The sequence below is a fragment of the Lachnoanaerobaculum saburreum DSM 3986 genome (assembly GCF_000185385.1).
GTDB classification, from domain to species: Bacteria; Bacillota; Clostridia; order Lachnospirales; family Lachnospiraceae; genus Lachnoanaerobaculum; species Lachnoanaerobaculum saburreum.
On the sequence record NZ_GL622296.1, the window covers coordinates 410,709 to 503,620 of the forward strand.

75 protein-coding genes, 6 tRNA genes, 1 other RNA gene and 1 pseudogene are annotated in these 92,912 nt (G+C 38.5%); 70 read left to right on the forward strand and 13 right to left on the reverse strand.

The window, feature by feature from the left end:
- The 3 genes and pseudogenes from HMPREF0381_RS02055 to HMPREF0381_RS02065 form a co-directional block, all read right to left on the reverse strand.
- Positions 1-596: RNA-guided endonuclease TnpB family protein (locus HMPREF0381_RS02055; RefSeq protein WP_008750205.1), on the reverse strand; the 596-nt coding region annotated here is incomplete at its 3' end.
- Between the two features lie 17 nt (positions 597-613).
- Positions 614-1,018: pseudogene (gene tnpA / locus HMPREF0381_RS15820) on the reverse strand (IS200/IS605 family transposase).
- Positions 1,019-1,084: 66 nt separating this feature from the next.
- The gene (locus HMPREF0381_RS02065) at positions 1,085-1,999 is read right to left on the reverse strand and encodes a selenium metabolism-associated LysR family transcriptional regulator (RefSeq protein WP_008750207.1); all 915 of its coding nucleotides are present in this window, start codon (positions 1,997-1,999) and stop codon (positions 1,085-1,087) included.
- 191 nt (positions 2,000-2,190) lie between these two features.
- Here HMPREF0381_RS02065 and HMPREF0381_RS02070 point away from each other — a divergent pair.
- The 44 genes from HMPREF0381_RS02070 to HMPREF0381_RS02270 all read left to right on the forward strand — a co-directional run bounded on the left by HMPREF0381_RS02070 (position 2,191) and on the right by HMPREF0381_RS02270 (position 40,604).
- Positions 2,191-2,263, forward strand: a tRNA-Lys gene (locus HMPREF0381_RS02070).
- A gap of 142 nt (positions 2,264-2,405) precedes the next feature.
- Positions 2,406-3,488, forward strand: a complete 1,083-nt coding sequence (locus HMPREF0381_RS02075) for a 6-phosphofructokinase (RefSeq protein ID WP_008750208.1) — start codon at positions 2,406-2,408, stop codon at positions 3,486-3,488.
- A gap of 11 nt (positions 3,489-3,499) precedes the next feature.
- Positions 3,500-5,047 carry a DNA polymerase III subunit gamma/tau gene (gene dnaX / locus HMPREF0381_RS02080; protein ID WP_008750209.1) on the forward strand — a complete coding sequence of 516 codons (1,548 nt, stop codon included), beginning with the start codon at positions 3,500-3,502 and terminating at the stop codon, positions 5,045-5,047.
- Positions 5,048-5,058: 11 nt separating this feature from the next.
- Complete coding sequence (locus tag HMPREF0381_RS02085) at positions 5,059-5,403, forward strand: YbaB/EbfC family nucleoid-associated protein (protein ID WP_008750210.1); 345 nt, start codon at positions 5,059-5,061, stop codon at positions 5,401-5,403.
- A complete protein-coding gene (gene recR / locus HMPREF0381_RS02090; protein ID WP_008750211.1) occupies positions 5,403-5,999 on the forward strand; it encodes a recombination mediator RecR in 597 nt (198 codons plus the stop codon). Before HMPREF0381_RS02085 ends, recR begins: the two co-directional genes overlap by 1 nt.
- Positions 6,000-6,038: 39 nt before the next feature.
- Entirely contained in the window at positions 6,039-9,209 is a 3,171-nt protein-coding gene (locus tag HMPREF0381_RS02095) for a hypothetical protein (protein WP_040461044.1), read from the forward strand.
- Positions 9,209-9,901 (forward strand): CvpA family protein, encoded by a 693-nt coding sequence (locus HMPREF0381_RS02100; protein ID WP_008750213.1) that lies wholly within the window; start codon positions 9,209-9,211, stop codon positions 9,899-9,901. Before HMPREF0381_RS02095 ends, HMPREF0381_RS02100 begins: the two co-directional genes overlap by 1 nt.
- A 13-nt stretch (positions 9,902-9,914) precedes the next feature.
- Complete coding sequence (locus tag HMPREF0381_RS02105) at positions 9,915-11,561, forward strand: O-antigen ligase family protein (RefSeq protein ID WP_008750214.1); 1,647 nt, start codon at positions 9,915-9,917, stop codon at positions 11,559-11,561.
- Positions 11,554-12,639, forward strand: coding sequence for a tryptophan--tRNA ligase (gene trpS / locus HMPREF0381_RS02110; protein ID WP_008750215.1), 1,086 nt, complete (start codon positions 11,554-11,556; stop codon positions 12,637-12,639). Before HMPREF0381_RS02105 ends, trpS begins: the two co-directional genes overlap by 8 nt.
- 199 nt (positions 12,640-12,838) lie before the next feature.
- The gene (locus HMPREF0381_RS02115; RefSeq protein WP_008750216.1) at positions 12,839-13,195 is read left to right on the forward strand and encodes an ArsR/SmtB family transcription factor; all 357 of its coding nucleotides are present in this window, start codon (positions 12,839-12,841) and stop codon (positions 13,193-13,195) included.
- Entirely contained in the window at positions 13,192-13,413 is a 222-nt protein-coding gene (locus HMPREF0381_RS02120; protein WP_008750217.1) for a cation transporter, read from the forward strand. The genes HMPREF0381_RS02115 and HMPREF0381_RS02120 overlap by 4 nt, the downstream gene beginning before the upstream one ends.
- A 25-nt stretch (positions 13,414-13,438) precedes the next feature.
- Positions 13,439-15,322, forward strand: coding sequence for a heavy metal translocating P-type ATPase (locus HMPREF0381_RS02125; protein ID WP_008750218.1), 1,884 nt, complete (start codon positions 13,439-13,441; stop codon positions 15,320-15,322).
- Positions 15,322-15,801: an S-ribosylhomocysteine lyase gene (locus HMPREF0381_RS02130; protein WP_008750219.1), complete on the forward strand. Its 480-nt coding sequence runs from the start codon at positions 15,322-15,324 to the stop codon at positions 15,799-15,801. The genes HMPREF0381_RS02125 and HMPREF0381_RS02130 overlap by 1 nt, the downstream gene beginning before the upstream one ends.
- Before the next feature lie 88 nt (positions 15,802-15,889).
- Positions 15,890-16,066, forward strand: a non-coding RNA gene (gene ssrS / locus HMPREF0381_RS14445) — 6S RNA.
- A gap of 58 nt (positions 16,067-16,124) precedes the next feature.
- Positions 16,125-16,619 (forward strand): transcription elongation factor GreA, encoded by a 495-nt coding sequence (greA, locus tag HMPREF0381_RS02135; protein WP_040461045.1) that lies wholly within the window; start codon positions 16,125-16,127, stop codon positions 16,617-16,619.
- A 7-nt stretch (positions 16,620-16,626) separates the two neighbouring features.
- The gene (gene dtd, locus HMPREF0381_RS02140; protein ID WP_008750221.1) at positions 16,627-17,064 is read left to right on the forward strand and encodes a D-aminoacyl-tRNA deacylase; all 438 of its coding nucleotides are present in this window, start codon (positions 16,627-16,629) and stop codon (positions 17,062-17,064) included.
- Between the two features lies 1 nt (position 17,065).
- Positions 17,066-17,953 carry a response regulator gene (locus tag HMPREF0381_RS02145; protein WP_008750222.1) on the forward strand — a complete coding sequence of 296 codons (888 nt, stop codon included), beginning with the start codon at positions 17,066-17,068 and terminating at the stop codon, positions 17,951-17,953.
- Between the two features lie 117 nt (positions 17,954-18,070).
- Positions 18,071-18,976 carry a galactose ABC transporter substrate-binding protein gene (locus HMPREF0381_RS02150; RefSeq protein ID WP_008750223.1) on the forward strand — a complete coding sequence of 302 codons (906 nt, stop codon included), beginning with the start codon at positions 18,071-18,073 and terminating at the stop codon, positions 18,974-18,976.
- Positions 18,977-19,143: 167 nt separating this feature from the next.
- Positions 19,144-20,151, forward strand: coding sequence for a P-loop NTPase family protein (locus tag HMPREF0381_RS02155; protein ID WP_008750224.1), 1,008 nt, complete (start codon positions 19,144-19,146; stop codon positions 20,149-20,151).
- Between the two features lies 1 nt (position 20,152).
- Positions 20,153-20,632 (forward strand): prepilin peptidase, encoded by a 480-nt coding sequence (locus tag HMPREF0381_RS02160; protein WP_008750225.1) that lies wholly within the window; start codon positions 20,153-20,155, stop codon positions 20,630-20,632.
- On the forward strand, positions 20,626-21,885 hold the full coding sequence (locus HMPREF0381_RS02165) for a CpaF family protein (RefSeq protein ID WP_040461047.1): 1,260 nt from the start codon (positions 20,626-20,628) through the stop codon (positions 21,883-21,885). Before HMPREF0381_RS02160 ends, HMPREF0381_RS02165 begins: the two co-directional genes overlap by 7 nt.
- Positions 21,886-21,943: 58 nt before the next feature.
- The gene (locus tag HMPREF0381_RS14450; protein ID WP_242824380.1) at positions 21,944-22,612 is read left to right on the forward strand and encodes a type II secretion system F family protein; all 669 of its coding nucleotides are present in this window, start codon (positions 21,944-21,946) and stop codon (positions 22,610-22,612) included.
- 3 nt (positions 22,613-22,615) lie between these two features.
- Positions 22,616-23,845 (forward strand): hypothetical protein, encoded by a 1,230-nt coding sequence (locus HMPREF0381_RS02175; protein ID WP_008750228.1) that lies wholly within the window; start codon positions 22,616-22,618, stop codon positions 23,843-23,845.
- Between the two features lie 43 nt (positions 23,846-23,888).
- Positions 23,889-24,065, forward strand: coding sequence for a Flp1 family type IVb pilin (locus tag HMPREF0381_RS14455; RefSeq protein ID WP_008750229.1), 177 nt, complete (start codon positions 23,889-23,891; stop codon positions 24,063-24,065).
- The gene (locus HMPREF0381_RS02180; RefSeq protein ID WP_040461050.1) at positions 24,062-25,969 is read left to right on the forward strand and encodes a DUF5702 domain-containing protein; all 1,908 of its coding nucleotides are present in this window, start codon (positions 24,062-24,064) and stop codon (positions 25,967-25,969) included. Before HMPREF0381_RS14455 ends, HMPREF0381_RS02180 begins: the two co-directional genes overlap by 4 nt.
- A 13-nt stretch (positions 25,970-25,982) precedes the next feature.
- Positions 25,983-26,873 carry a hypothetical protein gene (locus HMPREF0381_RS02185; RefSeq protein ID WP_008750231.1) on the forward strand — a complete coding sequence of 297 codons (891 nt, stop codon included), beginning with the start codon at positions 25,983-25,985 and terminating at the stop codon, positions 26,871-26,873.
- Positions 26,870-27,319, forward strand: coding sequence for a prepilin peptidase (locus HMPREF0381_RS02190; RefSeq protein WP_008750232.1), 450 nt, complete (start codon positions 26,870-26,872; stop codon positions 27,317-27,319). Before HMPREF0381_RS02185 ends, HMPREF0381_RS02190 begins: the two co-directional genes overlap by 4 nt.
- Positions 27,316-27,705, forward strand: coding sequence for a hypothetical protein (locus HMPREF0381_RS02195; protein WP_008750233.1), 390 nt, complete (start codon positions 27,316-27,318; stop codon positions 27,703-27,705). Before HMPREF0381_RS02190 ends, HMPREF0381_RS02195 begins: the two co-directional genes overlap by 4 nt.
- Positions 27,662-28,804 carry a DUF6382 domain-containing protein gene (locus tag HMPREF0381_RS02200; RefSeq protein WP_008750234.1) on the forward strand — a complete coding sequence of 381 codons (1,143 nt, stop codon included), beginning with the start codon at positions 27,662-27,664 and terminating at the stop codon, positions 28,802-28,804. The genes HMPREF0381_RS02195 and HMPREF0381_RS02200 overlap by 44 nt, the downstream gene beginning before the upstream one ends.
- A 130-nt stretch (positions 28,805-28,934) precedes the next feature.
- A complete protein-coding gene (gene srtB, locus HMPREF0381_RS02205) occupies positions 28,935-29,693 on the forward strand; it encodes a class B sortase (protein ID WP_040461053.1) in 759 nt (252 codons plus the stop codon).
- 169 nt (positions 29,694-29,862) lie between these two features.
- On the forward strand, positions 29,863-31,113 hold the full coding sequence (locus HMPREF0381_RS02210) for a M20 metallopeptidase family protein (protein WP_008750236.1): 1,251 nt from the start codon (positions 29,863-29,865) through the stop codon (positions 31,111-31,113).
- Positions 31,114-31,295: 182 nt separating this feature from the next.
- Positions 31,296-32,063, forward strand: a complete 768-nt coding sequence (locus HMPREF0381_RS02215; protein WP_008750237.1) for a cell wall hydrolase — start codon at positions 31,296-31,298, stop codon at positions 32,061-32,063.
- Between the two features lie 155 nt (positions 32,064-32,218).
- Positions 32,219-32,293: transfer RNA gene (locus tag HMPREF0381_RS02220), tRNA-Pro, on the forward strand.
- A 25-nt stretch (positions 32,294-32,318) separates the two neighbouring features.
- Positions 32,319-32,392: transfer RNA gene (locus HMPREF0381_RS02225), tRNA-Arg, on the forward strand.
- Positions 32,393-32,401: 9 nt separating this feature from the next.
- Positions 32,402-32,472 (forward strand) — tRNA-Gly (locus HMPREF0381_RS02230).
- A 23-nt stretch (positions 32,473-32,495) separates the two neighbouring features.
- Positions 32,496-32,569: transfer RNA gene (locus HMPREF0381_RS02235), tRNA-His, on the forward strand.
- 13 nt (positions 32,570-32,582) lie between these two features.
- Positions 32,583-32,654: transfer RNA gene (locus HMPREF0381_RS02240), tRNA-Gln, on the forward strand.
- A gap of 73 nt (positions 32,655-32,727) precedes the next feature.
- Positions 32,728-32,856: a hypothetical protein gene (locus HMPREF0381_RS15550; RefSeq protein WP_008750238.1), complete on the forward strand. Its 129-nt coding sequence runs from the start codon at positions 32,728-32,730 to the stop codon at positions 32,854-32,856.
- A 250-nt stretch (positions 32,857-33,106) separates the two neighbouring features.
- Positions 33,107-34,192 (forward strand): 3-isopropylmalate dehydrogenase, encoded by a 1,086-nt coding sequence (gene leuB, locus HMPREF0381_RS02245; protein ID WP_040461056.1) that lies wholly within the window; start codon positions 33,107-33,109, stop codon positions 34,190-34,192.
- 21 nt (positions 34,193-34,213) lie between these two features.
- The gene (gene ilvD / locus HMPREF0381_RS02250; RefSeq protein WP_008750240.1) at positions 34,214-35,905 is read left to right on the forward strand and encodes a dihydroxy-acid dehydratase; all 1,692 of its coding nucleotides are present in this window, start codon (positions 34,214-34,216) and stop codon (positions 35,903-35,905) included.
- 8 nt (positions 35,906-35,913) lie between these two features.
- Positions 35,914-37,602 carry a biosynthetic-type acetolactate synthase large subunit gene (gene ilvB, locus HMPREF0381_RS02255; RefSeq protein ID WP_008750241.1) on the forward strand — a complete coding sequence of 563 codons (1,689 nt, stop codon included), beginning with the start codon at positions 35,914-35,916 and terminating at the stop codon, positions 37,600-37,602.
- Positions 37,603-37,648: 46 nt separating this feature from the next.
- Positions 37,649-38,746 (forward strand): 3-phosphoserine/phosphohydroxythreonine transaminase, encoded by a 1,098-nt coding sequence (gene serC, locus HMPREF0381_RS02260; RefSeq protein ID WP_008750242.1) that lies wholly within the window; start codon positions 37,649-37,651, stop codon positions 38,744-38,746.
- 153 nt (positions 38,747-38,899) lie between these two features.
- Positions 38,900-40,063, forward strand: a complete 1,164-nt coding sequence (locus HMPREF0381_RS02265) for a phosphoglycerate dehydrogenase (protein WP_008750243.1) — start codon at positions 38,900-38,902, stop codon at positions 40,061-40,063.
- A 13-nt stretch (positions 40,064-40,076) separates the two neighbouring features.
- Positions 40,077-40,604 (forward strand): flavin reductase, encoded by a 528-nt coding sequence (locus HMPREF0381_RS02270; RefSeq protein ID WP_040461059.1) that lies wholly within the window; start codon positions 40,077-40,079, stop codon positions 40,602-40,604.
- Positions 40,605-40,696: 92 nt separating this feature from the next.
- Here HMPREF0381_RS02270 and HMPREF0381_RS02275 read toward each other — a convergent pair whose 3' ends face one another.
- Entirely contained in the window at positions 40,697-41,065 is a 369-nt protein-coding gene (locus HMPREF0381_RS02275) for an EXLDI protein (protein ID WP_008750245.1), read from the reverse strand.
- A gap of 200 nt (positions 41,066-41,265) precedes the next feature.
- Between HMPREF0381_RS02275 and HMPREF0381_RS02280 the strand changes: the two genes are divergently transcribed.
- The 7 genes from HMPREF0381_RS02280 to HMPREF0381_RS02310 all read left to right on the forward strand — a co-directional run bounded on the left by HMPREF0381_RS02280 (position 41,266) and on the right by HMPREF0381_RS02310 (position 47,725).
- The gene (locus tag HMPREF0381_RS02280; protein WP_008750246.1) at positions 41,266-42,501 is read left to right on the forward strand and encodes a DUF1015 domain-containing protein; all 1,236 of its coding nucleotides are present in this window, start codon (positions 41,266-41,268) and stop codon (positions 42,499-42,501) included.
- Positions 42,491-42,865: a M48 metallopeptidase family protein gene (locus HMPREF0381_RS02285; RefSeq protein ID WP_008750247.1), complete on the forward strand. Its 375-nt coding sequence runs from the start codon at positions 42,491-42,493 to the stop codon at positions 42,863-42,865. The genes HMPREF0381_RS02280 and HMPREF0381_RS02285 overlap by 11 nt, the downstream gene beginning before the upstream one ends.
- 21 nt (positions 42,866-42,886) lie before the next feature.
- Positions 42,887-43,447 (forward strand): HAAS signaling domain-containing protein, encoded by a 561-nt coding sequence (locus tag HMPREF0381_RS02290; protein WP_008750248.1) that lies wholly within the window; start codon positions 42,887-42,889, stop codon positions 43,445-43,447.
- Positions 43,448-43,801: 354 nt separating this feature from the next.
- Entirely contained in the window at positions 43,802-44,578 is a 777-nt protein-coding gene (locus HMPREF0381_RS02295) for a C40 family peptidase (RefSeq protein ID WP_008750249.1), read from the forward strand.
- A gap of 150 nt (positions 44,579-44,728) precedes the next feature.
- The gene (locus tag HMPREF0381_RS02300; RefSeq protein WP_008750250.1) at positions 44,729-45,511 is read left to right on the forward strand and encodes a GNAT family N-acetyltransferase; all 783 of its coding nucleotides are present in this window, start codon (positions 44,729-44,731) and stop codon (positions 45,509-45,511) included.
- A gap of 50 nt (positions 45,512-45,561) precedes the next feature.
- Complete coding sequence (locus HMPREF0381_RS02305) at positions 45,562-46,680, forward strand: phosphoribosyltransferase domain-containing protein (RefSeq protein ID WP_008750251.1); 1,119 nt, start codon at positions 45,562-45,564, stop codon at positions 46,678-46,680.
- Complete coding sequence (locus tag HMPREF0381_RS02310; RefSeq protein ID WP_008750252.1) at positions 46,664-47,725, forward strand: cysteine protease StiP family protein; 1,062 nt, start codon at positions 46,664-46,666, stop codon at positions 47,723-47,725. The genes HMPREF0381_RS02305 and HMPREF0381_RS02310 overlap by 17 nt, the downstream gene beginning before the upstream one ends.
- Positions 47,726-47,805: 80 nt before the next feature.
- On the opposite strand, the gene HMPREF0381_RS02315 is transcribed toward HMPREF0381_RS02310, so the two are convergent.
- A complete protein-coding gene (locus HMPREF0381_RS02315) occupies positions 47,806-48,765 on the reverse strand; it encodes an HpcH/HpaI aldolase/citrate lyase family protein (RefSeq protein ID WP_040461062.1) in 960 nt (319 codons plus the stop codon).
- 183 nt (positions 48,766-48,948) lie between these two features.
- Here HMPREF0381_RS02315 and HMPREF0381_RS02320 point away from each other — a divergent pair, with 183 nt between their 5' ends.
- From HMPREF0381_RS02320 to HMPREF0381_RS02355, 8 genes are all read left to right on the forward strand, one after another.
- Entirely contained in the window at positions 48,949-50,412 is a 1,464-nt protein-coding gene (locus HMPREF0381_RS02320) for a trypsin-like peptidase domain-containing protein (protein ID WP_040461066.1), read from the forward strand.
- Between the two features lie 75 nt (positions 50,413-50,487).
- Entirely contained in the window at positions 50,488-52,686 is a 2,199-nt protein-coding gene (locus tag HMPREF0381_RS02325; protein WP_242824382.1) for a YceG family protein, read from the forward strand.
- A gap of 56 nt (positions 52,687-52,742) precedes the next feature.
- Positions 52,743-53,885: a toxic anion resistance protein gene (locus HMPREF0381_RS02330; RefSeq protein ID WP_050784240.1), complete on the forward strand. Its 1,143-nt coding sequence runs from the start codon at positions 52,743-52,745 to the stop codon at positions 53,883-53,885.
- Positions 53,886-53,896: 11 nt separating this feature from the next.
- Positions 53,897-54,478: a TerD family protein gene (locus tag HMPREF0381_RS02335; RefSeq protein WP_008750257.1), complete on the forward strand. Its 582-nt coding sequence runs from the start codon at positions 53,897-53,899 to the stop codon at positions 54,476-54,478.
- A gap of 22 nt (positions 54,479-54,500) precedes the next feature.
- Positions 54,501-55,106: a TerD family protein gene (locus HMPREF0381_RS02340; RefSeq protein ID WP_008750258.1), complete on the forward strand. Its 606-nt coding sequence runs from the start codon at positions 54,501-54,503 to the stop codon at positions 55,104-55,106.
- Between the two features lie 100 nt (positions 55,107-55,206).
- Entirely contained in the window at positions 55,207-57,876 is a 2,670-nt protein-coding gene (locus HMPREF0381_RS02345) for a calcium-translocating P-type ATPase, PMCA-type (RefSeq protein WP_008750259.1), read from the forward strand.
- Between the two features lie 173 nt (positions 57,877-58,049).
- Positions 58,050-59,606 (forward strand): ribonuclease Y, encoded by a 1,557-nt coding sequence (gene rny, locus HMPREF0381_RS02350; protein ID WP_008750260.1) that lies wholly within the window; start codon positions 58,050-58,052, stop codon positions 59,604-59,606.
- Positions 59,607-59,775: 169 nt separating this feature from the next.
- Positions 59,776-60,750 (forward strand): cell wall-binding protein, encoded by a 975-nt coding sequence (locus HMPREF0381_RS02355; protein ID WP_008750261.1) that lies wholly within the window; start codon positions 59,776-59,778, stop codon positions 60,748-60,750.
- Positions 60,751-60,842: 92 nt separating this feature from the next.
- On the opposite strand, the gene HMPREF0381_RS02360 is transcribed toward HMPREF0381_RS02355, so the two are convergent.
- From HMPREF0381_RS02360 to HMPREF0381_RS02390, 7 genes are all read right to left on the reverse strand, one after another.
- Positions 60,843-63,998, reverse strand: a complete 3,156-nt coding sequence (locus HMPREF0381_RS02360; RefSeq protein WP_008750262.1) for a glycoside hydrolase family 2 TIM barrel-domain containing protein — start codon at positions 63,996-63,998, stop codon at positions 60,843-60,845.
- Between the two features lie 87 nt (positions 63,999-64,085).
- On the reverse strand, positions 64,086-64,892 hold the full coding sequence (locus tag HMPREF0381_RS02365; RefSeq protein WP_008750263.1) for a carbohydrate ABC transporter permease: 807 nt from the start codon (positions 64,890-64,892) through the stop codon (positions 64,086-64,088).
- The gene (locus tag HMPREF0381_RS02370; protein WP_040461069.1) at positions 64,885-65,775 is read right to left on the reverse strand and encodes a carbohydrate ABC transporter permease; all 891 of its coding nucleotides are present in this window, start codon (positions 65,773-65,775) and stop codon (positions 64,885-64,887) included. Before HMPREF0381_RS02370 ends, HMPREF0381_RS02365 begins: the two co-directional genes overlap by 8 nt.
- A gap of 68 nt (positions 65,776-65,843) precedes the next feature.
- Entirely contained in the window at positions 65,844-67,169 is a 1,326-nt protein-coding gene (locus HMPREF0381_RS02375; RefSeq protein WP_040461071.1) for an ABC transporter substrate-binding protein, read from the reverse strand.
- Between the two features lie 417 nt (positions 67,170-67,586).
- Entirely contained in the window at positions 67,587-68,585 is a 999-nt protein-coding gene (locus HMPREF0381_RS02380; RefSeq protein WP_040461073.1) for an Rpn family recombination-promoting nuclease/putative transposase, read from the reverse strand.
- Positions 68,586-68,621: 36 nt separating this feature from the next.
- Positions 68,622-68,828, reverse strand: coding sequence for an RpnC/YadD family protein (locus tag HMPREF0381_RS02385; RefSeq protein WP_008750268.1), 207 nt, complete (start codon positions 68,826-68,828; stop codon positions 68,622-68,624).
- 74 nt (positions 68,829-68,902) lie between these two features.
- Positions 68,903-69,961, reverse strand: coding sequence for an undecaprenyldiphospho-muramoylpentapeptide beta-N-acetylglucosaminyltransferase (locus HMPREF0381_RS02390; RefSeq protein ID WP_008750269.1), 1,059 nt, complete (start codon positions 69,959-69,961; stop codon positions 68,903-68,905).
- 81 nt (positions 69,962-70,042) lie between these two features.
- Between HMPREF0381_RS02390 and HMPREF0381_RS02395 the strand changes: the two genes are divergently transcribed.
- From HMPREF0381_RS02395 to HMPREF0381_RS02445, 11 genes are all read left to right on the forward strand, one after another.
- Positions 70,043-70,765, forward strand: a complete 723-nt coding sequence (locus HMPREF0381_RS02395) for a 5'-methylthioadenosine/adenosylhomocysteine nucleosidase (RefSeq protein WP_008750270.1) — start codon at positions 70,043-70,045, stop codon at positions 70,763-70,765.
- A gap of 82 nt (positions 70,766-70,847) precedes the next feature.
- Complete coding sequence (locus HMPREF0381_RS02400; RefSeq protein WP_008750271.1) at positions 70,848-72,200, forward strand: glucose-6-phosphate isomerase; 1,353 nt, start codon at positions 70,848-70,850, stop codon at positions 72,198-72,200.
- Positions 72,200-72,466, forward strand: a complete 267-nt coding sequence (locus HMPREF0381_RS02405) for a hypothetical protein (RefSeq protein ID WP_040461641.1) — start codon at positions 72,200-72,202, stop codon at positions 72,464-72,466. The genes HMPREF0381_RS02400 and HMPREF0381_RS02405 overlap by 1 nt, the downstream gene beginning before the upstream one ends.
- Before the next feature lie 39 nt (positions 72,467-72,505).
- Complete coding sequence (locus HMPREF0381_RS02410) at positions 72,506-73,600, forward strand: coiled-coil domain-containing protein (RefSeq protein WP_008750273.1); 1,095 nt, start codon at positions 72,506-72,508, stop codon at positions 73,598-73,600.
- Positions 73,601-73,603: 3 nt separating this feature from the next.
- Positions 73,604-74,887 carry a DUF5711 family protein gene (locus HMPREF0381_RS02415; protein ID WP_008750274.1) on the forward strand — a complete coding sequence of 428 codons (1,284 nt, stop codon included), beginning with the start codon at positions 73,604-73,606 and terminating at the stop codon, positions 74,885-74,887.
- Positions 74,888-74,906: 19 nt separating this feature from the next.
- Entirely contained in the window at positions 74,907-75,848 is a 942-nt protein-coding gene (locus tag HMPREF0381_RS02420; RefSeq protein ID WP_008750275.1) for an ROK family glucokinase, read from the forward strand.
- A gap of 401 nt (positions 75,849-76,249) precedes the next feature.
- A complete protein-coding gene (locus HMPREF0381_RS02425) occupies positions 76,250-76,957 on the forward strand; it encodes a hypothetical protein (protein WP_008750276.1) in 708 nt (235 codons plus the stop codon).
- Positions 76,958-77,819: 862 nt separating this feature from the next.
- Positions 77,820-79,427 (forward strand): N-acetylmuramoyl-L-alanine amidase family protein, encoded by a 1,608-nt coding sequence (locus tag HMPREF0381_RS02430; RefSeq protein WP_008750277.1) that lies wholly within the window; start codon positions 77,820-77,822, stop codon positions 79,425-79,427.
- A gap of 13 nt (positions 79,428-79,440) precedes the next feature.
- Positions 79,441-86,448 carry an InlB B-repeat-containing protein gene (locus HMPREF0381_RS02435; protein ID WP_008750278.1) on the forward strand — a complete coding sequence of 2,336 codons (7,008 nt, stop codon included), beginning with the start codon at positions 79,441-79,443 and terminating at the stop codon, positions 86,446-86,448.
- A gap of 17 nt (positions 86,449-86,465) precedes the next feature.
- A complete protein-coding gene (locus tag HMPREF0381_RS15260; RefSeq protein ID WP_040461075.1) occupies positions 86,466-91,175 on the forward strand; it encodes an InlB B-repeat-containing protein in 4,710 nt (1,569 codons plus the stop codon).
- A gap of 66 nt (positions 91,176-91,241) precedes the next feature.
- On the forward strand, positions 91,242-91,742 hold the full coding sequence (locus HMPREF0381_RS02445; RefSeq protein ID WP_008750280.1) for a hypothetical protein: 501 nt from the start codon (positions 91,242-91,244) through the stop codon (positions 91,740-91,742).
- 16 nt (positions 91,743-91,758) lie between these two features.
- Here the strand turns inward: HMPREF0381_RS02445 and HMPREF0381_RS02450 are convergent, their stop codons facing one another.
- Positions 91,759-92,769 (reverse strand): LacI family DNA-binding transcriptional regulator, encoded by a 1,011-nt coding sequence (locus HMPREF0381_RS02450; RefSeq protein WP_008750281.1) that lies wholly within the window; start codon positions 92,767-92,769, stop codon positions 91,759-91,761.
- Positions 92,770-92,912 lie beyond the last annotated feature (143 nt).

A 92,912-nucleotide genomic window follows, 5' to 3' on the forward strand; every position in this document is an offset into this window, starting at 1 on the left:
TATTTTTTCCCATCTGATGTGATACATAAATCTTTTATTCCTAAATCCAATCCTATTTTCCCGTTTGTTTTTACAAGTGGACTATGTTCGGTTTCTACAAGAATAGACACATAGTACTTGCCGCTTGGTACCTTAGATATAGTTGCTGCCTTTATCTGACCTGAGAATTTTCTATGTAATTTTATTTTTACCCTTTTTAATTTTGGCAGCTTTATTCTTCCTCTATCAAAATCTACAGTTATATTCCCATTTGTAAAATTGGTTGTATATGATTTATGATTATCGTGCTTACTCTCAAACTTCGGATAACCTGCATGTTCTTTGAAAAACTTTTGATAAGCATTATCCATATTATAAATTGCATTTGTTAAAGCAAATTTATCTACTTCTTTTAGCCATTCATAAACTTTTTTCAACTCTCTATTGCAATAATTATTACAATCTGTTTTACTGACAGACTTTTTTTCTTTTTCATAAGCATTTTTTCTGTACGTAAGGGTTTGATTATACACAAAACGACAACAGCCAAATGTCTTTGCTAACTGTATTTCTTGCTCTTTGTTTGGATAAATCCGATATCTATATGCCTTTAACATTAAGCTCACCCGCCTTTCTACCCTTGATTTTCTATATATTGCTTTAACATTTCTTCAGAAACATTGCCTACGCTACAAGCAAAATATCCATCCGCTCAAAATGTATGTTCTTTCCAAAAATGATTTTTAAGACATTCTGTATGCTTTTTCCATATATGATATGTTGTATAGCTCTTAATTAAATTAACCACTTTACTTATGGATATTGTAGGCTCGGTTTCTATCATATAGTGTATATGGTCTTTGTCTGTTTCCATATATTTTATGATTATATTACTCTTTGTGCACATCTCATAAGAAAATTGTTTTATATAATCTGATATTTCTTTTAATACTAAAAGCTTTTTTCTATACTTACATACAAAAATAGTATGATACTGTAATAAATATTTGTGTCTATTCTTTGATTTCCATACTCCCATAACGCTAGTTATGGTATCACAAATATCTATTTTTTGCTACCTTACCCCACGTCTAAAGCCGGCGGGTTAAGGTAGCATTATTTCAAATTTTTCGTCACATATAAGCTCTCGTATATAATCTATAAGCAGTTTTATCTCAGGAACTATCTTTTTTGAATTCATATAGTGTAATGAAAAATATCTTTTTCTTGCGCTCTCAAGCGGGTAGGTGATTATCTGATCACCGGATGAAAGATTTTTCATTGAAAATCTTGAACATATGCTTATTCCGACACCTCCTACTATCATATGCTTTATAGCTTCAAGGTCATTTGTCTGTACAACAATATTCAATTCGGTTTTACTTATTCCAAGACTTTCAAGCAGCTTATTTGCTATAAACTGTGTACCTGAACCGTTTGCCCGTAAAATCATAGGATACTTCAATATATCCGATATTTTGGCATTATCGGCTTTTAATTGCTTATATTCATCTGTAGCAGGTGTGACAAGCATAAGATGATCGCTGCATACCTTTATACTTTCACAAAACGGAGAACTTATATCTTTACCTGTAAATGCTATATCCATAGTGCCGTTCAGTAAAAGTTCCGCTATTTCATCACTGCCGCCCTGCCAAATACTGAAATGAATTTCAGGGTGTTTTTGCCTGAAGTCGGATATTATCTGCGGCAAAATATATGTAGACGGAATGGAGGATGCTCCGATATGTATCAATTTCTTTGTCGTCTGCTGTAGTGAGAGTATTGCCTGATCTTTTGTTGCCACTATTTTTCTGGCATACGCAAGAAAAGTTTCACCCTCAGGTGTGAGAGTAATTGACTTTGTGGTGCGAAGAAGCAACTTCTTGCCGAGGTCATCTTCAAGATTTTGTATATGTGAACTCACAGTTGACTGTGACAGATATAAATACTTTGCCGCCTGTGAGAAACTCTTCAGTTCCGCTGTGGCAACAAAAGCTTCCAATTGTCTAAATTCCATGGTGGTCTCCTTAGGTAAGATTTTATTTTTTAATATGGTAAAACCTGTAAATAAGGCTAAAAAACTGCCTGAAAAAATCCTTCCTGAAAACTTTTGATTTTTTTTGAAAAAGTGTTGACAGATTTATACATGTATTGTATTATATCAAAGTGCCCAACAAACAGCAAGCACAAAAGAGAAAAATTAAATATGCGCCTTTAGCTCAGTTGGTAGAGCAGTAGACTCTTAATCTATTTGTCCAGGGTTCGAGTCCCTGAAGGCGCATTGAAGGTCCTACTTGATAGACAGTGAGCTATTGGGAAGGACTTTTTTATTGTATAATGAATAAAATTAAGGTATAATTAAATACAATGCTAAAATTTTGAAGCAGTAAATTCGTTTCGACTTTGTGCAAAAGGAGTTATATATGCTAAGAGTTGGTATGCTAACCAGTGGAGGAGATTGCCAGGCATTGAATGCAACAATGCGCGGTGTGGCAAAGAGTCTATACAAATCTGATAAGGAAGTGGAGATAACAGGTTTTCTAAACGGATATAGAGGACTTATGTATGGTGAATACAGGGTGATGAAGCCCTCGGATTTTTCAGGTATATTAACCACAGGTGGAACTATGCTTGGAACCAGCAGACAGCCTTTTAAGCTTATGAGAGAGCCGGATGAAAACGGTATGGATAAAGTAGAGGCAATGAAGGCTAATTATAATAAGCTGAAACTGGATTGCCTTGTAGTACTGGGCGGAAACGGCTCACAAAAGACAGCCAATCTTTTAAGTGAAGAAGGATTGAATGTTGTAGGACTGCCAAAGACTATTGACAATGATATATACGGTACAGATATGACCTTCGGCTTTCAAAGTGCGGTGGAGATAGCCACCAATGCAATTGATTGTATACATACTACAGCGGCTTCACATAGTAGAGTGTTTATTGTGGAAGTGATGGGACATAAGGTGGGTTGGCTGACACTGTATGCCGGACTTGCAGGCGGTGCGGATATAATACTTATACCTGAGATACCGTATGATATCAAAAAGATTGCGGATGCCATAAGACTTAGAGAAGCGGACGGAAAGAGATTTACTATACTTGCCGTAGCGGAGGGAGCAATCTCAAAAGAAGATGCCGCTCTTTCAAAAAAAGAATTAAAAAAGAAAAGACTGAAGAATGCAGGAAGATATCCGTCTATAAGTTATGAGATAGGAGATATTTTAAGCGGTGAGACAGGTGTAGAGGTAAGAGTGACGGTTCCGGGACATACACAAAGAGGCGGAACTCCAAATCCTTTTGACAGAGCATTGTCTACCAGACTTGGAGCACATGGGGCGGAACTGATACTTAAAAAGCAGTATGGCAGACTGGTAGTACTAAGGGGTACCGAAGTCACGGATATCCTGCTTAGTGAGTCCGCCGGCAAATTAAAATATGTGGATCCGGAGTCTACACTGGTAAATGAAGCCAGACTTGTGGGAATAAGCTTTGGTGACAGGTAGAAAGGGAGCAGATGGCTTATACAGCATTATATAGGAAGTTTCGACCTTCAAATTTTGATGAGGTAGTAGGTCAGGAAGCTATAACAAAGACATTAAAGAACCAGTTAAGAACAGGGAGAGTATCACATGCATATCTTTTCTGCGGCACAAGAGGTACGGGAAAGACAAGTATCGCCAAAATAATGGCAAGGGCACTTAACTGTGAACATCCTACAGAGGCGGGTCCATGTAATGAATGTCCCACATGTAAGTCAATACTTAATGAAACTTCCATCAATGTGGTGGAGATAGATGCGGCCTCAAATAACGGTGTGGACAATATCAGAGATATCAAAGAGCAGGTACAGTATCCGCCTACCTTCGGCAGGTATAAGGTTTTTATAATAGACGAGGTGCATATGCTCTCAGGCGGAGCATTTAATGCACTTTTAAAGACTCTTGAAGAACCGCCGCAATATGTTATATTTATTCTGGCAACTACAGAGGTACATAAGATACCTGTTACGGTACTGTCAAGATGTCAAAGATATGACTTTAAACGAATCGGTATAGATACTATATCACAAAGACTTAAGACTCTTTGTAAGAGCGAGGGGGTTGATATAGAAGACAGGGCTGTTGACTATATAGCAAAGGCGGCTGACGGTGCGATGAGAGATGCACTCAGTCTTTTGGATGAGTGCATTTCATTTCTGCAAAATGAAAAGATAACTTTTGATGCGGTGCTTGATATACTGGGTGCATCAGATATAAGTATTTTTAATAAACTCCTTGATGATATCATTGACGGAAATACTGTAGAAGTTTTAAATATCTTAAATGATGCTATAGTGGACGGCAAGGAGATCGGACAGTTTGTGACTGATTTTTTGTGGTATCTGAGAAATATATTGATACTTAAGTCCACTAATAACGACAGTTCTTTGGTGGATATGTCACAACAAAACCTGCAAAATTTAAAAGAAAAGGCGGATGCCGTTTCAAAAGAGACTTTGATGCGCTATATCAGAAACTTGTCTGAGCTTTCAAACAAATTGAAGTATGCCTCTCAAAAAAGAGTTGTGGCGGAGCTTGAGTTTATAAGGATTATGACACCGCAGATGGAGAATAATCTTGACAGTATACTTGACAGACTCTCAAGGCTTGAATCAGGTACCGTAATACAAAGTGCCGGCAATATAAAAGTGACAGAGCCTGTAAAAGAAGAGATTGTAGAGCTTCCCAAGGCTACCTATGATGACTTTATGGCTGTAAAAAAAGATTGGAACAGCATAGTAGAGAATATAGGCGGTAAGGCAGGCGGTGTTTACAGGGAAGCGACGGTGGAGCCGCTTAAATCAGGCGGAATCAATGTCATTTTTTTCAGTAAGATGTATTATGATATGGGAAGCGGTGAGAGTACCGTCCTTGATTTACATTCATATTTGAGTGAAAAATATGGAAAAGATATTGCAATCGAAGTCTCTTTAAGAGAAAATAAGGTTGCACAAAATACAAGATATGTTTCAATAGATGAAGCACAATCTAAGATAAATATGCATATTGATATAGAACAGTAAGGAGATTTTTTATGGCAAAGCGTGGAGGTTTCGGCGCAGGCATGATGCCCGGAAATATAAACCAGTTGATGAAACAGGCTCAGAAGATGCAAAAGCAGATGGAAGAGCAAAGTGCGGCATTTGAGTCAAAGGAGTTTTGTGCAAGTGCAGGCGGAGGTGCGGTAAGTATAACTGTTTCAGGTAAAAAAGAGGTCACAAAGGTTTCTATAGATAAGGAAGTGGTAGACCCTGATGATGTAGAGATGTTGGAAGATTTGATAATGGCAGCTGCAAATGAAGCTCTTAGAAAGATGGAAGAAGAACATTCCGCACTTATGGGAGGAATTGCAGGCGGAGCGGGAAAGCTGCCATTCTAATGGATTATTATAGCAGTCATATCAGCAAGCTTATAGAGGAACTTTCAAAGCTACCGGGAGTAGGTGCAAAGTCCGCACAAAGGCTTGCTTTTCACATAATAGGAATGTCAAGTGAACAGGTAGAGTCATTGTCCGATGCCATAAAGGATGCAAAAGGCAATGTACATTATTGTAATGAATGCTGTACCCTGACAGATGGAGACATCTGTCCTATATGTGCCAATGAGAGAAGAGATCATAAGACCATAATGGTAGTGGAAAACACAAGAGATTTGGCCGCATATGAAAAGACGGGAAAATATAACGGTGTATACCATGTACTGCATGGTGCAATATCGCCGATGCTTGGAATAGGTCCGGCAGATATAAAGTTAAAAGAGCTGATAAAAAGACTTGAAGGCGATGTAAATGAAGTGATTATCGCTACAAATTCTACGCTTGAGGGAGAGACCACAGCAATGTATATAGCGAAACTTATAAAGCCCACAGGTATAGAGGTGAGCAGGATAGCAAGTGGAGTCCCGGTTGGCGGGGATTTAGAATATATTGATGAAGTGACTCTTTTAAGAGCGCTTGAGGGAAGACGAACGCTGTAAGTGTTCTGTAATCAAAAAATCTTGAGGTTTGGTGCAAGCATGGATAAATATGAATTTGATTTAAAGGTTGAACAACTGAATAAGTTGGTGAAAAGTGGCGACTACAAAGCCGCTATGAGGATCACAGATACAATCGACTGGAGAAGGGTCCATAAGGCGGAATTATTGGCGACAGTTTCTGAGGTCTATGAAAAAAATAATGAATATAAAGAAGCCAGAGATATATTGCTTTTGTCTTATGACAGGGCACCGGTAGGTAAGAGGATTCTTTACAAACTTGCAATGCTTGCAATAAAGCTGGGGGATATTGAAGAGGCACAAGCCTATTATAAGGAGTATACCGAGATTTCACCTCAAGACAGCAGAAAGTATCTGATGGAATATTACATTGCCGATGCCAAGGGCGAGAACATCAATAAGAAGATAAGAATTCTGGAAAAATATAATGATATTGAAAGAACGGATGAGCAGTGGAAATTTGAACTGGCACAGCTTTATGCCAAAGTAGGCAGAATAGATGATTGTGTCAAGACATGTGATGAGATAATGCTCCTTTTTGGAGTGGGAGAATATGTAGATAAGGCTGCGGCACTTAAAGAATCTACAGGCTGTCCGCTAAGTTCAAAGCAACTTGAACTGGTGGAAAATAAGGAATATTATGAGGAAAGGCTCAACATTCTTGCTGAAAAGTATGAGAGCGGGGATAGGGATAATTATCCGAATCTAAACCTTGATGATATGAGTGCATATAAGCCGAGAGAAGATAAGAAGACTACAATAAACCTTGGCAGTGAAGAACCGGATGTTGGCACTCCTATAAGTAAGGAACTTTTTCCAAGAAACGGAGGAGTAAATGAAGCCAGAATATCAGAGACTACATTTAAGGGGGAGAGTGTGAACCCGGAATTTGAATTAGAGCTGAAAAGAGCTATAGCTATTACAAAGGCCAATTTAGATGAGATGAATAAGAATGAGGGCCATTCTTCTATGGAAGAGATAGATGAAGAGGTCAGAGCACGCATGGAGAAGGTGGAAAGGATAAAGCATGGCAGATTTATCTCTCCTCCCGTGATGTCGGAAAGAAGAAAAACAAGAATCAGCAATTACTTTGACAGTATGGGTCTGCCGAGAACTTATTTCAACAGAGCAGAGAATGATGATATGGAGATTGAGGCAAAGACATGGATTAGTGATGATTCGGAAGAACAACCTATAGAACAGTATGCAGAACAGTATACAGAACAGTCTTTAGAACAACCTGTAAATGAGCTTGTAACAGGGGAAATATATCCCAATACGGATGAGCCTGTAAAGCCGGATAAGGAAGGATATGATGAAGGATATGATGACGGTTTAAAAACGACACCTGACATAAGCAATATAAAAGATGAGGAAAACTCTAAAGATGAGGTGATAAGTGAACCGGCGGATATCGGTACAAATAATACAAAAGATAATGTCGAGGCTGAAAAAGAACCGCAACAAAATATCACCGTAACGGAGACCGCATCCACAAAGGTATTGGAAAACTATGTACCGGAAAAGAAAGCACCTATATTTGACAGTGACGATTTGATAAACAGCTATTATGATGAAGAAACGGAGACAGGAGTGCCTACCGTTTCAGGTGTAATTGCACAGATAAAAGAGCAAAAAGATGTGGTACAAAGCAGTATAAGGAGTGAGTCCAAAATGGAGGTGGTGGATGATGAAGAGGTGTACTACACTAAGGAGGAGAGAACCTTTGTAACCAAGGTAAAAAAGGGAGAGGTTCCAAAGGAAATCATAGTGGAGCCTAGAGTAGAAATAGAGGATTATGATAAGACCATAACTGTAGAGGAAAAAGAAGACAGTGATGATGTTATAAAAGATGACGGGGTTGTAGAAGAGGAAAATGATATAAAAAAAACGGCTGAAAAGGAAATTAAGCCTTCAGCCGAAAGGATACAAATTGCAACAAAAACGGAGCCTGAGGATATAAAAAGGGCTGTAGAGAAAAATATTTCCAAGCCGGAAAAAGAAAACTCGGATAATGTTGTTATTGAAGAAAGTGAAAGAGAAATCACCGATAGAGAGGATAAGGAGACAAAATTGCCTGTGCATGGTAAAGAAACGAAAGCAAAGGCAACAAAGCAAAGAGAAGAAAAGGAGTTCCTGATGAGAAGACCGGGTTCTATAGTTGTAGAGGGAATAACGGCACAAAAAGCACTTGAAAATGCTATAGAGGTATTAAAAGAAGTAAATGCACTTACAAAGATAAAGCGTCCCGTATTAAAGATAGGGGCTGTAAGTCTCAATGCAAGAGGAGTAAAAAACTCTATTGACAAGATAAAGGGTAAGGATCTTATTATTGTAGAGGCGGGAGAGCTTGATGATAAGACTATCGGAGAACTTATAGAGTTTATTAAGGACGGTAAGGAAACGGTAGTATTTTCAGATACGGCAGAGGGTATTGAAAATCTTCTAAAAGCAAATGAACTATTACATGGCATGAGCCTTGTACTTAGAGAAGAAGAGGTACCTGTAAAAAGAAAGAATATTGTAGCCAATATTGTAATCAAGGAAAAAGAAGATAAAAGACCTCAAAAATCCGTAAATGAAGAAATTGAAATCACTGAAAGGGAGACGGTGCAACCTGAAATAAATACAGAAAATAAGCAACCGGATCTTAACTCAGGTTTTGAATCGGACTTTGACAATGTAGAGAAAATTTTGAAACAAATTTATGGTGATGAAAATATCAAGCTGGATATAAAAGAGATTGGCAGTGCAGACACAATATCAGTCTATTCACCGCAAAGGGAACAAAGAGAAGAGATACCAAATGCCGTGTTTACAGAGCCAAAGGAAAATATTGAAGCTGTTGATGCGGACTATAGGGAGGTAGAGTCTAAAGATATACCGCCGGCAGATACCGGAGCGGTTACACAAGATAATATGCCGATAGGGTTAAATCAGTTTATCTCATATGCGGTTGACTATGTAAAGGAGATAGAATGTGTACTTTCAGGCAGAGCGGAGGACGCTATAGAAGAAAGAGCGGACTATATGAGGGAAGACGGTACACCTCTGACAAAGAAAAATGCCAGAAACTTAGTTGACCATGCCGCAGATATAGCTGAGAAGGCAAGCATGCTTAAGGCGATATTTAAACCTAAATATGATAAGGACGGCAGGTTGATTTTAAGAGAGGAGCATTTTAAAATATAATGTGTTTTAATTTATTGGAGTTGCTTGTATTTCTTTTTTTGATCACAATGCTTGTGAGGGGGTATAACAAGGGGCTTTTGAAGATTTCGATAAGCCTGATTGCACTGTTATCAAGTGTCATAGCACTGAACTTGATAAATCCGTATCTTAGGAAGCAGTTACAGGAAAATACTAAGATAAATCAATTTGTTTTGACAACGATTTATGAAAAAATCGGACTTCAAAATATTCATGGCAGTACGGAAACGGATATGAAAAGAAGTATGGCTATTGACGAGCTGAATGTGCCTGTAATGATGAAGGATATTTTGAAGAAAAATGATGACAGAACTGTGTATGAAAAGCTTGGGGTGTATACATTTTCAGATTATATTGCAAGCTATGTTACACAGATGATTGTAAATGCAATAAGTTATGTAGGATCATTTGTATTTGTATGGCTGGTACTCGGTATATTGTTCAAAGGAAATAAGCTTCTTAGTAAACTGCCGGTACTTGGAGGACTTAACAAAAAATTTGGTGCCTTAGCAGGATTTGCTATGGGGCTGATAATATACTGGATTCTATGCATCTTTATAATTGCATTTTCAACTATAAAGCCGATAGGCAGTCTGGCAGGTCTGATAGATTGCAGTCCGTTTTTAGTATTTTTATCAAGACTGAATCCTATAGCATTTTTCCTGATGCTATAGATATGGAGGATATATGAATTCTAAGAGAAAACTTATGAATACATCAAATGTGATTGTGGGACTTTGGCTCTGCGCCATGTTTACCATCTTTCCTTTGATCTACAATGATTTTTACTTTGACATATTACAGACAAAATTTTACACGGTACTGATACTCACTATACTTATGATACTTGCTTTGATAGTGATAAGCGGATTTGGAGGCGGATTCAAAAGCTTCTTTGATAAACTGAACTCAAAAGGATTTTCCGTTTGGTTTAAAGAGGAGTTTGATATATGGGATATATGTGTAATGATATTTTTGGCTATGACGGTATTGTCCACACTGTTTTCAGGCAGAGTTATAATAGAAGCCATACTTGGAAATAAAGGACGATATTCAGGTTTGATACTTATCTCATTATATGTGGCGATATACTTTATAGTCAGCAGATTTTTTTCATTCAGCAAGTTGTATTTTATAATCTTTTTGGCTGTAAGTATTCCAATCTGTATATTCGGATATACAGATTATTTCAACATGGATATACTGCACTTCAAGGAAAAAATCAGTCAGGAGCAGTGGTCAATATTTACTTCCACCATTGGAAATATAAATACTTATACTGCGGTTTTGGCATTTTATATTGCGATATCCGGAACATTGTTTATTACCTCACCTCTTGATGACGGCAAGAACGGCGGTGAGTCGGCGGGTAAACTTGTTTTTTACTACATTATAATGTTTATGAACTTTATTGCTCTTACAATGGGTACTTCTGACAACGGTTACCTTACATTGGCGGCATTCTTCGGACTTATGCCTTTTATAGCCTTCAAAAAAATGGAGGGAGTAAGAAGATTTATACTGACAATCTTTACCTACCTGCTTGGAATCAGAATAATGAAGATAATCAATACTGTATTTGAAGGAAAGGTATTAGGGATCTCAGGTCTGTATGACTTTATAAGCGATTTTAAGTATTTGGATATAGTGATAGTGTTTTTTGCTGTAGCAGTGATTGCAATGTATTTTGTTGCTTATAAGAATAAGAAAAATACAAAAGAGAATGAAACACTGTTAAGGGTTCTCAGATATATCTGGTTGGCTTTACTTGCAGCGGCATTTTTAGGACTGATATTGCTTGGAGTACGGATAAATTCAAATGTGGCGGAGGCTGCTTCCAAATATGGATCATTGGCAAACTATTTTATATTCAATGATTCATGGGGTACATTCAGAGGTTATATCTGGAGAGCCGCTATAGAGGAATATATGAAATTTCCGCTTCTGCATAAGATTGTAGGAAGCGGTCCTGATACTTTCGGAATATATATAGGATTACTTAGAAATGATGAAATGACAAGTATTACAGGCCAGTTCTTTGATGCAACTCATAATGAGTATATACAGTTTTTATTCACTATAGGTCCCGTAGCCACTATTGCCTACATCCTGTCACTTATCCTGCCAAGTATAAAGGCATTTAGGACTAAGATTGCAGATCTGAAAGACGGCACCGTATTGCCATATTTATATGCATGTGCTATGGCGGTAATCTGCTATGCGACTCAAGCTGTTGTAAACTTGAATTTGCCTGTAGTGACACCGCTTTTATGGATATTCTTCGGCTTAATGGCGGCATTACTTAGAAATAAAGGAGATATAAAAAATGGATAAAATAATACTTACAGGAGATCGTCCTACCGGTAAATTACATGTGGGACATTATATAGGCTCTTTAAAAAGAAGAGTTGAGCTGCAAAATTCCGGTGAGTTCAAAAAGATTTTTATAATGGTGGCAGATGCACAGGCGCTTACCGACAATATGGAAAATCCCGAGAAAGTCAGAGAGAATATTATAGAGGTGGTGCTTGACTATCTGGCTTGCGGACTTGATCCTGAAAAGTCTACAATGTTCATACAGTCAATGGTGCCTGAGCTTACAGAACTTAGTTTCTACTATATGAATCTTGTAACAGTTTCAAGACTTCAAAGAAATCCTACCGTAAAGGCGGAGATTGGACTTAGAAACTTTGAAAACAGTATACCGGTAGGATTTTTTACATATCCTATATCACAGGCATCAGATATTACAGCCTTTAAGGCAACCACAGTACCTGTAGGTGAAGATCAGTTGCCTATGATTGAGCAGACAAGAGAGATAGTAAGAAAGTTCAATTCTGTATATGGTGAAACTTTAGTTGAGCCTGAGGCTCTTATCCCAAGTGAGGCGGCGGCCAAGAGACTTCCCGGTACGGACGGCAAGGCAAAGATGAGCAAGTCACTTGGCAACTGCATCTATCTCTCAGATGATGCAAAAACTGTGGCGGATGCTGTCAAGACTATGTATACAGATCCGCTTCATATTAAGGTAAGCGATCCCGGACATCTTGAGGGAAATACGGTATTTACATATCTTGAAGCATTTTCAAAACCTGAAGATTTTGTCAAGTTCCTTCCGGAGTATAAATCACTTGACGAGTTAAAGGAGCATTACACCCGTGGAGGACTTGGAGATATGAAGGTGAAGAAGTTTTTGGCAAATGTTATGGAAGATACTTTGGCACCTATCAGAGCAAGAAGAGCGGAATTTGAGAAGGATATCCCTGCTATCTATGAAATGTTAAAGAAAAACTGTGAGACGGCAAGAAATGAAGCGGCTGATACACTTTCAGAGGTTAAGTCGGCTATGAGAATGAATTACTTTGATGATATAGAGCTGATAAGATCACAGGCGGAAAGATTCTCAAAGTAAGCTTTGCGGTATCAATATATTTCAGAATAAAAGTATAGGCTTTCATTTTGGAATCCTTATATTTGGATTCTGAAATAGAGCCTATCTTTTTTTTATAAATTTTAATTTTCCTCTTGACAGTTGAGTATATATTCAACTATAATAGCAACATAACAGTTGAGCAGATATTCAACTAAAGGAGGTAAAGGGAGTATAAAGTTTGGATAGAGAAGAAGCGGTGGGCAAGGCAAAGACAAATATGCTTGAGGGTGAGATAATAGGCTCGCTTTCAAAGCTGTTTAAGGTATTTGGAGACCCTACAAAAATAAAGATACTTTGGGCGTTGAATGTCCATGAACTCTGTGTACTTGATATTTGTGAAGTACTGGGTATGACAAAATCGGCAGTATCACATCAGCTGAGTACATTAAAAGAAGCCAAGCTGGTAAGAGCCAGAAGAGAAGGCAAAGAAGTATACTATGTGTTGGATGATGAACATGTAAAAGAGATATTTGAAACAGGTATCGTACATGTAACTCATATATGTAAAGAACATCAAAAAGGAGAAAGAAAATGAAGAGAGTTTATAAGTTGGAAGGTTTAGATTGTGCGGACTGTGCAGCAAAGCTTGAGAGAAAGCTTGCGGCTATTGAAGGTATTACAAGTGCCAATATCAACTTTATGACGTTAAAATGTACATTAGAGGCGGAAGCAGATAAGATGAATGAGATTATCGATAAGGCTATGGAGATAATAAGTGTTGAAGAGCCTGATGTAGAGGTAAGAAGAGCATAAAGTCTTAATCATATAGAAGGGTATTATGAACGATAAGCAAAAGAAGACGTTAAGTAGAATAATTATGGGTGCGGTATTTTATATTATTGCAATCATAATTTCAAAGATAAGCTTTCCATATTCCAATTGGGTAAGTTTTGTAGTATTTATAGTTGCCTATATAATAGCCGGAAAGGATGTACTTTTAAAGGCATTTTCAAATATCAAAAGAGGAAAGGTCTTTGATGAAAACTTTCTGATGACTATAGCTACTTTGGGTGCCGTCATAATAGGTGAGTATCCTGAGGCTGTAGGAGTTATGCTCTTTTATATGGTAGGAGAGTTCTTACAGTCACTGGCAGTGAATAAATCAAGGAAGTCAATATCCGATATGATGGATATCAGACCTGATTATGCCAATCTGATAAAAGAAGATAAAAGTGTGGAAACGGTTGACCCTTATGATGTAGAGATAGGAGATAAGATACAGATAAAGGCGGGGGAGATAATCCCGCTTGACGGTATAGTGGTCTGTGGAAGAGCCATGCTTGATACCTCGGCACTTACAGGAGAGTCTGTACCGAGAAGTGTAAATATCGGTGATCATGTCTACAGTGGCAGCATAAACAAGGACGGACTTCTAAGTATTGAAGTTACAAAGGAGTTTAGTGAGTCTACTGCAAGTAAGATACTTGATCTGGTGGAGAATGCGGCGGCCAAGAAGTCAAAGACGGAGAACTTTATATCAAAGTTTGCCGGTGTATACACTCCGATAGTAGTTTTTGCAGCATTGGCACTTGCAATTATTCCGCCTTTTATATTCCCTGATACAGGCTTTATTACATGGATTTACAGGGCATTGACCTTTTTGGTTGTTTCCTGTCCATGTGCCTTTGTTATAGCAATACCGCTCAGCTTCTTTAGCGGTGTCGGTGCATCATCAAAGATAGGTGTATTGATAAAGGGAGGAAATTATCTGGAGCTTTTATCAAATGTAAAGACCTTTGTATTTGATAAAACAGGTACTCTTACAGCAGGAGTATTTGAAGTGGTAAATATCCGCCCGAACAGGATATCAGAGGCAAAATTAATTGAAGTTGCAGCTTTGGCGGAGGAATACTCATCACATCCTATAGCGGTTTCAATCAAAAAAGCTTATAAGGAGTTACAGGAGGATAGTAACGATTCCAATCTTTCTGAAAGGCTCAGTGATTTGACTGAGATTGCCGGACAGGGAATCAGTATAAAAGTGGACAAAGAAACAGTGCTTATAGGAAATGATAAGCTTATGACTTCAAACAATATAGATTTTGAAAAATGTGACGACTTCGGAACTATAGTATATGTGGCTAAGAACAATGTATTTTTAGGAACTATAGTAATCAATGACAGGATAAAAGAGAGTGCAAGAGAAAGTCTTGCATCACTTAAAAATATCGGTATACAAAAGAATATTATGTTAACAGGAGATACCAAGGAAGTTGCCGATATAGTAGCAAGAGAAGTCGGACTTGACTATGTATACTCTGAGCTGCTGCCGCAGGATAAGGTGGACAAACTTGAAGAGATACTTGCTGAAAAAAATACAATTGCCTATGTAGGTGACGGTATCAATGACGCACCTGTACTTGCAAGGGCGGATATAGGTATTGCAATGGGCGGCATAGGTTCAGATGCGGCTATAGAGGCGGCAGATGTAGTGATTATGGATGACAATCTTGACAATATAGTCAGAGGCATCAAGGTAGCTAAGAGGACAATGAACATTGCAAAACAGAATATTGTATTTGCAATAGGTGTAAAGGCGATTTTCCTATTGCTTGCAGCCATAGGGTTTGGTACTATGTGGGAGGCGGTATTTGCCGATGTGGGTGTTACCGTACTTTGTGTAATCAATGCAATGAGAAATCTTAGAACGGAGAATATATAATGGAGAAGATAACAAGTTTTACAATAGACCACTTAAGACTGTTGCCGGGTGTGTATGTATCCAGAAAAGATATGGTCGGAGACAGAGTGGTTACAACATTTGATATCAGAATGACCAGACCGAATTTTGAGCCGGTTATCAATACGGCTGAACTTCATGCAATAGAGCATCTGGGAGCCACCTTCCTTAGAAATCACAAAGAATGGGGAGAAAATATACTGTACTTTGGACCTATGGGATGCAGGACGGGTTTTTATCTGCTGTTGAACGGAGATTATGAATCAAAGGACATCGTTTCACTGCTTAAGGAGATGTTTACATTTATAAAAGATTTTGAAGGTGAAGTACCGGGAGCCTGTGCAAAGGACTGCGGCAACTACCTTGATATCAACCTGCCTATGGCAAAGTATATTGCAAAGAGGTATCTGAATGATGTATTAGTCAATATAACTAATGACAGACTGGTGTACCCAAATTAGACTTAAAAATAATTTAAAGAAAATTCAAAATACAGTGTCAAATATATTGAAAAATTTGTAATTTGTATTATAATCTGAGTATAGATAAAAATTCCTGGGGTGAGCGATAACTTTGCCAATTTTGAACCTACATTTTGATTTATGGGACTCCAAAGAACTCTGCTTGGATGTCAGGCTGCTATAGGCAGAAGGCAGATATCAGGGTGAGGTAACCCACCTAGCTTTGCTAGGCGTCAATAAGCAAAGCCGTCACTTTGGGTGTTTAAAAAGAGTAGTTTTTACTACTCTTTTGTTTTATAGAAAAATATATTGTGGATGGTTTTATGGCAGAGACACTTACAAAGGAAGATATAAAAAAGATAGAGGCTGAGATTGAAGAAAGAAAACTGGTACTCAGACCACAGCTTATAGAGGCGGTGAAGGAAGCCAGAGCGCAGGGGGATTTATCAGAGAACTTTGAATACTACGCAGCCAAGAGAGAAAAAAACAAAAATGAAAGCAGAATCAACTATTTGGAAAGAATGCTTAAGTTTTGTCATGTATATGAAGACAAAACAAATGATGACGAGGTCGGAATAGGCAAAGAAGTGGAACTTTACTTTGAAGATGATGATGAAAGTGAGAAATTCAAAATAGTCACATCCATCAGAGGAGATTCACTAAAGGGCAGACTTAGCATAGAGTCACCGATAGGTAAGGCGATTATAGGCAGGAAAAAGGGAGACAGAGTAAAAGTGGCTGTAGGTAACAGAGGTTATTTTGTTAAGATAATGTCCATTGAAATAAATAAGGAAGATGATGATATAAGATCATTTTAGGAGGAATATGAAATTAGTAATACAAAGAGTAAACCATGCGGATGTAAAGATAGACAAAAAAGAAGTGGGAAGGATAAATAAGGGCCTGTTGGTATTGGTGGGAGTGGCATCGGATGATGATGAAAAAACAGTGGAAAAATATTTCAACAAACTGGTAAAGCTTAGAATATTTGAAGATGAAAACGGCAAGACCAATCTCTCACTGAAGGATGTAGGCGGAGAGTTGCTTTTAGTATCACAGTTTACTTTGTTGGCCAACTGTAAAGACGGAAACAGACCGAGTTTTATAGGGGCAGGCTCACCGGATGAAGCAAAGAGACTGTATGAGTATATGGTTGACCTTGGGAAAAAGTCAGATATACATACGGAATGTGGAGTATTCGGTGCTGATATGAAAGTGTCACTTGAAAATGACGGACCGTTTACCATAGTATTGGAACTCTGATATGAAGGAGCATTATAAAATACTGCTGGTTGATGATGAGGAGGAAGTCAGAAAGAGTATTATAAAGAAGATAAACTGGGAAGAAGAGGGCTTTTTAGTAGTCGGAGATGCGGAAAACGGAGTGGAGGCACTTGAAAAGATAGAAAATCTCAACCCCGACCTTGTCTTTACAGATATAAGAATGCCTTATATGGACGGGCTTGAGCTTATAAAAGAAATCAATAACAGATACCCTTTGATAAAGTCGATTATATTTTCAGGCTTTGATGATTTTGACTATGCCAAAGAAGCTATAAAGATGGGAGTAATAGAATATGTATTAAAACCTGTATCTGCAATCGAACTTACAGAGATACTTAGGAAAGTACATAAGACTTTGGATGATGAACTGGGCAAAAAAAGAGATATTGAAAAGTTAAGAAGCAGCTATCAGGCAAGCATTCCGATACTTAGAGAGCAGTTTTTAAACGGACTGATACATGGGAATATAAGCAAGGAAGAGATAGCATATGCACTCTCTGAATATGAGATAAATTTAGAAGGTGCAAGTAAATATATAGTCGCTACAGTTCATATAGATGATATGGACAGCGCGATAGTGGCTAAGGAACTGATTCCGATATCTGTAAAGGTCAATCTGAGGGAAAACCTTGAAAACAAGCTACAGGCGGAGATCTTTTCAATGTACTCGGAATCAAGTATAACCGTAATAGCGGGTCTGCCTGATAAAATGTCCAAAAACTATATTAATGTCTATACTTTCGGAGGCGATAAAGGATGCAGGCAGAGTCATAGGTGTAAATTTGACTATAGGGCTGGGCATCATTGTAGAAGACATTACAAGGCTTCACCGGTCATATACACTTGCAAAGGAAGCACTTGGGTATAGAGGTATTGTAGGCACGGGAGAAGTTATATATATAAAGGATATGCAACCTGTAGAGTCGTTAAGACTTAGATTTGAGGATATAGAGATCGCGGTGAGTCTAAGAAAAAAGTTATAAAGTTGGGACTTTGTCTGTACAGGTTTGACGATACATTTATTTCAAATGTCAGACAGGAAATTGAAGAATATGTTAAAGAATATGAAAAAGAGCATAATGTCAAGATAAATCTTGAGGTGGTGGATGCAAAGGACAATCAGAACACACAGAATCATCAGGCAAAGAGATTTGTCTCACTGAACTATGATGTACTTTTAATAAATGTTGTGGACAGATTTGCCGCTTCAAATATGATTGAGACTGCCGTAGGTGCCGGTATTCCGATAGTATTTTTCAACAGAAAGCCTGTAGATGATGATTTAAACAGAGCGGATAATATCTATTATGTGGGAGCAGGTCCGAAGTCGGCAGGTATTGAGCAGGCAAAGATAATAATAGATGCCTACAATAAAAATCCGCGCAGTATAGATATTGACGGAGACGGTGTGATAAACTATGTACTCTTGGAGGGTGAGCCGAGCCATCAGGACTCACTTGTAAGGACTGAATGGGTAATAAAGACTTTACAGGAGAACAATATTCCGATAAATAAGTTAAACGGTGCCATAGGTAACTGGGAAAGATCTCAAGGCTCCGCACTTATGGAGAAGTGGCTTGATGAGTACAGGAATATTGATCTGGTTATTTCAAATAATGACGATATGGCACTTGGTGCTATAGATGCTATAGACAGAAATGGAAATATAACAGGTATAAAGATAGTTGGAATAGACGGCACCAAGGAGGCCTTGGAGGCTGTTGCAGAAGGTAAGCTTCTCGGCACTATTGAGAGTGACAAGAAGGAATATGCAAAGGCGGTGGTGGAACTTGCCATGTCAAGTATAGGAAAGTCTGCATTGCCTGCTGAAATCAGTAAAAAATTAAACAATAGAAGCTATGATGTGGAGCAAATTCCAAGAACAAAATAATTTTTATACAAATTTTATATTTAAGTTTGTGCAAAAAGTATATACTAAATACAGGAAAGAGCATTGACTTTTATGCTCTTTTTTATTATGATTGAATTCTAAAGATTAGAACACTTATCTGAGAGTGTTTTTGGGGACCTTTCTTTAAATAATTCTATAGGAGTTTTATGAGGCATATTATAGCGGTGATTGATACAGATATACGCTTTGCCTTAAAATTATCTGATTTTTTGTCTAAGGAGGACAGGATTCCGTTCAAGGCTGTCGCCTACACTTCATTTTATATGTACAGCAGTGAAACTTCTTCAATGGATGTAGTGGCATTTATAACAGATCTTGACAATGTGGATGAGTGCATAGATACCGGTCTTCCGGTTATCCTTTTATCAGATGATGCAATGGTGGAATCAAAATACAGTGATTTGACAAAGCTGTTCTGTTCAATTTTTAAATTCTGCGGTGTACATACAATAGTTGATGAGTTGCTTGGTTTCTTTTCAAAGAATGATTCATTCGGGCTTACTACAGTCTGTAACAATACAAAAGTCTACGGTGTCTATTCACCGATAAACAGATGCGGCAGATCAAGCCTTTCTGTGGCTGTTCATTCTTATTTTTGTTCTACAAATATAAGCTCCCTACTTATTTCCTTTGATGAGTACGACTCGGTATTTTCAGTACTTCGCAACGAAAACAGCAAAGACTTGTCAGATATATTCTATGAATATAAGACCGGAGATCTGAACTTTGCAAAACTTGGAGAATGTATAAGCCGGGTGGAGGATCTGAATATTATTTTACCTGCCAGATACAATGAAGATTTATTTTATTTGTCTGACAATGAACTGACAAAATTTATAAATGATATACTTTCGGCAAATTTATTTGAAACTGTTGTGATAGATTTTGGAAGTATAGGACGCAGATCGATGCAGATACTTGATATGTGTGAGAGGATTTTTTGCCCTGTTATCGGGGAAAGTAACGGAGTAGAAAGAAAAAAGGTAGATGAGTTTAAAGCACTTTTAGGAAGAAACGGATATGCGGAAATCATTCATAAACTTTGTGAGATAATGTCGCCTGAGGATAATATTTCAGATGATATATTCAATTTTAACAGATTAAAAAGGCATGAGTTTTTCTCACAGATTTCAAGATTGGTTTACGGAGCGTGATATGGTTTATTACATTGTGGGGAGTCTTTTATTATTTACAACAATTACAGATATATTTTGGAGACGAATACCGAATATTTTGATTTTGATATATTTTGGAGCAGGTATTTTTATATTACATTTAGATTTTTTGATTAGATTTATAATTTCACTGTTTATTTTTTCCGCTTTTTACAGAATCAGATTTTTTGGTGCCGGAGATATAAAATTGTTTTCTTTGATTATAGGATTTTTGGGAATATATGACGGTATCAATATGAGCGTTATTTCATTGGTATTAGCCGGAGTAGGCTCACTTGTCTATTTGATTTTCAGTGCACAGCTTATAACCAGATTTAATATACTGCTTAACTATTGTACAAGAGTACTTGCAAGCGGTCAGGTTGAAAAATACAGTGAATATAAACTGAGAGATAAGCATATGATACCTGTTGCTCCATGTTTTTTGGCAGGCTTTATATTGTGGAGGTGCTTTTGTTAAACAGAAAAGTAATAGAGGAGGAGAATCTAAGAATACAGGTAGTAAAATCTGAAGACTGCGGGTCAAATGAGAGTATATGTGAACAATTAAAGAATGAAATAAGAGATAAGCTTTCAGACCTCAGAAATATAGATGACAGTGAGCTGTATGAGATAATAGACAGAGAGATAATACATAAGGAACATTCTTTTTATATTCCGCTTGAAGAAAAAATGAATATCAGAAATTCACTGTTTGATTCCTTCAGACGATTGGATATATTACAGGAGTTGTTGGATTCAAAGGATATTACAGAGATAATGGTAAACGGAAAAGATGATATCTTTGTAGAAAAATGTGGGAAAGTAGAGAAATGGGACAAGTGTTTTGTAAGCAATGAGTTGCTTGAAGATATGATACAGCAGATAGTGAGCAAGGTAAACAGAGTGGTCAATGTATCATCACCTATTGCAGATGCCAGACTGGAGGACGGTTCAAGAGTACATATAGTATTGCCGCCGGTATCACTTGACGGCCCGATAATTACTATCAGAAAGTTCCCTGAGGTTATAAGTATAGAAAGAATGATTTCGTATGGAACTTTATCTGAGGAATGTGCAAAGTTTTTGGAAGTTTTGGTATGTGCCGGCTACAATATCTTTATTTCAGGCGGAACCAATTCCGGTAAGACCACATTTTTGAACGCACTCTCAAGTTACATACCTAAAGGTGAAAGAGTAATCACAATAGAGGATTCGGCGGAACTGCAACTTAGACATATAAAAAATATTGTGAGACTTGAAACTAAAAATGCCACATTAAACGGTGACAGAAGTATAGGTATCGGAGATCTTATAAGAGCTTCACTCAGAATGAATCCCGACAGGATAATAGTAGGTGAGGTAAGAGGAAAGGAAGCTCTTGATATGTTGCAGGCTATGAATACGGGACATGACGGTTCACTAAGTACCGGACATGGAAACAGTGCAAAGGATATGCTTTCAAGACTTGAAACTATGGTATTAAGCGGTGCCGATCTTCCTCTTGCAGCCATAAGATCACAGATAGCAAGTGCCATAGATATAATGATTCACCTTGGCAGACTTAGGGAAGGAGAGAGAAAGATGCTTGAGATTTTGGAGGTTCTACCGTATGAAAATGGTGAAATCGGACTTAATAAACTGTATGAGTATGATATGGAAGAAAAAATCCATAAAAAAGTCGGAGAACTTAAAAACAAACAAAAACTGTTCGCAACAGGCCATAAACTATGACAGCTACCGTTTTACATTTATTGAATGGCTTAAATACAGCTTTTATGCGGTAGGAATCTTGAGTTTAATTTCTTATGTATTTTATAAAAGTGTAATCATATTTTTTGTACTTTTACCGTTTTGCTTTTTATATCCCAAGCTGAAGAAAAAAGAGCTGATTGTCGAGAAAAAAAGAAGGCTTTTGATAGAATTCAAAGAAGCTGTAATGATACTTTCATCACTGTTAAATGCAGGATATTCACTTGAAAATTCTGTAAAAGAAGCATTGGTGGAGCTTAGACTGTTGTATGTAAAGGACAATCTGATTATAAAGGAGTTTGAATATATATGTCAGCTGATATATATGAATATCAGTGTAGAAAGAGCTTTTGATGATCTGGCTTATAGGAGTCACTGTGAAGATATAAGAAGTTTTGCAAAGGTGCTTAGGATTGCAAAAAGAAGCGGTGGGGAACTTGAAAGTATTATCGCACATACAGTCAGTGTCATAGGTGATAAAGTAAGGATAAAAGAAGAAATAATAACAATGACCGCTGCAAAAAGATTTGAACAGAAGGTGATGAATATACTGCCTTTACTTATAGTTTTATATATTGATTTCAGTTCACCCGGTTTTTTCAATATCATGTATACAACAATAATCGGAAGAATGTGTATGAGTGTAGGACTGACAGTCTATTTATTTGCAATCTATATATCAAAAAGACTTTTAAATATAGAGGTGTAGCAAATGAAAAAATATTTAAGACAAATCTTTCAGGATAAAATAAAGTATTGGCTGACAGCAACAGCAGGCTTTGTGTTATTTATTATCTGTTCAACATTTTTAAAACCGAGTAATCAGTCCAATTATATAGTAAGACCCTATGTGGATGAGGATGATACCGAAGTAAAAATAGAGGTGGAAGGGTTACTTGAAGGTTCACAAAAGATAGAAATACCTGTATCAAAGCGTGTTTATTCACAAGAGGAAGCAAAGGAAGCTATAAAAAAGGGTATGGATGAAATACTTAAGATACTTCCTGGTGAGAATACTTCACTGCAAAATATTACCACCAATCTGAATCCTGTAAGTGAGTTAAGTGATTTGGGACTTAGTGTAAAGTGGGATTTTGGAGACGGTGATATCATTGATATACAGGGAAATGTGGACAATGAGAATCTTAGTGAGAGCGTGGATATAGATATAGGTGTCGATATCAGCTATGAGAGTTATGAAGAAAGCTATGTTATACCGGCAAGGGTGTTGCCTAAGCCTCTGTCGGCTGATGAAAGTCTTATAAAAAGATTTAAGGACTATATATCAAGCGCAGATAAAAAAGCTGTGGGAGAGGCGGGATTTTACCTTCCTGAAAGTTTTGAAGGGAAGAAATTGGTATATCACCTTGAAGACAGTATGAATTTTCACCTTATCTGGATAATGGGGATAATTGTAGCAATACTTTTGTATCTGAGAGAAAAGAATGGTGACAGGCAAAAGCTTGAAAAGAGAAAAAGAGAATTGCTTAAGGATTACCCCGATATAGTATCAAAACTGATAGTATTTATAGGTGCGGGACTTTCTGTGAGACAGTCATGGGAAGGAATAGTGAAAGACTATGAGAGTGAGAATAAAGAAAAAAGATATGCAAAAAGATATGCATATGAGGAGATGTCAAAGTCACTTGCAAGGCTGAAAACAGGTACACAGGAAAATATAGTGTATAAGGATTTTGGAAGAAGCTGTTTACTGAGGCAGTATATGAAATTGGCATCACTGCTTGAGCAAAACAGAAAAAGCGGAATATCCGGATTAAGCACTTTGTTAAATATGGAAGCACAGAGTGCATGGGAAGAGAGGTTAAACTTAGCTAAAAGAGAGGGCGAAGAACTTAATACCAAGTTGTTGCTACCGCTGTTTATGATGTTACTTATAGTGATGATGATGATAGTCGTGCCGGCATTATTGATATTCTATTGATAAATGTTCGGAATATGAAAAAAGCTTTCGGAAAGGAGGAGCTATGTTGGATTTTTGGAAGGATTTTTTGGAAAACGAGGATGGTGTAGGTGTTATAGAGATTGTCCTTGTGCTGGTGGTGCTTATCGGGTTGGTACTTATATTCAAAGGCAATATAGGTAAGCTTTTAAACAATATCTTCAAGGAAATCAATAAGAAGTCAAAAGAGGTATATACTTGAAAAAAAGAGGTTCCGTTACCGTCTTTATAGCCTTGATATTTGTCTGTATATCCGCCCTGATATGCGCACTTTTGGAGTCTGCCAGAACTTCAAGTGCAAGACTTTACTTACAAACGGCAGGAGATTCGGCAATAGATTCTTTATTTAGCAGATATCATAGGGTTATGTGGGAAAACTACAGGATATTTGCACTTGAAAGTGAGAGCGACGATAATATAGGTGATTTGATTTGTGAATATATGAAACCCTATGTGAAATATTCCGGAATGTACAGGATTCAAAATCCGAATGTAAGCCTGAATAAGAAAATCTGTCTAAATGACAACGGCGGAATGTATCTGGAACAGGAAATCATTGACTATATGAAACTCGGCACTTTTGAATCTATATTTGACGGTTCTCCTGATGATTTGTGGAAGGATATTGAGGATGCCAAGAGCATGGAAAAGATTACCTCCGACTATGGTCTAAGCTCAAGAGAGGCTATAGATGTGGAAAAGGCATTAAAGCGGCTTTCTGAAAATATTGACGCACAGGAGAAGATAAAGCTTAAGATGAAGGAGGCACTTAATACCAAGAATCTTGGTGAGTTAAAAAAATTAAGTGACAATCTGAAAAAGAAGTTGAAAAAAATTCCTGAGCTTGTAAAAAAATATGAGAGGAAAGCCGATAAGATGTCTGCAAAATTAAGAGAGATAGAAGCAAAAAACTCATCCGATTTAGATAAGCTCTCAAACAGCAATAAGGAATATATAGAAGGTGAAATAGAAAAATTCAAAGACTATGTGGACAAGGACAGTGAAAGAAGGCTTGAGGTTACAGCCCTGTCTTTACAAAGCGAAAGTATGATAACTGAACTTGATAATCTTGATTGTGATATAGAAAGTCTGCAAAGTGTACTTGATGAGGCTGATGAAGATGATGATGATGATTACGGCAGCGAAATCAGTGAGGGCTGGGACAGAGTAAGTGATGATATATATGCACTTGGCGAAATGAAATTAAACTGTAAACATGGAATAGCCGATGAGGACAAGGAAGATAAGTTAAAACAGTTAAAGGATATGATTGCTGACGGCGTATTTTCACTGGTTATTCCGGCAAACAGGACAGTTTCTGATAAGAGTATAGATACACTCAGCCTGCCGTCAAATGCCGCTACAGGGGGATACACAGGCAGAAATCTCGCAGAAAGACTTTTGATAGATGAATATATGGGAGAGTATTTTGCAGACTTTACAGACGATATAAATACACCTCTTTCTTATGAACTTGAGTATATATTAAACGGTGAGAGCAGTGACAGAGCAAATCTTGAAAGTGCAGTGCTTAAGTTGCTTGCAATAAGAGAGGGACTAAACTATATGCATATAATAAGAGATTCCGCCAAGATGCAACTGGCTACAGAACTTGCAGCTGCCATAAGCGGTGTATTATGCTTGCCACAGATAACATTTATTGTAAAATTCCTTATAATAGCCGTTTGGGCATTGGTGGAGTCTGCCATAGATATAAAAGGTCTGTTGTCAGGAGGTAAGGTACCTGTCATAAAGGGCGGTGACGATTGGCATACCGACCTTGATTCCATATTTAATATTTTAAGCAATAATGATCTTGGAAACAGTGATGAATTTAAGAGGGGTATAAACTATGAGGGATATCTGAAGATGCTTTTGTATATTGAAGATCCTGTGAAGAGAAATTTCAGGATGATGGATATAATGCAAATTGATATTGGAGTCGGTCAAAAAGATTTTCTTATAAAGGATATGGTCTATGGTGTGGATGCGAATATATCCTGTGGTGCAAAAAGATTATTCAGTGATATATCATTTTTTGCAGGTCAGTTTGGCGGTTTAAACTTAGGCTATGAAACAGAAGTAAGAGTGGAAAAAATATATTGAAGGGAGGTTTTGTATGTCCTCTTATAGAAAATTTGAAAATAAAAATTTAAAAATCAAAAAAATGAAAGCTCTCCAAGCATGCAGGTATAAGAGGACTCACAGAGCCTCCCTCAGTGTTGAAGCCGCTCTGTGTTTTTGCCTTTTTATAATAGCTATGGCAATACTGATAATGCCCTTTGATATGATGAATACCAACAGAAAAATAATGGGTATTGCTGAAGCCGTATGTAAGGACACCTGCCAATATGCCTATACTTACAACAGGTTAAGTACAAAAGTAAGAGAAGATAATGACGAAAATTATGATCACACCGCAATGGACAATATCAAAGGAGTAATATCGGGAGGTGCTATAGGGAGCTTTGTGACGGCAAAGATAAATACTGAGATTGCAGATAAGAATATAAGAAATATAAACGGACTGCTCTCATCCTGTATGGCTGACGGTGAGACCGTATGCATACATATTGATTATAAATATTCATTGCCGATAGGGATATTTGGGAAAAACAGTATAAATCAGAGTGTGGTAGCTACAAGAAGGGCATGGATTGGAGCGGATGGGGGTAAAGGAGGCGATGAAAATACTGCTGATGAAAAGTATGTGTACATAGGTAAAAACTCTACAAGATATCACCTAAGCCCAAGATGTCATTATCTGTACAATGATTTAAGAAGCGTACCGCTTGCAAATATTGAAAGTCTCAGAAACGAAAACGGAGGCAGGTATCACCCATGTGAGAGATGCGGTAACAGGGCAGGAGGAACTGTCTATATAATGCCTTCAGGTACAAGGTATCACTCAGACCCGCATTGCAGTGCGATAACAGCCTATGTACAGAGGGTAAAGCTGTCGGATGTGGAGCATCTTGGAGCATGCTCATACTGTGGAGGTGGACATTGAACATTTTGATTATAGAAAAAATAATTTTAACGGCAGCTCTTATAATCTTCAGCTTTCAGGATATCAGAAAAAAAGAAATATATACATATAGTGTATTTATATTTTATACAGCTATAGCCGTAATTATGATTTATAAGGGCTTTAGCGGTATAAGTATAGACTATATATCTATGCTTTTAGGTATTTTAAGCGGATTTATTTTATTGCCGCTTAGTAAAATAAATATTTTAGGTGAGGGGGATGCATTTGTTTTTATCGGATGTGGAGCCATATTGGGGATAAAGGAAAATCTGTTGCTGTTTTTCATTTCCGTTTTTATACTTTCAATATATGCACTTTTCTTAAGTATGTACTGTATGATAAAAAGAAGAAAAATAAAGGGGATAAGGGTGGCAATGCTTCCGTTTATAACTTTGGCAAATTGTATCCTGTGGTTTTGTGTATGAAAGAAAGGCTTAGAGGAAGTTTTACAATAGAAATAACATATATTATCTTTTTCGTATTTTTGGGAATAGCCTTTATAATAGGATACAGTATAGATAAGCATACTCAGGTTGTAGACAATGTAGAGATACACTTACTTTTAGAAAGGCTCTCACATGATGAAAAAGATATCGGTTATGACAAAGAGAGATTAAAAAACTTGGTGAAGTTAAAGGAAAAAGAAACTGTAAGGATTGAAGAAAAGAAGTTTCACATTGACGCAAAGACGGGTGAGAAAAGTATAAGAGTAAGTGTGTATAATCCTGAAGGATATATAAGAGCCACTACAGCATTGGAGGGAATATATGAAAGACTTAAAGGTCAATTATCTGAGGAATCTGAAGAGTAATTGGCTTATATTTGAGCCGGAAGAAAAATTTTTGAGTGAGCTGAAAACTAAATATGCCTTTGAAGTAGGAATGATAGAGCATAACTGTATCAAAAGTTTTTTAAGGCCTACTATAAAGAGAATAAACGGGAAGTTGGAGCTTTGCTATGATATAAGTTCGCTTCAACCGCTGTCAAGGGTACTTGAAGTAAGAACACTTAATACAGATGAGATAAAGAGTTTTATAATTGATATAATATCTGCTACCAAAGCATTGGAAGAGTTTTTATTGGAGGCCTCTTCAGTGGTGCTTGATCCTGAATATATATTTACAGACCTGGATCTTAAAAGATACTCGTTTTTATATATTCCAAGAAGCGAGAACAATAAAGAAGAAATGAAATTGTTATTGGAAAATATATTAAATAATATCAACAAAGATGATAAAGATTGTCTGATAATGGTGTATGGAATGTTAAAGGAATGCCGGAAAAGGGATTTTGTTATAAATGATTTGGAAGAACTTTTTGACGGCAACTCACAAATAGAGGAGAATAAACAAGAACCTGTATCGGTTAATGAAATTGAGACAGAAAATCCTACAGAATGCAGGGATAAAAAGAAAAAGCAGTTCAATATTTTTGGAGGTATTTTTAAGGGAAATAAGTCAAAAGAACAAACTGAAGAAGAAGAGTTTTTGGAAAAAGTATTTGAAGGTTATGAACCGGGTGTGAGTCTTGCCTGCTTGAATGAGGAAAAGAGTGTATTTGAGGTTAGAGACGAGGAGGTCTCAAATACTGTCCTTTTAACAGATATAAAGCCGAATAAATCAGGAAGAGTACTTAAAAGTATTAACGGCAGTGAAGATATAGAGATTAATTATCTGCCCTTTATCATAGGTAAGCAGGACAGGATATGTGACTATGTATTGGATGCGGACGGAGTGAGCAGAATACATTTGAAATTATTTGAAAAAAAAGGTGTACTGTATGCCGGAGACCTAAACTCAAGAAACGGAACATATATTAACGGTAAGAAGCTTGAAAATGAAGAAAATATAGAACTGAATACCGGAGATACTATAAATATCTGCGGAATAATTTATAGGTTGGAAATGTAAATATGCTTGATAGTTTTTGCATCTGTGATATACTTGATAGAAATTTGTGATACTGTATTTACAGTTTAAAGTTTGTATACAACTTGTTTGCAAGCGATGTAAGTCTAAGTATTATAGACAGGAGAAAAACTTGAGAGATAAGATACGAACATTACTTTGCTTTGTGTTTTTGGCAATAGCATTGTATGCGGGATTTAACATAATAAAAATACAAAGTGAGTATAAAAGGGGTGTTGATACCTACAAGGAGATTAATAAGTATACCATAGAACAGACTACAGCCGAGACAAAGAAAGTGGAGGAAACTACAGCCGAGGAAAAGCCTTATCCGGATGTGGATTTTAACGGATTAAAGGAAGTCAATAAGGATGTTGTAGGCTGGATATATCTGCCTGATACTATGATAAACTATCCGGTAGTACATACCACAGACAATGAATACTACCTTAACCATATGGCGGACAGAACTGAAAATCCGGCAGGTGCCATATTTATGGATGCAAGAAATCCAAGTGATTTAAGTGACAGACATAGTATAATATACGGGCATCATATGAAAAACGGAAGTATGTTTGCGGCACTTAAAGGTTATAAGAAGCAGGATTTTTTTGACAGCCATGAGCAAGGATATTTGATAACTGAAAATGCTGTGTACAGGATTGATTTTTTTGCAGGTCATGTGGCAAATGTTGATGAAGATGCCTGGCAACTTGACTTTAGTGACAGTGCAGAGTTTGACAATTGGATAAAATACCTGAAGGAATCATCTGCTTTCAAATCAGATATAGAGCCGAAATATGGAGACAAGATTTTTACACTGTCAACTTGCAGCTATGAGTTTGATAATGCAAGATTTGTACTAAGCGGAAAGCTGACAAAAATCAAATAAAGATTTGTAACAGATAATAAAGGAGTTTTATAGAGGCTGTACTTACAAGTTGTGAGTACAGCCTCTAAATATTTTTGTCGCTATAACTTGACCGGAAATTTTAAAAGTGATACTATAAAACAAAACCTATTAAATAAGTAGGAATAAAGGATAAAATAAAGAGGGCATTATGGATATATTAAATGAGGTAAAAAAAATACATGAAAAATTAGTGGAACTTAGAAGAGATTTTCATCTGCATCCTGAGCTGAGTATGAAGGAGTATCGTACCGCCACAAGAATAGAAGAAGAGCTTGATAAACTTGGTATAGAACACTATAGAAGTGCAGAAACCGGAGTGATAGGATTTATAAGAGGAGAGGCGGTATCACAACCTGCAAAGAATACAGGAGCGGATGAGTCTGAAAGTAATATCGGCCGTCAAAACAGTATTAGAGAAGGAAAAAACAGAGTGGTGGCTCTTAGAGCCGATATAGATGCACTCCCGATACTTGAAAGAGATGACAGAGCTTATTGCTCAAAGAATAAAGGAGTAATGCATGCCTGCGGACATGATTTACACAATGCGTCACTACTTGGAGCGGCAACAGTACTTGCAAATAATAAAGACAAGTTTGCAGGTACTGTAAAGCTTATATTCCAACCCGGTGAAGAGATAGGTGCAGGCGCACAGGAGATGATAAAAAACGGTGAGGTAAAGGGAGTTGAAAGAATATTCGGACTCCATGTGGCTCCGGATTTAAGATGCGGTCAGGTAGGTGTGACAACAGGTATCAATAATGCGGCGGTGGATCACTTTAGAATAGAGATAGAGGGAAAAGCTACTCATGTATCTACACCACAGCTCGGTATAGATGCACTCTATATCGCGGCACAGACAGTGGTGGCACTTCAGGCAATTGTTACAAGGACTACATCACCTATAGACCCTGTTGTAATAGGCATAGGGATATTAAATTCAGGAACCTCTTACAATATAGTTTCAGGCAGCGGTGTAATAGAAGGAACCACAAGAACCACATCAGCCAAAACCAGACAGGAAGTTAGAGATAAGATAACAAATACGGCACAAAATATTGCGAAAATTTATGGTGGAAGTGCTAAGGTTATTTGGACAGACTATACATCTGCACTGATAAATGATGAGAGAGTAAGTGAAGAGGTAAGAGAGGTTGTAATAGATATCTTAGGAGAAGACGCTATAAAGACCAGACCGATCTCTCTTGGAGGAGACAATTTTGCCGAGTTTATCCTTGAAGTGCCGGGAGCATATGCATATCTTGGCACATCAAATGAGAGTGAACCGAATACTTTGATTCAGATTCACAATGAAGGATTCGATATTGATGAGAATGCACTTGATATAGGTGCCGCACTTTATGCCGGGTATGCTCTAAAGTGGCTGAATTTGGAATTTTAAAGAGATTTTATATACTTTATATAAAAATTATTTTATTGACTGAAATTGTTAAAATAAATAAATTATTGATTAAATAACATTTACAAAAGTATAACATGTTTATGACATTATTGACATTTTTGGCTTTACTTATTATAATGCAAAAGACTAGCGATTGCATTAAGCGTTAAAGGAGAGACTTTATGCCAAGAATAACATCGCTTCTTAAATCCATTTGTGGCAGGATCATGGCTATACCGATGAAAATCACAAAGACTATGTATCGACACATGGCATTACTTACCATAGGAGGTGCTATAATAAGTGTTGTTGCATTTTCAAGTAACGGATTTGCAGGAAGCGGAAAGAATGCGGTCAGTGCCGGTGTTATAAGTTCTTCTGATGAAAATCAGGAGGAGGAAGACGAGACCGGCGATATTTTGGATAATTCCGAATTAGATGATACTGCTGTTGAAGAAGAAGCGGTTGAGCAGGAAAATGAAAATATAGACTTGCCGAGGATTGTTCAAAAAGAGACCGGAAACGAAAAAATGGAAAGACTTCTTGAGGAAAGAAGGAAGGCGTTGGATTTGCCTTCTCTTACAGTTGAGGATTATAATAATCTGTTAAGAATTGTAGAAGCTGAGGTAGGTGACAATGATGTTTACGGACGAACCATAGTAGCAAATGTGGTAATCAACAGGGTTCGATCAAGTCATTTTGCAAATACAATTACAGATGTTATTTTCAGTAAGGGTCAGTTTTCACCTATTAGGGATAAACGATTTTTCAAGGTTAAGGTAAGTGAGGCCACTATCAAAGGTGTCAACAATGCTTTGATGGGAGAGGACTACTCAAGAGGTGCTCTTTATTTTATGGATAGAGCCTATTCTACAGACCATGCAGTTGGATGGTTTGATTCATCATTAACATATTTGTTTTCTTATGGAGGTCATGAATATTTTAAATAAATGATTTCCCCCGGAAAATTTTGCATAAGGCTTTCGGGGGATTGTTTTCCTTGAAAAAAATTAAAAAAATTGATAAAAAAAACGCTTGACATTATTATATGCATCCGATATAATGCTGTATGTGTCTTAGGGAGACAGGAAAAAGTAAATATTATCGGGGTGTGGCTCAGTTTGGCTAGAGTACCTGGTTTGGGACCAGGGGGTCGCAGGTTCGAATCCTGTCACCCCGATCTGTTTTCTAAAAATAAAATATTTGAGTCTGTAGCTCAGCTGGATAGAGCATCGGCCTTCTAAGCCGAGGGTCGGGGGTTCGAATCCCTTCAGGCTCACTTGATTTTGCAGGTGTGGTTCAATGGTAGAACATCAGCCTTCCAAGCTGAATACGTGGGTTCGATTCCCATCACCTGCTTTTGTCATAGTATATGGCATATGGTGGATATAGCGCAGTTGGTTAGCGCGCCAGATTGTGGCTCTGGAGGCCGAGGGTTCGAATCCCTCTACCCACCTTTTTTTGATTATTGGGTCATCGCCAAGCGGTAAGGCACAGGACTTTGACTCCTGCATTCGCTGGTTCAAATCCAGCTGGCCCAGCTTATATATTGGTTAACACTGACACCTGTTGGGTGTTTTTTTAAAATAAGCTGACCGGCTTTGGGAGGTAAATATGGATATTATGCCAATTTTTGCAGGTATTGTAGGACTTGTTATTGTAGTGGCTGTTGCGGTATCGGCAGGTACGATGGGGGCAATATTCGGCGCTATAGCTGAAGAAGATGAAGAAGAAGAATTTTAAGAAAGAGGGCCAAAGATTTGTCTTTGGTTCTTTTTTAATGCCTTACTTAACCAAATGTTATGGATAATATAGAAAAAATATATGTTTAAATTTAAGAATAGTGGGCTGTAAAGTTGAAAAAAAGATTATTTTAAAGTATTATGATAAGAAAATCTTTTTAATTAAGGATTGTAAAACAAAAAGCATTTGAATGTTTGGCCAAGTAGTAAATAAGTTTATTAATATAACAGCATTCAGAATGGAGATATATATGAAAGCTAAGATAACTCTGATACCCGGAGACGGTATCGGACCTGAGATAGTAAGAGAAGCAAAAAAAGTACTTGAGGGCATTGCAAAAAAATATGACCATGAGTTTATATTTACCGATATAGATATGGGCGGATGCTCTATTGATAAATACGGAGTACCGCTGACAGATGAGGCGGTAGAGATTGCAAAAAACAGTGATGCCATACTTTTGGGTGCTGTAGGCGGAAATGTAGGTAACTCAAAATGGTATGATGTGGCACCGAATTTAAGACCTGAGGCGGGACTTTTGAAAATCAGAAAGGAACTTGGACTTTTTGCAAATCTGCGACCGGCACTTTTATACAAAGAACTCGCAGGAGCTTGTCCTTTAAAGACTGAAATAAGTGAGGCGGGCTTTGACATGGTAATAGTCAGAGAGCTTACAGGCGGGCTATACTTCGGTGAAAGATATACCAAGGAGATTGACGGTATAAAAACAGCTGTAGATACTCTTGTATACAATGAGAATGAAATCAGAAGAGTGGCAAAGGTTGCATTTGATATCGCAACAAAGAGAAGAAAAAAAGTTATAAGTGTGGATAAGGCAAATGTCCTTGACAGCTCAAGGCTGTGGAGAAGTGTTGTGGAAGAAGTGGCAAAGGACTATCCTGATGTTACTTTGGAGCATATGCTTGTAGACAATGCGGCAATGCAACTTGTAATGAATCCGGGGCAGTTTGATGTAATGCTTACTGAAAATATGTTTGGAGATATCTTATCTGATGAAGCCAGCATGATAACAGGATCTATCGGAATGCTGCCAAGTGCCTCTCTTAATGAGAGTAAGCTTGGACTTTATGAGCCAAGTCACGGTTCCGCACCTGATATTGCAGGTAAGAATATTGCAAATCCGCTTGCAACAATACTTTCAGCTTCAATGCTTTTAAAATATTCACTGGGTCTTGATAAAGAGACAAGCGATATTGAAAATGCGGTTGAGAAGGTATTAAAGAATAACTTCAGAACAGCGGATATTTACACACAAGGAATGCAAAAGCTCTCCACATCACAGATGGGAGACAAGGTTTTAGAATATTTGAAATAACGGTTTTGCGGCAAAGCTGCAATGGAAAGAGGAAAGATGGAGAATTTACGCTCAAACAATATGAAATCGGGTATGCAGCAGGCACCAAGCAGGTCTCTACTGAATGCTGTCGGCATGACACCTGAGGAAATGAGAAAACCTATAATAGGTATAGTCAGCTCATTTAATGAAATAGTACCGGGACATATCAACTTGGATAAGATATCAGATGCGGTAAAGCTTGGAGTGGCAGAGGCAGGCGGAACACCTGTTGTGTTCCCTGCGATTGCAGTATGTGACGGTATAGCAATGGGACATATAGGAATGAAGTATTCCCTTTGTTCAAGAGATTTGATAGCGGACTCTACAGAGACTGTGGCAATGGCACATCAGTTTGATGCACTTGTTATGATTCCGAACTGTGACAAGACGGTACCCGGAATGCTTATGGCGGCGGCCAGACTGAATATACCTACAGTATTTGTATCAGGCGGCCCGATGCTTTCAGGAAGAGTAAGGGGAAAGGACACCTCACTTTCAAGTATGTTTGAGGCGGTGGGTGCATATGCGGCAGGAAAGCTGACTGAGGAAGACGTATGTGAGTTTGAAAATAAGACTTGCCCTACATGCGGTTCATGTTCAGGTATGTACACAGCCAATTCAATGAATTGTCTGACAGAGGTCTTAGGTATGGGACTTAGAGGTAACGGTACAATACCTGCCGTATATTCTGAGAGAATCCGCCTTGCAAAGAGAGCGGGATATGCAGTAATGGAAATGTTAAAGAGAGATATTCGTCCAAGAGATATTATGACAAAGGAAGCTTTTATCAATGCACTTACAATGGATATGGCACTTGGATGTTCTACAAATTCAATGCTTCACCTTCCGGCAATAGCTTATGAGGCGGGTGTGGAGTTGAATGTGGATATTGCAAATGAAATCAGTGCAAAAACTCCGAACCTTTGCCACCTTGCACCGGCAGGACATACTTATATAGAGGAGCTTAACGAGGCGGGCGGTATCTATGCCGTAATGAAGGAAATCTCAAAGCTCGGACTTTTAAACCTTGACTGTATGACTGTTACAGGTAAGACAGTCGGTGAGAATATAAAGAATGCAATAAATCTTGATACGGAGGTTATAAGGCCTGCTGAAAATCCATACTCAAAGGTGGGAGGTATTGCGGTACTTAAGGGAAATATAGCACCTGACTCATGTGTGGTAAAAAGAAGTGCGGTACTTCCTGAAATGTTAAAGCATTCAGGACCTGCAAGAATATTTGACTGTGAGGAAGATGCGATTGCAGCTATAAAGGGTGGAAAGATAGTACCGGGAGATGTGGTGGTTATCAGATATGAGGGACCGAAAGGCGGCCCCGGAATGAGAGAAATGTTAAATCCTACATCGGCTATAGCAGGAATGGGGCTTGATACCACTGTGGCACTTATTACAGACGGCAGATTTTCAGGAGCTTCAAGAGGCGCATCAATCGGTCATGTATCACCTGAGGCGGCTGTAGGCGGACCTATAGGACTTATAGAAGAAGGCGATATCATTGATATTGATATCAATGCAAACACTATAAGCGCCCGAGTAAGTGAAGAAGAATTTGCAAAGAGAAGAGAAAACTGGAAGCCCAGATTAAATGAGGTTACAGGATATCTGGCAAGATACAGAAAACTTGTTTCAGGGGCTCCAAGAGGTGCAGTTTTAACGGTGGATGAATTATAGGAGGATAGATGGCTAAAATAAGTGGTTCAAAAATAATAGTTGAATGTCTGTTGGAACAGGGCGTGGATACGGTTTTCGGTTATCCGGGCGGTGCAATATTAAACCTGTATGATGAACTGTATAAAAATCAGGACAAGATAAGGCATATACTGACAAGTCATGAGCAGGGTGCTTCACATGCCGCAGACGGTTATGCCAGAGCAAGCGGCAAGGTGGGTGTATGCCTTGCTACCAGCGGTCCCGGAGCCACCAATCTGGTAACAGGTATTGCAAGTGCATATATGGACTCCATACCTATGGTGGCTATTACATGTAATGTAGGAAATAATCTGCTTGGGAAGGACTCGTTCCAGGAGGTGGACATATCAGGTATAGTGATGCCTGTTACAAAGTACAGCTTTATAGTAAAAGACGGCAACAAACTTGCAGATACAATCAGAAGAGCTTTTAAGATTGCAGTGACCGGAAGACCCGGTCCTGTACTTATAGATATTACAAAGGATGTAACAGGAGAAAGCTTTGAGTATGAGTACAAGGAACCTGAGAAAGTAAGCCCTAAGGCGGATATAAGTGAAGAAGATATTTTGAATGCGGTATCACTTATCAGAGGGGCAAAAAAGCCGTATATACTTGTAGGCGGAGGAGTAATACTTTCAAATGCAAGTGAAGAGCTTAGAACATTTGTTTCAAAGACAGATGCTCCTGTAGCGGATACACTTATGGGCAAGGGCGCATTTGACGGTTCAGATCCGAAATATACCGGAATGGTAGGAATGCATGGAACCAAGACAAGTAACCTTGGAATAACGGAGTGTGACCTGCTTATTGTAATAGGTGCAAGATTCTCAGACAGAGTAATCGGTAATGCAAAAAAATTTGCAAGAAATGCAAAAATCTTACATATAGATGTGGATGCGGCAGAGATAAGTAAAAATATTAAGGCTCACTATAGTTTGATAGGTGATGCAAGGCTTATCTTAAGAAAGCTTAATGCAAGGCTTGATCCTTTGCACCATGATGAGTGGATTGCACATATTGAAAGATTAAAGGATATGTATCCGATCAGAACAAACAAGAAGGGTCTTACAGGCGAATATATAATAGAAACTATAGATAAAAAGACTGAAGACGATACTGTTATATGTACAGAGGTAGGTCAGCATCAGATGTGGGCCGCACAGTTTTATAAGTTTACACATCCGAGAACATTTATTACATCAGGCGGACTCGGAACAATGGGATACGGACTGGGCGCAGCAATAGGTGCAAAGGTGGCCAAGCCTGACAAGACGGTGGTAAATATCGCAGGTGACGGTTGCTTCAGAATGAATATGAATGAGATAGCTACAGCTACAAGATATGATATACCGGTTATACAGGTTGTTATCAACAATCATGTGCTTGGAATGGTCAGACAGTGGCAGAATCTGTTCTATGGTAAGAGATATTCACAGACTATATTAAGAGACAAGGTCGATTTTGTAAAATTGGCTGAAGCTATGGGGGCAAGGGCAAAGAAGGTTACTACAAAAGAGGAGTTTGATGCCGCATTTGATGAGGCATTAAAATCAGAAATTACTTATGTGATTGATTGTGAGATTGATTCTGATGAGAAGGTATTCCCGATGGTATCTCCGGGAGCTGCGATATCAGATGCATTTGATGAAAAAGATTTGAAGTTAAATCCGGTAAAGTAAAAATCCTACCTCCGTAGGTTTTAATATATATTATAAGGAGATTATCATGGGAAGAGTTTATAATTTTAGTGCCGGTCCCGCAGTACTTCCTGAGGAAGTTTTAAAAGAGGCAGCCGCAGAGATGCTGGATTACAAAGGCAGTGGAATGTCTGTTATGGAGATGAGTCATAGGTCCAAAGTGTATGAAGACATAATAGAAGAAGCCGAAAGAGATATCAGGGATCTGTTAAATATCCCTGATAATTATAAGGTGCTGTTCTTACAGGGTGGAGGACATACACAGTTTGCAATGGTTCCGATGAACCTTATGAAGAATAAAAAGGCGGACTATATCATTACAGGTCAGTGGGCAAAGAAGGCTTTTCAGGAAGCAAAGATGTACGGAGATGTAGTGGCTGTAGCTTCAAGTGAGGATAAAACATATTCATATATCCCTGATTGCTCAGATCTGCCTATAAGAGAAGATGCGGATTATGTATATATCTGTGAGAACAATACAATATACGGTACAAAATTTAAGACATTGCCGAATACAAAGGGCAAGGACTTGGTAGCAGATGTGTCATCCTGTTTTTTGTCAGAGCCGATGGATGTAAGCAAGTATGCTCTTATATGGGGCGGTGTTCAAAAGAATATCGGACCTGCGGGTGTAGTAATTGCGATTATAAGAGATGATCTGATTAGCGATAATGTATTGGAGGGTACACCTTCAATGCTTAGATATAAAATTCATGCAGACAATAAGTCTCTTTATAATACACCGCCTACATACAATATTTATATTTGCGGTAAGGTATTTAAGTGGATAAAATCTCTTGGCGGACTTGATGCAATGAAGAAAAGAAATGAAGAAAAGGCAAAGATTTTATATGATTTTCTGGATTCATCTAAGATGTTTAAAGGAACTGTAAGAAAGGAAGATCGTTCACTTATGAATGTACCTTTTGTTACAGAAGATAAGGAACTGGATGCCAAGTTTGTCAAGGAAGCCGAGGCAAAGGGATTTGTAAACTTAAAGGGACACAGAAGTGTAGGCGGTATGAGAGCCAGCATCTACAATGCTATGCCGAAGGAAGGTGTAGTAAAGTTGGTTGAGTTTATGAAGGAATTTGAAATAATGCTACCGCAATCCCACCAGCTTTAGACGGTGGGTTAAGGTAGTATAAGAAAAAACAATAGGGCAGGGACTGCCCGAATTAACGCCTGTGGAGATAGTAGGTTACGAGGTCAGTGAAGCAGGAAGCCCATAGGCTTTAGACTATGGGTAGTTCACAAGCAGAATATATAAGGAGATATAATGAAAAAGATACATTGCCTAAATGCTATCGCAAGTGTGGGAACAGATATATTTGATGAAAATTATGTGCTTACAGACAATATAAATGAAGCGGATGCTGTTATGGTAAGATCTGCGGCAATGGGAGATATGGAATTTTCCAAAAATCTTCTTGCAATTGCCAGAGCGGGAGCAGGTGTAAACAATATACCGCTTGAGAGATGTGCCGATGCAGGAATAGTGGTATTTAATACTCCGGGAGCAAATGCAAACGGTGTAAAGGAGCTTGTAATATGCGGAATGCTTTTGGCGGCCAGAGATGTAGTAGGCGGAATTGAGTGGACAAGAAGTATCAAAGATTCGGATACTATTTCAAAAGATGTGGAAAAGGGTAAGAAAAACTTTGCAGGCGGCGAGATTAAGGGCAAGAAACTTGGTGTAATAGGTCTTGGTGCAATAGGTGCCGAGGTTGCCAATGCCGCAGCATCACTTGGACTTGAAGTATTTGGCTATGACCCTTATATTTCAGTAAACTCGGCATGGAGGCTTTCAAGAAAAATAAAGCATATCACAGATATAAATGAAATCTTTAGAAATTGTGACTATATCACACTCCATCTTCCTCTTACAAATGACAATAAGGGAATGATTGGCAAAGATTCTATAGCGGAGATGAAAGACGGAGTAATCATATTAAACTTTGCCAGAGATTTGCTTGTAGATGATGATGAGATGGAAAAGGCACTTGAGAGCGGCAAGGTGGCAAGGTATGTTACAGACTTCCCGAATACAAAGTCCGCAAAGATGGAAAAGGCCATTGTAATACCTCATCTGGGTGCATCTACTAAAGAGAGTGAGGACAATTGTGCGGTAATGGCTGCAAATGAACTTGTAGATTATCTTGAGAACGGTAATATAAAGAATTCTGTGAACTTCCCAAGCTGTGACATGGGAGTATGTCAGTCAGAGGGAAGAGTTGCAATCTTACACAAGAATATTCCGAATATGATCGGTCAGATCACATCTGCATTTGCAAAGAACGGCTACAATATTTCAGACCTTACAAACAAGTCAAAGGGTACAAAGGCATACACTCTTATAGATATAGAGAGTAAGGCAAGTGATAAGCTTGTAGATGAATTAAACTCTATAGACGGAGTTTTAAAAGTAAGAGTCATAAAGTAATATGGAGGCAGATATGGAATTTAGAAAAAAAGAGTACGCTCCTTTTGATATTTTTGACAGTGACTGGGCGGCAATAACTGTAGGTAATAAGGAAAAATTTAATTCCTGCCTGGTTTCATGGGGAAGCCTTGGAAATATTTGGGGTGCGCCGGGAAAAAGTAAGGCAACGGTGACATTATATATACACCCGTCAAGATATACGGCGCAGTTTATAGATGACAGTGAATATTTTACTGTAAGTTTTTTTGCACCTGAGTATAAAAAAGCACTTGCATACCTTGGAAGTCATTCAGGAAGAAATGAAAACAAAATAGAAAATGCCGGACTTACGGCAATCCCTATAGGTAAGACTATGGGATTTAAAGAGGCAAAGCAGACTTTTTTATGTAAAAAACTTTGTAAGCAACAGTTTGACAAGAACAGTCTGATACAGGAAATAAAAGACTACTATGAACTTTATCCTGATATCTATACCGACGGCCATGGAGGCTGGGAGCCGCATTTTATTCTGATAGGTGAAATAGAAGAAATCATAGAGTAATCAATATGCCATTAAAGGGGATAAGCTCTTTATAAGAAGAACTTATCCCCTTTGTGTACAAAAAATATTAAAATCTGAAACTGATAATATATTTATATATCCAATTTCTCTACAATCTCTCCGGTTGCTTCTTTTAACATAATCTTTTCAACAACTCTTTCTCCCAGATAATGTGAAAATGAAGTCAAGTCTTTTGATACTTCAAATATAATATTATGTTTGATACTGTTCGTATCAAAACTGAAATCATACTTATTTTTATCATTCCAATAATTCCAATTCACATCCGTTCTTTCATAGTAGACATAATTTTTCTTTTTAGTAATATAAACCCTTTTATTTGTAAGCGATTTTTTGTCTTCAGATATAAAGATATCTGAATATATCTTTATTCCGTCAAACAGCTTATATTCTTTTATTTTGTCATTTGAAACATTTAATTTTATCTCGGTATACTCCATAGTTCCACCTCTTTATTTTGCCGACACTACTTACGATATTATACTATTTACAAGTGTTTTTGTCTACTGTCAAAATTTTATAACAGCACACAGGAATATATGACTTTACTTAAAGAACCTTCATTATATAATATTGCTTGTTGTTACTACATTTGATAGAATACTCTGAAGAGATTTAATAAAAACTTAGGGAGAGACGGATGGCTATAGTAAAATCTTTTAAATGTGTAAGACCCTTGGAGAGTATGGTAGAACAGGTGGCATCTTTGCCATATGATGTATATGACAGAAAAGAAGCAAAAGCGGCTGTGGCAAATAAACCATATGCCTTTTTAAATATTGACAGACCTGAAACCGCTTTTGATGATGATTTTGATATGTATTCAAAGGAGGCATATAAATATGCAAGAGATTTATATGAGGAATTTAAGGATAAAGGTATATATGAAAAGGATAATACAGACAGTTACTATCTGTATGAACTTACTATGAACGGCACAAGTCAAGTAGGTATAGTGGGTCTTGCAAGTGTGGACGATTATTTAAATGATATTATAAAAAAACATGAGAATACCAGAGAAGAAAAAGAGATAGACAGGATAAATCATGTAGATACATTGAATGCACAGACCGGACCTATATTTTTGGCATACAGAGCAAATGATGCTTTGCAAAAGATAATAGCACAAAATACTAATAATGAGCCGATATATGATTTTGTATCTGAGGATAAAATAAGGCACAGAGTATGGAAAGTTGAAAGAGAGTACAATACACAGATAGCCGAATGCTTTCAAGATATCTCTAAACTGTATATAGCGGACGGACATCACAGAGCGGCATCCGCTGTAAAGGTGGCATTAAGGAGAAGGAAAAATGAAAATGATAAGGATGCAGGATACAACTACTTTTTGTCTGTAATATTTGATGAAAGGCAGTTACATATTCTGCCGTATAACAGAATTGTCTTGGATTTAAATAATAAGAACTGTGATGAGATATTGGAAAGTATATCAAAAAATTTTGATATAACAGAATGTCCTATATTGGAAGAAATTAAAGACAGGCATGAGTTCGGCATGTTGCTTGAGGATAAGTTCTTTTTATGCAGAGCAAAAAATATAGTAAAAGACAGTGTAAAAGATGATACTATAAAGAGCTTGGATGTATCAATATTGCAGGATTTTGTGCTGAAGCCGATATTTGATATAAAGGATCCGAGAACGGATAACAGAATAAAGTTTGCAGGCGGTATAAGAGGTGTGGAGTTTTTAGAGAGTGAGCTTAAGTGCGGAAGAGGAAAAGCGGCATTTTTGATGCATCCGACCTCAATGCAGGAATTGTTTGCAGTTGCAGATGAAAACAAGCTGATGCCGCCGAAGTCTACATGGTTTGAACCGAAACTGAGAAGCGGAATCTTTATTCATGAAATATGATGAAAAATTTCATATTATTTTGCCTGTAGATAAGTATGAAACTATGGTAGAATTTTGGTTACACTCTGACGGAGGCAAGATATTTAAAAAGAAGTTGAATGATTTTGTAAAGCGGATGGATGTACACTTCAATATGGTCAGGATAAAGAATGTAAAGACGATATGGGGAAGCTGTTCATCAAAGAAGAATCTAAACTTTAACTTTAAATTGTTTTTCTTACCTGAGAGATTGATAGACTATGTCTGTGTACATGAGCTTGCACATTTAAAGCAGATGAATCATTCAAAAGCTTTTTGGGAAGAGGTTGAAGGGCAGTTGCCTGACTACAGGCAAAGAAGAGAGGAATTAAAAAGATATATTTAGATATATCTGTCAGGAGGACATATGACAAAGGAAGAGTTTTTAGACGGACTAAGAAGAGGTTTATTCTCAACAGGCTCGGAAGGTCTTATAGAATATAATTTAGACTATTATTCTTCATATATTGACGGAGAGATTGCAAAGGGAAGAAGCATGGATGATGTTATGAATGAGCTTGGCGATCCGAGGCTTATTGCCAATTCAATAAAGATGGCTGAAGGATATAGTGATGTCTTTGTAGGGCTTGAGAATGAAGTGATTGATGAAAATGTAAGTGATAATAATTATAGAGAAAAGTCGGCATTTGAGTTTAATAATGAATTTAACAGCAATGAGTTTAATAATAAAACAGTTGATAAAGATTATAATAAAAATTATGATGAGAAAAGTGCCTTCAAGATATATAATCTGAGCGGCAAAAGTTTGATACTTCCGATAATCATTACACTGTCGGTTTTGATAATTGTAGTGGTGGCGGTGGTAGCTGTATTTTCATTTCTTGTTCCGGTGCTTTTGCCGATTTTAGCGATAATTATAGCGGTAGGGATTATAAAAGGAATTATGGATAATAGAGACAGGCTCTAATTTGTTACAAAAATATTACACGATTTAACAAATCAAACCGATATATATTTCTTAATAATTTCGATTAAAATAAAGAAAGCCGAATCATCCATAATAGAGTGAAAAAGCATAAGATTCTAATAATAAAGGGGTATAAATACTTAAGTTTGATGGTATTTATACCCATATTTTATGTAAAAACTAAATATGGAGGAATTATATCAATTCATAAATAAAAAGCTTGACATATTATGAGTGTGAGTTTATACTATGTTCCGTAACAATTACTTAACAAACACAAAGGTTTGTAATTATTTGAGATTTTAATACCGGCAAAAGCCGGTTTACTATAAAGGAAATAAGGAGCCTAATATAATGAATAACACCAGAAAACTTTTAATCGGAATTTTATCAGCGATGACCATAACTACTCTGTCACCTGCTACAGCTTTTGCAACAACCAGAGTAAGAAAGATTACATATCAGTATGGTCAGAGCGTTATGAGCGGTCCTGCACTTAAGAGCGGAACATTTATAGCAACGGTAGAAGCAAATTCACTTGATATATATAAGAGTATGTCATCAAATGAGACAATCGGTAAGGCAAATAAAGGAGAAGTATTCCAGATACTTGAGGATATGGGCAGCGGTTATGCGAGGGTTTCTTACAATGATGTTGAAGGATATCTTTCAATAAAGGATGGAGATGCTACTATAGAGGAGCTTGATACTGTGGAGGAAGCGATAGCTTCCGCTACAAAGAAGATAATGGAAGCCCAGGCATCAAATAAGAGAACTGAGATTGCCAACTTTGCCAAGACTTTTGTAGGCGGAAGATATATCTATGGCGGTACAAATCCTTATATCGGAGCCGACTGTTCAGGATTTGTAAAGTTTATTCTGGCAAATGCGGCAGGAGTAGGACTTCCAAGAACATCTGCCGAGCAGGCTACCAGAGGTGCTACAGTAGCCAGTGCGGATCAGCTTCAACCGGGAGACCTTATTTTCTACGGTTCAGGCAGATCGGTAAGTCATGTTGCTATGTATATCGGAGACGGCAAGATAGTACATGCTTCATCAACAAAAACAGGAATCAAGATTTCAAATTACAATTACAGACCTATCATCCGTATGGCAAATGTTATAGGTTAATATTTACCCCCAAAAATTTGGGGGGATTTTTTATATTGTAAAATGAAACAAACAGCATAGTTTTTTTATTTATCTTGTTGTAGTATAAACACATGCTTTGTGTTAAACTATGCTTGTAGATAATAAAAAGATTTGACGAGGGATGGTGTTATGGTTGAACTTGGCTTGAATGAAAGAGATGGCTTGGAAAAGTTGGCAACAGATGATATCTTAGTAAGACTGGCACTTGCCGGAAAATGTGGGAGAGTCTGGATACCGGCTACAGGTACAGCTTCATACTGTGTTATAAAAGTATACCATTATATATATATAGTGGGAGTTACTCCAAAGAAAGATAGAGCTGTATCTTTATGGGGAGTTATTGCAAGACATGGAGAAGGATCATATATTATCCCCGCTTCAGAGTCTTGGATAGACTGGCTTGTAGAAAATATAGATTGCAGATATAGAAACTTTTCAAGATATCTTTTGCAGTTTAAAGGTATAGAGAACAGGGATTTGTTGGTTGAGTTAAACGGTGCATTGGAAGAAGGATTGAATATAGATAAGGTGAAACCGCAAGACTATGATATTTTGTCAAAGAACATGTGGAGTGAGGATTTCTCGGCCTGCTTTGACAATAGTGAAGACTTTGCAAAAGATGCACTTGGCTATATGGTATACAAGGGAGGCGCCGCAGTCAGCGGTTGTGTAGGCAGAGCATATGGTGATGAGTTTATGGAGCTGGTATTTGCCACTAATCCTGAATACAGGAGAAGAAATCTTGCCCTTACGGCAGCATCCAATATTTCATTCTATCTTGATGACAGGCAAATAAATCCTTATATAGATGTTAGAAATCAGCATTCGGTGGAGCTGGCTTCAAGAGTCGGATTTGAATTTATAAAGGAGTATCAGGTATTCCAGATTTATAATTCAGATAATGAGATTTGAACTTAATATAGGGGTGGCGAAAGTCACCTCTATATTTATATGTGTGAGAAATGAATAAGATAAGCCTTGCAAAACGCCTTAATAATAATAAAAGAGGCTATTTGATAATCAATGCCAATCAAGGTAAACATAGACCTGCATTGATTGAAGATGTGAAAAATGAGTATGAAACACTTGCAAAACTGTCGGAAGGTATATTAAAGAATGCACTGGTGATAGGTTTTGCAGAAACCGCTATAGCAATCGGAGCGACTCTGGCCGGTAGTGCCGGAGCCTATTTTATGCAGACAACCAGAGAAAATATCTGTGCCGAAAATGAATATATATATTTTACGGAAGCACACAGCCATGCTATGGAACAAAGACTTGTACTGCCTGATATAAAAGCTATCTATGACAAAGTGGAGCGAATAGTTTTTGTAGAAGATGAGATAACCACAGGCAATACGATATGGCATTGTATAGAGGAGATAGAGAGTATATTTAACGGAAATAAAAAATATGCGATTGCTCCGCTTACAAATACACTTTCAGATAACAGAAAAAATTTTTTTAAAGAAAAAAATATTGATATTATCTATATACAAAATATCAACAAAGAAAGTTTTGAAGAGGATGTGCTTTACACTGTTACAGACGGAGATGTATGTAGGATAGGAAATGTGTCAGCAGCAAAAGATATAAAATATATTGATTTTAAAACCGATATAAGAACCAGAAGGTTACTGAATATAAAGGACTTGGATGATGAGATAGTAAGACTTGAAAATACCTTGGAAGAAAACATAGATATAAAAAATCTTATAAAAGATAAGAAAATTATCACGGTACTTGGAACAGAGGAGTTTATCTATGTGCCGATAAGACTGGCAGAGTATATAGATAAGAATACAGAAGAGTTTGCAAAGGTATATGTACATTCATCTACAAGAAGTCCTATTGAAGTGTCAAAGGAAGATGACTATCCGTTAAATACCAGATATGAGGTAAAGAGTATCTATGATAAAAACAGACAGACATATATTTATGATCTGAAAAACAGCGATATATTCTTTTTAGTCAGTGACGGCAAGGATAAGATTGGAGAAAATGATATATTGGAGGCAATCAGACTTGCCGGAAACAAAGATATATACTTTATCAGGTGGGATAATGAACAGCAGTTATAAAAAAGAGGATGTAATATTTCTTTTAAAGGATGTCACAGGTATGGTGGAACCTCTGGCAAGTGAAAAAAGAGAAAAACTTATACAGTCAGGGATGCATTACAGTGAAATGCTTCCGATAGAATATATACCGAGTAAGGAGTATATGAATATATATTTTGATTCTCTAAGAATATTCGGACAGTCTGTGGCGGATGCAATCGGTACACTTGCAGATAAGGTAATAGAAAAAAGGGGGAAAAATATTGTACTTGTTTCACTGGCAAGAGCAGGCACTCCTATAGGTATACTTCTGAAAAGATATATTAAGTGGAAGTATAATATTGAATTATCACATTATTCCATATCTATAATTAGAGACAGAGGTATTGATGACAATGCTATGAAATATATTCTGGCACACCATAATGCAAAGGATATATTGTTTGTAGACGGTTGGATTGGAAAGGGTGCAATACTTAAGGAATTAAAGAAAGCTGCAACAAATTATAAAGGAGTATCCCCTGAGCTTGCAGTGGTATGTGATCCGGCAGGCGAGACTACACTTGCAGGAACATATAATGATATATTTATCCCGAGTTCCGCACTGAATGCTACAGTATGCGGATTGGTCAGCAGAACATTTTTAAGAAGTGATATAATAGGTAAAAATGATTTTCATGGGGCAATATATTATCGTGAATATGAAAGCCTTGACTTAAGCTGTCAATTTATAGATGAAATACAGAAGCTTTTTAGGATTTATACAGATAACACAAAATTGCAAAAAACAAGAGGAATTCAGACAAGAGGAATTATAGAAGTACAAAATCAGGCAAAAAAGTTTTGTATAGAAGATATAAACTTGATAAAGCCGGGTATCGGAGAGACTACAAGAGTATTACTAAGACGGGTTCCATGGAAAGTTCTTATAGATGAGAGATATAGGGATGATAAAGAACTTCGCCATATAATCAAACTGGCAAAAGAAAAAAACAGTGAAATAGAATATACCGGGCTGAACAATTATAAATGTATGGGAATTATAAAAAAGATGAAAGATATATAATAAATAAGTTTTATAATTCTTACAGCGGTTTGTATCAAGAGCTGCAAGAATTATAAAACTAAGTTTATAAAAAAGGATAATCAGTATTTTTTTACCCCGAAGTATTTTGCAAGGAATATAATCTGCATCGCCCAGCTGTAGTGGATTCTGGGTTCATTTATTCTTGTGTCGTTCACATTTGCACAGACCTGATAAATTTTCTTATCGTCAAGCACACTTTGTGCATCATCATAGTCAATACTTGATACTTTATAAGCATCATTAACAATGGAAATCTGTTTCGGGTGTACTACAGTCTTGCCTACAAAACCGTTCATTTTATCAAATTCTATTTCCCTTAAAAGCCCCTCTTCCCAGCCGATACCTGCATAATATTCAAAAGCGGGGGCTAAGAGTATATAGTCGGTTGCAAATACGGTTACAATATCTGATATAAGAGAAGCTACAGGCTTACTCTGATAAATATTTTCATCCACTTTTCTCCTGACACAGAAGGAGTTTAATACATTGCCGGTTGAAACAAGTATATTCAAAACATAGTCCTCATAGGTAGACAGTTTTTCCTTGATAGAATATAAATCGTTATATCTTGTTTTCAGATTCAGAAGTGCCATACTGTCCGGTTCAGGCAATATATATACAGGGGTGGAAAGTACCGAGTTGATACGCTGCATCTCATAGATATATACGTCTGCATTCGATATGGAAAAATCAGGCAAAATAAAGCCGGTGATGAGATCTAAAAGACTTCCGAATTTCTTATAAAGATGTGCAATATGTGCTGTAGAGAGAACTCTGATAAACAGCTTCGGAATATAGAAATTCCGCTCCTTTTTTGCAACAAACAACTTGTCCAAAGTCTTTATAAGGACATTCTCAGCCTTATCCGCCTCGGCATCATTACTTGTCATATCAAATGAAAATGCCAAAGAAAATGGAATATTAAATTTTTCAAATATTATATCATCTATAATATTTGTGTTATCTGCAGCAATATAAAGCAACGCACCCAAGCTATAGTAAATACCGGAATCTTTCATAAATTTCACCTGTCTAAAAAATATTAAATTATAAATGCATTCGGATTTCAGTAACAAAAAGTGTACAAAATCATGCATCATCGGGTTGCCTTTTAGTCCCGACATCTTGAATATAGGCTCATTATTGGTATAATTATAGCATAGAAAAGTTATAAAACAAATAAAGAATTCAATGGAGTAAATATGTTTAAATACAGGTTGAATCCTATAAATATAGACTGCTATATGGACTTCGGCAGAATAAGAGGCAGCAGAAACAGTGATATCAGAAATACTTACATGGTCAAATTCACAGGAGCAACTGCCGATACACTTAAGGATATAAATGATTTGTTTACATATCTGTCAAAGGAAATGAGAGAAGGAAAAATATATTATAAATATATCAACTCATTTCAGATAGAGAATAATTGCATGACTCAAAAAACAGCCTATGAAAACTTTGTAGCCGGCGGTCATATAGATATTCTAAAAACAAGTATAGCGGAGAGTGAACTGGCGGATGCTATAAAGAAACTGCAAAATCTTTTGCATAAATATAAGAAAAACCTGACAGAGACGATACAGAAAAATATAATTGTAAAACTGTTATACTGGTTATGTGAAAACTTTTCGGATATCAAAATAGATGGAGGCAAAAATATAAAGGTGGTTGCACAGAATATAGAGAAAGAATCTGAGATTTATTTTTTTGTGTTTTTAAATCTGCTTGGAATGGATGTCTGCCTTTTACAGTATGCCAAGGATATAAATATCATGGAAGATTTTTTTTATACTAAGAGAATCGGAGATTTTATTGAGGGCAGGCTGGATTTAAAGCCATATGATACTTCAGTGAATATAACACAAAGAGATATTAAAAGGGATAATAATATACCGGCAAATAAAGATGAAAACAGAGTGAGAATAAGCCTTGAATCTGTCAGAAGAAAGGACAGAGACAGTAAGACGGCGGCAAAGACTGAAGGGAGTATGGCGGCAAATACAAATCATATATCAAATATAAGAACGGCAAAGGCAGGTAGTGTATTGCCTGATACCAATATACCCGACTCCGGTGTAAAAAGAGATAGGGAACTTAGCTATATAGAGCTTGCAAAACTTTCAACATCCATTGTAATGATTGCGGTATATGACGGCAGACAAAAGATGCTTGGAACCGGTTCAGGCATAATGATCGGAAAGGACGGTTTTATACTTACCAATGATCATGTAATCAGAGGCGGTCACCATTTTGAAGTAAGAATTGAAGATGATGAGAGAACCTATAAAACCGATGAAGTGATAAAGTACAATCAGTACCTTGACCTTGCTATAATAAGGATACCCAGAGTGCTGAATCCGCTTAGACTTTACAGTGGAAGTAAAAAGCTTGTAAGAGGTCAAAAGGTTGTAGCTATAGGAAGTCCTCTCGGACTTTTCAATTCAGTTTCGGACGGCATCATATCCGGATTCAGAAATATAGACAATGTGGACATGATACAGTTCAGTGCACCGATCTCACCGGGTTCATCAGGCGGTGCGGTTTTAAATATGTATGGAGAGATAATAGGAATAAGCACAGCGGGATTTAGTGAAGGACAGAACATAAATCTGGCAGTGCCGTATGATGCCATTTACGGATTTGCAAAAAGCTTTATAAGATAATACTTGAAAGGGGATAAATATATGCTGTTGCATCAAAAGATAAAAGGGCCGGATGATTTTTTTAAAAGACTGAGTATGAGAAAGCCGAGAGGAGTCTATTTTTACAGAATAAACTCCTATGATGAAACAATACTTGAATTTGTTAGAAAGTATTATGAATTGGCAAAAAAAGATGGTACAATCATTGATACACATATTGAAAATCCGACAGCCGAAAATATCGCATATTTTAACGAGATTATCGGTGACAGATATGTGCATGGTCCGGGTTTTATAGCGGACGCTCTAAAGAGATGGTTGCCAAGGATCAGAGATTATGAGAGAGCATCTATGGCGGACGGAATCTTTGACAGCTTGGAGGTGTTAAGGCGACAGGGCAAAAATATAGAAATATTAAAGAACAATTTTACAAGGATAATGTGTTGGCTCTACTATAACTTTTATAATATTATGGAAAAGCTTGGAAGTGAGGATATACCGAAGATTATATTCTGGGGAAATGTAAACTTCTCGGAGCTTTCCACCTTGAATATATTATCAAATGCAGGAGCGGATATTATACTCTTGCAACCGGGCGGCGACTCACAGTACCTGGCAATAGATCCCAAATCGCAATTTTCAATAGATTTAAAAATGGGTACGGAAGGTTTTCCGCCCGGATTTAATCTGGATTGGCTTCTTAAGCTGTATGAGGATGACAAGAACAGAAAACTCTTATACAGCGGCAATGTAAATATCAAGCCGAATACCAATACATGGCTTAGCGGTGATATCTTTGAAGATTTAAAGAATACTAAAAGAGGTGAGAATACCGCCTTTTTCTACAATATGTTTGTAAGGATAAACGGTTGTGACAACAGAAATAATTATATAAATGAATTATATCTTTTGTATCAGGACTTAAAGAGAGCAAACAGAAAGATACAGGTAATAAACAATAATATTTCAAATCCGAGTGTTGACGAGATAGCTAAGATAAAAAGAGGCAATTATGCCAATGAAAATCAGCTTATTCTTGACCTGAAGACCAATATCAAGTTTACAAGCAATACCTTTATAGATGTTGCAAGAGATGCCTTTGTAGATACTATGATTGAGACAAGTAAGCTTATGAATATGGATCTCAATAAGATACTGAACAAGGGCATATATATACTGTGTTGGATTAACAGATATATAGTGGAGTTGATGAAAGGAACGGATATTCATTCTCCCACACCGATACTTATATATTTCGGTACTGTGGAAAGTGACAGTGAATGCCTGTTTTTAAAGATGGCGGCCAAGTTGCCGATAGATGTGGTTATATTTAACCCTGAAAAGATAAAAGATAAGCTTGAAGATAAAAATCTCTATGATATCCAATTTGACGAGACATTGAAAGTAAAGGAGTTTCCGACAGACAGCGCAGGTCTTACTATTAGTACAACGGCATATAATGCGGAAAGAGATTTGGACAGTATGATGTACTCTGATACAGGTATGTACAGAGATATGCAGTTTGCAAAGGCAAATGCGATAAGACTGTCTACAACTTATGAAGAGATAGCCATATATTGGAAGCAGGAAGCCAGATTCAGACCGAATTTTTCTACGGTAGACAATGTGGTAAATATTCCTGTGATATGTGCAAAGGTTTCAGGTGTGCCAAACTCCGATATTGATACATATTTCGGCAAAATAAAAGATTTGCTGACAGATACCACACTCCTATATAAGAATGAAAATATTTGTAAGAACAATGTAAGTGTGGCGGCGGGTGTGACTTCATTTTATAAAAATAACAGGCTTGATAAAGAGGGCATCAAAAAATGGGACGGGTTTAAATATGACTATCTTAGAGCCGAAACACAGGACTATATTTTAAGTAAGCTGTCTGCTCTTTTAAAGAGTAGAATAATAGTCGGAACGGGGCAAAACGGTGTCGAGTATAAGATTATTACAATTGTTTTAGACTTGCCTAAGGAAATTTTAAGATTTATACAAAGCTTTGATTTTACAAAATGCCCTCCAAAGCTTATAATAGTAAATACAACTGAGAGCATAATCTCGTTGGAGGACAGCATAATTGCGGCTTTTTTGAATTTGATTGGCTTTGATATATTATTTTTTGTACCGACAGGCTATGATAATACCGGCAAATATTTCAACAATCAGATAATGGAAGAGCATATAATCGGCAATTATCTTTATGATGTAGCTATACCTGATTTCAGTAGGCTAAAGTCCGGCAAAGATAAGAAAAAATCATTTTTTGCCAGATTTTTTGGTTAATAAAACTATAGAACTCTGTGTCTGCTGTTTTTAAAGCACAGAGCGAGGAGGGAAGAATGGGACTCGATTTTTCAAAGGCAAAACAAAGTGAAGCCGGTGTAGTAACAAACACTGCTACAGAAGGTGAGACATTACCGGCTACCACTCAGACTTTCGATATTGCAATAGAGTCTGAGAAACTGAGAAATGATTTAGTTGATTCGGCAGAGGTGGATGCACTTGTAAGTAAGATAGAGCTTAATAATCTTGACAGTATAGTGACCTTTGGCGGAGAAGTGGCTACTGAGATATCCAAGTCATCGGATTTGGTACTCAACAGCATGAATATCTCTCAGATCGAAGAGACATCCAAGATGCTTGGTGTACTTTCCAATATCATGAGTAAGTTTGATATTGAAGAGATTAAGCAGGATCCGGGTCTTTTTGATAAACTTTTTGGCGGTATCAAAAAGCAGCTTGATAAGATAATGGCAAAATATCAGACCATGGGCGGTGAGATTGACAAGATATATGTAGAGCTTAAAGGCTATGAAGGTGAGATCAAAGAGACCAACAAAAAGCTCAACACTATGTTTGACTCAAATGTAAATTATTACCATGATCTGCTTAAGTATATCTTGGCAGGTGAACAAGGCTGTAAAGAACTTGAGTCGGCTATCGCAGACAGAACTGCCGAGATGGAGCGCACCGGTGATAAGTCCATACAGTTTGAGCTTACCACTCTTAACAATGCACTTATGATGCTTGAGCAAAGAACACAGGATCTTAGAGTGGCTGAAAATGTGGCTATGCAGACTATTCCAATGTTAAAGACAATGGAATTCAGCAATATAAACCTGATAAGAAAGATAAATTCGGCTTTTATTATAACATTGCCTATATTTAAACAGAGTCTGGCACAGGCTATTATGCTTAAGAGACAGAGATTGCAGGCGGAAGCACTATCAGAGCTTGATAAAAAGACAAATGAGATGATTTTAAAGAATGCAACCAATACTGTTGAACAGGCAAAACTTACAGCACAGATGGCTTCAGGCAGCTCAATAAAAGTAGATACTCTTGAGAAGTCTTGGAAAACTATTGTAAACGGTATCGAAGAGACCAAGAGAATACAGGATGAAGCCAGAAGACAGAGAGCTGAAGACAAGGTAAAACTTGAAAATATTAAAAATGAATTTTATAAAAAATTCGGTGTATAAAGGAGGATTTTATGCCAATCAATTTATCAAAGGGACAAAAAGTAGATTTAACAAAGACAAATCCGGGACTGAAAAAAGTTATCGTAGGTCTTGGATGGGATGTAAATGCATTTGATTCAGGTGCGGACTTTGACCTTGATGCGGCGGCATTTATGGTAGGCTCAAACGGAAAATGCCCTACTGAAAAGGACTTTATTTTCTACGGTAATCTGAAGCATCCGTCAGAGAGTGTGGAGCATATGGGAGACAATCTGACAGGTGAAGGAGACGGAGATGATGAGCAGATAAAGATTGATTTGTCAAAGGTACCTGCAAATATAGAAAAGATTGCATTTACCGTAACAATCTATGATGCGGAGTCAAGAAGACAGAACTTCGGTCAGGTTTCAAATGCCTATATCAGAATAGTGGATGAAGTGACAAATACAGAGATTATCAGATTTGACTTGGGTGAGGACTTCTCTATTGAGACTGCCGTAGTAGTCGGTGAACTTTATAAACATAACGGTGAGTGGAAGTTCAATGCTATAGGAAGCGGTTTCGGCGGCGGACTTGCCGCACTTTGCAACCACTACGGAATAGAAGTGGCATAGGTAAAAGAGAGCAGGAGGATTTATGTCTATCAGTTTACAAAAGGGACAAAAGGTAAGTCTTACAAAGGAAAATGCAGGCCTTAAAAAGATTGTAGTCGGACTTGGCTGGGATGAAGCTAAAAAAAGCGGCGGATTTTTATCATCACTGTTCGGCGGTTCAAGCGGTGAAAGCAATATCGACTGTGATGCATCAGCTTTTCTTTTACAGGACGGCAAGTTGGTACATAAAGAAGATGTTGTATACTACGGCAATCTTCGTCACAGATCCGGTACAGTTATTCATATGGGCGACAACCTGACAGGTGCAGGTGAGGGAGATGATGAACAGATTACAATCGACCTTGCAAGTGTTCCGGCAGAGTATGACAGAATAGTCATTGTTGTAAATATCTATCAGGCAAAACAAAGACATCAGGAGTTCGGAATGATAAGAAATGCATTTATCAGACTTGTAGATGCTTCAAACAACAAAGAGATACTTAAGTACGATCTTACAGAAAACTATGCAGGCATGACCGCAATGATTTTTGGAGAGGTGTACAGACATAACGGTGAGTGGAAGTTCTCAGCTGTAGGACAGGGTACCACAGATGCAAGCCTTGGAGAACTTGCAAATAGGTACATATAATACTTTTAATTATTGTGAAACTGTTGTAAAATAGTCTGGTTATTATAAATTACGGGAGAGAGCTTTTGCTTTCTCCTAAAACTTTGAAAGAGGAAATTATATGAAATTTACCGGTTTGACTGAGAAAGAAGTAGAGCAGTCAAGACAGAAAAACGGCTCAAATGTGATTCCCGATTCCGAACCGACCACCTTTTGGCAGGAATTTAGAGAATCGTTTAACGATCCGATAATAAGGATACTCCTTGCAATTGCGGCACTTATGATAGCGATGTATTTTTTCGGACATGCAGAGATTTATGAGTCGCTTGGAATTATAATTGCAGTAATCATAGTTGCTTTTGTATCTGCAAAGACAGGAGTGGCAAGCGATACCAAGTATCGTGAGCTGAAGGACAACACAAAGAAGGATACCTGTAAGGTCTATAGAAACGGTGTTGTAACTATCATAGACGTAGATGATGTGGTAGTAGGTGATCTGGTACTTTTACAGTCGGGAGATAAGATACCGGCGGACGGTATTCTAATAAACGGGGATTTAAGAGTGGACAACTCCGCACTTAACGGTGAAGCTGAGGAATGTAAAAAGACTGCTGCCGACGAGTCTTTTGAACTTAGAGAAGATATAACAGGTGATACCTTTGTAGATGCTCACTCACTTTTTAGAGGTGCGGTGGTATTTGACGGTGAGGGTGTTTTAGCGGTAAAAAGAGTCGGACTTAAGTCAATGATGGGTAAGATGGCTCTTGAGATGAATGAGGAAGACCCTGATTCACCGCTTAAGGTAAAGCTTGGAAAGCTTGCACATCAGATATCCATATTCGGATATGTAGGTGCGGTAGTTATTGCGGTTTTGTACCTCGCATACTTTGTAATAAGAGCCGGCGGATTTGCTCCTTATTTTGCACTTGGAATCGAGTATATAGTGCAGGATATTATAAAGGCGGTTACACTGGCTATAGTTATTGTAGTTTGTGCGGTACCTGAAGGTTTGCCTCTTATGATATCGCTTGTGCTTATGCAAAATACCAGCAGGATGCTTGACCACAATGTCCTTGTAAGAAAGGCGGAGGGTATTGAGACGGCCGGTTCACTGAATATACTTTTCAGTGATAAGACAGGTACCATCACAAAGGGCAGCCTTGAAGTGGTGGATTTCTTTACGGCGGACGGCAACTCTATAGAGATTAAAGAACTTAGTAAGCACAGCAAGGTAAAAGGTCTTGTAGATATTGCAATCGGTAAAAATACACAGTCACTGTTTGATGACAGAGGGGTTGTAATCGGCGGTAATGCTACAGATCAGGCACTTATGAAGTTTATCGGAAAAGATACTTTCAATGCACTGGGAGACAATAAAGATTTGGCGGTCGGAGCGCATCAGGGATTCAATTCAACAAATAAGTTCAGTCAGGCAAGGATAGATTCGCTTGGTAAGACTTTTTATAAGGGTGCGCCTGAAAGACTGCTTGCAAAGGCAAAAAAGTACCTTGATGAGAACGGTGAAGTAAAGACTGTTGATAAGGCGGTACTTGACAGAAAGATAGATGAGCTTGCAGCAAGAGCGATGAGAGTTTTGGCATTCGGATACTCACAAAAAGAGCTTGTACAAAATTCTATCAATGATGATGTGGTTATTATAGGTCTTGTAGGCATCAGAGATGATGTCAGAGCTGAGGCAAAGGATGCTATCGCGGAAGTTATGGGAGCAGGTATTCAGGTTGTAATGATTACAGGTGACAGACTTGAGACGGCTGTAGCTATTGCAAAAGATGCAGGTCTTTTGAAAAATACTTCAGACAGAGCGATTTCATCAGCAGAATTAAATGAGATGAGTGATGATGAAGTAAAGAAACTTATTCCGCATATCAGAGTAATTGCCAGAGCCCTTCCTACAGATAAGTCAAGAATGGTCAGACTCTGTCAGGAGATGAATCTTGTTGTAGGTATGACCGGTGACGGTGTAAATGATTCACCTGCATTAAAGAGAGCGGATGTAGGCTTTGCTATGGGTAACGGTACTGAGGCGGCCAAGGAGGCCGGAGAGATTGTAATACTTGATGACAACTTCAGGTCAATAAAGGATGCCATACTCTACGGCAGAACAATCTATCACAATATACTTAAGTTCTGTAAGTTCCAGCTTGTTATCAATGTAACTGCGGTTATAGTAAGTGCTGTTGCTCCTTTCTTTGGAATAGAAGAACCGCTGAAGGTAACCCACCTTCTGTTTGTAAACCTTGTAATGGACGGTCTGGGAGCTATAATGCTTGGTAATGAGCCTGCAAAGGAAAGCTATATGCTTGAAAAGCCGAGAAGAAGAGATGAAAATATCGTCAGCAGGAATATGGCTGTTCAAATCCTTACTATGGGACTTTGGCTGACAATTATAAGTTTTATATATCTTAAAGTACCGTTTTTCCTTAATCTGTTTGGCGGAAATGTTGATGAATTGATTACAGGTTACTTTGTACTGTTTATAGCAAGTGCATTGTTTAACGGATTCAATGTCAGAGATGACGGCTTCGGTATCTTTAGCGGATTAAAAGAAAACCCGGGATTTTTAAAGGTATTCTTTGCCATTATTATAGTACAGGCATTGATAGTAAATTCAGGTTTAATACCGCTTGCACCTTTCCAATTTATCGGAAGGATGTTCAGCTGTGTACCTTTCGGTATAGTCGGCTGGATAACAGTATATATATTGGCGTTCACAATGATACCGGCAGATCTGCTTAGAAAAGTTGTAACGGGAACATATAAGAATGCGTAATAATAACAAAGGCGTCCAAAAGGGGCGTCTTTATTAAATTGAATTATATATAAGATAAATTTATGTCGATAAGTTTCAGACTGCTTATTTTCCCCTCCTTTACTTTTTGTTCATTTTTTGTTAAAATTAGAATGTTGTTTTGAACAATGAAAATTGAATAAGGAGGTGCTTTTATGTCACAACTGGGAAGTATAATAATAGCGGTGATACTCTCGATAGTTGTTGTGGCGCCTCTAAGTTGGAGTTTAGCGATTGCTCATCGTAAAAAGTCATATGAAGATAAAATCGGATCAGCAGAGATTAAATCCAGAGAAATAATAGAGGAAGCCTTAAAAACAGCCGAAACAAAGAAACGTGAAGCTCTCTTGGAAGCGAAAGAAGAGTCAATAAAGACAAAAAACGAGCTTGACAGAGAGGTGAAAGAGAGAAGGGCGGAGTTGGCCCGCTATGAGAAAAGAGTACTTAGCAAAGAAGAGAACTTGGACAAGAAGCAGGATTTACTTGAAAAGAAGGAAGAAAGTGTTCTTGCAAGAGAAGAAAGCATACTTTCAAGAAGTAAAGAAGTAGAGACCCTGTATAATAAGGGGATAGCTGAGCTTGAGAGGATATCAGGTCTTACAAGTGATCAGGCTAAGGAATTTTTATTGCAATCAGTTGAAGATGAAGTGAAACATGACAAGGCAAAACTAATCAAAGAGTTAGAGAATGCCGCAAAGGATGAAGCCGATAAAAAGGCTAAGGAATATGTGGTAACTGCAATTCAAAGATGTGCAGCAGACCATGTAGCGGAAACAACAGTTTCAGTAGTGGCGTTGCCCAATGATGATATGAAAGGCAGGATTATTGGCCGTGAGGGTAGAAACATACGTACACTGGAGCAGCTTACAGGAGTAGAGCTTATCATAGATGATACACCCGAGGCGGTAGTTTTATCCTGTTTTGATCCTGTAAGGAGAGAAGTAGCCAGAGTAGCACTTGAGAAGTTGATTGTTGACGGTCGTATCCATCCTGCAAGAATCGAAGAGATGGTGGACAGAGCAAAAAAAGAAGTCGACAATATAATGAGAGAAGAAGGTGAGAATGCAGCACTTGAGGTAGGTGTGCATGGTATACATCCGGAACTTATCAAATTGCTTGGAAGAATGAAATTCAGAACCAGCTATGGTCAGAATGCTTTGAAACATTCTGTAGAAGTGGCACAGCTGGCAGGACTTTTAGCAGCGGAAGTTGGAGTGGATATTAGATTGGCAAAGAGAGCCGGTTTATTACATGATATTGGAAAAGCCATCGACCATGAGGTGGAAGGTTCACATGTTCAGATTGGTGTGGAGCTTTGTAAGAAATACAAAGAACATCCTGTTGTAATCAATTCTGTGGAATCACATCATGGAGATGTTGATCCGGAGTCACTTATAGCTTGTCTGGTTCAGGCGGCAGATACTATATCGGCAGCCAGACCCGGTGCAAGAAGAGAGACCTTGGAGACATATACTAACAGATTAAGTCAGCTTGAGGAGATCACAACTTCATTTGACGGGGTTGAGAAGTCATTTGCCATACAGGCAGGCCGTGAGGTAAGAATTATGGTATTACCTGAAAGAGTAAGTGATGACGATATGGTTATATTGGCCAGAAATATCTCAAAGAGAATAGAAGAAGAGATGCAATACCCGGGTCAAATCAAGGTAAATGTAATCAGAGAATCAAGAGTGGCGGATGTTGCAAGATAATAATAAGGGAGATGGCGAAAGGCTGTCGCCCTTTTTTTAGCGGACAAAACCTCAATAATATTTGATTTTAATTAAAATTCATATAATAGTAATTGACTGAAAGTGTAAATTAGTATTTAATATTAAGGAGAGAGTTCTTTAGTAAATATGATTGAAAGGATATAGATATATGATCAGTTTTGAAAAGAAATTTGCAATAGTGATGTTAAGCGGAATAATGAGTTTGGCAGCTTCTATGACGGCATTTGCCGCCTCGGGAATAAAGTCGGTAAAGATAAATATAAAGTCGGATGCTGTAACGGTAGGTAAGCCCAGGAATATAGATGATATTACAGTAAGTACATCGGGAAGTAGCTACAGCATAGAGGGTGTGGATTTCTTAGATATGGGTACCAATTGGGAGCTTACAGATATTCCGAAGATAACAGTACATTTGGCGGCTGATGATAACTACTACTTCAGTGTATATAAGGCGGAGGATTTTAAGATTACAGGTGGAGAACTGATAGAAGCAAGAAGAGAGAATACTTCAAATGATCTGTATGTAGATATCAAATTGCCTGCACTTACAGATCAGGTTTCACTGATAGAGAGTGTGACATTGAACAGCTCGGGTCAAGCTACATGGTCCGGGGCACAGGGAGCTTCAGGCTATCAGATAAAGCTTATCAGAGACAATTCATCTACAATAGGCGGTGTACAGAACCTTACAACAAACAGTGCAGATTTAAAATATCTTATGAACAGACAGGGAACTTATGTACTTAAGGTACGTGCTTTAAGCAGTGATAATTCTAAGAGCGGCAGCTGGGTAGCCTCAAATGCTGTCAGTATAAGTCAGGCTGATGCAGATAAGAATTACAGTGAGAGTCAGAGCCGGACAACACAGGGTACATGGCAGCACAACGATAAGGGCTGGTGGTATACACAGGCTGACGGAAGTTATGTAAAATCTGCATGGAAGCAGATAGGTAGTGACTGGTACTACTTCAATGCCGACGGATATATGCTTGTAGGATGGCAGCAGATAGGCGGTAACTGGTACTATATGGATTTAAATACCGGAAAGATGCTCTCAAACGCTACAACACCTGACGGATACTATGTAGGAGCCTCAGGCATATACAGTGCAAACGGGAAATAATTATAGTTAAGTCATATTCTCATAAAAAAGGTCTAAGACCGTCGCAAATAATATGTGATGTCTAAGACCTTTTTATTGTATTATTTAATGTGTCAGATTCCCTTTATAACATAGCTGAATTTTAATGTACCGTCACCTTTCAGCAAATACTCATCAAGTGTAGGGGCACCCCATGAGTCATCACCGCCGATGCCCATCTGAGCGAGGCTGACACGAAGTACAGTCTTTGTGACAGGAGGCAGTTCAAAGTCATGTCTTGCCTCTTCAAGTTCACTTGGAGTGTAGCAAAGAGCGGATACATTGATACAGTCGCCTGCAACCAAAAGTCCGCGACCTTTTTTATCTGTAAGCTTGGCAAAGCGCACCAAAGCCTTGTTGCCGCTTTCCTGTGGTGAAAGATATTTTGCAAGCTGATCGCTTACTTTGCCGCTGTAGAGGTCGAGCTTTGCGCCCACAAGGCGGTCTGAGTAGGTTTCCATAGGACCTGCACCATACCAGGAGATATTCTCATACTCAGGCTTAAGCTTAAATAAAGTGCTAAACTCAGGCAAATCATATATGCCTGTAGCAGGAGTGTACTCGGTATTTATCCTGATGCTGCCGTCGCCATATACTTGATATTCCATACTAAGTTCATCAGCAGAGTCAGGCAGTGCATACTTATAAGTTATGGAGACATAAGTTTCACATTCCTTTATAACAGGTCTGAAAGCAGGCCAATATGTACTTTCATCCTTCGGAATCCTTGTACCGGCATAAAGTGAAGCCATCTTCCACTTTGCATATCTGAAAGGCATATTGTTGCCGATATCATTGTCTGTAGGAGCTCTCCAAAAGTTCGGTCTTGGGACAGCCTTAAGCAGTTCCTTACCTGCATATCTGTAAGATACAAGTCCGCCGAAGTTTTGTGAGAAGAGCACTTCAAAGTTCTCGCCCCTAACACCGAAATTACTTATGCCCATAATAAGTTTATAAGGTCTTTTTTCAAGTATAGGAGTATCGCATATAAGTTTAGCATCAGGTGACGGTGAAAGCGCATCAAATATCTGCATATTTTCACGCACAGCCACCTCACTAAATGTAACTTCACCTAAGTTATAAATCGTTTCGATATCAAAGACTGCCTTCACACCCACGATAAGCTCATCAGAGTATATATCAAACAGACTCTTAACCCTTTCTTTTATATTCAGGTTGTAGTCAAGTTTACAAAGTCCCTCACCGTTTATAAAGAAACTTTCTTCAAATAAAGTCTTGCCGAACTTCTTTATATATATTATAAACTTATAATCACTTAGATTTCTGAAAAGATTCCTGTTATGAATATGTAAAGTATCCTTGTCCAAATCAAGTTTCAGATCGACCGGTCTGTAATTATATCTGACAGCCTGCATCTTCGGTGAAGTATCTCTGTCGCCACCGTATACAATACCGTCTCCACTGAAGTTGTAGTCGGTAGGGGAGTCGTCAAAGTCTCCGCCGTAGTACTGTGTATCATTGCCGAAAGGATCCTTACCTGTGATACTTTGATCAATATAGTCCCAGATAAAGCCGCCTTGGAAAAGCTCCTCATCCCATGCAAGTTCGGTATAAAGCTGCATACCGCCACAGGAGTTGCCCATAGCATGTGTATATTCGCATTCGATAAAAGGCTTATCCCTGTGAGTCTTTAGAAACTCTTTGACCTCAGCCACCTTTGCATACATTCTGCTTTCAATATCTGAGGTGTCATTGTAACGGCGGTCATTATAAACTCCCTCATAGTGTACAAGTCTGCTTGAATCCGCCTTTCTGAAAAACTCACTCATCTCATATATATCACTGCCTCCGTAGCTTTCATTGCCACATGACCAGATAAGAACACTTGAGTGATTGCGGTCTCTCATATACATTGAGTTTGCCCTGTCAAGTAACAGAGGTAACCATTCCTTTTTATCTCCGGGCAGTACAAAGTCATAGTCGGATACACCCGTTATAAGACCGTCCCAGCTGCCATGAGTCTCAAGATTACACTCATCAATCAAATATATACCGTAGATATCACATAGCTCATAGAGTGCCGATGAGTTAGGGTAGTGGCTTGTCCTTATAGAATTTATATTGTTTTCCTTCATGGTCACAATATCCTTTTTGATCTCATCAAAGGTGATCGCACGGCCGAACTTTGAGCTGAAGTCATGTCTGTTTACACCTGCAAAGACAATTCTTTTACCGTTTAATGTCATTACATTGTCGGAGTTCTTTTCAAAAAGTCTGATGCCTACCTTTACTGTGGAAACCTCAAGTAAAGTCTCTCCGTCAAAAATTTCAATATAGAGAGTATAAAGATTTGGAATCTCGGCACTCCAAAGCTTAGGAGAGTTTATATCAAATGAAATATTGTTTTTGCCTGAATGTAAATTACCTACAGTTTCATAAACTACAGGCATCTCATCAAAGACCTTAAACTCATTTGATTTCAGTGTTAAGTCCACAGCGTCAAATAATCTAAGCTTTACATCCGCGTTATTACTTAAGCTTATAGAAAAATTAAGTTTAACATTCTCAAAGCTGTTATTTTCAAAGACCTGCCTGATTTCAATATCCTCAAGATGGCATTTTTGCTTGGTGTAGAGATAAATATTTCTGAAGATGCCTGAAAATCTGAAAAAGTCCTGATCCTCAAGCCAGCTACCGGCACACCACTTGGTCACCTGTATTGCAAGCTTGTTTTCTCCGTCGACTACATATTTTGTCAAATCAAACTCTGAAGGAGTGAAGCTGTCCTCACAGTAACCTATATAATAACCGTTTAACCATATGACCGCCGCACTCTCCACGCCCTCAAACCTGAGTATAAGAGAGTCCTTTATAAAGCCCTTCGGCAATGTGAAATACTTTACATAACTGCCTACAGGGTTAAAATCTGTCGGAGTTTCTCCTGATTTAAGCGCCTGTCTGCCGTCCCATGGGTATGCTACATTGGCATAGTGCGGTCTGTCATATCCTTCCATCTGTATATGTGCGGGAACTCTGATATCTTCCCAGTTCTTACAGTCATAGTCCAAAGCTTCAAAGCCGTCAGGAGTACAATTAAGATTTATAGAGTAGTCAAATTTCCACACTCCGTTTAAAGGATAAATAAGTGAAGAATTTCCCTTTAGTAACTCCGATTTATTTGCATATACACTATGATCAGAGTGGGCGGGAAGCCTGTTTTCTTCAAAGACAGAAGGGTTTGAAATATTTTTTAAGATATCTTTATTCATTTTTACCTCTCTTAAAGTTAAATTTTATCAATAAAAGGTATGAAATCTTAAAACAAGTTTCCACACCTTTAAAAAGCATATAATATATTATTTTACTGCGCCTGTAATACCTTCCGCAAATTGTTTTTGAAGCAGGAAGAATATAATAACGGTAGGTATACTGCAAAGCAGTACTGCAAGCATCAAAATGCCGTAGTCTGTCACATAGCCTTCTTTCAGATTGGCAACAAGCATCGGCATTGTGATGGAAGTCTTCTCGGTCATTATTACTTTCGGCCAAAGATATGAGTTCCAAGCGCCCATAAAGGTAATGATGGCGGCGGAAGCGTAGGTGGATTTCATTGTAGGAATGAAAATTCTAAGGAAGATATGAAATTCATTCAGCCCGTCAAGCCTTGCAGCCTCCAGTATATCATGTGGGAATGATCTGGCACTTTGCCTAAACAACATTATCAAAAACGGAGTTGAAATAGTAGGAAGCAAAAATCCCAAAGTAGTATTAAGCAGTCCCCATTTTGAAAAAGTCTGAAACAGCGGAATCATAATAGCTACAAAAGGTACCATCATTGCAAGTAAAAGCACTGACATAATGGCATCCTTTGCCTTGTCATGGTAGATCTCAAAGCCGTAGCCTGCAAGTGAACAGATAAAAAGTGCAAGTACGGTCATTACTATGGAGTACTTAAATGAGTTGGTCATAGCACCTGAAACATCACTTGCGGCAAGCAGATTTGCAAAGTTTTTAAAGAGATAGTTTCCCGGTAAGAGTGCGCCTCTTATTACCTCAATACTGGTGTGAGTGGCACTGACAGCCATCCAGTACAACGGGAAAACAGATATCAGTGATACAATTATTAAAAATATATATTTTAATGCAGTTCTTAGTTTAATCACGTTTATCACCTACTTTCATCTGGATTGCGGCAAGTACTGCTACCAGAATCAAAATAAGGAATGACATGGCGGCAGAATAGCCGAAGTTCGGCACATACTTAAAGGAAGAGTTATATATATAATGTGACATTGTAATAGTTGAATTGGCAGGTCCGCCGCCTGTAAGGTTTACAGACTCGTCAAACAGCTGCAATGTACCGTTGGTGGACATTATCGCCGTAAGCAAAATCATCGGCTTTAAAAGCGGAATGGTAATCTTTCTCAGTATTTGGAAGTATGTGGCGCCGTCAATCTTTGCAGCCTCATATATGGAATATTCGATATTTTGAAGTCCTGCAAGATAAAATACCATGTTGTAGCCTGTCCATCTCCAAAGCAGTGCGATAATAATTACAATTCTTGCGGTAAAAGGATTTGACAAAAAGTTGTATCCGGTGTGTAAGACACCAAGATGTATAAGCACATTGTTTATATAGCCGTCTACCGCAAACAGCGATCTGAAGATAATGGCATATGATACAAGTGAAGTTGCACAAGGCAAAAATATGCAGGTTCTAAAAAGTCCTTTAAATCTAAGATGCTTGTCATTAAGCAGTGATGCCAAAAGCAGTGCAAATAAAAGCATAATAGGTACCTGTACTATCAAGTATATAAAGGTATTTTTCAAAGACTGCATAAAGACCGCATCTGAAAACATTCTCTTGTAGTTTGAAAGTCCTGCAAATCTTATTTTTGCTCCTACACCGGTTTGCATAGACAGTATGACAGCTCGTATCATAGGATAGAAACTCATAATCGCTATAAGCAGTGTTGCAGGAGTCAAAAATATCCAACCTGAGATATTTTGTTTTTGTGAGAGTGAAAATTTTTTCTTGGTTCCCATTTTTTCTCCTTCTATAAACAAGGGGCAGACTTGACTATAGCCAAACCCACCCCCTGAAGTTTAAAATATTATTTGCTCATTGCAAAGTTTACAGTGTCCTGAACAGTCTTAAGCTCGCTGTCCACATCGGCACCTGCAATGATATTTGTAGCAGCTACAGCTACGGCATCTCTTGCTTCATAGTAGTAAACACCTGTATTGTTCTTTGGAGTTTTTGAGGCAAAGTCTGTAAGCAGTTTATAAACTTCCTGTCCACCGAAGAACTCTACCTTCTCGGAATAAGCTTCTGTATTACCTGCAGGTAACCATGTAGCAAGCGCACCGCTTGGAAGGATGCTGTCATAAAGCTTTGTGCTTCCTGCAAATGTCTTTGCAAGGAAATCAACCGCCAAATCTTTTTTCTTTGAAGCTCCGCTTACCGCCCAGCTTGAACCGCCGTTATTTGAGTAGTTGCTCTGCTCACCTATACCTGCAAGCTTTGGTAGATTTGTAATTGCCCACTTGCCTGATTGATCCTTTGCAGCTCTGATAGACCCCATAATCCAGCAACCGTTGATAGTTCCTGCTACAGTTTCGGCATTCATAGTGGTAATGTATTGATCCCAGTCATTTACCAATACCATAACACCTGATTCTTTAAGTTCCTTATATGTCTCTAAAGCTTTCTTTAGAGTTTCATTTCCAATGATATTCGGGTTGCCTTCAGCGTCAAAGAGTGAAGCACCTGTAGACTGAAGCATAATCATTATGATATCCGCTTCATTTGCCTGACATGAAAGTAAAGGCTTACCGGTCTTTGCAAGCACATCTTTACCGATCTCTATATATTTATCCCAGTCTATATCTGTAAGATCGTCAATCTTGTAGCCTGCCTGCTCAAGAATATCTGTCCTATAAGCCGCTATAACGGTACCGTTATCAAAAGGAACACCGTAATTTATATTGTTGATTGTAGAGTAAGCCAATTTACCGGGTGCAAACTGTGTAAAGTCAAATGCTTTAGTCTCCGTGAGATTGGTAAAGGCATCGGGGAATGATATCTGATTTTTTGCAAACGCGTTATCCTGCATAAGGAAAATATCAGGCAATGTGGAGAGGTCTCCGGCAGCACCTGCAGTGCTGAGTTTGGTCTGAATATCAGCCCAAGGTGTCTCAACTATATTCAACTTAAAGTCAGGATGGTCTGCCTGATAAACCTTTTCTGCTTCCTTCATAGCATTGATATTGAAAGCAGGATCCCAACACCAAACTGTCAGTGTATTTTCATCTGCAGCGGCTGTATTGTTACCGGCAGATGAATCGCCGGTAGAAGCAGCCTTACCGCCGCCACAGCCGGACAGTAGGCCGGTACACATTGCCCCAATCATAATTGCACTTAAAATTCTCTTTTTCACGAAAAAGTCCTCCTTATTGTCACAATCCGGCAAAAGCCATGTTAATAAAACCGGGAAAACAGCTCAGTTAAATTACACCGGATTGACGCTAGTTTTAAGGATTATACAATATGATAAAAATATTTGTCTATGGTAGTAATATACTATTATAAACTATATTTTTGTGCAGAATGTAGAATGTTGAATGTAAAAACATTATAATATAATAAAATAATGGCGATATTTAAAGTAAGTGCATTTGATATACAAAAAACTCTTTGAAAATTGAAAAAACTTTCAAAGAGTTCTGCATTTTATCAGTATAAAATATTAGTTGATAAAGCTGTGAGTGTATATAAAAATCCGGCAAACAGACCTTTTATACTTAGCTTTACCGCTTTCTCATTAAGAAACAGTAGATTAACAGTTATTTCACCTTTACAGTGATAATATCATCTCTTTTGATAATCCCGTAAGTTCCATAATCAGACTTATATCAAAACCTTTTTTCTTCATGCCCTGTGCAATATTTTTCTTTTCAAGTTCAGCACCTTCTGCAAGCCCTTCCTGTCTGCCTTCTGCAAGCCCTTCCTGTCTGCCTGCCACAAGCCCTTCCTGTCTGCCTGCCACAAGCCCTTCCTGTCTGCCTTCTGCAAGCCCTTCCTGTCTGCCTGCCACAAGCCCTTCCTGTCTGCCTGCCACAAGTCCTTCCTGCCTGCCTTTGTTTATCATAATATCGATAACTTCACACATATAGTTTGCCTCCTTTTCATGTACTTCTTCTATTATTTCTTCAAATCTGTTGTCATTTGTCATTGCCGACATCAGGTTCAACACTTCGTCTATATGTTCTATCTTATACATCTCCGGTTCATATGTATTATTTTTCTGCATCTGATATAGATAGTCCGCCAATACTCTAAAATCGCTTTTAAAGAGTTTTCTCTTTTCTTCCGGTAGATAAGCTATCTCAAAAAGATTGATTTTATAGTCATTTACATACGGCTTTAATCTATCATCCACATCTACTATACCTAAGATATTTTTTGGATAATTCCATCTGCCCTTATGACCTAAGTACAGTACCAATGTGATAACCGGATATTTTTGCTTACTTCTATTTTTTCTGTTGGATTGTCTGCCATACTCCGCACCGTCATAGCTGATAACTCTTAGAGGCATAAGCTTATCAGGATCTGACTGATTCTCAAACCCGAACATAGCAATATTTATCTTATTGCCTTGCCAATATTTAGCTACATCCCTGTCTTGATAACTGAGTTTGCCGCCAACCCTTTTTGAACTGTTGGTAGGCATATCAACCAAGTCATCCTCCCTGACTACCATCTCACCGTTAAACAGCAATACATTTACTATATCAATAAAAACGTCATTGTGCTGCTCAAGCATCTTTTCAGTTATGTCTTTTTGTGCCATACTTCCTCCTGTGAAAATATTATTATAGAACCTCATTTACAGTGATAATATCATCTCTTTTGATAATCCTGTAAGTTCCATAATCAGACTTATATCAAAACCTTTTTTCTTCATGCCCTGTGCAATATTTTTCTTTTCAAGTTCAGCACCTTCTGCAAGCCCTTCTGCAAACCCTTCCTGTCTGCCTGCCACAAGTCCTTCCTGTCTGCCTTTGTTTATCATAATATCGATAATTTCACACATGTAGTTCTCCTTATATAGTTTAAAATAACTGTATTACACGAGGAATTTTAATCAAATATCAGCAACTTGCCATACTAACTGTACTGCTTTATCAGCTTTAAGATATTTGTGACACCGTTTTTGGCATCGGATTTAGACATGGCATCTATATACTTTTGCCTGTTTTTATAAAGTGCATGTATCTCATCAGATAAAGAAATATTGTTAAGAGCTTCCTCATCTATAACCTCCGAATAGCCGGCATTTTCAAAAGATTCGGCATTCAGTATCTGATCTCCTCTGGAGGCTGCACCGGATAGAGGTATCAAAAGATTCGGCTTTCTAAGAGCCAAAAGTTCAAAGATAGTATTGGCACCTGCTCTGGACACCACCACATCTGCAAGGGCAAAAAAGTCCTTCAGCTCCTTATCTACATATTCATACTGTAGATAACCGGACTTTCCAATCAGACTTTCATCCGTATTGCCTTTTCCACAGATATGTATTACATTAAATTCTTGTAAAATCTCATCTAAGGACTTTCTGACGGCGGTGTTTACAATCACAGAACCGAGACTTCCGCCTATTATAAGTAAAGTAGGCTTATTATAAAAGCCTGTGAGCTTTTTTGCCGCTTCTTTGTTACCGCTTAGAAGCTCCTCTCGTATAGGAGAACCTGTAAGTATTGATTTATTTTTGGGGAGATACTGTAATGTTTCGGGGAAGTTGGTACAAATCTTAGTTGCAAACCTGATTGCTATCTTGTTGGCAAGTCCCGGGGTGATATCAGACTCATGTATAATAACAGGGATTTTTGAGAGTGCGGCCGCTATGACTACAGGTACACTGACAAATCCGCCTTTTGAAAAAACGATATCAGGTGAATATTTTTTTATTATACTTTTTGCTTCAAAGAGTCCTTTAAGTACTTTGAAAGGGTCGGTAAAGTTCTTTAAATCAAAGTATCTTCTAAGCTTTCCTGAAGATATGCCCTCATAGGGGATATTCTGTGCCTTTATAAGACCTTCTTCCATACCGTTTTTGCTGCCGATATACTTTATATCATATCCGGCTTCTCTTAGTGCAGGCAAGAGCGCGATATTCGGGGTGATATGACCTGCAGTACCACCACCTGTTAATATTATTTTTTTCATATTGTTTCCATTCTCATATTGTAATAAGGGTATTATATAAGTATAATTTAACAAATATAAATATTCAAGTGAGGAAGTATAATGATTGGTATAATCGGTGCGATGGAAGAGGAAATCTCAAAGTTAAAAGAGATTATGGAGAATAAGGAAATAAAGACAATAGCAGGTATGGAATTTGTCAAAGGTGAAATCTCAAAAAAACAGGTTACAGTGGTACGCTCCGGCATAGGTAAGGTAAATGCGGCAGCCTGTACACAGATACTGATAGACAGATTTAAAGTGGATGCAATTGTCAATACAGGTATTGCAGGCTCACTGAAAAATGAAATCAATATAGGTGATATTGTACTGTCTACAGATACAGTAATACATGATATGAATGTAGAGGGCTTCGGCTACAAGAGAGGTCAGGTGCCGAGGATGGACGTATTTGCATTCCCTACAGATGATGCTTTAAGAAGTCTTGCAAAGAAAATCTGTGAAGAGGATTTAAAAGACATTTCCGTATTTGAAGGCAGAGTATTAAGCGGTGATATTTTTGTATCGGATAAAGCGACAAAAAAAGATTTGAAAGAAACTTTCGGAGGCTATTGTACAGAGATGGAAGGTGCCGCCATAGCACAGGTCGCATACCTTAACAAAATCAAAGTGCTTATAATAAGATCAATATCGGATAAAGCGGATGATGCTGCAAGTATGGACTATCCGGAGTTTGAAAAAAAGGCAATAGAACATAGTGTGAAACTGACAAAGAAGTTGATAGAAACTGTTGACGGCGACTCCCCTATTGATAATAATAATTAGTTGTTATAAAATACAGATAAATTTGGGGTTAAGACTTTTTCTCCAAACGTTACCATTGATTTAAGTTTGAAAGGCGAGAAAGATGAATAAGACAGTAAGTTTTGATTATTCAAAAGCGGCAGGTTTTTTGGGAGCTGATGAGTTACAAAATTTTAAGACTATAACACTGAATGCTAAAGATACACTGCTGTCAAGGTCAGGAGCAGGCAACGATTTTTTGGGATGGATAGATTTACCGGTAAACTATGACAAAGAAGAGTTTGACAGAATAAAACAGACAGCAAAAAAAATAAAAGAAGATTCAGATGTACTTCTGGTAGTAGGAATCGGCGGTTCATACCTTGGAGCAAGAGCGGCAATCGAGTTTTTAAGCCACAGTTTTTACAACTGCCTTGACAAGTCACAGAGAAAGACACCACAGATAATATTCTGCGGAAACTCAATCTCATCAAAATATATTGCAGACATAAAAGACCTGTTAAAAGACAAAGATTTCTCAATCAATATCATATCAAAGTCCGGAACCACCACAGAGCCGGCTATCAGCTTCAGAGTATTCAAAGAAATGCTTATAGAAAAGTACGGCAAAGAAGCAAACAAAAGGATCTATGCCACTACAGATAAGGCAAAGGGAGCATTAAAGTCGCTTGCAAATGAAGAAGGCTATGAAAGCTTTATTGTACCTGATGATATAGGAGGAAGATTCTCGGTAATTACAGCGGTAGGACTGCTTCCGATAGCGGTAGCGGGAATAGATATAGACGAGCTTATGGCAGGTGCCGCGGCAACCAGAGAAGAAGTGCTAAGCAAAGACTTTGAAGAAAATCCGTCACTTCTGTATGCGGCTCTCAGAAATATTTTCCTAAGAAAAGGAAAGAATATAGAAGTAACGGCCAACTATGAACCTAGCCTGCACTATGTAGCCGAGTGGGTAAAACAACTCTTTGGTGAGAGCGAGGGCAAGGATAATAGAGGTATATTCCCGGCTGCGGTGGATCTTACAACAGACCTTCACTCAATGGGTCAGTATATCCAGGACGGTGCCAGAATAATGTTTGAGACGGTACTTGATATAGAGAAGTCTCCGGCGGAGATATTGCTTAAAGAAGAAGAGACGGATACGGACGGTATGAACTATCTGGCAGGAAAAAGCGTGGATTTTGTCAATAAGTCCGCAATGAACGGAACAATACTTGCACATACAGACGGCAATGTGCCTAACCTTAAGATAAACATTCCCGATATAAGTGCATTCTCACTTGGAAGCCTCTTTTACTTCTATGAGTTTGCATGCGGTGTCAGCGGATATATTCTTGGAGTAAATCCGTTCAACCAGCCGGGAGTTGAAAGCTATAAGGCAAATATGTTCGCACTTTTGGGAAAGCCGGGATATGAAAGTCAGAGAGAAGAACTGATAAAGAGGCTTGGTCAATGATGTTCAGGCTTTGGGGTAGGATGTTTAAAGACAATCGTATGATAAAAGACCATGTGGCACAAGACGGTGACTACACTAAAGACAGAAAGACCATGGTATTTGATACGATTAGAGAGATATGTCATAAGTTTGATGTAGCGGAACCGATATGGCTGTTGCCGAATATAGATGACTTTGCATATAGAGGTAAGGTAAGATTTGGTGCCGACAATTTTATAGAACAGATAGATTTTGATTATCTTGAAATACAGATAATCGAAGAATAGGGGGAAACCCCGAAGAATAATATATAACGGAGAATATATATGGCGGAACCTATACTAGACTATGAAAGTTTCTTTGAGGGTGCAAAAAACGCTTTGCTGGAATTGGATACACTTAGTACGGAAGAACAAAGACTGGGTGTTGAAAGTGAAAGAATATCAAAGGCGATAGCTTCAGAAAAAAAGGCTACTAATGACAGGATAGCGGATACCACCACAAAAAGATTAAAAGAAATAACATCTACATATGACAGTGAGATAAAAAAAGTCGAAGAGCAAAAGAAAGCTGTAGAAATAAAAAAAGAAAAAGCAAAGAGTAAGAAGATAGGTGAGAGAATTGCAGACGAGACAAGAGATTTGAGAGAACATATCAAATCTATAAAGTCGGGAATAAAACAGGAAATGAAAACGGTAGGTATTCCTGAATTTTGCAATACCGGATGGTACCTTACATTTTATTTTCCGCACAAATTTTTTGACTATATAAAACTGCTTATAACTGTAGTGGTATTATTCCTCGGACTGCCTGTACTTATATACAGACTTATACCTGAACATAAACCTATATACCTGACTTTTATATACTTTGTTATAGTACTTTTGATAGGCGGACTGTATATCATTGTAGGCAATCTTACCAAGGCAAGATATAGAGACAACCTGATGAAGATAAGGGCAATGAGAGATAATATAGACCATGATATGAAAAGAATCGCTCTTATCACAAAGGATATCAACAATGATTCGGCAGATGACAGATATGATCTCTCATCCTTTGATGCCGAGATAGAAGCCGCCAATGACAAACTGTCAAATATAAATGAAAAGAGAAATGCGGCTATAAGCGACTTTGAAAACAATACAAAGAAGATTATTACAGATGAGATAACGGAAAGTTCAAGAGAAAGACTGGATAATCTGAACAGTGAACTCGAAATGACAAAGAAAAGTCTAAGCAGTATAGCGGACAGAAGGTCACAGATAAACTTAACAATATCGGATAAATATGAGTCATATCTGGGAAGAGACTTTTTGAATACAGAAAGAATAGAAGCATTGCAAAAACTGATATCCGACGGGGAAGCCGGCAATATCAGTGATGCCATAGATCTGTATGAAAGAAGGAAAAACGGGTAAGCAATGATAGAAGATAAAGAGATAAAAAAGCAGGAACTGAAAGACAGGATCATAAATACATCTGAAATATATACTTCCGAGGCGGATGCTTTTGAAACAGGTACTTCCGATCTTGGAGAAAATACTCCAAGATCCAGAAGAAAAAAGAATACGGAATTTTTCACAGCAGGGAGGAGAGTTGTCATACTCCTCCTTGTTTTGATAGGAGCTGTAATAATAATCCTTACCTTACAAAACAGATTTAAAACCTACAATAAATTCAAATTAAAATGGATACATGAGTTAAGTGAGGGAAGTCTTGTAGATTATATAAGCCTTGGAAACGGATTTTTGAAATATTCAAAAGACGGAGCGGTGTACTTAAAGAAAAACGGTAAGAATGTCTGGGTGGACAGCTATGAGATGAGCAATCCCAAGACAAATAAAAACGGAAAGTACGCAATAGTATTTGATGTCGGAAGTAAAAAGATAGTGAGCTATACCAAAGACGGCAAGGTGGCAAGTATAGATACCGGACTCCCGATATTAAAAGCGATAGTATCAAAAAGCGGAGTGGTCACGGCACTTATAGAGGATGCAAAGTCTACATATATAATGTTTTATGATAATGAGGGAAAAGAGCTGGATATAAGTATAAAGTCAAAACTCTCAGGAGACGGCTTCCCTACAGATATAGCCATATCTCCGGACGGAACCGCACTACTTGCATCGTTTCAGTACCTGAAAGGAAGCTCTATGATGGGAAGAGTGGTATTCTATGACTTTTCTGAGATAGGCAAAAATATGGCAAACAGAGTGGTGGCAGGCTTTGATGAAGAGTTCGTATCCTCCATGGTGGCAAGAGTAAAATATCTGGATAAAATAAACTCTGTAGCAATCGCCTCTGACGGTCTGTATTTCTTCTCATCAAAGAATATAGCATCACCGAAGCTGATAAAGACAATAAAGGCGGAGAATGATATAGAAGCTGTCGCATTTGAAGGAGAAAAAATCTGTGTAGTATATAAGAACACCTCGGAAAAATTCAATCATACATTATATATATATTCAAAAACAGGAAGTGTCCTGCTGAAAAAGGAATTTTCCGGAGATTTTAATCATATGGATATGCAAAAAGGATATATATATATGACAAAAAACGATAATGCTATTATAATGAATACATCAGGCGTAATAAAATACAGTGGAAGCCTTGATGTAAATATCCATAAGATTGTAAAAAGAGGATTTTTATCAGGATTTACAGTGCTTGGGGATAATGACTTTAGAGGTATAATACTCAAATAAACACGGCAAAGGAGAAATTATGGAACAGGTATGTGTAGGAGTTGACATTGGCGGAACAAGCGTAAAACTGGGTATATTCACACTTAGCGGAACATTACTGAAAAAATGGGAGATACCTACCGAGCCGAAGAATGAACCGAAGGCACTTATTGAAAAAATAGGCAAGTCAATAAAAGAAAACCTGAAAGAAGGCGGGCTTTCACTTACAGACTGTGTAGGAGTGGGAATGGGAGTTCCGGGACCTGTAATGCCCAACGGTTATATAGAAGTGGTAGTCAATATAGGCTGGAAAGAAATATTCCCTGCAAGAATACTTTCAGACCTCTTGGACGGTATGCCTGTAGCACTTGGAAATGATGCCAATGTGGCGGCACTCGGTGAAGCATGGATGGGCGGAGCCAAACATATCAAGGATGTTGTGATGGTAACACTCGGCACAGGTGTAGGCGGCGGCATCATCATAGACGGCAAGATAGTACCGGGAAAACATGGTCTTGGCGGTGAGATAGGCCATATGCATGTTAGAGAAGCCGAGACCGAAAAATGCAACTGTGGAGGTAAAGGTTGCCTTGAGCAGATATCAAGCGCTACAGGAATAGTAAAAGAAGCAAAGAGGCTTTTGGAAAAGAAGAAAGATACTTCAAGACTTGCACTGATAGAAGACCTTACCGCAAAGGATGTACTTGATGCTGCCAAGGCGGGAGACAAGCTGGCGATAGAGGTGGTTGATATAGTGGCAAAATACCTCGGAATAGCATTGTCACATATAGCAATGGTGGTAGACCCGGATATATTTGTAATAGGCGGCGGAGTCTCAAAGGCGGGAGATTTCCTTATAAACAAGATCAGAGAAAAGTTCATATATTATACACCGATTACCAAAAATAAGGCGGATATAGTCCTTGCAAAGCTTGGAAACGATGCCGGAATATACGGAGCGGCAAAGCTTGTAATAGCATAACAGGGGTTGACTTTTGTTTGATTTAAGTTTATCATCATAGTCGAGATGAATGAAACAGCTCATTATATTCATAGTGAAAGCCCGGAGAAGGGAGGCTCTCCGGACTTTCTTTTATTGTCGTCTTATTATTTTTTGTCTATCCACTTACAGATATAGTAGGCAACTATACTTGCAAGCAGAGATACGATAAACGAAACTAATATGCTCATTATATTCACCTCCGATCTGTTGTCAGATTGGGAGACGACAACACAGTGAGTATAACAGCTTTTATAAAAAAATACCATATTTCTTAAAGATACTTTCATACTATAAGGCTTGTTTTTATAAGTATGTAATGATATAGTGTCAGATAACAATAACTCATATGAGCAAGCTCATTAGCTTAGGAGGAATAAAAAATGAAAAAAAGATTTTTAATAACAGTTTTAGGATTGGCAATGGGAAGCGCATTGGTATTTAGCGGATGCGGCTCAAAAAAAGATACTAAAGATTCAAGCTCCGCCACAGTAGAACAGAGCAAAGACAGTACAAAAAAGGCGGCCGAGAGCAGCAAAGAAGAAACTACAACTGCGGGTGTGAAAGTAGATATAAACTATGATATAGCAAATCATCTGGATGATTCATATGAAGATGTAGGAAAAGCATTTGGAGATCCGGTATCGGATGAAGCAAAAGACGGAGGTCAGAAAGTTGTAAAATACGCAAACCCCGAAAGAGAGCTTCACTATTACGGTGACGATACAAGCGGCTATGTACTTCAGGCGGTAAGTGCAAAAGCCGGAGATCTTCTCAGCTTTACATCAGATAAAGTAAGCCTTGACGATATATTGGATAAGATGGAAGGTACACAGGTAAAAGGGCTTGAGGCAAATGATGCATTCCTTACAGTAGGTGAGAAAGGTGACAGCACAGTATTATTCCAGTCGGAGGGATATTACTTTGTAGTATCTGTAGACAAAGACAAGATGGTATCAAAGGACAGTGCGGTGGCAGTGCTTACAGAGGACAGAGTGTCACTTGACCCTGCCGATACTTCATCAAAGGCTCCTTCAGATATAAAAAAGCCTGAAACAAAGGCGGCTGAAAGTACTACAGCAAAAAAATAAGGCTTTAAAAAGGCTTTAAATATATAAAATCATGGGTGGATATTGTGATAAGATAACAGTTCACAATATCCGCTCTATTTTTTTGTCAGGAAAAAGTAAGAAAGTTTACAGATAAAAAAATCGTTTTATATAAACTTGATTGAGTGTAGACAAATAATAAAAAATAATATAGAATAGAGGCAAATGTATAAAACATAATAATAACTTTAAAATTACTACAACATAAACATATGTAAAAATTACAAAAATGTTAAATATTTCAAATATTGACTTATTTGACAAAGTATGCATTCGATAATATTATATGAGTGATATCAGGGTTACGAAAATACGGATTGGTGCATATTTTTGTAAACCGGTATAGGTTTTAATATTTGACATATGTATTATAACGCCTTAGAATAAAGCTATATAGAAAAGGTAGAGAAAAAATATGAATAGGAGTAGAGTTTATGCGAGTTATCGCGTGAGGTCACCATGTAGACCTAAGATGTATAAACAACTGAATAATGAAGAATTAATTTACTCAAATTGTCGTGCCAGATCTCCTTAAATCGGAGAACACCGACAGCCTGAAAAGAAAACAGTGTCGGTTTTAAAAGATTGCATACAAGCAATCTAAGGGGAACAGTCTTTGTTCCCGACATAAATACGTTATAGATTTCTTTAAATATAAAAACACTTGCAAGGTTTTGCGAGTTGTTTTGCTTGCAATATTTAAGAAATTTATATATAAATTTTTCCGGCCGGATATAAAAGCTGATTTGATTTGTTATATCAGACGGTGATATGGTGGCATATATGTGAAAACATTGTATAGTGCATTTATCTATTCCGGCGGGCAAATAAAGGAGGTAGTTTGATGAGAAAAAGGAGCTTAGTAAGCAAAGTAGGCTTACTGGCGCTCTCTGCTCTTTTTATTTGGTTAAGCCCATCTACTGCACATGCACAGGGATGGGACAACTCAAACGGAGAGTGGAGATACCTGGATAGTGCCGGCAACGCAGTGTCTGATGCTTGGCGTAAGTCGGGCGAGGCATGGTACTATCTGGGCGATGACGGCAATATGGTAAAGGACTCTGTTATTACCATAGGCGACAGCTCATATTACCTTAATGCTGACGGTGCCATGGCGGTAAACCGCTGGGTACAGACAAAGGACGGAGATGACGACGAAGGTTGGTTTTACTTCGGTCCTGACGGAAAAGCATATAAAGGTAAGGAAGGAAGAGTGTATGCTCGTGAAATCGACGGAAAGAAATATCTTTTCAGCGAAGAAGGAGTAATGCAGACAGGATTCTTCGATGCCGATGGAAATGCGGTAGAAGATGACAACCCTTTCAAAACAGCTGTGTACTATTTCGGTGATGACGGAGCAATGTTCACAGATCGGTGGTTACAATACTCACAGGTAGGAGAAAATCCGGGATATTCGGAACTCGGACAAAGAAACTACAACGAGTATGACGAGATGTGGCTCTACTTTGGAAACAACGGTAGAAAGTATGTTGCAAGCAATACAGACCTTTCAAGACAGAGAGAAATAGACGGTAAGGCATATCTGTTCGATGAGAACGGTGTGATGATACCACAGCTCTCTATCAGAGATGCAAATGTAAAGGCTACATCAAGCAATGCCAAGATCAAATACGGTTCGCTTGATACAGACGGTGAACAAAAAGATGATTATTGGACATTTACAGTGCCGAATGAGAAGATGAGCCAGAAAGACTACGACACAGGAGAGCGCAGCTGGTTCAGAACCAAGAAAAACGGTGATGTAATAAAGGATAAGATTGCTACAGTTCTTGGAAGAAGATACGCCTTTGATGAGATAGGACGTATGCAGACAGGTTTTGTAGTAATGCTTGAAGACGGTACATTCGGTATCAAGTTCGACGTAGATGAGTGGACAAGGGAAGATTTCCTTACAGACGCAGTCAACTCACCTATAGCGGCTATAGACAGAGGCAGCTTATATCTTTTCGGTATTGACGAGTTAAACGACGGTTCAATGGTTACCGGAGAGGTTACCGTATCTTTGAGAGACAGAGACGTAGTATTCGGTTTCAGAGACAACGGTAAGGCTATCGGCGAGAAGTGTACACTTGTCAAGAATGACGGCAAGTTCTACTTCAACGGTCTTAGATTGGACGCTGACGGAGACGTAAGATACGGTATACTAAAAGATACCAGAACCGGTCATGGTGAGTACGTTGTCGTAGACGCAAACGGCAAGGTAGTAAAAGGAACAAAGATCTTAAAGGATGGCGAAGGCAACTGGATAATAGTTGACAACTCAAAGTTCGTAGCAAGAGTAAGTGACGGTGACAGACCGAGAAAGAAGAACGGTAAGTTCTATCACTACGACTCTACTGCTGATAAGAAGGACAGATGGGGAGCGGAGATTACATACGCCAGTGACGGTGCCAACAACCTCGACAGTGATTTTGTTCTTTTTGACAGATAGTTAGAGGAGAGATATGAAGAAAAACAAATTAATAAAAACAATCAAGCAGGCAACTGCGGGGTTGCTTGCAGGAGCAATGGTTCTTACCGGGGCTCCGCTGGGGAGTATGACCTCATGGGCAAGTACATTGCAGAAGAATTATCAGTTATTTGATACTGCACCTACTGCCGGTCTACCGGGTTCTACACCTTTTAGAGGTATTCCTGTAGTAAAGGACGGAAGCAATACTTACGGCGGTTCACAAGGTACTGCATTTAAATTCGGTGCTGCCTATACAGGTACCAATGCTTCGGGTATCGGCGGTGTTGGTATTCCCGGCAGTTATAATTCCTTTAATATAGGTGCTATAACAGTTCCCGGAAGTGAGAATACATCAAATCATAAAGGATATGACGGAGCTGTAAGGTCAGCTTACAATAATAACTGGTGGACCACATACTATGGATTCGGTAGGACTGATGATGATACTACTTCACCTTCATCTTATCCGGTTATAAGCCCTGCTGTATCAACATGGAGCGGTTTAAGACCTACGGCCACAGCAAGCCCTGATACTAACAGTATGGGGGTATTCTTGGCAGGTAATGACGGTGATGTTGTTGAAGTACCTGTACCTGCTCCATATAAGGCGGCTGTAACAGGTGCCGGTACCAATGATAAGATTGAAGTCAGAATGGAAGTACAGCCTACACCTGATGAGCAGAAGCTTTTAATAACATGGACAGGCTATAACCCGAACAGCTATCCTGTAAACTTCTGGATAGGTGCTGAAGCTGATACTATGATCGCCGGTACGGATACATCACCTTCAGTAATATCAGCCGGTAGGACACATCTTCATATGATGGATTATTTCAATCAAGGAACAGGTTCTGCATGGAATTACAGAGGCGGTTCTGATCCTTTAGGTGCCGGTACGGTAACTGCCGGCGCCAATTCAACAGCATTAACAGATTTTGATGCAAAGCTTGAAGACGGTTTCGGTAGAGTATGGGCAGGTGAGTATACAGATACTGCAAACATTGCTCATAGAAACTGGGTTTTTGCACGAAATAAAGATGATAATATGCTTGTACAGCAGACTGATGCCGCGGCAGGTTTTGCAGGAAACCTTAATATGGCGCCGCTTGGTCAAGCTTCAGTAAGCTTTGTGGTATCTATGAGAGTTGCGGTATACTATGTAGACCCTACATATACCGGAAGCGACTCAAACGGTTATATTGCACAGCCGTTTAAGGATATCAGATCGGCTGTTAAGGCTATGCAGATCGCAGGCGTTAAGAAAGGATATATCTATGTAGCCAGTCCTACCACTGTAGATCATACAATAGATATTCCTGCAAATATGGATCTTCAGATAGAAACAAGTCCATATACCACTACAAGTTTCCAAGGCATAACCAATAGAGGTTACTTTAGCTTAGGAAGCAACCCTGAGAAGACAAATACAGAGACAATTACAAGAGCGGCAGGCTTTAAGGATGCTATGTTTAGAGTAAGTAATTCTACATCTACTCTCAGTTTCTACAATATAACAATTGACGGAAACAAGTCAAATGTAGTTGCAAATGCTCCTGTTATAGATATTACAGCAGGAGAGGTTAAGCTTACAGACAACACTACAGTGCAGAATAATGCTGTAGAAAAGGGAGCAACTGCTCCAAGTGCATCCGCAATCAATGTGGCAGGCAGCGGTGTTCTTACTATGAATGCTTTGACAAAGCCTGTACAGGTTATAAATAATACTTCAACTTCTGTCGGAACAGAAGTGCCTGTATCGGCTATCACTGTTACATCAAGTGCAAATACTGTAGCAGCAGGTACTTCAGGTATAGAGGTGGCAAGAGCAAGAGCAATCAATGTTGCAGGAGATGTAACAGTCGGAAGCAATGAAGATATACATAAGGCAAGTGCAACAGCTGCAGCCGAACCTGCTACAAAGGCAAATGTGGCTCTTGGAACCAGTATGCTTAATGTAGAGACAGGCAGACAACTTACAGGAAGTATAGGTGTATCTGTATCCGATGTACCTCAGACAAATCAGGATCAGGACGGAAGACCTGTAATAGATTACTATGACAGAGCTTCAGGCGGTTCAATACCTTATTCGGCTGCAAACGTACCTTCAGATGTGGACGGTATCACATCAGGTATGGGAAGTGGTGTAAGCAAGGTTACAGATACTGCCGGTGCTGCTACAACAGGTGCTCAGGATGGAAGGATTGTATATCTTAGAGCTGCAAAGTATGATTTTACAGTTACCTATATAGATCCTGACGGAACTACTATGAAGCTTTCCGATCTTACATTCGGAACAAATACTGTTCCGGGAACAATAAATACAGCCAATCTTTATTCAATTGCATTCAGGTCAGCTGCAGGTTCGACTGTAGAGATACCTATGCCTACATATACAGGATATATATTTGATTCGGCTTCAGGTGCGGTAACACCTCTTACAGTCGCGACAACAGATCCTGTGCCGCCTGCAACAACACCTACAAAGGGTACTGTATCGGGAAAAACACCGGCACAGCCTGCGGATATAGTAATCAAGTTCGCAAGAAACAAGGTTACATATAAGTTCGACTCACAGGGAGGTTCAGCAATTGCTGACAAATCAGAGAATGTTACAACAAGTGCTACTACATTAGGTGCTTTGCCTGTACCTGCAAAAGCGGGATTTAATTTCAACGGTTGGACAGAGTATACAGATAATAACGGCAACTCCGTATATGATACAGGTGATACTGCCGGAGCTGCATTTACAGCATACCCTGCACCCAGTGCACCGAAGACCACATATCTGTATGCATCATGGGTACCTGACGGTACACTCTACCATGTTACAACATATCACAAGAATACAAATGCGGCACTTTCTCTGACTTTCGGTTCGGAAGTGGATGCAGGTCATGTGATAACTTCAGTAGTGGATAAAGACCATGTAACGGTACCGGGATATAAGTACAGTTCAGGTAGTGCTACTCCGATTTCAGCCGGTACGGTGGAGCCGAATCCTGCTACCACACCGGGTGCACAGGCAGGTCACTATCATATAGCAAGTATGCCGGCATCAGCTGTTACTTTGAACTATAAGTACAGTGTTGAGCCAAGTACAACATTTACATATACTGTAAGACATGTTGACGGACTGGGCAATGTATTGCCGGGAACCACAGTACTTACTTCACAAAGAAGAGCGGAGCAGAGTATAAGTGCTATGCCTGACAATTCAATATCAGGTTATACTTATAAGACTTACAATATCACTACAGGACGTGCGGACGGAGCCCCCGGAAGCTATGTCTTGGGACTTGATCATACAGAGACTGTAGGCGGAAATACTGTAAAACCGTATATTGTAACTGATGATCCTAATTCCGGAACATTCGTTGCATTTATGCCTAATCAGGATGTAACAATAGATCTTATTTATGATGCCGATGCGGGAAGTATGAACCTTGTCAGAAGATATTTTGACAGAATCACCGATAAGATAATATCAAGTCAGGTTGATCCTTCAGCACCAAGTACACCTATAAGTGTATCTATTCCGGCACTTGGAACTACAGACGGAGATAAACTGTATGGATATATATGGGATTCTTCATCAACTGTAAACCTTGATCCGGCAGGTTCACTTAGTGTGGGAACCGACGGTTCACTTTCAGGTACTATGCCGCTTACAGGAAACGGTATAAGAGCGGACTATAAGTTAAGCAGAGATGCTTCCAAGTGGAGAGATATAAACTTCGCAGTGGCAGGCGCTCCTAATAACAACGGTTCTGTAAATCCTCTATCTGCAGGTGCTCCTACAAGCTTCCTTACAAATGACGGAAGTTCGGCAGGAAACACTTACGCTTATAACTTTGATAAGTTAAAGGCGGGAGGATATATACCTGATGTCACACCTAACAGATATTATAAGTTTGACGGATGGTATCTTGATTCGGCAGCTACAATACAGGTAAACGGAAGTGATACATTCCCGCCGGGAAGCACACCGCTTACATTATATGCCAAGTTTGTAGAAGATCCGAGTCAGTGGTTTGATATCAACTTCGTAGCGGGAACTAACGGTTCAATCTCGGCTCCGGCTACATTACATATTCCATATGATTACACATGGAATCAGATATCTTCACAGTTGCCTACAGCTACACCTGTAGCTAACTATATATTCAACGGTTGGAAGGATCCTAACGGAACTCCGATGCAGGCAACAAGTACACTTACAAATCACGCAACATATACTGCGGTATTCAGTCAGGACCCGAATACATGGGGTACAAATACCGGAAATATCACACCTTCAGGCCGTATAGGAAATGACGGAAGCGGTGAGATAGTAATAGACGGTACAAAGCCGGGCAATGTATATGTTATCAGTGATAAGAACGGAAATATTGTAGCAGTGGTTCCGGGAGAGAGTGTTGGTAACAGAACAATAGTTCCAAACCTCATTCCGGGTGCACATTATGACGTACAGGAGGGTACACCTGATACAGTCGCTACAGTAGGACAGCCCAGAACATCTGTTACAGGTTCATCAGTATCCGCACCGCAGGATGTATACATACCTACAGTAGATAACAACTATAATGTGGGATATGACCCTGAAAATGACGGTATGGCACAGATAGTTATCAATCCGGCAGATCCGGATGCGGACTATGCACTGATAGATGAGAACGGAAATGTTGTACAGTACCCCGGAAGTGACAACGGTTGGATGACTCCTGTAGGAAGCAATCCTTCAACAGTTACTTTCAATAATCTTAATCCTAATGAAACCTATACTGTAGTGGCAAGGAGGAAGGGTGATTCTTCTATTCCTAATCCACTTACAAAGCTTCCTGACGGAAATCAGATAGTTGCAAACCCTGGTGATATGGCTGATGCACCTAAGTATATCGTAGAGACCAGAAACGGAAGTGTAGTATCTGTAGGAAGCACAAGCGTAGGAAGTGATGCTTATAATGAAGCTAAAGCGGGAGACAGTGTGGTTATCCATGCAGACCCTGTAAATTCAAACGGTAAGAACTTCTTATACTGGCAGGTACTTGCAGGAAGAGCTGTAGGTGTCAGCGGTAATATAACACAGGCTGACTATACATTCACTCTTTCAAATTCAAATATCGTTCTTAAGGCTGTATATGAGCCTGTTAAATTGGCAGGTGATGATGCTGATCTTACAGAAAAGATAAAGGGCGGAAGCATCGGAGAGTTCGGACTTGAACCGAGTCAGATACCGGCACTTGCACATGAACTCACAACTGATCTTGACAGATCACTTAACAGTGTAAACGGTGCAAATGTAGAGTATAAGGTGGTGTTCAATAAGAGAGATGCCAAGTCAAACGAGAAGACTGCTGTAAAACCTGTTTCAATTTCAGGTATAAACCATCCTGATGCACATACAGTGGCATACAGTTTGGATATCGAGCTTGAAAGATATGTAAACGGAAGACTTGTAAACAATGCTATACCTACTGCAACGGCATCAAATGCAAATGTGGATGTGATAGCACAGCTTCCGGCGGAAGATGTCGATCAGCTTGATTATCAGATATTTGATGTGACACCTGATGCTTCAGGTAATATCACACCTGTAGAAATAGCAATCTCTACCGATGTAGCAAACAATGCCGGACTTGTTAAGTTCACAGGAAACTTGTTACATACATATGCGGTTGTATACTCAAAGACATTCAAGGTAACATTTGTAGATAATAAGCCTGTACTTGATCATTTATTCTTAAATGATACAAGCAGAAACTTCTATAAGAGGTTTAAGGTGAGAAGAAAAGAGAGTGTAGAGGACAGCTACTATTCAAGTGACTATGCAGTGGTTACCGCATATGCACAAAATAATGTAGCGAACGCACTTAAGACTCCTTTTGAAGATATCTACGGTGTACAGTATGACTATGTAAACTGGTCAAAGAAGGAAGATAAGCTTTCAGTATTTGATACGGCAGGTCCTATAACCAAGAGAATGATTGTCTATGCTTACTATTCCGACAACAGAAAAGAAGTTGCACAGGCAAGAGTAGACCTTGGTGATACCATAGAGATGGCAAAAGAGCTTACAGGCGATCCATATCTTAAGCTTGGTGAAGTTGAAGAGATCAATGCGGCAATCGCAAAGGCACTTGAGACTTTAAGACAGGCAAGAGATCTTGTATCTCCTGACGGTACCACATACCTTAGAATGGCAAACTGGGCGGAGCTTCAGCAGGCTATTGATGCACTTAGAGAACTTATCAATAAGTATTCTAAGGGTGCAAGTGATAGAGAAGATGCAAGAAACAGAAGAACAGGCGGTGCAAGCAGCGGCGGAAGCTCATCAACCGGTAGAGGAAGTAAGCTTCGTACACCTGGAGAGAAGTATACAGAGAATATGGCCAGATTTGAGGCAAGTAATACAAGAGCTTTCGTACTTGGAGTAGACGGAAACTGGGAGAAGAACCCTGTAACAGGCGGTTGGTCATTCGTGCTTAACGGAGGAACACCTCTCAATGATATGTGGGGTATGATCTCATTTACAGACAGTACAGGAAAGAAAGTTTCACGTTGGTATTACTTTGACGGTCAGTCAACTATGGCAACAGGTTGGACCTATGACTCAAAGAACGGCTATTGGTATTATATGAATACTACAGAAGGTCCGGATCTTGGACAGATGGTAACAGGCTGGGTAAGAGATCCTAAGACAGGTAAGTGGTATTATATGAACGATAATACAGGTATCCTTACAACAGGATGGCTTCTCAATAAGCAGGATAACAGATGGTATTATCTGAATCAAGACGGTGAGATGCTTCTTGGATGGCAGAATATCGGTGGAAAGTGGTATTATTTCAATACAAACGCTCCACAGGATACCTATGTATGGGATGCCGGAGCATTTAAGTGGAGCTACGTAAATAACAATACCAGACCTTACGGTTCTATGTATGCCGGAGAGAAGACTCCTGACGGTTATAATGTAGATGCAAGCGGTGCTTGGAACTAGGTGACATAGGAGAAAAGATGAAAAGAAAGACAATAAAAGCAAAAATATCTGCTGCGTTGTCTGCGAGTATGGTGCTTGCCATGCTCGCACCGGCAATGCCGGCATATGCAGCAACAGGTACTTTGAAATTTGATTTTCATAGCAATATTCATGACTCATTTGACGGAACACCGGAGATTGTAGTTAGTGGAACTGTTGGAGATTCGATACCGAATGTAGCAGATCTCGGTACATTTAATTCAAGAGTTGGATTGCCATGGCAGGATGGTGTAACCACTTCCGGTACTCCGGTAGCAACATTCAGGGATGTAGACGGTTCACCGGCTAAACCGGATAGTGCGGTTCTTGGAAAGAAGTGGATTGCCGATCTTGGACTTAAGGGCTATAAGATAAAGGAATTTAGAGGAGCTTTGGGAACCGGAGATTTCCCAAGGGTAGGTCTTGATGTAGGAACTATACAAAATCAGAATTATTATGCAACTCTTATAAGTGACGGAACAGATGCCATGACATTAAATGAGCAACATGTTCCCGATGCTTCCACATCATATGTTCCAAGTATCTCCGCTACTACTGTAGGACCGAAGAACGGTATGCATAAGGTACTTGAAAGTATCCAGACAATACCTTATGTTATTCCGGGATATACTGTAACAAATGCGACTATTACAGGAGCGGGTGCTCCAAAAGCACTTAACTATATGGGTGGAAGTATACCGGCTTCAAAATTTATGTCATTTATAACATCCAATAAGGATATTAACATAAAGTATGAATACGGTGTAGATACAACCAAGAACTTTGCGGTAAAGGTTGTAGATAAAGTGTGGCAGAATGATTCCACCACACCGGGTACATATAGCCATACAACAAATACTATAAAGAGTCAGAATAACAGAACTGCAAACAATGTGGTTGGTAATGTTTTGACAAATATTACAGGTATCACTGCAAACGGTAATTATGTAGATATTACAGGTAGTGCCACAACACCGAGCAGATATATTTTAGATCCAACTGAACCTGTAACGGTAACATATGATAACGGTACACCTGACGGTTCAGGACAGTTCTCAAGTGGCGGAAATCCTATCCCTACTTTGATACCTGCAGTGACTGTAGCAGGTCAGTATACAGCAATTACTGTAGGAGGTGACCCTGCAACCACTATCTCAGGACAGGTTCCGAACCAGAATGTAACTATTACTTATAATTACTATGAGAATCCGAACTATTATACTACTGTTAATATAAAGTACGCTGATAAAGAGGGCAATGATATTACCAATAAGGTAGTAACCGAGCATTCTTCATTATTTACAGATATATCTACAGTAGTTCCGCCTGCGGCACCGGCTGTAGGTACATTGTACAAAGACGGTTCAAGTGTATTTATGAGAGTAAATACTACACAGGCAAATTATAATGTGCCGGTTCCTGTTATGAATGATTATATAAGTACAGGAACAGACAGTCCTACCATATCACCTGATAATTCTATAGACTGGTCAAGTTCATATAGATTTATTAATGGAGGCGGTTCTACACCTACACCTGCTCAAGAAGGTTGGGGTGCAAGTCATCCTTTCTATCAAGTAAGTATAGATAGGGATGGAGACGGTACAGCAGATACACCTACAAAGAACGGTGATGTTACTGTTACATATACTGTGGATCCTACCAAGGTTGCACAGGTGGCGGTAGTAGGTGTTGGCAACGGTCAGCTTTTGGCTGACAGAGGTCAGGCAACCGAGCATGAGTACGGTACTTTGGCATCTGATGTTTTACAGCTTTCAAGAGAGAGTGTGACATCATCAGGAGATTATTCTCTTACAATAAAAGAGGCTGATCTTCCTTCACCGGTACCGGCAGCAGGATATAAGTTTATGGGATGGAAGTACGGCACTACAGATGTTAATCCGCTTCCATATACTATAAGCGGAATCCCGGGAACTCAGGGCAGTATCGTTCTTACAGCTAAGTTTGATGAGGATCCGAATCTATGGAATACTTATAACTTAGTTACAGGAGACAGCCATGTACAGCTTCTAAACGGCAGTACGGCAAAGATAGCCAATACAGATGCTTCAGGTACTCCAAGAGCAAATATTCCTTTCAGTGATATTGATGCCTTTACACAGGAGGCTACAGGCGGAGTTTCAGTAGACAGCGGATATGTACTTGAGTGGCGTGACCAGCACGGAAATGTATTGACATCTGCAACAGATATTTCAGGAATGAACGGTCAGACATTTACCGCATTTGCAGTAAGTTCAACACCGGCAGCTGTTTATACACCTACAGTAAACGGTACTCTTGATAATACAGGCGCTCCTGCTATATCTGTAGATCCGCTTTCACCTGCACCGCTTGATCCGAGATTGAATTATGTTGTTACAGATTCTTCAGGTAATGTAGTGGCTGTAGTTCCGGGTTCACAGGTAATTACAAACGGTGGAAATATCAAAGGAAACTTCCTTACACCGGGAAATGCATATAATGTTGCGGTAGCACTCAGTACAGCATCTGTAACTGTAGGAAGTCCGATTCCTTCAGGAGCAACAGATATAGGTACTACAAGTTCTGCTACTATCCCTGTTGCACCTACACCGCTTGTAGCCGAGGACAGTTCAAATCCGGGCAGAGCAAGCATAACTGTAAGCCCAGCGGCACCGAATACCGAGTATGCACTTGTAGATGATAACGGAAATGAAGTATATCCGTTTACAGCACCTGATTCAGGAAATAAGGTAACCTTTGGAAACCTTGATCCGGGAAGAGTATATCATATAGTACCGAGAGCGGTAGGAAGTAATGAAACACCGGCACAAAGACAGTCGGCAGGTGCAGATCTTCCTGTAAATACAAACAATCTCGGTTTGACAGTGAATACATTTGATGTAACAGTAGTTGCAAACAATGCACCTCTTCCAACCAGCTTAAAGGTTAACGGACAGACAAAGTCAAATCTCAATGCCCTTAAAGGTCTATCTAAGGGAATGACAGTAGAGATATTGGCACAGCCGCTTGATAATGCATCAAATACATTTGTCAAGTGGGAGGCAATCAGCGGTATAACAATAAGTGCGGCTGATGCAACTAACTCAAGACTTACATTTACAATGCCGAATAAACCTGTAAAGGTTCAGGCAATGTATGATGACGGCACAGATTGGGATAATAATCTGTATACAGATAATATCGGTTCAGGAAAGATAATAGGTTCTGTAAATCCTGTAATAAATGATACAGGAAGATTCAGAGTAGTTATCAACAAGAACAGTGTACCTACAAATGTAAAAGATTTGATAGCAAGTACACTTACAGATAATTATACTTCAGTATTCCTTATGGATATTGTGGTACAGAAGTTCGATACCGCTACAGGAAATTGGGTAGATTATACCTCTGCAAGCGGAGATATCGCACTTGATACAACTGTTGAAACAGGAGCATTGATTTCTACAAGAGATTATATGTTCCATGAACTTGCAACAAGTTCAAATGCAGTAACTGCTTTAAGCGGAGATTTTGAGCATCCGGGAACATCATATCCGGGACAGTTTGATATCACCTTAAAGTCAGGAAAGAGCTATGTATTCGGATATACATCACCTGCAACACATAGTGTTAAGGTAAGAGATAACAGAGATAATTCTCTCATCACTGATTTGACACTTAGAGATACAGAGGTTGTACAGGATAAGGCAAGTCTTTATTCACATAAGATAACCGGTGATTATATCGACAACAACGGTATCACATGGCATTATGAAGGTCTGAGTACAGACAAGGATACATATCAGGCATATGATCCTACAACCAGAGTTACAGAGGATATGACAATCTATGTATTCTATTCAAATGATAAAGATGCAAGAAAGAAAGCGGACAGCAACTTAAGAGCCGCTATCCAGAATGCAAAGGAACAGTTGAGTAAGATTACAGATCCTGCAAAGATAGCTGCACTTCAGGCTGCAATTGATGCCGCACAGGCAGTTCTTGACAGGGTAAACAGAAAGTCATCTACAGCTGAACTCAAAGCAGCTCTTGATGCCCTTAATCAGGCGGTAAAGGATGCCGGCGGAAAGGTATATGTACCTGAGGACGATAACAATAAAGGTGGCGGAGGAAGACATCGCGGTGGCGGTGGTTCTTCAGGCGGCGGTACAGGAAGTGCAAAAGGAAAGTCTACAGGCCTTAGAGTAGGTCAGGACGGTAACTGGGAACTTCTGAACCCTGCTGAGGCTACAGCAAACCCTGACAGCAGTAAGTGGGTATTTAACCTCGCTTCAGGCGGTAAGGTAAAGGGCTGGGCTTATCTAAGCTACACCTATCAGGGACAGACAAAGTCCGAGTGGTATCACTTCGGCGATGATAACACAATGAATACGGGATGGCTTGTTGACGGAGGTAAATGGTACTATCTGTCAATGGATCACAACGGATTCTATGGTGAGATGGTCAAGGGATGGCACTTTGAAACTCAGGACAACAGATGGTACTACCTCAATCCGAACAACGGTTCAATGCATACAGATTGGCTGAAGGATGGAAATGAGTTCTACTATTTGAATCCTGTTGCAACAGAGCAGACTTGGTTCTATGATAGCAATACGGAGAGATGGAATTATGGTGACAGAGGTGCCAGATCACTTGGCTCTATGTTCCAGAATGAAAACACACCTGACGGTTATCATGTAAATGAAAACGGAGCTTGGAGATAATTTTAGGCTCATATAACGGGGCTCTCGCATTTAGGTGCGAGAGCCTTTTTAAAAATAAGGAGTTTTATGAGAAAGTTTGATGTCGAGAAGTTGGAACAAAAGATAAGTGAATTGGAAGCAATTGACGGCATTACCATTGCTATATGGGGAATAAAGCCGGATGATGAAAAGTATGTTGTGAATTTTGATATAGGTATAAATACACTTTTTGATTTACTGTCATTTACAGAGTATGATGTGGAAAGAGGTGACTTTGATCCTGATATCAATGATATATTTATCATTGATACTTTCTATGACTGTATAATGAATTTTGCAAATATGACAGTGGAGTATCTTGCTGAAAACACGATAAATATATATGTACCTGTGGAAAACAGTTTTGTTAAGCTTGAAATCAGAGGCATTGAGTATGAGGAGGTAGCTGTGACAGGCTATGAAAGGGTAGCAAATTATGTGGGGGAGAAACCTTTTAAGGTGGGAGTTTTCAATTATGATACTATGGAATATGATAACTTTCCACAGGATTTTGTAGCGGGTGAGTCTAAGTTCTATTGGTATGGCTGATAAAGAAAAAAGGCGTTTAAGCCTTTTTTGCTACACTGTCTCTGACTATTAGGTTGCCGGTAATAAGTGTTTTTACCGGCTCGTTTTTTTTGCTTTTTTTTATTCTAAGCAGTTGTTCTACAGCCAGCTTTCCAATCTGATTTCTTTGGACATGTACTGTGGTAAGGCTTGGAGAGGACACTGCGGAGTAGGGAATATCATCAAAGCCTATTATTGATACATCTCTTGGAATCTTAAAGCCCAGTCCCTTAAGTGCTTTTATAGCACCCAGTGCCAATGTGTCGTTGTAGGCAAAGAGGCAGTCGGGGAGTGTATTTATATTTTTCAGCCGTTCCAACATATCTGTATATGCGCCTACCATGGTCGGAGTCAGCATATAGGTATGTTCTGTGAGATATTCCATATCAAGGGCATTGACACTTTCTATAAATCCCTTTTTTCTTTGTTGAAAATTTTCGGAATAAATATTTCCGTCGATATATCCGACAGTTTTATGTCCGCATTGTTTCAGATATTGTAGTGCTATATGCACATTTTCTTCATTGTTCATGCACACAGCGGTACAGTTTGTATATGGACATGTATTGTCCACTACCACATATGGAATCGGTATACTCTCAAACAGAGGATAAAGCTCAGGGGTAAACTCGGTACCAATCAAAATGAGGCCCTCATACAGGCTTAGATCGCTCTCCGACAGAAATTTTTCAAAGCTCTCTTTATGCACTCTTAAGACCATATTCAGGTTTTCTTTTTGCAGTCTACTTTCTATGGCATCAAGTATACTTGCTATAAAGCCTTGATTTTCCTCCACAAATACACCGCTTCTATAATATTTCAGAACCAGCACATTCTTCTTTTCTTTTTCTGTAAGTTTCTTCCTTTGTTTCGGGTAATAGTTGTACTCCTTTATGGCTGACAGTACCTTTTCCCTTGTTTCTTTGCTGACACCTTTTTTTTCATTTATGACTATGGAAATAGCGGCAGGAGAAACATTTATCAACTTTGATAATTCTCTAATGGTCATAACATTCTCCAAAATATATTGTTCACTAAACAATAAGTGTATTCACTAATCATATTACTATTTTAAAAGGATATTGTCAAATGAGAATAAATATAAATTAATCAATAATATTTCCTAAAAATATAAAATTATAAGTTATGCAC

Excerpts from the sequence above, each read along its gene's own strand:
- HMPREF0381_RS02065 (WP_008750207.1), bottom strand. The coding sequence starts at position 1,999 with ATGGAATTTAGACAATTGGAAGCTTTTGTTGCCACAGCGGAACTGAAG.
- HMPREF0381_RS02075 (WP_008750208.1), top strand. The coding sequence starts at position 2,406 with ATGCTAAGAGTTGGTATGCTAACCAGTGGAGGAGATTGCCAGGCATTG.
- dnaX (WP_008750209.1), top strand. The coding sequence starts at position 3,500 with ATGGCTTATACAGCATTATATAGGAAGTTTCGACCTTCAAATTTTGAT.
- HMPREF0381_RS02085 (WP_008750210.1), top strand. The coding sequence starts at position 5,059 with ATGGCAAAGCGTGGAGGTTTCGGCGCAGGCATGATGCCCGGAAATATA.
- recR (WP_008750211.1), top strand. The coding sequence starts at position 5,403 with ATGGATTATTATAGCAGTCATATCAGCAAGCTTATAGAGGAACTTTCA.
- HMPREF0381_RS02095 (WP_040461044.1), top strand. The coding sequence starts at position 6,039 with ATGGATAAATATGAATTTGATTTAAAGGTTGAACAACTGAATAAGTTG.
- HMPREF0381_RS02100 (WP_008750213.1), top strand. The coding sequence starts at position 9,209 with ATGTGTTTTAATTTATTGGAGTTGCTTGTATTTCTTTTTTTGATCACA.
- HMPREF0381_RS02105 (WP_008750214.1), top strand. The coding sequence starts at position 9,915 with ATGAATTCTAAGAGAAAACTTATGAATACATCAAATGTGATTGTGGGA.
- trpS (WP_008750215.1), top strand. The coding sequence starts at position 11,554 with ATGGATAAAATAATACTTACAGGAGATCGTCCTACCGGTAAATTACAT.
- HMPREF0381_RS02120 (WP_008750217.1), top strand. The coding sequence starts at position 13,192 with ATGAAGAGAGTTTATAAGTTGGAAGGTTTAGATTGTGCGGACTGTGCA.
- HMPREF0381_RS02125 (WP_008750218.1), top strand. The coding sequence starts at position 13,439 with ATGAACGATAAGCAAAAGAAGACGTTAAGTAGAATAATTATGGGTGCG.
- HMPREF0381_RS02130 (WP_008750219.1), top strand. The coding sequence starts at position 15,322 with ATGGAGAAGATAACAAGTTTTACAATAGACCACTTAAGACTGTTGCCG.
- greA (WP_040461045.1), top strand. The coding sequence starts at position 16,125 with ATGGCAGAGACACTTACAAAGGAAGATATAAAAAAGATAGAGGCTGAG.
- dtd (WP_008750221.1), top strand. The coding sequence starts at position 16,627 with ATGAAATTAGTAATACAAAGAGTAAACCATGCGGATGTAAAGATAGAC.
- HMPREF0381_RS02145 (WP_008750222.1), top strand. The coding sequence starts at position 17,066 with ATGAAGGAGCATTATAAAATACTGCTGGTTGATGATGAGGAGGAAGTC.
- HMPREF0381_RS02155 (WP_008750224.1), top strand. The coding sequence starts at position 19,144 with ATGAGGCATATTATAGCGGTGATTGATACAGATATACGCTTTGCCTTA.
- HMPREF0381_RS02160 (WP_008750225.1), top strand. The coding sequence starts at position 20,153 with ATGGTTTATTACATTGTGGGGAGTCTTTTATTATTTACAACAATTACA.
- HMPREF0381_RS02175 (WP_008750228.1), top strand. The coding sequence starts at position 22,616 with ATGAAAAAATATTTAAGACAAATCTTTCAGGATAAAATAAAGTATTGG.
- HMPREF0381_RS14455 (WP_008750229.1), top strand. The coding sequence starts at position 23,889 with ATGTTGGATTTTTGGAAGGATTTTTTGGAAAACGAGGATGGTGTAGGT.
- HMPREF0381_RS02185 (WP_008750231.1), top strand. The coding sequence starts at position 25,983 with ATGTCCTCTTATAGAAAATTTGAAAATAAAAATTTAAAAATCAAAAAA.
- HMPREF0381_RS02195 (WP_008750233.1), top strand. The coding sequence starts at position 27,316 with ATGAAAGAAAGGCTTAGAGGAAGTTTTACAATAGAAATAACATATATT.
- HMPREF0381_RS02200 (WP_008750234.1), top strand. The coding sequence starts at position 27,662 with ATGAAAGACTTAAAGGTCAATTATCTGAGGAATCTGAAGAGTAATTGG.
- HMPREF0381_RS02210 (WP_008750236.1), top strand. The coding sequence starts at position 29,863 with ATGGATATATTAAATGAGGTAAAAAAAATACATGAAAAATTAGTGGAA.
- HMPREF0381_RS02215 (WP_008750237.1), top strand. The coding sequence starts at position 31,296 with ATGCCAAGAATAACATCGCTTCTTAAATCCATTTGTGGCAGGATCATG.
- HMPREF0381_RS15550 (WP_008750238.1), top strand. The coding sequence starts at position 32,728 with ATGGATATTATGCCAATTTTTGCAGGTATTGTAGGACTTGTTATTGTA.
- leuB (WP_040461056.1), top strand. The coding sequence starts at position 33,107 with ATGAAAGCTAAGATAACTCTGATACCCGGAGACGGTATCGGACCTGAG.
- ilvD (WP_008750240.1), top strand. The coding sequence starts at position 34,214 with ATGGAAAGAGGAAAGATGGAGAATTTACGCTCAAACAATATGAAATCG.
- ilvB (WP_008750241.1), top strand. The coding sequence starts at position 35,914 with ATGGCTAAAATAAGTGGTTCAAAAATAATAGTTGAATGTCTGTTGGAA.
- serC (WP_008750242.1), top strand. The coding sequence starts at position 37,649 with ATGGGAAGAGTTTATAATTTTAGTGCCGGTCCCGCAGTACTTCCTGAG.
- HMPREF0381_RS02265 (WP_008750243.1), top strand. The coding sequence starts at position 38,900 with ATGAAAAAGATACATTGCCTAAATGCTATCGCAAGTGTGGGAACAGAT.
- HMPREF0381_RS02270 (WP_040461059.1), top strand. The coding sequence starts at position 40,077 with ATGGAATTTAGAAAAAAAGAGTACGCTCCTTTTGATATTTTTGACAGT.
- HMPREF0381_RS02275 (WP_008750245.1), bottom strand. The coding sequence starts at position 41,065 with ATGGAGTATACCGAGATAAAATTAAATGTTTCAAATGACAAAATAAAA.
- HMPREF0381_RS02280 (WP_008750246.1), top strand. The coding sequence starts at position 41,266 with ATGGCTATAGTAAAATCTTTTAAATGTGTAAGACCCTTGGAGAGTATG.
- HMPREF0381_RS02285 (WP_008750247.1), top strand. The coding sequence starts at position 42,491 with ATGAAATATGATGAAAAATTTCATATTATTTTGCCTGTAGATAAGTAT.
- HMPREF0381_RS02290 (WP_008750248.1), top strand. The coding sequence starts at position 42,887 with ATGACAAAGGAAGAGTTTTTAGACGGACTAAGAAGAGGTTTATTCTCA.
- HMPREF0381_RS02295 (WP_008750249.1), top strand. The coding sequence starts at position 43,802 with ATGAATAACACCAGAAAACTTTTAATCGGAATTTTATCAGCGATGACC.
- HMPREF0381_RS02300 (WP_008750250.1), top strand. The coding sequence starts at position 44,729 with ATGGTTGAACTTGGCTTGAATGAAAGAGATGGCTTGGAAAAGTTGGCA.
- HMPREF0381_RS02305 (WP_008750251.1), top strand. The coding sequence starts at position 45,562 with ATGAATAAGATAAGCCTTGCAAAACGCCTTAATAATAATAAAAGAGGC.
- HMPREF0381_RS02310 (WP_008750252.1), top strand. The coding sequence starts at position 46,664 with ATGAACAGCAGTTATAAAAAAGAGGATGTAATATTTCTTTTAAAGGAT.
- HMPREF0381_RS02315 (WP_040461062.1), bottom strand. The coding sequence starts at position 48,765 with ATGAAAGATTCCGGTATTTACTATAGCTTGGGTGCGTTGCTTTATATT.
- HMPREF0381_RS02320 (WP_040461066.1), top strand. The coding sequence starts at position 48,949 with ATGTTTAAATACAGGTTGAATCCTATAAATATAGACTGCTATATGGAC.
- HMPREF0381_RS02325 (WP_242824382.1), top strand. The coding sequence starts at position 50,488 with ATGAGAAAGCCGAGAGGAGTCTATTTTTACAGAATAAACTCCTATGAT.
- HMPREF0381_RS02330 (WP_050784240.1), top strand. The coding sequence starts at position 52,743 with ATGGGACTCGATTTTTCAAAGGCAAAACAAAGTGAAGCCGGTGTAGTA.
- HMPREF0381_RS02335 (WP_008750257.1), top strand. The coding sequence starts at position 53,897 with ATGCCAATCAATTTATCAAAGGGACAAAAAGTAGATTTAACAAAGACA.
- HMPREF0381_RS02340 (WP_008750258.1), top strand. The coding sequence starts at position 54,501 with ATGTCTATCAGTTTACAAAAGGGACAAAAGGTAAGTCTTACAAAGGAA.
- HMPREF0381_RS02345 (WP_008750259.1), top strand. The coding sequence starts at position 55,207 with ATGAAATTTACCGGTTTGACTGAGAAAGAAGTAGAGCAGTCAAGACAG.
- rny (WP_008750260.1), top strand. The coding sequence starts at position 58,050 with ATGTCACAACTGGGAAGTATAATAATAGCGGTGATACTCTCGATAGTT.
- HMPREF0381_RS02355 (WP_008750261.1), top strand. The coding sequence starts at position 59,776 with ATGATCAGTTTTGAAAAGAAATTTGCAATAGTGATGTTAAGCGGAATA.
- HMPREF0381_RS02360 (WP_008750262.1), bottom strand. The coding sequence starts at position 63,998 with ATGAATAAAGATATCTTAAAAAATATTTCAAACCCTTCTGTCTTTGAA.
- HMPREF0381_RS02370 (WP_040461069.1), bottom strand. The coding sequence starts at position 65,775 with ATGGGAACCAAGAAAAAATTTTCACTCTCACAAAAACAAAATATCTCA.
- HMPREF0381_RS02380 (WP_040461073.1), bottom strand. The coding sequence starts at position 68,585 with ATGGCACAAAAAGACATAACTGAAAAGATGCTTGAGCAGCACAATGAC.
- HMPREF0381_RS02385 (WP_008750268.1), bottom strand. The coding sequence starts at position 68,828 with ATGTGTGAAATTATCGATATTATGATAAACAAAGGCAGACAGGAAGGA.
- HMPREF0381_RS02390 (WP_008750269.1), bottom strand. The coding sequence starts at position 69,961 with ATGAAAAAAATAATATTAACAGGTGGTGGTACTGCAGGTCATATCACC.
- HMPREF0381_RS02395 (WP_008750270.1), top strand. The coding sequence starts at position 70,043 with ATGATTGGTATAATCGGTGCGATGGAAGAGGAAATCTCAAAGTTAAAA.
- HMPREF0381_RS02400 (WP_008750271.1), top strand. The coding sequence starts at position 70,848 with ATGAATAAGACAGTAAGTTTTGATTATTCAAAAGCGGCAGGTTTTTTG.
- HMPREF0381_RS02405 (WP_040461641.1), top strand. The coding sequence starts at position 72,200 with ATGTTCAGGCTTTGGGGTAGGATGTTTAAAGACAATCGTATGATAAAA.
- HMPREF0381_RS02410 (WP_008750273.1), top strand. The coding sequence starts at position 72,506 with ATGGCGGAACCTATACTAGACTATGAAAGTTTCTTTGAGGGTGCAAAA.
- HMPREF0381_RS02415 (WP_008750274.1), top strand. The coding sequence starts at position 73,604 with ATGATAGAAGATAAAGAGATAAAAAAGCAGGAACTGAAAGACAGGATC.
- HMPREF0381_RS02420 (WP_008750275.1), top strand. The coding sequence starts at position 74,907 with ATGGAACAGGTATGTGTAGGAGTTGACATTGGCGGAACAAGCGTAAAA.
- HMPREF0381_RS02425 (WP_008750276.1), top strand. The coding sequence starts at position 76,250 with ATGAAAAAAAGATTTTTAATAACAGTTTTAGGATTGGCAATGGGAAGC.
- HMPREF0381_RS02430 (WP_008750277.1), top strand. The coding sequence starts at position 77,820 with ATGAGAAAAAGGAGCTTAGTAAGCAAAGTAGGCTTACTGGCGCTCTCT.
- HMPREF0381_RS02435 (WP_008750278.1), top strand. The coding sequence starts at position 79,441 with ATGAAGAAAAACAAATTAATAAAAACAATCAAGCAGGCAACTGCGGGG.
- HMPREF0381_RS15260 (WP_040461075.1), top strand. The coding sequence starts at position 86,466 with ATGAAAAGAAAGACAATAAAAGCAAAAATATCTGCTGCGTTGTCTGCG.
- HMPREF0381_RS02445 (WP_008750280.1), top strand. The coding sequence starts at position 91,242 with ATGAGAAAGTTTGATGTCGAGAAGTTGGAACAAAAGATAAGTGAATTG.
- HMPREF0381_RS02450 (WP_008750281.1), bottom strand. The coding sequence starts at position 92,769 with ATGACCATTAGAGAATTATCAAAGTTGATAAATGTTTCTCCTGCCGCT.